The organism is Modestobacter excelsi, assembly GCF_005930495.1.
GTDB classification, from domain to species: domain Bacteria; phylum Actinomycetota; class Actinomycetes; order Mycobacteriales; family Geodermatophilaceae; genus Modestobacter; species Modestobacter excelsi.
This window is the reverse complement of record NZ_SJEX01000003.1, coordinates 1-114,349: the sequence shown is the minus strand read 5'-3', so window position 1 is coordinate 114,349 and position 114,349 is coordinate 1. Positions and strand designations below refer to the sequence as shown.

Here is a 114,349-nt window from a genome sequence, read left to right as displayed (position 1 = left end):
CGTCCCGGGTACCCGGTGACCGACGACGTCCCGGGTACCGGATCAGGATGGTCCGGCCACGCTCCCCGGAGAAGCGGTCCTGCTGCCCCGACCGGAGCCCATCCCGCCCCGGCATCCGGCGGTGGCGAGGCGTCGCTCACGGCGCAAGCGTCCCGACTCCCCGTGAGACACGGCGGGAGCCACCTCAGCGGACCGCGGGCACGGCCATGGTCACGGCGAGACCCGCACGAACTCCTGTCGGTCGAGGCGCCAGCGCACGGTGAGGGGCACGGAGGGGCCGCTGGCGTGGTAGTCGTCCGGCCCGTAGGCCGTCATCGCCGCGACGATCTCGCCGTCCTGGACCGACAGCCCCGCCCGGTCGTACACCGGTGGCAGTTGCATGGCCTCCGCCATCGTGCGCGGGCTGGGCAGGGTGCCCAGCGGGCGACCGGTCGAGGAGAAGACCTGCACCTCCTGCACGATGCCGTTGGACGGCTGCGGCGAGCAGTCCAGCGCGACGACGGAGTCGGGCGCACCATCGCCGTCCACGTCACCGCTCGCCGTGGCCGTGACCCGGACGTCGTAGTGGTCGTAGTGCGGCGGGCGGGTGTCGTCGGCGGGGACCCGCGCGCTGCCGTCGACCACGGTCGCGGGGAAGCCACCGGGGACGATGCCGTCACAGGTCACCTGGTAGGTCGTGTTCAGCCAGTCGACTGCTGCGGCCGTCGGAGGAGGCGCCGCACCGGTCTGCTGCGCAGCGGCGCACCCGGGCAGCAGGAGGCAGGCCAGGGCGACCACCGTGCGGCCCCGGGACACCGCTCTCCCAGGGTCGCTCCACGACATGGACATCGGCGACCACCGCGCCCTCTCCGGACCGGACGGAACGGTTCCCGTCCTGACCCGAGCGTCCCACCGGCCCCGCTCCCCGTGCGGAGGTGGAGCGGCGCGCCCGCCGTGCCGGGCGAGCCGGTGCACCCGCCCGGCCGGGTGACTGCGGACAGTGAGGGGCCGGGAACGGGCAGGGGTGGCACCGAGCCGGCATCGGGCCACGGACCCGAGGGGCTCCCGACCCGTTCCCGGTGGGCCGGCAGCGGGGCCACACTCCGCGCATGGACCCCGCCGACGTCTCCCTGCGCAACACGACCTACGGCATGTTCGTCGCCCTCGGTCGGGCGCCGTCGGCGGAGGAGGTCGCCGCCTCGACGGGCTCGACGGCCGTCGACGTGCTGGCGGGATGGCGCCGTCTGCACGACGGCCACGCCCTCGTCCTCGACGCCGAGGGGACGGAGATCCGCATGGCCAACCCCTTCTCCGCCGTCCCCACGGCGTACCGGGTGCTGGCCCACGGCCGCTGGTGGTACGCGAACTGCGCCTGGGACGCCTTCGGGATCTGCGCTGCGCTGGACACCGACGGGCAGGTCCGGGCGTCCTGCCCCGATTGCGGTGAGCCACTTGCGATCACCGTCCAGGGCCAGCACCTGGACCAGCCGTCCCTCGTCTTCCACTGCCTGGTCCCTGCGCAGCGGTGGTGGGACGACATCGCCTTCACCTAGAGCACGATGAACCTCTTCCGGTCGGAGGAGCACGTCGACCGCTGGCTGGGCTCCCGGTCCCCCGGGGCGATGCTGCCCGTGACCACGCTGAACGCCCTTGCGCGGGGCTGGTGGGGCGACCGCCTCGACCCTGGGTGGACGCCCCACTCCCGCGAGCAGAACCAGGCCGTCCTGGAGGGCCTGGGGTTGGTCGGTGGGTTCTGGCAGCTCGGCTGACGCGGTCACCGCCTCCAGGACTCAGCCCGGAAGCGCGTCCTCCTGTCCGGCGAGCTGCAGTTCGGTGGCCGCCTCCTCCACGGCGCCGGCCAGCACGTCGAGCTCCCCGACGACCGAGGGGTCCGCGACCAGTCCGAAACCCAGCCGGTCGCCGACGGACAGCACCGCCACCCGCAGCGCGTGGTGCTCGGCGACCTCCACCAGGGGCTGGACGGCGGCGACGGGCGCGCCCAGCACGGTGACCGGCCGGTCGGGACCGCGCACGTTGGACACGTTGAGTGCGAAGGACCGCCCACTGCGCTGCAGTCGCTGCGACCACTCCGCCAGCCGCGGCGAGTGGCGGGCCATCCGGGCCATCAGCTCGTCGAGCTGCTCGGCGTCGTGGCGGGCCTTGCGCTGGGCCGTCTCCCGGCGGACGGCCGCCAGCCGTGCCAGAGGGTCCGGCTCGTCCACCGGCAGGTCGACCCGGAACCAGGAATCGCGGTTCCCGGCCTGGTCGCCGTCGTGGTGCAGGGTCACCGGCACCTTGACCCGCAGCCCGGACAGCGGTCCGTGCCGGTGCTCCAGCCACCGGCGCAGCGCACCGGCCACCACCGCGAGCACGGCGTCGTTCACCGTCGCGCCGGCGACCCCGCGGGCGGCCTCGCGCAGGGCGGACACCGGTGCGGTGGCGAGGGCGACGTCCCGCTCGCGGCCGATGGCCGCGTCGAACGGGGAGCGCCGCAGGCCGGGGACGAGCTCCCCGGTCAGCACGCCGGCCAGCGAGGGCCGGTGGAGGTCGGCCGCGGACGTCCCCGGCCGGGCGGCCCCGGTGCTGCGCCCGCCGGTCTCCGGCGCCGGGTCCCACAGCACGCCGTCGGCCAGCCGCATCACCGTGCCGCCGTCGGCCAGCGCGTGGTGGACCCGCCACACCAGGACCGCTCCACCAGCTGCCAACGGGCCGACGAGGTCCATCCGCCACAGCGGCCGGGTCCGGTCGAGGTGCTCACCGAACAGCCGGGCCAGCTCCTTGCGCAGCCCGGCCGGGTCCAGCGGGGCGGCCGGGGTGGCCGACCGGACGTGCGCCGCCACGTCCAGCGTCCCGTCCGGGCACCACGCCGGCTCCCCGGCCGTGCCGCCCAGCCGCCAGGTCAGCCGCGGAGCCCCGGGCAGCCGGTGGCTGACCGCCTCGCGGAGCTCCTCGAGACCGGGCGCGCCGTCCGGCAGGTGGACCACCGTGGCCGTGTGCCCAACGAGGTGCGGCCCTTCCAGGGCGAGGATCGTCCGGTCCTCGGCGGTCAGCGGGACCTGCACGGCAGCAGCGTCCCGCTCCGGTGCCGTCGAGGCAAGCACGCCGACCCGTGCTCGCCGGGAGCCCGGCCTGCTAGCCCGGTGCCGCCTCGGGAAGGCCCGGAGGAAGAGCCGCTCCGCGGCGGCGGACCAGGTCGGTGAGGTTCCAGCGGACGGCCCCGGCGAAGTCCCGGCCATGTTCGGCGAGCGTGAGGTCCCGGGCGGGCCGGGCTGCTGCCACGGCGGCGTCCAGGTCGTAGCCGTGGTCCTTGAGGACCTCGGAGAAGTCGCGCTGCAGCGGTGCGAAGCACTGGTACCCGTGGCTGCGGTACATGGCCGGGAACAGCGGCCGGAACAGGCGGATCCGTTCGTGGAGCCCGCTGGAGTGCGACATCGGGTCCTTGTGCCGCGCCGTCACGTAGCCGGGGAGGACATCGGAGAAGGCGTGCCGCAGGATCCACTTCTCGTAGCCGTCCCGCTGCTTGAGCTCCTGCGGTATGCGCATCGCGAGGTCGAGCATCGCCAGGTCGAGGAACGGCACCCGGGCCTCGACCCGGTGGCTCATCGAGGTCCGGTCCACCCGCTGGAGCTCGGTGTGGCTCAGGTAGCGGATCTTGTGCAGGAAGAGCCGGCGGGCGTCCTCCGGGGCGATCCGGCGGTACATCTCGTAGCCCCCGAACAGCTCGTCCGACCCGTCCCCGGTCAGCACCACCTTGACGCCGGCCTCGTGCACGGCGGCGAAGAGGCGCTGGGAGACGACGGCGTTGATGATGTCCCCGTACTCGGTGAGCTCCGAGACCCTCATCGCCTCACGGACGTCGCGACGCCGCAGCTCGCGGGGTCGGACGGGGACCACGACGTGCTCCACCCCGAGATCGGCGGTGAGCCGTCGGGCGTACGCCAGGTCCGCACTGCCCTCGACCCCCACGGTGAAGGCGACGCAGTCCGGGTGCAGCGCGCGGACCTCCACCAGGGTGAGGGAGCTGTCCAGCCCGCCGGAGAGCACGACACCGACGCGCAGGTCGGTGTCCACCCGGATCCGGACGGCGTCGGTGAAGGTCTCCCGGAGCGCGGCTGCGGCTTCCTCCACGTCGGCGAGGACCGGCCGCCCCTCGCCCAGGCGGTACAGGTCGACGTAGGGGTGCAGGTCCGGGGCCGTGTCCGGATCGGCCCAGCCGCAGTGCCCGGGCGGGACCTCGTGGACCTCGGTGCCGAGCGGCACCAGGGCCTTGATCTCCGAGGCGATGTGCAGGCGTCCGGCCGCGCTCGCCCAGTACAGGGGTTTGACCCCGGCCGGGTCGCGGGCCAGGAACACCCGGCGGGTGCCGCGCTCGACGACGGCGAAGGCGAACTCGCCGCGCATGTGCCTCAGCGCGTCCTCCCCCCAGGCGAGGACGGCCTCCAGGACGACCTCCGTGTCACTGGTCGACCGGGTGCGGCGGCCGTCCGCGTGCAGCCGGGCACGCAGCTCGGCGTGGTTGAACACCTCACCGTTGAAGGTCAGCGCCCACCTGCCGTCACCGGACGTCCACGGCTGGACGGCCCGGTCCCGGTCCACGATGCGCAGCCGGGCGGTGCCGAGCAGGGCCTCCTCGTCGCACAGGACCTCGTCGACCTCACCGCGGGCGGACACGGCGGCCAGCATCGTGTCGAACACCGCACGCCGGCTCGCGGCGCCCGGGCCGAGGAGCACGGCGATCCCGCACATCAGCGCGCCTGACCGACCGCGGTCAGCAGGGGCTGGGCCGCGGCCTCGTACCGGCCCACCCATGCCGGGTTGAGGCACAGGTGCCAGGCCTGGCCCTCGTCGATCACGTTGAGCACCCCCGCGTCCCGGTAGCCGGTCAGGACCTGCTGCAGCGGTGCGGCGACCCCGTTGCGGCGGAGCCAGGTCATCTCGAGGTCCGCGGCGTACCCGACGCAGTGCGCGCTGGGGAGGAAGGCGGAGTAGCCGAGGTCCCTGAGCCGCTGCTGGCCCTGGTTGCTGCGCACGATGCAGTTCACCCACAGGCCCCGGCTCCATCCTCCAGCGGCCTGGGCGAAGGACGTCGCGATCTCGGTCAGCAGACCGATCATCGCCGGTCGCGCCAGCGGGAAGCTCAAGCCGGAGGACTGCGGCTCACGGCCGGGCGCGCACCGGCGGACCGCGTAGTTCCGGGCGCGACCGGCCAGCCCCGTCGCACCGACCCGGAAGGAGAAGGGCAGGCGGTGCTGCTGCTGGAGCAGGCGCAGGGAGGTCAGCTCCGGAGAGCCCAGGACGGCACGGTCATCGGGGAAGGGCGCGACCGAGGACCACCAGACGACGTCCACCTGGTGCAGCAGGAGGATCTTGAGCAGGGTCGCCGGTGTCGAGGCGTTGGAGCGGGCGCTGGACCGGAAGGCGAGCACGTCGCGTTCGATCCGCGCGAGTGCGCCCTCCGCGCCCTCCGGCAGGCGGTCCAGGAGGACGCGCACCGCCGGTAGGTCGGCGGCGACCGCCAGCACCGCACCCGCCGGGGGCGCCTGGCCGGCCGGCAGACCCCCGAGGTGCTGCACGACCGCGTCGACCGCCGCGCGGTAGCCGCTCAGGTGCTCGGCCGTGGGGGCGCCGTTCGTCGTCGTCGCGCCGCGGTCCCCGTCCACTGCGCCGGGACGCTAGCACCGCATCCGGACCGGCCGGAACCCTTCCGGTGGCGCCCTCTCGTGGTCCGGCGGCCGGTGACCCGCAGGCCTCGGACGGCTCTGGACCGGCCCGGGACCTGCTTCGATGGGCGTCCGGGCGTCGACGCCGGATGGCCCGAGGACCGATGTGTCCGTGGAGGGAGTCGGACCCATGGGACGACCGCGTGAGTCGCCACGTCCGAGCGCTCCGGCCCGCGGACCCGCGCCATCGGGTCCCCCGCGCGACGCGCCTGACGGCCCACCGGTGGACGACCCGAGCCTCGTCGCGGCCCGGCCCGTCGTCGTGGCCGATCCCGGGGCCCGCTTCCAGGAGGAGGTCACCGGCTACGACCGCTCCCCCAGCGACGTGCTGCGCACCGTCGTGCTCCTCCTCACCACCCTGCTCGTCGTCGCCCTGGCCACCTGGTCGCGCGACGGGCTGCTGTCGCTCGAGGACGACCTCGCCCAGCGGTCCAGGACGTCGACGGTGGAACGCGTCCTGGTCGGGGCACTGCTCCTGCTGTTGTTCGCGTCCCTGACCGCGGCATGGGTCACCCCGCTCGTGCTCCGCCGCTACCGGCTGTTCGGCTACCTGGCCGTGAGCGGGATCCTCGCGGCGTCGGCCGTGCGGGGGGTCGACTGGTTGCTCGACCGCGGGACCGCCGACGTGCTGCCCCGCGACGGCGCCTGGGGCGGCGCCGACGGCACGCTGACCGTGGCCGGCCTGGCGGTGACCGCCGCGTCGTTCGTGGTGCTCGCCCCGTTCGTGTGCCGGCGGTGGCGCCGGGCAGGGGTCGTGGTGCTCGCCGTGCTCACGCTGCTGCGGCTGGCGGTACCGGTGGCCCTCCCGGCCACCCTGGCCGTCGCACTCGTCCTGGGCGGAGCGGTGGGCTCGGCGACCCTGCTGCTGTTCGGTCGTCCCAGCTCCCGGCCGACACGGGCCGCCATCGCCGCGGCCCTGACCAGCAGTGGGCTGCCGCTGGTCGAGCTGGAACCAGCCGCGGTCGACGCCCGCGGCTCCGTTCCCTACTTCGCGACCCTGGACGACGGGAGCCGGGTGTTCGCCAAGGTCCTCGACGCCGAGCAGCGGGCCGCGGACCTGCTGTTCCGCGCGTACCGGTTCATCCGGCTGAAGAACGTCGGGGACGAGCGGCCGTTCTCCTCGCTGCGCCGCACCGTGGAGCACGAGGCGCTGGTCTCGCTGATGGCCCGCGACGTCGGTGCCCGGACTCCGCGGCTGCGGGCCGTCGCCGCGGTGGGACGCGACTCCATCGTGCTGTCCTACGACCGCATCGACGGCACGACCCTGGACCGGGTGCCGGACGAGGCGGTCACGGTGCCGGTCCTGCGGGGGATCTGGCACCAGGTGGCCCTCCTGCGCCGGCACCGCATCGCCCACCGCGACCTGCGGCGGGCCAACGTCCTCCTCGACGCGGCGGGGGACCCCTGGCTCATCGACTTCGGCTTCAGCGAGGTCGCTGCGGGTCAGGCGCTCCTCGACGCCGACGTCGCCCAGCTCCTCGTCGCGCTGGCGTTGGACGTCGGTGTCGACCCCGTCGTCGACGCCGCGGTCGCCGAGCTCGGGACCGGGGCGGTGGCCGCCTCGCTGCCACGGCTGCAACCGGACACGTTCAGCGGCGCGACGAGGGAGGCGCTCAAGCACCGGGGGGACCTGGTCGGGCAGGTCCGCGCAGCGGTGTCGGCCCGGTCCGGGGTCCCGGAGCCGGAGCTCGAGCACCTGGACAGGATCGGCCCCCGGACCGTCGTGACGATCGCGGTGCTGGCCGCCGTCACGTACGTCCTCGTCCCCCAGCTGGGCGACGTGCCGGGCATCGTCGACCGGGTGCGCGGGGCGGACTGGTCCTGGGCACCGCTCATCCTGGGGATGTCCGCGCTGAGCTACGGAGGCGCCGCGGTGAGCATCCTCGGGGCGGTCCCGGACCGGCTGCGTCTGGCACCGACCCTGGTCACCCAGCTCGCCTCCTCGTTCGCGAGCAAACTGGCACCGGCCGGCCTCGGCGGGATGGCACTGAACGTGCGCTACCTGCAGAAGAGCGGCGTCGACGTGGCGGTGGCCACCTCGGGGGTCGGCCTGGACACCGTGGCCGGGGTCGTCGTGCACGTGTTCCTGCTGCTCACCTTCGCGCTCTGGGCCGGCCGGTCCGTCGTCGGCGCCATCCGGCTGCCGAACCCCGAGGTCCTCGTGTGGGGCGCCTCGGCGGTGGTCGTCCTGGCCGCCGTCATGTTCGCCGTCCCGGCCGTCCGCCGGCTCGTCGCGGTCCGGCTGCTCCCCCTGCTGCGCCGTTCGGTCCACGGGTCCGGGCACGCCCTGCGCAGCCCCGGCAAGCTCGCGCTGCTGCTCGGCGGCTCGGCCGTGGTGACGCTCAGCTACATCACGTGCGTCTACCTGTCGACCCGGGCCTTCGGCGGGGAGCTCAGCTTCGCCACCGTGGGCGCCGTCTACCTCGTCGGCGCGGCCGTCGCGGCCGCAGCGCCCACCCCCGGTGGCCTCGGCGCGCTGGAGGCCGCCGTCATCGCGGGGCTGGTCGCCGGGGGGATGGACCACACCATCGCCGTCCCGGCCGTCTTCCTCTACCGCATCGCGACGTTCTGGCTGCCGACACTGCCCGGCTGGGTCGCCTTCAGCTGGCTGCGCAGGTCGCAGTACGTCTAGGTGTCATGCGGTGGCCGGACGCCGCCCGACGACCTCGACGTGCACGTTGGCGAAGAAGGCATCGGGGTGGCGCATCCACTCCGCCACACCGTCGCGCAGCCGCGCCGTCGCCGGGACGTCGGCCCACTGCCGCTCGACGACGTCCGCGCCGAACGGGCCGTCGATCAACTGGACCATCGCCTCCCCGTGGAGCCGCACGTCCTCCGGACGCCACTTCGTGTCCGCCGACACGCTCACCCCGATGACCGTGAAACCGGCGCTCCGGAGGATCGCCGGGAGCCGCCGTCCCAGCCTGAGGTCGGTCCCCCGGCTCTGGTGCCAGCGCGCGAAGAGCCGGTCGAACTCCTGGAGTGCAGCGCTCGCCTGCCCCCACACCACCGATCCGGCGTCGACGTCGCGAGCAGCGAGCAGGCCGCCGGGGACGAGGACCCGGTGCGCCTCGCGCGCGGCGGTCAGCGCGTCATCGGCCAGGTGCAGGAAGACGTTGTTCTCGAACGCGACGTCGAAGCTCGCGTCGGGGAGGGGCAGTGCACGGACGTCGGCCTCGTGGAAGGTCACATCGGGGAGCCCTGCGACCGCGGCCCGCTCCCGCGCCTCCTCCACGCTGCGCCGGTCGTGGTCCACCCCGGTGACCGGCCCGGGCGCCACGGCCCGGGCGAGACCCACCGTGATGCTGCCCGGCCCGGAGCCGATGTCCAGCAGCCGCACTCCTGGCCGCAGGTACGGCTGCAGGAAGGCGGCCTGGTGGTCGGCGGTCCGCGTGGCGTAGTCCCGGCACAGGCCGGGCGTGACCCCGTGCGCGCGCTCTTCCCCGGTCATCGAGTCTCCTGCCTCGACTGGGTCTCCGGTGGCCGGCCAGCCTCCGCCAGCGTCCGGTCCAGTGCCTCCAGCAGCGGCCACCGCCGCCCCTCCTCCGACGCAGCCGCGTGGGCCGGCTCGCCCAGCTGCTCGCGCGCCCGCGCACCGAGGTCCTCCACGAGCGGCGCAACCGCGGGGAAGAGCATCGTGGCGACGCGGCGGCGAGCCTGATCCGCCGCGGCCAGCGCCCGTGCCGCCACGGCCGGCCGGCCATCGGCCAGGGCCAGCGCCGCCAGCCCCTCGAGCGAGGCGGCGACGCGGGACGGCTGGCCGCTGCCGCGGTTGGCCGCCGCGGCGTCGAGGACCGCCCGTCGCCCCCCGGTGAGGTCGCCCCGGGTCAGCAGCACGAGGCCCCACAGGCTCAGCGCCTGGCCGAGCAGCGCCTCGTCGCCCAGGCGGCCGGCGATCTCGACCGCCTCCCCGTAGTGCTGCTCCGCGGCGGCGAGGTCGCCTCGGAGCACCGCGAGGTGCGCCCGCAGCAGCACCGTGAAACCGACCCCGCTCTCCCGGCCGATCGCGGCCCAGCGCCGCGCGGCCTCCTCCACGGAACGGGAGGCCTCGTCCACGCAGCCGTCGGCCATGGCGGCGAAGACCCCCGCATAGGCCGCGATTCCCTGGTCGTAGGCGTGCTCGGGATCGTCCGGGAGGAACCGCCGGCCCTCGTCCAGGAACGGGCGCACCTCGGTCTCGTGGCCGAGGAGGCCCGCGAGGAGCGCGCGGAGGACCAGCAGCCGACCACGCAGGTCCTCAGGAGCGCCGGTCGCCCGGGACAGCATCTGGTCCAACCACCCAGCGGTCTCCCGCTCGCCGTCCCGTCTCGAGAGGTAGGGCGAGGCACTCCGCAGGAGCCGCGCGAACGTGTCCACGTCGAGGGCGTCGACGGCGCGCTGCAGCGCCGCGCGGAGGTTGGCCCGGTCGGCGTCCAGCCGGGCGAGCAGGTCCGCGAACTCGCGGCGGCCGACGCGCGGCAACGGCTCGGTCATCGACAGCACCCAGTCGGTGTGGCGGCGTTCGGTCTCCGGTCGGTCGGCGGAGGCGGTCAGCTTCTCGACCGCGTAGGTCCGGACCGTCTCGAGCATGTCGAACCGCGGTTCGCTGTCGGCAGCGTCGGGTTCGACCAGCAGGCTGGCGTCCAGCAGGACCGACAGGGCGCCGAGCACGTCGGGCTCCCCGGGCCGGCCGCACACGGCGTCGGCAGCGTCCGGTGTCCACCCGCCCGAGAACGCGGCGAGCCGGACGAAGACCGCCTGCTCGTGCGGTCCCAGCAGGCCAAAGCTCCAGTCCATCGTGGCCCGCAGCGTGCGCTGCCGCTCCGGCAGGTCGACCGGGCCACCGAGCACGTCCAGCCGTTCACCCAGTCGGGCCAGCAGCGCCGCCGGCGGCAGCAGCCGCGTCCGGGCCGCGGCCAGCTCGATCGCCAGCGGCAGCCCGTCGAGGCGCCGGCAGAGCTCGGTCACGGCGGCCTCGTTGGTGGCGTCGACGGAGAACCCGGGCCGCACCGCGGCGGCCCGAGCGGCGAACAGGTCGACCGCGGCGCGCTCGCCCAGCGGCGCCAAGGGGTACTGCCGCTCCGACCGCAGCCGCAGCGCTCGACGGCTCGTCACCAGTGCCACCGCCGCCGGGGCCGCGGCCAGGAGCGCAGCGATCCCCGGGCCGGCCGCCACCACGTGCTCGAAGTTGTCCAGGACCAGCAACGTCCTGTCCTGCGCCAGGGTCGCGCTGATCGCGTCCACCAGGTCGATCCCCAGTTCGCGTGGCGCCCCGACCGCCTCGGCGACCGTGCCGAGCACCAGCCCGGCATCCGCGACCGCGGTGAGCGGTACGAGCACGACCCCACCGGGGAACCCGGCAGCGATCGTCCGGGCGGTCTGCAGCGCGAGGCTCGTCTTGCCGATCCCGCCCGGGCCCGTGACGGTGACCATCCGCGTCTGCGCCTGCGACAGCAGTGAGGCCAGCGCAGCGATGTCGCCCTCCCGGCCCAGCAGCTGCCCGGTGGGGTCCAACAGCATCGGCGAGCGGCCGAGGCTGCGCAGGGCCGGGAAGGCGGTGGGGAGCCCGTCGATGTCCAGCTGGTACAGCGTCACGGGCCGCGGGAAGTCCTTCAGCCGGTGCCCGCCGAGGCGGTGCAGGGCGGTGCCGGCCGGGAGCTCCTCGCCGACGAGGGCCGCTGTCGTCGCCGAGAGCAACACCTGGCCGCCGTGCGCGGACGCCGCGATCCGGGCCGCCTGGTGGACGGCGAGACCCACGAAGCTGTCCCCGACGGGGGTTGCCTCCCCGGTGTGCAGGCCCATCCGCACCAGCAGCCGGATGCCGTCCGGCCACCGGTACGCCGCCAGCGCCCGCTGCGCCTGTGCGCCCGCGGCCACCGCCCGGGCAGCAGTCGGGAAGACCACGAAGAAGGAGTCGCCCTGGGTGTCGACCTCCCGGCCACCGAACCCGGTGAACGTGGCCCTCAGCAGTCGCCGGTGCTCCTCCAGCGCGATCGCGTAGGCGGCCTGGTCTTCCCGGACCAGCCTCGTCGAGCCCGCGATGTCGGTGAAGAGGAACGTCACCGTGCCGCACGGGAGGGCCGGAGCTGCGGGTGGGTCGGGCCCGGCTCCGGTGGGCTGGTCGGCCACGTCCGCCCCCACGACCCGATGCTCCCACCACCGCACCGCGTGCACGAGACGCTGATCCGTGCCGGGATACCCGCTTATCGTCTCCGGCATGGACGTGCCCCTGACCGCCCCTGACACCTCCGCCTGCCCGCCGTGGACGCGGGGACGACCGCGATGAGCGTGGCCGACAACAAGGAGCTGGTGGCCCGCGCCGTCGCCGAGGTGATCAACGGCGGTGACCTCGACGCGGTCGACCAGCTGTACGCGCCCGGGATCGCGCAGGCCGCGAAGGACTGGGTGGCGCCGTTCCGGACCGCCTTCCCCGACGTGGCGATGGAGACCGTCGCCCTCGTCGGGGAGGGCGACACGGTGGTGGGGCACTTCCGCTGCTCGGGCACGCAGACCGGGCCGTGGCGGGACCGGCCGCCGACCGGCCGCGCGTTCCGGGACGTGCGGGAGGTCTACTGGTTCACCGTCCGCGACGGCCGCATCGTCGACTGGTGGGGCCTGGAGGACGACGACGACCGCCGCCGCCAGCTCCGGGGGCGGGCCGCCACCGGCTGACCGTCCCCGGAGCCGTGGTCGTCAGCTCGCGCGGGCGGACCCGACCGTGACGCCGAGGGGCCGGCCGGATCCGCCCGGAACGGCGGGGAGGCGGCGGGCCAGGACGGCGGTCGCGACGGCGACGAGGACTCCGGCCGCCGGCTGCGTCCCGGCGCCGATCCCGGCCATGCCGCTGACGGCGGACAGCGGGAGCGTGACGGCGTAGCCGATGCCGGCCCAACGGAGGCCCGGCGCGGTGCGGGCGACCGCCGTCCCGAACGTGATCGCGGCGACGGTCAAGACGAGGACCGATGCGCCGCTGGTGGCCGTCAGCGCGTCCCGGTAGGCCGTGTCCGCGTTCAGCGCCTCGGCGCCCGGGAGCCCGCTCAGGTACGCCCGGCCGACGCCGGGCTGCACGAACGCCGCACTGCCGAAGGCCGCGGACAGGGAGACCGCCGCGACCACGGTGAGCACCATCCCGGCCAGCGCCCCGCGCCGGGCGCGACCGCGGACCAGGAAGGTCGTGGCGGAGACGACCCCGAGGACCGCCAGCGCCGCACCGCCGATGCTGGCGACCAGGTGGCTGACGAGGAACTGGTCCGTGGTGACGTAGCGGGCGTAGTCCGGCCTGCCTGTCGCGGGACCGTCGGAGCGCTGTCGCGCCCGCGGGCCGCCCGCCTCAGGAGACCCGGGCCTGGTACCCGCAGACGTCCCTCAGCTGGGCGAGCAGCTCCTCGGTGGTCGCGTGCCGACCGGCGGCCTCCGCCGTTCCCAGCTCCGCTCCGGGCGCCGGGCCGAGGAGGTGGCGCCAGGCGTCCAGGCGCCGTTGCTGGCCGGTCGTCCGGTCCAGCCGCGCGTCCAGCCGCAGCTGCTGGGCGTGGCCGAGCAACCGGGCGGCGAGGGCGGCCTCGTGCCGGACCGCCGCCGCCTCGGCGAGCAGTTCCACGCCCTCGACCACCGCGGGCCGGTGCGCCATCCGCAGCGCCTGCTCGGTCGCCTGGAGGTAGCAGGACTGCGCCGCCAGCGGGTCGCCCTGGGCCAGGTGCACCCGTCCGAGGGTCTGCAGGGCGGCGCCGATGCCCTCGGGGTAGCCGACCTGCTCGAAGACCTCCAGGCTCGCCCGGGCCGACGACTCCGCCCCGGTCAGGTCACCTGCGTCGAGGCCGACCCGCGCGTGCTGCTCGAGTCGCAGGCCGACCAGGTGCTGGTCGCCGGACCGCTGCACCACGTGCTGCGCCTCGGCCAGGACGTCGCGGGCCCGCGCCGGGTCCCCCGCGTCCAGGGCGGTCCGGGCGCGGAGCACCAGCCCCAGGCCCGCGCCGGCGTCGTGCCGCTGCGACCGGAAGAGCGCGATGGAGCGGTCCTGCGCCGCGGCCGCCTCGGGCAGGCGCCCGCGCGCCCACCGGACGGTGCCCAGGTGCAGCAGGCTCCGCGCCTCGCCCGGCTCGTCGCCCAGCTCGGCGAAGGCAGCTGCGGCACGGGTGCACTCGTGCTCGGCGGTGTCCAGGTCGCCGACGGACTCCGCGTGCATCCCGGCGGCCAGCTGCAGCCGTGCCGTGGTCAGCGGGTCGTGGGGCCCGGCCGCCGTCGCCTCGTCGATCCACCGGCGTGCCTCGGCGAAGGAGCCCTCGAAGGACCAGAACCAGGACAGCGAGCAGACCATCGTGGCGCCCAGCGACGCCAGGGGGCGCGCACCGGTCAGGCAGTGGGCCAGGGCCGCCCGGAGGTCGGCCGACACGTTCCGCAGCTCGGTGAGCCAGCCCGCCTGGTCGGCCCCGCGGATGGTGCGGTCGGCCTCCTCGGCGAACTGCCGGAACCACCGTGCATGCCGGTCCCGGGTGGTCAGCTCCTCCTGCGGGCGGGCGGCCAGCCGGGCCGACGCGCGGGCCCGGATGGTGTCCAGCAGCCGGAAGTGGTCGTCCTCCGCCACGGCGACCAGCGACTGCCGGACCAGGCTGAGCAGCAGCGTGAGCCCGTCGTCCTCCAGTCCTGCGCCGGCGACCTCGACCGCGGCATCGATCACGAAGGGCCCGCGGAAGACCGACAGCCGGTCGAGGAACAGGGCCTCACCGGCCGAGAGCAGCCCGTAGCTCCAGTCGATGGTGGCCCGCAGTCCGGCGTGCCGTCCCTGACCCGGTCCGTCCAGGCGGAGCCGGTCGGCCAGCAGCTCGGCGGTCTTGGCGGGGCTGAGGGCAGCCGCGTGCCCGGCCGCCAGCTCGATCGCGAGCGGCAGGCCGTCCAGCAGGCGGCACACCGTGGCGACCGCGGCGGCGTTGCCCTCGGAGAGCACGAAGCCCGGTCGCGCGGTGGCAGCACGTGCACAGAACAGCTGGACCGCGTGCGACGCCCGGACCGGTCCCAGGCCGTCCTCGTCCGGCGGCGGGAGGGACAACGGCGGGACCGGCCAGGTCAGCTCACCGGCCACGCCCAGCGGCCGGCGGCTCGTGGCCAGGACCCGCAGCCGGGGGCAGCCGATGACGAGCGCGGTGACCAGCTCCTCCGCCGGGGCCACCACGTGCTCGCAGGTGTCCAGCACCAGCAGCGCGTCCCGGTCCCCCACCCACCGGGCGAGGGCGGCGACCGGGTCCTCGTCGGAGGTCAGGACCGCACCGGCCGCGGCCGTCACCCCGTCGACGACGGCGGTGCGGTCGGTGGCCGCGGACAGGTCGACCCACCAGACCTGCTCCCGGCGCCGCCGGGCGGACTCCGCGGCGAGCCGGGTCTTCCCGGCACCACCGGGGCCGGTGAGCGTCACCACCCTCGCCCGGTCGAGCAGGCCGGCCACGGCGGCCACCTGCTCCTCCCGCCCGACCAGCGAGGTCAGGGACGGCGGGACGGCCCCGACGGTCGTGGTCGGGTCCGCCGCCACCCGGGCCTGCCTCGCCGGCGCGCTGTCCAGGTGCTCGGCGGTGGGCGCCGCCCGGTCGTGCGGGGCGACCTCCAGTGCGCGGTCCTGGCGCAGGATGCGGTGCTCGAGCTCCTGGAGGTCGCGGCTGAGGTCGAGTCCCAGCTCGTCGGCCAGCGTGGTCCGGGCTGCCTCCAGTGCGGCGAGCGCCTCGGCCTGCCGGCCCGACCGGTAGAGGGCGACCGCCAGGGAACCGTGGAGCCGCTCGCGGAACGGGTGCTCGTGCACCAGTTGACTGAGCTCGGGCAGGGCCTCGACGTGACGGCCGACCGCGAGGAGCGCCTCGGCGCGGGCCTCCCAGGCCAGCAGCCGCAGCTCCTCCAGCCGGCTGATGTCGCCCTGGGCGAACGAGTCGTCCCTGGCCTCGCTGAGCGCAGGCCCGCGCCACAACGCGAGCGCCGCGGAGGCCGAGGACAGCCGCTCCAGCGGCGGGACGTCCGTCGCCGTCGCCGTCGCGACGAGTGCCTCGGCACGGACCATGTCGACCGAGTCGGGCGCGACCACCAGCCGGTACCCCGCGAGCACCCGCTCGATCCGGAGGTCGTCCCCGCCGACGGCCCGGCGCAGGTAGGAGACCAGGACCTGCAGCGCGTTCTCCGCGTTGACCGGCGGCTCGTCACCCCAGAGCTGGTCGATCAGCGTGTCCTGGGGAACGGCTCCGCCGCGGCGCAGGACCAGCGACAGCAGCAGCCGGCGCGGCCGCCCCCGCCGCACCGCCAGGCTCACCCCGTCGCGCCAGACCTCGAGCGGGCCGAGCACCAGGAGGTTCACGGACCGGCCTCCTGGTGGGCAGGACGGGCGACGGGCAGCCGCAGGTTACCGCCCAGCCGCGTGACAGCGGGATGACAGAGCCCGCCGCGACAGTCCTCCCGGACGTGGCACCCGGCCACGTCGGAGCTGTCGCCCTGGAGTCCTCATGCCCCGTCTGCTGCACGTCTCCGCGTCCCCGCGTGGCGCTCGGTCCGAGTCCCTCGCGCTGGCCACGACCTTCCTCGACACCTACCGGGAGCTGCACCCGTGGGACACCGTCGACACCTTCGACCTGTGGGACGGCACCCTGCCGGAGTTCGGTCCGTCCGCGGCGGCCGCCAAGATGACGATCTTCGGTGGCGGCACGCCTGCGGGTGCCGAGGCGGAGGCCTGGGCGCGCGCCCGGGCCACGTTCGAGCGCTTCGACTCCTACGACCGCTACCTGTTCAGCGTGCCGATGTGGAACGCCGGCATCCCGTACGTCCTCAAGCAGTTCATCGACGTGGTCAGCCAACCGGGCATGGTCTTCGGGTTCGACCCTGCCTCGGGCTACACCGGGTTGCTGACCGGCAAGAAGGCCGCCCTGGTCCTGACCAGCGCCGTGTACGGACCGGGCCGGCCGGCGTCCTTCGGCTCGGACTTCCAGGCGACGTACATGCGGGACTGGCTGCACTGGGCCGGTGTCCGCGAGGTCGACGAGGTCCACTTCCGCCCGGACCTGGCGACCGCCGACGCCGATGCAGCCCGGGTCCGGGCGCACGAGGTCGCGCGCGAGACCGCCGCGAAGTTCTGACCCGCGCGAGCGCCGCACGGATGACCGGGACGACGGACCGAGCCGCCGGGACGCCCGAACCGGTGGCCTCGGGCAGCCGGGCCGAGGAGGACCTCGTCCGCCGTTTCCTGGCCGACGTCCGGGCCGGCCGCCGGGTGGACCTGGCCGGCCGCTACCTGGCCCGCGCCCGCGGGCGCATCACCCAGTACTGGATCGAGGCCATCCAGGAGGTCCTCCGGCACCCGGGTCCACCCGGGCCGTGAGCGCCGGTCAGCGGTGCATCCGCGGGTCCTCGGTGGGGTCGGCGTACAGCGGCGGGCAGCCGTGCTCGACCGCGTCGGGGTGCAGTTCGTAGTCCCAGGGCTCGTTGCGATCGTCGCCAGCATCACCCGGGTGCACTCGGGGTCCCTGAGCATCGTCCCGCGCCCCGCCGGCGACCTCCGGGTCGCCGTCCAGCTGCCGGCGGCGGGAGCGCGGCCTCCGACGGCGCCCGGTCCCGCGGTGCCGGACGCCCTCTCCGGTCAGCCCGGGGTCCTCCTCGGCGGCGGCACCGGCGAGGGCTCGATGTTCTGGTTGAGGTGGAAGAGGTTCGTCGGGTCGTAGCGGCGCTTGACCTCGGTCAGCCGCTGGTGGTTGGCGCCGTAGTTGTCCGGCGCCTTCTGCTGGTCGTCGGCCGAGGCGAAGTTGACGTAGCCCCCCGTCTGGGTGTGCGGCGCGATCGCCGCGTAGTAGTCGCGCACCCAGGCGGTGTTGGCCTCGTTCTCCGCCGGGTCGGGCCACATGCCGGCGATGTTGATGACGTACCGGGCGTCGCGGTGCCCGAACGCGGTGGCATCCGAGGGCACGTCCTGCACCGCGCCGTCCATCGCGTACATGTGCATGGCGCAGGTGATCGCCGGCATCCGGCCACCCACCTCCATGTGCGCCGCGATCAGGTCGTCGCTGAGCTCGGTGACCCAGGCGTTCTTCCAGTAGTGCTGCAGGCCGGGCGGCAGCAGGGGGTCGAACAGCGCGTTCAGCGCCGGGTACGGCATGGGCGCCACCATCTCGGCCGCCGGTGTGGCCACCTGGCGGAACCGGTCGTAGAAGCGCTGCCCCTCGGCCGGGTCCCCGGTCCAGGGGGAGACGACCACCGCGAACGGCTGACCGACGCGCTCCTCCGGGATGAACGGCAGCGGCGGGGCCAGGTGGATGGCCGGGTACCCGCCGTACTCCCGGGGCGCCTCGTCCAGCATCTCGTCGAAGAACCGGAAGACGGCCGGGCCGTCGGTCAGCTCGAAGAACATGAGCCCGACCAGCAGCTCGCCGACCGGGTGCAGGCGGTAGGTGAAGTCGGTGACGACGCCGAAGTTGCCGCCGCCGCCACGCAGCGCCCAGAACAGGTCGGGGTGCTCGTCCGCGTTGGCCGTCAGCCGGCTGCCGTCGGCGGTGACCACCCGCGCCGACAGCAGGTTGTCGCAGGAGAGCCCGTACGCCCGGCCGAGGTAGCCGATGCCTCCCCCGAGGGTCAGCCCGGCGATGCCGGTGCTCGCGATGATGCCGCCGGTGGTGGCCAGCCCGTGGGCAGCGGTGACGTCGTTGAACCGGCCCCACGTGGTGCCACCGCCGGCGGTCGCGGTCCGCTGGGCGTCGTCGACCTCCACCGCCTGCATCGGCGAGAGGTCCGCGACGACAGCCCCGTCCGCGGTGCCGAACCCGGGCACGCTGTGCCCACCGCCGCGGACGGCGAGGTCCATCCGCTGCTCGGCCGCCAGCCGCACCACGGCGACCACGTCCTCCTCCGTCGCGCAGCGGACGATCGCCGCGGGCCGGGCGTCGATCATCCCGTTGTAGACCCGCCGCGCCTCCTCGTACTCGGGGTGCCCCGGACGGATGACCGTGCCGGTGACCCGATCGGCCAGGGTCGACAGTGCCTGGGTCATGACTGCTCCCTCGTCCACTCGGTGGGCGCGCACCCGCCGTCCGGGAGCGCACGGACTGCGCGGCCGACGCTAGGGGCGCGGCGGCCCAGCGGACACGGCCGAAGGTCCCTTGCGCTCGGCTCAGCCCCTCGTCCGGCGATGCCGGCCTCGGCGCCGGCAGTGCCTGCGGAACCACCCGCCCCGGGTGAACCCCGGGGCCGTGCCCGTGCGGCAGGCTCCTCGAGCGGCCACCCGCTGACCGGTCACGCCCGGCGAGGGGACGGTCACCCGCGAACGGTCCGCGGGACGGTCGTGAGAGCGCTCCACCCGTCCGCGGAAAAGGCGGTGACGAGACTGCCGGGTCTCGCTAGCGTCGCCGCCGCACCCGTCGCCGTCCGGGTCTGCCGGCCCGGGGATCCTGAGAGGGCACCATGGGCAGGTCGTTCGCCTCGCGCGTCAGCCATCCACGCCTCAAGTGGGTGGTGCTCGTCTTCTGGCTGCTGGTGGCCGCCCTCGCGGCCCCGCTGGCGGGCAGGCTCACCGACGAGCAGGTGAACGACATCGCGGCGTGGCTGCCGGCGGACGCGGAGTCGACCCGTGCCCTGCAGCTGCAGACCGAGCTCGGCTCGGACCCCGACATCATCCCAGCCGTCGTGGTCTACGAGCGCGACGGAGGCCTCACCGCTGCCGACACCGCGGCCATCGAGGAGGACGTCCGGCTCTTCGGGGAGCTGGCGGAGCTCGACGGCACCGTGGTCGGCCCCGTCCCCGCCGAGGACGGCGAGGCCGTCCAGCTGATCGTGCCGCTCAACGTGGGTGCCGACGGCTGGGAGCGGATCGCCCCGGTCGTCGACGGGATCCGGGCCGAGGCATCGGACGGCCGGGAGGGCCTGGCTGCCTACGTGACCGGCCCCGCGGGCAGCGCCGCCGACTCGGCGGAGGCCTTCCAGGGGATCGACGGCACCCTGCTGTTCGCGGCCCTGGGCGTGGTCATCGTCATCCTGCTGTTCACCTACCGCAGCCCGGTGCTCTGGGTGCTGCCGATCTTCTCGGCGGTCATCGCCCTGGTCACCTCGCAGGCCGTCATCTACCTGCTGGCCCGCCACGCCGACCTGACCGTCAACGCGCAGAGCGCGAGCATCCTCACCGTGCTGGTCGTCGGCGCCGGCACCGACTACGCCCTCCTCCTGATCGCGCGGTACCGGGAGGAGCTGCGGCTGCACACCGATCGGCACGAGGCCATGACCGAGGCCGTGCACCGGGCCGGGCCGGCGGTGCTGGCCAGCGGCGGCACCGTCGCCCTCGGCATGCTGTGCCTGGTCTTCGCGGAGATGAACTCGACCGCCGGGCTGGGGCCGGTCGCCGCGATCGGCGTCGCGGTCACCCTCATGGTGCTCATGACGCTGCTCCCCGCGCTGCTGGTCATCTGCGGCCGCTGGGTCTTCTGGCCGGTGCGCCCGACCTTCGGCAGCGCCGAGCCGACCGCGACCGGGATCTGGGCCCGGGTGGGCGCCCGGATCCGCCCGCGACCGCGCGCGACCTGGGTCGTCACCAGCGCGCTGCTCCTGGTGGCCTGCGCCGGGGTGTTCCTCCTCTCCCCCAGCGGGCTGACCCAGGCGGAGAGCTTCCGGGGCACGCCGGAGTCGATCCAGGGGGAAGCGGTGGCCGCCGATCACTTCCCGGCCGCCGCGGGCAACTCCGTCTACGTGGTGACCTCGGCCGGCTCGGCCGCAGAGGTGTCCGACACGGTGGCCGCGACCGACGGCATCGCCGAGACCGGGGAGCCGCAGGTCTCCGGCGGCCAGGCCCTGGTCGAGGCCGCGCTGGCCGACCCCTTCGACAGCCCGGCCGCGTACGCCACCATCGAGCGGCTGCGGACGACGCTGGACGACGCAGGTGACGGCGAGGCGCTCGTCGGCGGGAACACCGCGCTGAACCTCGACGTCCAGGAAGCCTCCCAGCGGGACGACCTCGTGGTCATCCCGCTGATCATGCTGGTGGTCCTGGTGGTGCTGGGCCTGCTGCTGCGGGCGCTGGTGGCCCCGGTGATCCTGATCGCCACGGTGGTGCTGTCCTACGGCGCGGCGCTGGGGCTGAGCGCCCTGGTGTTCGAGTGGACGATCGGGGTCACCGCAACGGACAGCTCGTTCCCGCTGTTCGTCTTCGTGTTCCTCGTCGCCCTGGGCATCGACTACAACATCTTCCTGATGACCCGGGTGCGGGAGGAGGCGGCCGACCACGGCACCCGTCGGGCCGCACTGATCGGCCTGGCGGCCACCGGCGGCGTCATCACCTCGGCCGGCCTGGTGCTCGCAGCGACCTTCGCGGTGCTCGGCACGCTGCCGCTGACCTTCCTGACGCAGCTGGGCATCGCCGTCGCCCTGGGGGTGCTGCTCGACACGGTGGTCGTGCGCTCGGTGCTCGTCACCTCCCTCACCCTCGACGTCGGCCGGCACATGTGGTGGCCCAGCGCACTCGCGCAGCGGCCCGACGGACCCGGCGCACCCGCCGAGGGCACCGCTCCGGTCACGAGCGGGTCGGGGGCACCGGCCCGCTCGTGACACCGGGGCGCGCGGGCCGCCCCGGGCCGGCTCGTCGGGGCGGCGCGCGCAGGCACCCGGTCCGTCCACGACGCACCCGGCCCGGTGACCGGATCTCCGCCGGGTCTCTCGTAGCCTGGGACCCGGTCCGTCGGTCCCGGGAGGACAGCACCGCATGCCCTTCGCGTCGCACCGCCGCCGCTCGCCCGACGACGACCCGCCCGGGCAGCAGGGGACGGATCGGACGTCCACCCGGCGGATGGCGCGGCCGGTTGCCGGCGACGAGCTCCCCCGGCACGGCGGCGCACCCGCTCCGCCGGCCGACCCCTGGGCCGAGCCGTCGGCTACGCCTGCGCGCGAGCGCGGTCGCCGGGACACCTGGCGGCGCAGGGGCCAGGCCCCGCCCGCGGACGAGCCGAGGCGTCGGGAGCGCCGCCGGCTGCCCCGACGGGTGCTCCGGCTGCTGGCGGTCACCTTCCTCGTGCAGGCCGTGGTGCTGCTGTCGCTGCGCTGGATCGACCCGCCGACGACGGCGTTCATGCTGGCCAACAGCCAGGGGGCCATCCAGCAGTCGGTGCCGGTCGAGCACGTGTCGCGCAACTTCCTCGCCGCCGTCATCGCGCACGAGGACCAGCCCCTTCCCTACCGCGAGGGAGCGTTCACCTGGGACGAGCTGTACGGCCGCGCCGAGGCGCACCTCCGCGGCGAGGAGGACCCGTCCGGGTCGACCATCCCGCAGCAGGTGGCGAAGAACCTCTTCCTCAACCAGGGGATGAGCGCCTGGCGCAAGGCGGTCGAGGCCGGCCTGTCGGTGGAGCTGGCACTGGTGGTCGACGACCGCCGCATGCTGGAGCTGTACGTGGACCACGCGCAGCTCGGCCCGCGCGTCTACGGCATCTGCACGGCCAGCTGGTACTACTTCGACACACCGCCGTCCACGCTGACGGTCGACCAGGCCGTCCAGCTGGTCGGGCTGCTGCCCTCCCCCGGTCACGTCCAGCGGGCACCCGGCGGCGGGCTGGACTTCGAGGTGGACGACGGCCTCGGCTGGCTGTCGCGCTCGCACGTCCTCAACGCGCAGGCCCGCGTGCCCCGGCACATCGCGGAGAAGGGCTTCCAGCCGGTCGAGGACGCCGGCGTCGAGGGCCTCGCCGAGGACCAGCCGGACTCCGACGACGACTGCTCGGAGATGCCCGCGGAGGTCGCCGAGCTGATCGCCGAGGAGGGCAGCCGCTGACCGCCCTGCTGCGTGCCGAGCAGGGTGGCACCAGGACTCAGCGGCTGCGGTACAGCCGCGTGGTGAGCGGCAGGAACACCGCGGCCAGCCCGGCCGCCACCGCCAGGGAGACGACGATCGCCGTGCCGTCGGGCGCACCGGCCATCAGCGACCGCGAGGCGGTGGCCAGGACGGAGATCGGGTTGACGTCGACGAAGGCCTCGAGCGGGCCCGGCAGCGTGGCGGGGTCGACGAAGACGTTGGACAGGAACGTCAGCGGGAAGATCGCCATGAACCCGGCGTTCATCACCGCGTTCGGTGACCGCATGAGCAGGCCGAGGACCGAGAAGACCCAGGACAGGCCGAACGAGAAGGCGACGACCAGTCCCAGCGCCGCGACCGCCCCGAGGACGCCGCCGTCGGGCCGGAAACCCAGTGCGACGCCGACGACGATGATCACCGTGCCGGCGATCACGTAACGGACGCTGTCGCCGAGCAGCGAGCCCAGCAGCGGCGCCGGCCGCCAGATCGGCAGGGTGCGGAAGCGGTCGACGACCCCCTTCGTCAGATCGGTGTTCAGGGAGACCCCGGAGTACACGGTCGTGAACAACACCGACATCACGAGCAGGCCCGGGAGCGTGTAGTCCAGGTAGGCGCTGGTGGAGCCGGCGATCGCGCCGCCGAACAGGTACGTGAACATCAGCAGGAACATCACCGGCGTGACGGTGACGTCGAGCAGCTGCTCGGGCACGTGCTTGACCTTCAGCATGCCCCGCCAGCCGAAGGTCAGCGCGGCCGACAGCGGCCCGGGCCGGGTGGGCCGAGGGGTGGACGAGATGGCCCGGCGCACCGCTGCGGTGTCTGCGGAGCCGGGCGCCGTCGTGGTGGCGGTCATGACAGGTGCTCCTGCAGGTCGTCGGAGAGCGGGGACGTCTCCTCCGCCGCGTGGCCGGTGAGCGCGAGGAAGACCTCGTCGAGGCTGGGTTGCTGCAGGGAGAAGTGCACCAGCGGGAAGCCCGCACGGGAGAGCTCGGCGACGGCGATCGCCGCCCGTCCGGCGTCCGCTCCGGTGGCCGACAGGGCCGCTGGTTCCGGCTCCAGCACCACCGGGCCCACCGTCCGCTCCAGCAGCTGAGCGGCCTCGGCGCGCTGCCCGGGGTGGAGCAGCCGCAGGTACAGGGAGCCGGTGCCGACCGAGGCCTTGAGGTCCGCGGGAGTGCCCTCGGCGATGACCCGGCCCCGGTCGATCACGGCGATGCCGTCGGCGAGCTGGTCGGCCTCCTCCAGGTACTGGGTGCAGAGCAGGATCGTCGTCCCCTCGGCCACCAGCGCCCGGGCGATCTCCCAGACCTGGTTGCGGGAGCGCGGGTCCAGCCCGGTGGTCGGCTCGTCGAGGAACATCAGCCGGGGGGTCACCACGATGCTCGCCGCGATGTCGAGCCGGCGGCGCATGCCGCCCGAGTAGTGCTTGACCAGCTTGCCGCCGGCCTCGGCGATGTCGAAGGCGTCGAGCAGCTCGTCCGCACGGTCCTTGGCGGCGGCACGCGGGTAGCCGAGGAGACGGCCGAGCAACCGGAGGTTCTCCCGGCCGGTGAGCTCCTCGTCGACCGAGGCGAGCTGGCCGGTCAGGCTGACCAGCTCGCGGACCGTCGCGGCCTCGGACACGACGTCGTGCCCCAGGACACGGGCGCTCCCCGCATCCGGCGGGATCAGCGTGGCCAGCATCCGGATGGTGGTGGTCTTGCCCGCACCGTTGGGGCCCAGCACCCCGTAGATGGCACCGGCCGGCACGGCGAGGTCCACCCCGTCGACGGCGCGGGTCTCCCCGAAGGACTTCCCGAGCCCGCGCGCGTCGATCGCGAGTGCGGTCTGTGTGCTCATCGGCTTCCTCACCTCGGGTCCGGCACGGCCGTCTGTGCAAGGTCTGACCGGCGGTCGACCCTGGAGTCATCGGACGCCGGCGACCTCCCGGGCTCATCGCACCCGGCGGGTGATCCCGGCCGCGGGATCCCGATCCGGATCCGCGTCCTGACGCGCCATGACGACGACGGCGGGCGGCTCACCACCGGTGCGCGGAGAGCCGTATTGCGACCGCCACCGGCCCCAGGTGAGATGAGCCATGACGTGGGCTCCCGGAGACGAGCGCGCGACGCGGACAGGACGACGTCCGCAGGCCAGTGACGCCGACTCGCCGCAGAAGATCTCCGCCGCGGGCTGGCGCCGCGTCCTCCGGCGGGTGCTGGTGCACGTGGTCAGCGACCGGCTCATGGTGCAGAGCGCGGGTGTCGCGTTCTTCGCGATCCTGTCCATCGCGCCGGTGCTGGTGACGGCGATCTCGGTCTACGGCGCGGTCAACACCCCCGAGCAGGCGCTCCAGCAGCTGTCCCGGGTGACCAGGATGCTGCCCACCGAGCTCCGGCCGATGGTGGCCGATCAGCTCACGACGATCACGACCGCATCCACCCAGGTGCACACCTGGAGCGGGCTCACCGGGCTGGTGGTCGCGCTCTACACGGCGACGACCGCCATGACCTACCTGATCGACGGGCTGACCCTCGCCTACCACGAGAAGGAGACCCGGGGCTTCCTCCGTCGCAGCGGGCTCGCTCTCCTGTTCGTCCTCGGTGGCGCCGTGGTCCTGGGTGCCCTGGTCACCGCGGCCGGCGCCCTCTCGGGATCGCTGTCCGGGGCTCCCGGCGTGGTCCGCACGCTCGCGCCCGTGCTCGCCTGGCTGTGCCTCGCCGGCGTCATGACCGCGGTGCTCGCCGTGCTGTACCGGTGGGGCCCCGATCGCAAGGGGGCCCGCTGGCGGTGGATCACCGGCGGCTCGGCCGTCGCGACGCTGCTGTGGCTGGCCACCACGCTCGGGTTCTTCGCCTACGTCGAGCGGCTGGGCAACTACCAGTCGACGTACGGAGGCCTCGCGGGCGTCGCGATCAGCATGTTCTGGCTGTGGGCCACCGTGTTCCTGGTCATCGCGGGCGCGGTGGTCAACGCCGAGGCCGAACGGGAGACCACCCGCGACTCGACGGTCGGGCCCGAGCAGCCGCTGGGTGAGCGCGGGGCGGTCGTCGCGGACAGCGCGCCGCCCTACCCGGGCGAGGGCTGACCTCCCCTCACCACGGGCATGGGGTTCCTCCCCAGTCGATGAACCGCGGACGCAGCCCCTCGCGGCTGAAGACCAGGCTGCGCTGTGTCCCGTCGGGCCGCATCCGCCAGAGCCCCGACTCGCCGGTGGCGTTGTCCTGCAGCCGGAAGGCGATCCAGCGCCCGTCCGGGGAGTACGACCCCGCGAAGGCGCTCAGGTCGCCTCCGGAGTAGTGGGTCAGGTACCTCAGGTCGCCGCCATCGACCGCGATGGTGGCGACGTTGGCCTCCAGCGGGGCATCACCGATCTGGTTGGCGTCCGTGGTGAGCACGACATGTGAGCTGTCGGGGGACCAGCCGGTCTTGACCGCCACGTCCTCGGACGGCGGGAGCAGGTCGCGTGGCCCCGTGCCGTCGATCCGGCTGACCGTCAGCGCCTGCTGGTACTCGACGCGGTTCTCGACCCGGATGTAGGACAGCAGCCGACCGTCGGGAGAGGGGTTCGGTTCGTCGTAGCCGTCGGGGCCGGGTGCGGTGATGCGTTGCGGTCCACCACTCCCGTCGACGGGACGCGAGTACAGCGCGGCTTCCGTCGGGCAGTCGTTGAGGTAGACCACTCGCCGGCCGTCTGCGGTGAATGCCGGGTTCGCGTCGACACAGTCCGGCCGGGTGACCGGCAGGACGCGCAGGTCCCCGCCGTCTGCGTCGACGACCGCGAGTTGTGCGCCCGCGTCGTCGGGCAGGGCCCACTCGAAGACGAGGCTGCGCCCGTCCGGGGACCAGTCCGGGTTGACGGCATCTCCGTCCACGTGCGTGATCTGCTGCGCGTGCGTGCCGTCGGGCCGCACGGTCCACAGCTGCGTACCGGCCTCGGTCTCCCCACCGAACACGATGAGCTCCTGCTCGACGGCTGCGGGCGGGTCCGCCGCGGCAGGCGACGGTGCGAGCACCAGGCCGCCGGTCACCGCAGCGACGAGGACCAGCACCGAACGACGAGAAGGCACGAGGGAGTGCGAGGGCTTCCGCATCACGACCTCCGGTGGCGCTCGCCTGGCCCGCCCCTCGGGCCGGAGGCACCCAGCCGGTCACCGGACCGCACCGGGCGGTCGATGCTCCGCTCGCACCAGGCGGCTGTAAAGGCTCCCTGCCACGGCTCGCGACCTGGTGCGCCGCACACCCGCCCCGGCTCGACCCGGCGCCGCTCAGAGGCCGAGCCGGGCGGACGCCGGAGCCGCCCAGCGGCTGCTGGCGTCGTACCCCCGCAGGGTGGTCACCGACGCCCACCGGCCCGTCCGGGCCAGCTCGCGCTCGCTGACCCCGGCCTTGTAGCCCTCGGTCGCGAACGCCCGCCGCAGGCTGTGCGGGCTGAGCCCGTCCAGCGGGACGCCGGCGTTCGCGGCGGCCCGGCGCAGGACCAGCCGGACCGACGACCTGGCCATCCGCGTCCGGCCGATCCGGGGCTGCGCTCCCCGCCCGACGCTGCGGAACAGCGGCCCGGGCATCGCCGCCAGACCCGCCGCGTCCACCCACGCCTGCAGCGCCCGCACCGGGCAGGTCTGCGCCCGCGTGCCGGGCGCCAGCGCCAGCACCTCCCCGGCGCCCTCCTGGTCGGTCTTCGACCAGCGGACGGTGACGTCGAGGCCACCGTGCCCGGCCGGGGCCAGGTCGGCCACGTCCAGCCCGCAGGCGTCCGAGGCCCGCAGCCCCAGCGCGAAGGAGGTCAGGATCAGGGCCCGGTCGCGCGTCCCGGCCACCCCGTCCGGGAGGTCCTCGACGAGCGCCCGGATCGTCTGGGTGTCGACCGCCCGGGCCTTCTTCGGACGACGGCCACCGCGCGCGGCCGTGCGGCGGATGCCGCGGAGGACCTCCCGGGTGCCGGGGTGCTCGGTGGGACTGGGGTGCCCGGCCTCCCGGTGCGCGTGCCCGATGCCGGACAGCCGCCGGGCGACGGTGCGCGGGCTGGCGCCGGCGTCGCTGAGCGCGGCGAGGTAGGCCGCGACCGCGGCGTCGGCCGCCGGCAGCGGGCTGAACCCGCGCTGCCGGGCCCACGTCGACCACGCACGGAAGTCCGCGTCGTAGGCCTTCCGCGTCGACTCGGCCTTGGCCGCGGTGAGGTACCGCCCCACCGACTCGACGTCCCCGGGCAGCACCAGTCCCCCGTCGCCGCCCGCGGCCCCCGCTGACACCTCGGCGGCGGCTGCACCGGACGTCGGGACGAGCGGTCGGGAGGACTCCATAACAGTTGATTATGGAGTGCGCAGCCCGCTCATGCCGTCCGCCCTCCCAGGGTTCCACGTTCGTTCGTTCGTCGTGTCGATCGGATTGAACGCACGAACGAGCGCAGACTGGACCTCATGACCGCTGGCACGGCGACGTGCGCCTATCCGAGCTGTGACCGGCCGGTGGCTCCGCCGCCCCCCACCGGAGGGCGGTCCTCGTACTGCCCGCGCCCGGACCACAACCGCACGACCGCCTTCGCCGCCCGCCGGGCGGAGGCCGCCGTCCGCTCCTCCGCCGCGTCGGAGCGGCCCGCTGCGCCGCGGCCGGGAGGACCCACCGCGGAGACCCTGACCGAGGCCGCCGACCGGTTCCGGCAGACCCTGACGGCGATCGAGGAGCAGGTGGGCCGCGCCCGGGAGGTGCTCACCCGGGCCGCCGACGCGGAGCTGCTGGAGGTCGAGCGGGCGGCGATCCGCACCGACGCGCGCCGTGAGATCGCCGAGGCCGAGCAGCGGGCCTCCCTCGCCGACCGGATCCGGGCGGTGGCCGAGACCGCGACGCGTGAGGCGCTCGAGGCGGCGGCGCGGGCCGACGCCGACGCGGCCGGCGCCCGGGAGGAGGCGGCCGCCGCCCAGGAGCAGGCCGCCGGCGCGCGGGAGGCCGCTGAGGCCGCCGAGGAAGAGGCGCGGCAGGCGCGCGCCACCGCCGACGCTGCCGGAGCCGCCGCGCGTCAGGCCGAGGAGGCGCGGCAGGAGGCCGAGCGACGCCGGGCCGCGGCGGTGCGCGACGCCGGGTCCGCCCGCAGCGAGACAGCCCGGGCGGAGGAGGCACGGGACCACGCGCTCGCCGACGCCCGCTCGGCGCAGGACCGGGCGACGGCTGCCGAGGCGGCGCGGGACCGGGCGCTGGAAGCCGAACGCGCGGCCCGCGCAGAGGCCGAGAGCACCCGGGCCGACGCGGCGCGGGCGGTCGGCCGTGCCGAGCAGGCCGAGGCGGCGGTCCGGCTGGAGACCACGGCCGCGGCGGGCCGGGTGCAGGCGGCGAACGCCCGAGCCGAGGACGCCACGGAACGGGCCCGGGTGCAGGAGGCCCGCGCGGAGCGTGCCGAGCGCCAGGCCGAGGAGAGCCGGCGCGACCGCCTGCGGGCGGAGGAGGCCCGCGACCGGGCAGTGGCCGAGGCGGCGGCGGTCCGGGCCGAGCTGGTGGCGGCCCGGGTCGACCTGGCGACGGCGACCCGCTCGCCGCAGACGGGGGGCGAGGACGACCACGCTGCGGACACCCGCCGCGTGGCGCAGGATGCAGCCGGTCCCCAGGCTCCGCCGGTGGGGGATCTCGGGGAGGAACCACCCGCGTCTCCGCCCGGGGAGCTGCGTGGGTCGCCGACGAAGCCGAACTGAGCGTAGCCCGAGCGCGCCCGCCGGATGGTCTCGCCGCCTCGTCGGCCGGCACCGGGGCGAGCAGCGTCACTGACGACCGATGCCGACCGGTCCCCGATCCGGTTGGCCGCCGCCGTCACGGACGCCCTCGGAGGCGCTGCACGCGCTCGCGGTGCTCGGCACCCGTCGCCGGCCAGGTGACCGTTTCGCGGCGCGGTCCCATCGGTCGCCCGACGCTCGTGCCAGTGCCATGCTCGACGTGGACGAGGAGGCGAACGGATGGCGAGCAACCGACCTGACCCGGGCGAGTTCCTCGAGGCGGCCCAGCGGATGCTGCGCGAGCTGTTCAGCAGTCCGGGCAGCGGTGACGAACCGTGGGCGGAGGCGACGCGTCGTCCACACCAGCGCTCCGCGATGTCGCAGGGCGACCGCGAGCCCAGCGCCGAGCAGCAGCGCGAGAACCTCACGTTCGCGCTCGGCACGCGCGCCGTCGAGGCCCTCGAGGACCTGGCGCTCAACGTCGCGGCGATCCGTCAGCGACTGGAGCGCACGGACCCGCGGCCTCCGGCAGCGCGGCCCGAGGACGACGAGCGGGGCCCGCACGGTCCCGCGGACGCCCCCGGCTGACCCCTACTGCGCGACCGTGGCCTCCTCCCTGGGCGCGGCCGCGGCCACCGGGTCCCCGACCTGCGGGCCGGCCGGCGGTGCGGGCGCCGGCATCATCGGGCCGTTCCCCGCGGGGTCGAGCACGTCCTGCTCGAACCAGTCGTAGCGGCTGGCGAGCACGTCCTGTGCGATCCGGTACTGGGCGTCGTCGTCGTTGGCCCACAGCTCGGCGAACAGCCGGTCGGCGCGACGGCGGGCCTGGCCGCAGAACAGGTCGGCCAGTTCGACCACCGACTGCCTGCGATCCGGGTCTTCCCGGGCGACGGTCTGCGCGTAGACGCACGCGCACGCGATCCCGTAGAGCTCTGCGCCGATGTCGACGATCCGGCCGAGCAGCCGGCCCTCCCGCTCGAGGCGTGCCTGGTAGCGGCCCATCGCGTAGAAGGTGGAGCGCGCGAGCTTGCGCGAGTGGCGCTCGGCGTAGCGCAGGTGCCTGGCCAGGTCGCCGAACTCCGCGAAGGAGCCGGGACGTTGACCGGCGCCTGTCGTCAGCGTCGGGAACCACCGCGCGTAGAACGCCCCCGCCTTCGCGGCGGCCTTCGCCTTGCCGGCCAGGCCGGTGCCGGCGAGCAGCACGTCCCCCGCGACCTGCAGGTGCTGGTCGACGGCTTCACGGGCGATCAGCAGGTGCATGATCTCCGTCGAGCCCTCGAAGATGCGGTTGATGCGCATGTCGCGCAGCATCTGCTCGGCAGGCACGGGCTTCTCCCCGCGCTGGGCGAGCGACTCTGCGGTCTCGAATCCGCGGCCGCCGCGGACCTGGACCATCTCGTCGACGGCGGTCCAGCCGAGTTCCGAGCCGTAGAGCTTGGCGAGCGCGGCCTCGATGCGGATGTCGTTGCGCTTGTCGTCGGCCAGCCGGCTGGACACGTCGAGCATCGCCTCGAGCCCGAACGCCGTGCCCGCCAGCCAGGCGAGCTTCTGCGCGATGGGGTCGTGCCGGCCGATCGGCTGGCCCCACTGCTGGCGCTCGGTCGACCACTCGCGCGCGATCTTGAGCGAGTACTTGGCCATCGCCAGGCAGATCGCCGGCAGCGACAGGCGGCCGGTGTTCAGCGTGGTGAGGGCGATCCGCAGCCCCTTCCCCTCACCGCCGATGACGTCCTCGTTGGGCACGAACACGTCGTCGAACCGCGTCACCGAGTTCTCGATGCCCTTGAGCCCCATGAACTGGTTGCGGTGCTCGACCGTGATGCCCGGGCGGTCGTACGGGCAGAGGAAGGCGGTGATGCCGCCCTTGTGGCCCTCGGACCTCGGGACGACGGCCATGACCACGACCACGTCGGCGACCACGCCGTTGGTCGCCCACAGCTTCCTGCCGTTGATCCGGTAACCGGTGCCGTCCTCGGTCGGCACCGCAGTCGTGCTCATCCGCGCCGGGTCGGAGCCGACGTCCGGCTCGGTGAGCAGGAACGCCGAGATGGAGTCCGTGGCGAGCTTGGGCAGCCACTCGCGCTTCTGCGCCTCGGAGCCGAAGAGGCGCAACGGTTCCGGCAAGCCGATCGACTGGTGCGCGGACAGCAGCACTGAGATCGCCGAGTGCCAGGTGCCGGCCATGGCCAGCGCCTTGTTGTAGTAGACCTGGCTGAGTCCGAGCCCGCCGTGCTCGACCGGGATCTTCATGCCCAGCGCACCCAGGTCCTTGAGCCCCTGGACGACGTCCTGGGGGATCTTCGCCTCGCGCTCGATCTGCCGTGGGTCCACGCGCTCGGTGAGGAAGGTGCGGAGGCGGTCGAGGAACGCCTCCCCCTTCTCCACCGCCGCCGGATCCAGCTCGGGCTGGGGGTGGATCAGGTCGAGGCGGAAGTTGCCGAGGAAGAGCTCCTTGCCGAACGACGGCTTGGTCCAGTCGGTCTCACGGCTCGCTTCGGCGACCTGCTTCGACTGTTCGTACGACGGGTTCGACGCCATGAACCAGCATCGCCCCCATGACCCCCGTGGACAACGGCCTCCGGCGCCGGGATCGGGCGACTCCGAACCCGTCTCCTACGTCGCGTCGGCCCGCACCCCCGGCAGCCGACGGTGGTGGTGGACCCGGTTCGACCAGGCCCTCGGTGCCCGTCTGCGGGAACTCGAGTCCGGGAACGGCGCCGGGTCGACGATGCGCCCGGCCGGGCCGCCGCCGTCCAGCTCCCAGAGGACCAGCGCGGACGTCACCACGTTGACCTCCAGGACCAGGAAGGCCGCGACCAGCAGGAGGTGCGGGGTGACCGTCCTGGGTGTTCCCCGCCGCGACGCGACCGTAGGAGCCACCGGAGGGACGGGCACCACCTCGCGGGGACGACCCCGCAACGCCCCCGGCCGTGACGGCCTCGAGCCGGTCCCGGACACGGCTCATCCTGCTCGGGGAGGCGGCAGCGGTCGGGACAGGTGACAGTCAGGGGGCCCGGTCGCGACGTCGCAGCGAGGGCTGCGGCGCCGGACCGGACACCGTCGTCCACCGACCGAGGGGTGGTCCCGCCATGCAGCCGTCCGATGCCCGCTCCGCACCCGAGGGTCTCCCGCAGCTCCGGGCGGGTGCCCATCTGTCGCCGGAGGACGGCGCCTGCCTGATGGAGTACGTCTCCGTCCTCGCCGGGACGACGTTCAACGACCACCCGTCCTGCACCGACCCCACGGTCGCCACCGTCGCGCGGCTGGTGAACGACGCCTCCACCGACGCCGGCCGCCCGCTGCTGGCCCGTTTCGCGCCGCTGCTGGCGGAGACGGGGGCCACCCCGGACGCCCGCCGGACCGCCGCCGTCATCCGCGCCACCGTGCGTGCCGCCTCCGCGGCGGCCGGTGACCCGGCCCGGCTGCGCCGGCTCCTGCGCGGGGCCGAGCGGAGGTACGACCTGGTCACCAACACCGGGCGGCTGGCCGGCCTGGCCCGTCGGCTGGACACCCTGCACCGGTACGGAGCCGGGCGCCGGCGGATGGAGCTGTCGATCCTGGCGCTGCGGGAGCTCCCCCGGCCGCGGCGTGACGAGGCGCTCCGCGCGACGCTGGCTGCGGCGCTCGCCGCCGCCCTGCTCCCCACCGGGTCGCCGGCCGTCGAGGTGCTCCCCGTGGCGCCCACCGCCCGGGTGCCCAGCAGCCGGTCGCCGGCGTAGCCGCAGGACGACGCCGGGGAGCGGGCCTCGGTGTTCTCCGCGTTGGAACACCCCCACCGGCGTCATGCTCGCCGCGATCGTCGCGCGCCTGGTGGTGGGACGGGCCCTGGCCGCCCGGTCGGACCACCTCCGCGAGCCCTTCGGGGTCCTCCAGGGAGCGCGGCGGATGAGGAGGCGATCGCCGACAGCGGGCTTCTCCGGGACCGCCTGTGAGCGCTGGCCGGGCAGGCGCTCGCCGCGGCTCCGGTGGACAGCGCCCCGAGGTCGTACCCGGTGGACCCGGGCAACCCCCTGGACCGGACCGAGGTGGAGGACGCCTGGTTCCAGCACGCCGACCCCGGCGTCCGGCTGCAGGCACCTCGCGGGCCGCAACTGCCGCGCCGGAGCCTCTTTCCCCGACCCGGCGTCCGTGGTCGACTGCCTCCCACCATCTCGGCGGCGTCAGCAGTGACGTGGAGGCAGCGATGTCCCTGGAGCAGGACGTGGCGGCGGCTCGGCAGGCGCTCGACGCCTTCGAGCAGGCATGTGCACCGGTCAGCAGGCACTTCGGCGACACCGTGGACGCCCGGCGGCTGCGGGGCGACGTCACCCGGGTGCGCGAGGACCTGACCCTGCTGTGCGGCGCCCAGCCCTACGCGGCACGCGAGCCCTTCGCGGGCGTCTACGGCGACGGGGACGACGAGGGCTGGGGCGGGGCCGGCCGCACGGTGCGGTGACCACCACCGCCCCACGCGGCACCGGGGCGGTCTCCCCGGGAGCCGGGAACGGGATGGCCGCTCCCCGCCGGGCGACCATCGCGGCACGCACCCTGCGCACCGACCGGTGGTGGCTGCAGCCGCTGGTGACCGCCGTCGCCCTGCTGCTGTTCATCGTCTACGCGACGTTCCGCGCCTTCCAGGACGCGCACTACTTCGCCGAGCCCTACATCTCCCCCTTCTACTCGCCGTGCCTCACCACGCGGTGCGAGGGCGACACCTTCCCGGAGCTGTTCACCGGCCCGACCTGGATCTCCCCCGCCCTCTACATCCTGGTCTTCCCGCTCGGCATCCGGCTGACCTGCTACTACTACCGGAAGGCCTACTACCGGTCGTTCTGGCTGTCACCGCCGGCCTGCGCGGTCGCCGAGCCGCACCGCCGCTACACCGGGGAGACCCGGCTGCCGCTGCTGGGCCAGAACATCCACCGGTACGCGCTCTACGCGGCGCTGGTCATCAACGTGATCCTCTTCTACGACGCCGTCCTGGCGTTCCGGGACGAGACCGGCGCCTGGGGTCACATGGGCCTGGGGACGGTGGTCCTGCTGGTCAACGCCGTCCTGCTGGCGCTGTACTCGCTGTCCTGCCACTCGTGCCGGCACATCGTCGGGGGCCGGATCAACTCCTTCTCCCGGCACCCGCTGCGCTACCGGGCCTGGACCCTGGTGTCGAAGCTCAACGCGCGGCACATGCAGTTCGCCTGGGCGTCGCTGTTCACCGTCGCCTTCGCCGACTTCTACGTCCTCCTGCTCGCCACCGACACGATCTCGGACCTGAGGTTCTTCTGATGGAGCTCGAGAGGCACGAGTACGACGTCGTCGTCGTCGGGGCCGGCGGCGCCGGCCTGCGGGCGGCCATCGAGGCCCAGCAGAGCGGCGCGCGCACCGCCGTGGTCTGCAAGTCGTTGCTCGGCAAGGCGCACACCGTCATGGCCGAGGGCGGCATCGCCGCGGCCATGGGCAACACCTGGCCCGACGACAACTGGCGCGTGCACTTCCGGGACACCATGCGCGGCGGGAAGATGCTCAACCACTGGCGGATGGCGCAGCTGCACGCCCAGGAGGCGCCCGACCGGGTGCTGGAGCTGGAGGACTGGGGAGCGCTGTTCGACCGGACGCCGGACGGCCTGATCAGCCAGCGGGACTTCGGCGGGCACCGCTACGCCCGTCTCGCCCACGTCGGCGACCGCACCGGGCTCGAGCTGATCCGCACCCTGCAGCAGCGCACCGTCGCCCTCGGCATCGACGTGTACATGGAGTGCACGGTGACCCGGCTGCTCCACGGTGGGGACGGCGTCACCGGCGCCTTCGGCTACTGGCGGGAGTCCGGCCGGTTCGTCGCCTGGCAGGCGCCCTCGGTGGTGCTGGCCACCGGCGGGATCGGCAAGGCCTACAAGGTCACCTCCAACTCCTGGGAGTACACCGGCGACGGGCACTCCCTGGCGCTGCAGGCCGGCGCCTCGCTGGTCAACATGGAGTTCGTCCAGTTCCACCCGACCGGCATGGTGTGGCCGCCATCGGTGCGCGGGCTGCTGGTCACCGAGAGCGTCCGCGGCGACGGCGGGATCCTGAAGAACTCCGCCGGCAACCGGTTCATGTTCGACTACATCCCCGACTTCTTCCGCAAGGAGACCGCGGAGAGCGAGGAGGAGGCCGACCGCTGGTACGAGGACAAGAAGAACAACCGGCGCCCTCCCGAGCTCCTCCCCCGCGACGAGGTCGCGCGGGCGATCAACAGCGAGGTCAAGGCCGGCCGCGGGACCGACCACGGCGGGGTGTGGCTCGACATCGCCTCGCGCCGGCCGGCGGAGTACATCCGGAAGCGGCTGCCCTCGATGTACCACCAGTTCAAGGAGCTGGCCGACGTCGACATCACCCGCGAGGCCATGGAGATCGGGCCCACCTGCCACTACGTGATGGGCGGCGTCGAGGTCGACCCCGACACCCAGAAGGCCCGGCTCCCCGGCCTCTTCGCGGCCGGGGAGGTGGCCGGCGGCATGCACGGCTCCAACCGGCTCGGCGGCAACTCGCTGTCGGACCTGCTCGTGTTCGGCCGGCGTGCCGGGCTCGCCGCCGCCGAGCACGCGGCAAAGCTGACCGGCGCCCGGACGGAGATCGCCGACGCGGAGCTGGCCGACGCGGCCGCCGCGGCGCTCGCGCCGTTCGACCGGGACGGCGGGGAGAACCCCTACGCCGTCCAGCACGACCTGCAGACGACGATGCACGACCTGGTCGGCATCATCCGCACCCGCGCGGAGATGGAGCAGGCGCTGGAGCGGATCGCCGTCCTCAAGGAGCGGGTCGCGAACCTCTCCGTCGAGGGGCACCGGCAGTACAACCCCGGCTGGCACCTGGCCCTGGACCTGCCGCACCTGCTGGTGGTCAGCGAGTGCATCGCCCGCGCGGCGCTGGAGCGCGAGGAGAGCCGGGGCGGCCACACCCGCGACGACTTCCCCGGCGCGGACGACGACTGGGCCCGGGTCAACCTCGTCCTCACCCTCCCGCCGGGCTCCGACGAGGTGCAGGTGTCCCGGCAGCCGCTCCCGCAGATGCCCGGGGACCTCGCCGAGATCTTCGAGTCGTGACAGGGGTACGCGCATGAGCTACGACGCCACGTTCCGGGTCTGGCGCGGCGACGCGACCGGTGGAGAGCTGCAGACCTTCACCGTGGAGGTCAACGAGGGCGAGGTGGTGCTCGACATCGTCCACCGGCTGCAGGCCACCCAGGCCGGCGACCTCGCCGTCCGCTGGAACTGCAAGGCCGGCAAGTGCGGGTCCTGCAGCGCCGAGGTCAACGGCCGGCCGCGGCTGATGTGCCTGACCCGGATGAGCACCTTCACCGAGGACGAGACGGTCACCCTCACCCCGCTGCGGACCTTCCCGGTCATCCGCGACCTCGTCACCGACGTGTCCTACAACTACGAGAAGGCTGCGCAGATCCCGGCGCTGGTCCCTCGGCCGCGGGAGGAGGACGGCAGCCACCGGATGCAGCAGGTGGACGTCGAGCGCTCGCAGGAGTTCCGCAAGTGCATCGAGTGCTGGCTCTGCCAGGACACCTGCCACGTCATCCGGGACCACGAGGAGAACAAGCGGAACTTCGCCGGCCCGCGCTTCCTCATCCGGCTGGCCGAGCTCGACATGCACCCCCTGGACGTGGCCGACCGCCGCGACGCCGCCCAGGAGGAGTTCGGCCTGGGCTACTGCAACATCACCAAGTGCTGCAGCGAGGTGTGCCCGGAGGGCATCCACCTCACCGACAACGGCATCATCCCGCTCAAGGAGCGGGTGGCCGACCGCCGGTACGACCCGCTGACCTGGCTGGGCTCCACGATCCGGCGGCGGCCGCGGTCCTGAGCCGCCGGTCAGCCCCGGGGCGGTCTGCTGCTGTCAGGCGGCCGCGCCGGACCGGCCGGGGGCGAGGTGGGCCAGGGCCTCCCGCAGCTGCACCCGGCCGCGGTGGATCCGGCTGCGCACCGTGCCCAGCTTGATCCCCAGCGTCGCCGAGATCTCCTCGTACGTCAGGCCCTCGATGTCACACAGCACCACCGCCACCCGGAACTCCGGGGACAACGCGTCCAACGCCGCCTGCACCTGCGGGTCCAGGTGCGTGTCGGCGTACACCTGCTCCGGTGAGGGCGCCGTCCCCGGCAGCCGCTCGGTGTCCTCGGGCAGCGCGTCGAACCGGATCCGCTGCCGGCGCCGCACCATGTCCAGGAACAGGTTCGTGGTGATCCGGTGCAGCCAGCCCTCGAACGTGCCCGGGGAGAAGTCCGCCAGCGACCGGAACACCCGAACGAACGTCTCCTGGGTGAGGTCCTCGGCGTCCTGCTGGTTGCCCGAGAGCCGGTAGGCCAGCCGGTACACCCGCGACGAGTGGTCCCGCACGACCTGCTCCCAGGTCGGGGTGACCCACCCGTCGTCCCCGGCGAGGTCGACGGCGGGAGCGGTGGTGGGATCGGGAGCACGGTCGATGGGCATGGCGGAGGCCTCCAACACGAAGTCGGCAGGTCTCCCCCGCCCGGCGAGGTGCCGGACCGGATGCGCCGGGCCTGATGACAGGCCGTACTGACGACGCTCCGCGGAGGGGTACTCCCCTACGGCAACGACCATGCCCCACGACCGGGGCGCTGTCCAACACCCGCAGCCCGGGCCGAACCCCTGTCGGGACGACCGGGCCGGGTGGACACTCGAGCGGTCCGATCACCCGCCCTGGGGGCTGCCATGTCCGGCACGGTGCACGGGAACCGGCCCGCCGGCCGCGCCTGCGTCGTCGCGGCGTCGGGGGTGGTCCTGCTGCTCGCCGGCTGCGGGGGGACGGATGCGCAGTCGGACGCCTCCGCGGGCACGTCCGCCGCGACGGCGTCCTCCGGCGGCGGGGACTTCTGCGCCCAGGCAGCCGACATCGACGACCGGGTCGACGTGGCGGTGTCCGAGCTCGACGAGGGTCCGTCGATCGCGGAGGCCTTCCGTCGGCTGACGGCGGAGCTGCGCGCGATCGAGCCGCCCGCCGCGATCGCCGTCGACTGGCAGACGATGGCCGACGGCCTGGAGCACATGGCCGACACGATCGCCGACGTCGACCTGGCCGACCCCTCGACGCTCGGCGCCCTCGAGGACGCCGAGGGCGATCTGTCCGCGGCGGCCGACCGCGTCGACGCCCGTCTCCAGGACGAGTGCGGCATCGGCTGAGGCGACCTGCGCCCAGCGCCAGCACCGAGGAGGTCGTCGATGTCCGCTCCGCGCCGCCGGTCCCCGGTGCGCTGGCGCCGCACGACCGCCGCCGTGGCGCTCGCCGCCGCGGCGTGGGTGCTCGCGCTGGGCGTCACCGTGGCGATCGACGACTTCCCGCGTGGCCTGCTCCTGCTGCTGTGCGCCGCCCTGGTCGCGGCCGGTGCCTGGGAGGGGGTCCTGCGCCGGGGCTGGGCGCGCCTGGCCGGCCTCGCCGTCGGCGGTGCAGCCCTGGCGGGCGGGGTCCTGGTGCTGGGCGACGAGGGGTACCGGCGCAGCCTGCTGCTGCTCGGCCTCGGCGCGCTGGTCTGGCACGCGGCCGCCCGGGCGGCCTTCCGGCCCGACGTCGTCCTCCCCGCCGCACCGCGACCGCAGCGGCCGGTGGTCGTGGTGAACCCGCGGTCCGGCGACGGCCGGGCGGGCCGGGTCGGGCTCGTCGCGGCCGCCCAGGATCGCGGCATCGACGTGCTGGAGCTGCGTCCCGGGGCCGACCTCGAGGCACTGGCCCGCGCGGCCGTCGACGCCGGCGCGGACGCCCTCGGCATGGCCGGCGGCGACGGCTCGCAGGCCGTGGTGGCCGCCGTCGCCGCCGAGGCCGGGCTGCCCTACGCGTGCATCCCCGCCGGCACGCGGAACCACTTCGCGCTGGACCTCGGCGTGGACCGGGACGACGTGGTCGGCGCGCTCGACGCGTTCGTCGACGGCGGGGAGCGGCGGGTGGACCTGGCCGAGGTCAACGACCGGGTCTTCGTCAACAACGTCTCGCTGGGCGTCTACGCCGAGGCGGTGCAGCAGCAGGGCTACCGCGCCGCGAAGCTGCGGACCCTGCTGGACACGGTGGCGGCCTCGCAGGTCCCGGCGGGGGCCTCGCAGGACCTGCGCTGGACCACCCCGGGAGGTCGCACGCTGCGAGGGGTGGCGGTCCTCATGGTCAGCAACAACCAGTACCGGCTCGCCGGTGCCGCCGGTGCGGGCACCCGGCCCGCCGTCGACCACGGCCTCCTCGGGGTGACCGTGCTCGACCCACCGGTCAGCGGGACGCGGCGCCGTCGCCGGCCGTGGCGCCAGTGGGTCACCACCGACCTCCGGGTCGAGGCGACCCGTCCGGTACCGGCGGGCATCGACGGCGAGGCCGCCCTGCTCACTCCCCCGGTCGTCTTCCGCACCCGCCCGGCCGCGCTGCGGGTGCGGATCGCGGCGCACCACCCCGCCGCCTCACCGTCGGCGATCGAGCCGGTCGGCGCGGTCCCGGCGCTGCGGGCGCTGCTGCGCATCGCCGGCGGCGGCGATCCGCTGCAGCGGCCACCGCAGGTGCTCCCGGCGGTCCGGCACCCGGCCGGCTCACCCGGGGCGCACGGACCCGTCGACGGCGTCCGCCGACAGTCGTAGCGTCGGTCCCCCACGGGGATCGGACACTCGATGCTCGGTGGGAGGGCACCATGTTCGCTCAGGTCGTCCAGGGCCGGATCTCGGACGCCGACGGGGTGCGGGCGGCCCTGGACAGGTGGGTCCAGGAGCTCGCGCCGGACGCGGTCGGCTGGCTCGGCAGCACGGTCGGGACCACCGACGACGGGACGTTCATCGCGATCGCCCGCTTCGAGTCCGCCGAGGCCGCCGACCGCAACGGCCGGCGGCCGGAGCAGGACCGGTGGTGGCAGGAGACCAGCCGCCTGTTCGACGGCGACGTCGACTTCCGCGACAGCGAGGACGTCACCGTCGACCTGCAGGGTGACCCCGGCCAGGCCCGCTTCGTCCAGGTCATGCAGGGCCGGGTGACCGACCTGGACCGGGCGAAGGAGGTCATGGCGCAGATCCCCGCCGACGTGATGGCCGGCTTCCGGCCCGATGTGCTGGGCAGCGTCATGATCGGGCACCCGGACGGCGCGTGGACCCAGGTCCTCTACTTCACCTCGGAGGCCGAGGCCCGCGAGGGCGAGCGCAAGGAGCCACCGAGGGAACTCCAGGTCGCCATGGAGGACATGGGCAAGCTGAGCGTCGGCGGGACGACCTTCCTCGACCTCCGCCAGCCCTGGCTCCAGTCGCCGAGCTGACCCACGGCTGCAGGGAGGACGTCGACATGTCCGTGGACACCAGGCTGGCGAAGGCGTTCGGGCTCGAGGACGACAGCTGGCAACGCCACGCCAACCCGTGGAGCGTCTACACCCGCATCCCCATCCCGTCCCTGCTGGTCGGGGCGCTCTGGTCCCGCCACCGGCTGGGCTGGTGGTCGGCCGTCCCGGTGGGGCTGGTGGGCGCGTGGACCGTGGTCAACCCCCGGGTCTTCCCCCCTCCGGGCTCGCTGGACCACTGGGCGTCCCGGGGCGTGCTGGGCGAGACGTACTGGACGCGGCGGGACGAGGAGCCGGTACCCGGGCGGCACCGGGTCGCGCCGAACGTGCTCGCCGCCCTCAGCGCACTGGGCGTGCCCTTCATCGTGCGGGGTCTGGTCGTCCGGAACGGCTGGATGGTCGCGTTCGGGCTCGCGGTCGAGACGGCCGGCAAGACCTGGTTCATCGACCGGATGGCCCTCCTCTACGACGACGTCGCGTCGGCCGGGTCCGTGGCCGGCACCCCGGTCCCTGGCCCGACGGACACGCCACCGCGGTGACGGCTGTGCTCAGGCGGCGTGCTCAGGCGGCGTGCTCGGGCAGCACGCCGGAGCGATGACGCTGCCGGAGCAGGTAGTACGCCAGCCCGACCAGCGCGATCGCGCCGATGAAGACGAACGCACCCCACTGGAGGTACCAGTGGTACGGCGCGGTCGCGTTGTAGACCTCGCGCCGGGGCCAGGCCAGGTTGAGCGCCATGCCGGCGCCCCACAGGACGGCCAGCACGTTCACCGGCAGCCCCCAGCGACCCAGCGAGAAGTGCCGCGCGCCGTCCGGCTCGGCCGGCAGCGGCCAGCGACCGCGCAGCCGGCTGACCAGCATCGGGCCCGTGACCAGCAGGTAGGCGAGGTAGATCATCACGACGGCGATGCTGGTGAGGGTGGTGAAGATCTGCGGCTGGCGGACGTTGACCAGCAGGATGCAGATGGACAGCACGCCGATGACGACGGCGGGGACGACCGGCGTCTTGTGCCGCGGGTCCACGCGGGCCAGCCGCCCCGCGAAGGGCAGGTTGTTGTCCCGGGCCATCGCGAACGCCATCCGGATCGTGGCGGTGTGCACGGCCAGGCAGCAGACCGTGATGGCCACGACGATGCACACGAGGAAGGCCTTCCCCAGCCCGTTCCCGGCCGCCTGCAGCAGCACGTACTGCAGCCCGCCGGTGGCGGAGGACAGCTGCGGGTCCTCCAGGTCGTCCACCGACATGAGGCCGAACAAAAGGATCAGCCCGCCCAGCAGGAAGGACGCCGTCACCGCCCGGAGGACCGCCCGGGGCGCCGTGCGCCGTGCGTCGACCGTCTCCTCCCCCATCGAGCTGGCGGTGTCGAAGCCGTACATCACGTAGCCGGAGGCCAGCGCGGCGACCAGGAAGGCCCCGAGGTAGCCGAGCTGGTGCCCCTCGCCGCGGCCGGCGGTGTCGGTGAGGACCTCCTGCGGGCCCCGGCTGGCGTGCACGGCGAGGATGACGATGATCAGCACGGCGGCGACCAGCTCGATGAAGACCCCGGTGCTGTTGATCCGGGCCATGAGCCGGACCCCGTAGGCGTTGACCACGGTCGTGAAGAGGATCAGCGCGCTGCCCAGCACCACCGCGTTGACGGCCACGTCGTAGGTGCCCGTGCCGTCCCCGACCACCTGGAAGCCCGACCACAGCTGCGGCAGCGTGATCTGGTAGGCGAGGACGGTCGCCGACAGCGTGACGATCGAGGCGGTGAGCATCATCCAGCCGGCCATCCAGGCCGTGGTCCGGCTGCCCAGCCGCTTGGTCCAGTTGTAGAGCGAGCCGGCGATCGGGTACCGCGCGGCCAGCTCGGCGAAGCACAGCGCCACCGTCACCTGGCCGATGAACACCAGCGGCCACGACCACACGTAGGCCGGGCCGCCCGCGCCGAAGCCGAAGTAGAACAGCTGGAACGTGCCGGTCAGGATCGAGATGTAGCTCACCCCGGCGGCGAAGCTGGCGAACCTGCCGATCCGGCGGTCCAGCTCCTGCTTGTAGCCGAACTCCGCGAGGTGCTGGTCGCGGTCCTGCTCGATCGATCTGTCCACGGTCCGCCCACGTCCGAGAGGCAAGGAGTCGGGTCACTGTGCTCCGCCGACGGCGCTGCTGCCACTCGCAGCCGCCGGGGTGGTGCCGACGGGCGCGCCCGGCCCCGCCATCGAGCCGCGGGGAGGGAGACGTGGAAAGGTCTCGGGTGCAGGACACGGCACCCGCACCGGGCGGCCGGCTGCCCACGATCCCCGACCACAGAGGCGGTTGGCCGCAGGTGTTCCCCTTGAGCCGGCGTCTGGCCGGCATGGCCGTGCACCTCTACACCGCGAGCGGTTCCGTGCTCGCCCTGCTCATCGTGCTGGCCGCGTTCGACGGGGACGCGATCACCGCGCTCTGGATCGGCCTGGCGGCACTCGTCGTCGACGGCACGGACGGGATGCTGGCCCGCACCGCGCGGGTGAAGGAGACGATCCCCTGGTTCGACGGCGCCCGGCTCGACGACATCGTCGACTACCTCACCTACGTGTTCGCCCCGGTCGTCCTGCTCTGGACGACGGGGGCGCTGCCGGACGGTGCCCCCGGGTGGGTGCTGGCCGCGCTGCCGCTGCTGGCCTCCAGCTACCAGTTCTGCCGGGTGGACGCCAAGACCGACGACCACACGTTCCTGGGCTTCCCCAGCTACTGGAACGTCGTCGCCTTCTACGTCATCGTGCTGGACCTCGACCGCGTCACCGTCGCGACCATCCTGGTCGTCTGCTCGGTGCTGGTCTTCGTGCCGGTGCGCTACCTCTACCCCTCCCGCACGCAGGCGTTCCGGTCCCTCAGCCTGGTGCTCACCGCCGTGTGGATCGGCACGTACGCGCTGCTGCTGGTCGAGTACCCGTCGGTGAACCCGCTGGTCGTGGCCGTGTCACTCGCCTACCTGGTCTACTACCTGGCGGTCAGCGGGTACCTGACGGTCGCGGCCAGGCACCGCCGGCGCAGCGAGACCCGGGCGGGGACGCACCTGGACGCCAGCACGACCTGACCGCCGGGCACCACGCCGACCAGCGCGAGCGGCCGACGCGGAGCACCTCGACCCGGCCGACCCGCCGCTCCCGCTGACGTGGTGGGCGCGCCCGTCTCCCGGCCCCTTCCCGGCGGGGGTGCTCCGGGTGTGGACTGGGGGCGGCGTGCAGCGGGGTGCAGGGGCACCAGCTGGTCGAGCGATCGCGCGGGTGCGGCTCCGACTCCTCAGGCGGTGAGCAGATGCCCTTCCCCGGCTCGTGGCTGGGCCTGGTGGGCCGGCGCGGCGACTGCGACGCACTGCTCGAGCTGGTCGCGGCGGCCCGGGCCGGCCGCAGCCAGGTCCTGGTGCTGCGGGGTGGGCCGGGGATCGGCAAGACGGCCCTGCTGGACTTCCTGGTGGACCGGGCGACGGGGTGCCGGGTGACCCGAGCGGCCGGTGTCGAGTCGGAGATGGAGCTCGCCTTCGCGGGGGTGCACCAGCTCTGCGCCCCGTTCCTGGACCGGCTGGGCGCGCTGCCCGTCCCGCAGCAGCAGGCGCTCGGCACGGCGTTCGGGCTGCAGCCGGGACCGGCACCGGACCGTTTCCTGGTCGGGCTGGCGGTGCTCACCCTGCTGTCGGAGGTGGCCGGTGACCGGCCGCTGGTCTGCGTGGTGGACGACGCCCAGTGGCTGGACCAGGCGTCGTCGCAGACGCTGGGGTTCGTCGCCCGGCGACTGGCGGCCGACCCCGTGGCGCTGGTGCTGGCCGCGCGGGACGGAGCGGCGGCACCGCCGTTCCCCGGCGTGCCGAGCCGCACGCTGTCCGGGCTGCGGATCGCCGACGCCGCGGTGCTGCTGGACACGGCGGTGACCGGCGCCCTCGACCCCCGGGTGCGGGACCGGATCGTGGCCGAGAGCCAGGGCAACCCGCTCGCCCTCCTCGAGCTGCCGCGCGGGCTCACCGCGGCGGAACTGGCCTTCGGCGGCGACGGCGACGCCGCCGCCCCGGCCCCGCTGCTGCACCGCCTGGAGCGGGGGTTCGTGCGCCGGGTGCAGGAGCTGCCGGCACCCTCCCGGCAGCTCCTGCTCGTCGCCGCCGCCGAACCGGTCGGCGACGTCCCGCTGCTGTGGCGGGCCGTCGAGCGGCTCGGCCTCGGCGCCGACGCGGTGGGGGCCGCAGAGAACGCCGGGCTGGTCGAGCTGCGCGAGCGGGTCCGCTTCCGCCACCCGCTCGTCCGGTCCACGGTCTACCGCTCGGCCGCCCCCGACGACCGGCGAGCCGTCCACCGGGCGCTGGCCGACGCCACCGACGCCGACCTGGACCCGGACCGCCGCGCCTGGCACCGCGCCCACGCCGCGGTCGGTCCGGACGAGTCGGTGGCCGCCGAGCTCCAGCACTCGGCCGGCCGGGCCCAGTCGCACGGCGGGCTGGCCGCGGCGGCCGCCCTGCTCGGCTGGTCCGCCGCACTGACGCCGGACCCGGCGACCCGGGCACGGCGGTCGCTCGACGCCGCCGGGGCCGACATCGCCGCAGGCGCGTTCGACGCCGCCACCGACGCGCTGGCCACAGCCCGGGTCGGACCGCTCGGCGAGGCGGACCGGGCCCGGCTGGAGCTGCTCTGCGCGCAGCTGTCCTTCGCCGAGGACCGGGGCAACGAGGCGCTCCCCCTGCTGCTGGCCGCCGCCCGGCGGCTGGAGCCGATCGACGCCGACCTCGCCCGGGACACCTACCTCGACGCGCTGACCGCTGCGCTGTTCGCCGGCCGGCTGGCCGCCGGCCCGGGCGCCCGGCAGGTCGCCGGAGCGGCGCGGGCGGCGCCGCGACCGTCCTCGCCGCGCAAGCGCGACGCCCTGCTCACGGGCCTCGTCGTCCTGTCCACCGAGGGGTACGCGCCCGCGGTCGCCCCGTTGCGCCGGGCCGTGACCGCGTTCGCCGGCGAGGACCTGACCCTCGACGAGGCGCTCCGCTCCGCCTGGCTGGCGGCGGCCACGGCCGCCTCCCTGTGGGACGACGGCGCGTGGGACGTGCTGACCCGGCGGCACCTCCAGCTCACCCGGCAGGCCGGTGCCCTCGCCGCCCTCCCGCTGGCGCTGGACACCCGCACGGTCGTGCACCTGTTCACCGGCGACCTGGCCGCAGCGACGTCACTGGTCCAGGAGTGCCGGTGGACCACCGACGTGACCGGCAGCGGTCTCGTGTGCTACGGGGAGGTGGGCCTGCTCGCCGTCCAGGGCCGGGCCGACCAGGCCGAGCCGGTCCTGCGCCGCTGCCTGGACGACGTCGTCGCCCGCGGGGAGGGCGTCGGGGTGAACATGGCCCAGTGGGCCCGGGCCGTCCTGTGCAACGGGCTGGGCCGCTACGCGGAGGCGCTGCGCGCCGCACAGGAGGCCGCGGCGGACCCGCTGGAACTGGGTCCGCCGAAGTGGGCGCTGGCCGAGCTCGTGGAGGCCGGGGTGCGCAGCGGGGACACGGCCGCCGGAGCGGCCGCGCTGGAGCAGCTCTCCGGGCTGGCGCGCGCCAGCGGCAGCGACTGGGCGCTGGGCGTGGCGGCGAGCCGTGCCGCCCTGCTGCGGACCGGGACGGCGGCGGACGACCTGCACCGGGAGGCGGTCGAGCGCCTCGGCCGCACCGGGGTCCGGGTCGAGCTGGCCCGCGCCCAGCTGCTCCACGGCGAGTGGCTGCGGCGGGAGGGCCGGCGCGTCGAGGCCCGCACCCAGCTGCGGGCCGCCCACGAGGCCCTGTCGGCGATGGGGCTGGAGACGTTCGCGGACCGCGCACGGCACGAGCTCCTGGCCACCGGGGAGACCGTCCGCCGGCGCACCGTGGAGGCCCCGGGGACGCTCACGGCCCAGGAGGCGCACATCGCCAGGCTCGCGGCGCAGGGGCTCACCAACCCGGAGATCGGAGCCGCGCTGTACGTCAGCCCCCGGACGGTGGAGTGGCACCTGCGCAAGACGTTCAGCAAGCTCGGCGTCAGCACCCGGCGGGAGCTGCGGACGTCACTGCCGGCCGGCGACCACCACGCCGCCGGCCGCTGACCTCACCGGCCGCCCGCGCCGCGGGCAGCGGACCAGGGACTCTCCCGGGTTCGACCGGGGGTGGGCCGCGCGATCGTGGGCGGACGCACCCGATCGCACAGGAGGGACGTCGTCATGACCACCACCGTGGAGTCCGGAGTAGGGATCCGCCCCTTCTCCGTCGACGTGCCGGACGAGGCCCTGCAGGACCTCCGCCGGCGCATCGCGGCCACCCACTGGCCCGACCGGGAGACCGTCCGCGACCACTCCCAGGGCGTGCCGCTGGACATGGTGCAGCGCCTCGCCCGCCACTGGGCGACCGACTACGACTGGCGTGCCTGCGAGTCCAGGCTCAACGCGCTGCCGCAGTTCGTCACGTCCATCGACGGACTGGACATCCACTTCCTGCACGTCCGGTCCCGCCACGACGACGCGCTGCCGCTGGTGGTCAACCACGGCTGGCCCGGCTCGATCATCGAGCAGCTGAAGATCATCGACCGGCTGACCGATCCCACGGCGCACGGTGGGACGGCTGCGGACGCCTTCCACGTGGTGGTCCCGTCGATGCCCGGTTACGGGTTCTCGGGCAAGCCGACCAGCACCGGGTGGGGGCCCGAGCGGATGGGCCGGGCCTGGGCCGAGCTGATGCAGCGGCTGGGCTACGACCGCTACGTCGCCCAGGGCGGCGACTGGGGTGCCTTCGTCGTCGACCAGATGGGCCTGCAGGCCCCCGAGGGGCTGCTCGCCGTGCACACGAACATGCCCGCCACGGTGCCGGCGGACGTCGACCGGGCGCTGGCCGCGGGCGACCCGCCGCCCGCCGGGCTCTCGGCCGAGGAACGCCGCGCCTACCAGCAGCTGGTCGCGACCTTCGGCCAGGTGCAGTACGCCCAGTACATGGCGGCGCGGCCGCAGACGCTGTACGGCATCGCCGACTCACCCGTCGGCCTGGCCGCCTGGCTGCTGGACCACAACGACGCCGACGACCAGCCCGCCGCGGCCGTCGTCGCTGCGCTGGACCGCACCACGAGCGCCACCGGCGAGCTCACCCGCGACGAGGTGCTGGACAACATCACCCTGTACTGGCTGACGAACACCGGGGTGTCCGCGTCCCGGCTGTACTGGGAGTACCGGGGCGGCTTCTTCGACGCCAAGGGCGTGACCCTCCCGGTGGCCATGACGATCTTCCCGGGCGAGCAGTACCAGGCACCGCGCAGCTGGGCCGAGCGGGCCTACCCCGGCCTCGTCTACTACCACGAGGTCGACCGGGGCGGGCACTTCGCGGCGTGGGAGCAGCCCCAGCTGTTCGCCGAGGAGCTCCGCGCCGCGTTCCGCTCGCTGCGCTGAACAGGGCATCGCGCTGAACAGGGCATCGCGCTGAACAGGGCATCGGCGAACCGGCGGCGCCGGGGACTCCCTCCCTGGCGCCGCCGGTCCCCTGCTCAGCCGCCGGGGGTCACGACCGCAGCGGACCGAACGCCGCCCGCAGCTCGGTGGCGAACAGCTCGGGCTCCTCCCAGGCGGCGAAGTGGCCGCCGCGGTCGACCTCGTTGAAGTAGCTGAGGGTGGGGTACGCCTTCTCCGCCCAGCTGCGCGGGGTCCGCCAGATCTCGCCGGGGAACGTGGTGAAGCCGACCGGGACCGTGACGTCGGGGGCCACGCGGCCCGCTGCGGCCTGGGTCGCGGCGACGCCGTAGTTGTCCCAGTACGACCGGGCGGCCGAGGCGCCGGTGCCGGTGAGCCAGTACAGCGTGATGTTGTCCAGCACGTGGTCCCGGGTGAGGTTGCCCGAGGGCTGCTCGTCGACGAAGGCGCGGGCGATCTTGTAGTAGGCGTCGGTGTCGTGGTCGAGCATCCAGGCGGCCAGGGCGACCGGGGAGTCCAGCAGGCCGTAGCCGATGGTCTGCGGGCGGGTGGCCTGTTCCAGGAAGTAGGCGAAGCCGTCGGCGCGGAAGACGGTCAGCGCGTCGGCCGCCGCGCGTTCGGCCTCGGTGTCCGTCGGCTGCGGCCCGCCCAGCGCCGTCACCAGCAGGTTGGTGTGGATGCCGATCAGGCCCTCGGGCGCCTGGCGGCCCATCGCGTCGGTGACGCCGGCGCCGACGTCGCCGCCCTGGGCGACGTAGCGGGTGTAGCCGAGACGGCGCATCAGCTCCGCCCAGGCCCGCGCCACGTGCGGGGTGTCCCAGCCGAGCTCGGTCGGCTCGCTGGAGAAGCCGTAGCCCGGCAGCGACGGCAGCACGAGGTGGAAGGCGTCCTCGGCGCGCCCGCCGTGCGCGGTCGGGTCGGTGAGCGGCCCGACGCTGTCGAGCATCTCGACCACCGAGCCGGGCCAGCCGTGGGTCATGACCAGCGGCAGGGCGTCCTCGTGCCGCGACCGCACGTGCAGGAAGTGCACGTCCACGCCGTCGATCTCGGTCACGAACTGCGGCAGCGCGTTCAGCCGCGCCTCGCACCTGCCGAGGTCGTAGTCGGTCGCCCAGTAGCGCGCGAGCGCCTGCATCGTCGCCAGCTGCACACCCTGGGAGCGGTTCGCCACCAGCTCCCGGGTCGGCCAGCGCGTCGCGGCGATGCGGCGGCGGAGCTCGGCGAGCTCCTCCTCCGGCACGTGGACCTGGAAGGGCCGGACCGCGGCCGGGTCGGCCTCCGTGCGGGGCGTGGGCACGGTGCCGGTGCCGGTGCCGGTGCCGGTCGAGGTGGGTCGGGTGGGTGTGGACATCCTCATCCTCCTGGCGGTGTGGGTCGTGCGGGCGGGTCAGCACCCGGGCCCGTCGGGGCGCCCGGGGACGAGCTCAGCCGAACGTGAAGACGTGGGCCCGGGCGCCGGCCCCGGAGAAGGTGAGGGTCAGCGTGCGCTCGCGGACCTCGCCGGCCTGGCGGACCAGCTGGTACAGCCGGCCCCCGTCCAGGACGCCGTTGCCCTGGTCGTCGACGTCGACGCCGTGCGAGCGGCCGGGGACCTCGCCGTCGAGGAGCAGCTGGAAGGGGATCGGCTCCGGACCGGCCGAGGACAGCACCAGGTGCGCGTCCCGGGCGGAGAAGCGGAAGCTGATGCCGCCGCCGGCCTGGTCGAGCAGGACGTCCTCCGGCTCGGTCGTCCAGCGCCCGGTGAGGGCCCAGTGGCCGAGGGGCAGCTCGCCCGGTGCGTCGGGCCGCCCGCCGCGCTCGGCGCCCAGGTAGGTCTCGGGTGTGCGCAGCTGGTCCCAGTCGGCCGCCGCCTCCACCCCCTCGCCCTCGACGGCGACGAACGGCCGGTCGATGCCGAGCAGCCGCTGGAGCCGGCGCTCGGACTGCTCGTACCGGCCCTCACCGAAGTGCTGGTCGCGGACCACGCCGTCGGTGTCGACGAAGTAGAGCGCCGGCCAGTAGTGGTTGTCGAAGGCCCGCCAGACCCGGTAGCCGTTGTCGACGGCGACCGGGTGGTCGATCCCCCGCTCCCGCGTCGCCCGGCGGACGAGGTCGAGGTCGTGCTCGAAGCCGAACTCCGGGGTGTGCACGCCGATCACGACCAGCCCGTCGTCCCGGTAGGCCCGCGACCAGGTGCGGACCCAGGGCTCGGTGCGCAGCCAGTTGATGCAGGTCAGGGTCCAGAAGTCGACCAGGACGACCTTCCCGCGCAGCCCGGCGGGGTCCAGCGGCTCGGAGTTGAGCCAGGCGGTCGCCCCGTCGAGCGGGGGCATGTGCAGACGCCGGAACAGCGTGGTCACGGACGCACCTCCACGGACGTGCTGTGGTCCCCGCGCTCCGGCGGGCAGCGCCCCGAGGCTCGTCCTCCCGGGCTGTGGTCGCGCCCGTGGAACACCCTGGTCCTCTCGGGCCCGGGCCCGCCCGCGTCCGGTCAGCCGGTCGCGGGCGACGGCGCCGGCCGCCGAGAAGGCTGTTCTGCAGGCCGGCGGCTGCGTGGCCCGCCCGGCTAGGCGTGGACCGCCCGCACCACCGTGCCTCCCCGGAGCAGCGGATCAGGGCAGCAGGAGCAGCTTGCCGGTGGTGCGACGGGCCTCGAGGTCCTCGTGCCCGCGGCGCGCCTCCCCGAGCGGGAGCCGGGCACCGATCCGGACGTCGAGCCGGCCGGCGGCGACCGTGTCCAGCACCGCACCGGCCAGCCGGCGCAGCAGCTCGGGCGTGCGGGTGTAGGTGGCCAGCGTGGGCCGCTGCACGAACAGCGACCCGGCGCCGGCGAGCCGGTGCAGCTCCAGCGGTTCGGGCTGCCCGCTGGCGGCGCCGTAGACGATCATCCGGCCGCCCGGTCGCAGCGCGGTCAGGCCCGCGTCGAACGTCGTCCGGCCGACGCCGTCGTAGACGACGGCGGCGCCCTCGCCGCCGGACAGCTCGCGGACCCGGTCGGCGAACCCGCCGTAGCCGACCACCACCTCGTCGGCCCCGGCGGCGCGGGCCAGCTCGGCCTTGTCCTCGGTGGAGGTGGTGGCCAGGACGTGGCCTCCGCGGGCGCGCACCAGCTGGGTGAGCAGCAGCCCGACCCCGCCGGCCGCGCTGTGCACCACCGCCCAGTCCCCCTCGGCGACGGGGTACGAGTCGGTGACCAGGTACTGGGCGGTGCAGCCCTGCAGCATCACGGCCGCGGCGACGTCGAGGTCGACGCCGCCGGGCACCGGCACCAGCTTCGCCCGCGGCGCGGCCACCCGCTGCGCGTAGCTGCCGCGGACGTCCAGCCAGGCCACCCGCTCGCCGGTGCCCACGACCGTCCCCGCGCCCTCGACGCCGATCACCGCCGGCGGGCTCGCCGTGTACGGCGGTCGCCCCTCCCGCTCGTAGACGTCCCGGAAGTTGACGCCCACGGCCGCGACGTCGACCAGCACCGCGCCGTCGGCGGGCTCGGGGTCGGGCACCTCGCGGAGCGAGAGCACCTCCGGGCCACCGGTGCGCTCGTAGACCACTGCCTGCACGTCGCCTCCCCGTCGTCGTGCGCCCGAGCCTGGCACGCGGACGCCGCCGCCGCGCGCCGCCGGCGGCCGGTCAGTGGTGGTGGTCCTGCCGGCCGAGGGTCTCCACGAGGGTCGCGCCGGGGCGGGTCCACTGCGGCACGGGCCGGCTGGTCGGCCCCCAGCTGCCGGCGCCGTCGGGACCCGAGCGCCAGTACCAGCAGATCGGCGCGCCGTGCCCGCCGACGGGCGCGCCCACCTGCGGTGGCTCGGGCCAGCCCTCGGGGTCGTCCTGCCACGCCTCCCGGCGTCCGTAGGGGGTCATGTCGAGCAGCCCGAGAGACCCGTCGGCCGGCTCGTTGCCCCGGCCGGTGGTGGCGTAGGTGAGGAACACCCGGTCGCCGTCGCGCAGGTAGCACTCGATGTGCCCCTCCTCGGTGGCGATCGACGCCTCGACGCCGTGCACCGAGTACCAGGGCTGGGTGTAGCCCATGAACTCCCGGAAGGGCGCCACCTCCTCCACCGGCCCGAGGTCAGGACGGCGGAGGAGACCCCGCGGGCGTTGAGGTAGACGGCGTCCCGCATGTGCCAGACGTTGAAGGTGCAGCCCTCGCACTGGCCCTGGTGCGGCGGGCCGCGGCGAGGGCGTCGCCCTCGCGCGTGTGCGCCTTCTCCCGGACCAGCAGCTCGTCCCGGGCCGCCTGCCAGGTGGCGCGGTCGACGACGGGTGGGCGGCCGGGCAGCGCGGTGGACGGGGTGCTCGGGGTGGTCGTCATGGCGTCCTCCGGAGGATCTGCGTCCTGCGACACCAGGACGGACCCGCGCCCGGGCCGGAACTCATCGCCGGCCGCTGCTCAGAGCTGCCGGGCGTCGGCCTCCACGGCCTCCAGCGCCTTGCGCGCGGTGATCAGGACCGGGTCCCACACCGGGGCGAACGGCGGTGCGTAGGACAGGTCGAGGGAGAGGACCTCGTCGACGCCCATCTCGTTCCAGACGCAGATCGCCAGCGCGTCGATGCGCTTGGCCGACGCCTCCTTCCCGACGACCTGCGCGCCGAGCAGCCGCCCGCTGCGCCGCTCGGCGATCATCTTGACCCGGATCGGGCCGGCGCCCGGGAAGTAGCCGGCCCTGGTGGTCGAGTCGACCGAGGCGGTGACGAACTGGTAGCCCGCGGCCGTGGCCTCGGCACTGGACAGGCCGGTGCGGGCGACCTCCACGTCGCAGACCTTGGTGATGGCGGTGCCGATGACGCCGGGGAAGGTCGCGTACCCGCCGCCGATGTTGATGCCGGCGACCCGGCCCTGCTTGTTGGCGTGGGTGCCGAGGGCCACCACCATCGGCTGACCGGAGAGCCGGTGCCGGGACTCCACGCAGTCCCCGGCGGCCCAGACCCCCTCGACCTGGGTGCGCATGCTGGCGTCCACCGCGATGCCGCCGGAGGTCCCCAGCGGGATCCCGGCCTCGCGGGCCAGCCGCACGTCCGGCCGCACCCCCAGCCCGAGGACCACCAGGTCCGCCGGCAGTTCCCGGCCGCTCGCGGTCAGCACGGCGCGGGCCCGTCCGTCGTCCCCGACGTCGATGGCCGTCACGCCGTCGGAGAGCACCAGCTCGATCCCCTCCGCGCGGACCGCGTCGGCGATGAAGGTCCCGATGTCGGGGTCGAAGGTGCCGACCGGGGTGGCCGAGCGGTCGACGACGGTGACGTCCAGACCGCGGACGCGGCACGCCTCGGCGATCTCCAGGCCGATGTAGCCCCCGCCCACCACGACCACCCGCCGCACGGAGCCACCGTCCAGCTCGGCGCGCAGCGCGACGCCGTCGTCGAGCACCTGGACGCCGTAGACCCCGGCCGCGTCCATCCCCGGCACCGGCGGGCGCATCGGGACGCTGCCGGTCGCGTAGACCAGGTCGTCGAAGGGCTCGCTGCCCTCACCCCCGCCGTCCAGCTCGCGCCAGGTGACGACCCGGCGGTCCAGGTCGATGCCCACCACCTCGGTCCGCATCCGGACGTCGATGCCCGCGGCACGGTGCTGGTCCGGGGTCCGGGCGATCAGCGACGCCTCGTCCTCGACCGCCCCGCTGATCCAGTACGGGATGCCGCAGGCCGAGTAGGACGTCGCCCGGCCCCGCTCGAACACGACCACGTCCAGGTCGGGTCGCCGCTTCTTGGCCTGCGACGCCGCACTGCCCCCTGCGGCGTCCCCGCCGATGACCACCACACGCCTGCCCACTCTCAGCACGCTAGGCCCCCGGCGACCCGGCCGCCCGGGGTGTGGACCGGCGGCGTCGATCATCCGGTCCTGACCGCCCGGGCGGTAGGGCCCCGCCGCCGGTGCACGCCGGCGCCGGGCGGCCTGCTCCGCCGGGCCCGTGAGGGGTTGTCACCGGACGGCCACCCGATCACGCTGACCCCATGACGGCGTCCGGCACCAGCTCCCCCTCGGTCGAAGAGGCCCCGCGGACCACCGGCAAGGTGGACAAGAAGGCCTACGAGAAGGAGATGGCCCGGCTGCAGGTCGAGCTGGTCAAGCAGCAGGAGTTCATCCGCGCCCGCGGGCTCCGGGTCGTGGTCGTCTTCGAGGGACGCGACGCCGCCGGCAAGGGCGGGGCGATCCAGCGCATCACCGAGTCGGTGAACCCCCGTGCCACGCGGGTGGTCGCGCTGCCGGCGCCGTCGGAGCGCGAGAAGGGCCAGTGGTACTTCCAGCGCTACGTCGCGCACCTGCCGAGCAGCGGCGAGATGGTCCTGCTCGACCGGTCCTGGTACAACCGCGCGGGCGTCGAACGGGTGATGGGCTTCTGCACCGACGAGGAGTACGCGGAGTTCCTCCGCTCGTGCCCGGAGTTCGAGCGGATGCTGGTGCGCAGCGGCATCACCCTGCTCAAGTACTGGTTCTCGGTCAGCGACACCGAGCAGGAGAAGCGCTTCCAGGCCCGCCTGCAGGACCCGACCAAGCGCTGGAAGCTCAGCCCGATGGACCTCGAGGCGCGCAACCGCTGGGTGGACTTCTCCCGGGCGAAGGACGCCATGTTCGCCGCCACCGACATCCCCGAGGCGCCGTGGTGGGTGGTCGAGGCCGACTCCAAGAAGCGCGCCCGGATCAACGTGATCTCCCACCTGCTCGGCCAGGTGCCCTACGAGGACCTCACCCCGGAGGCACCCGAGCTCCCGCCACGGCCGCCGGTCGAGGACGACTACGTCCGCCCGCCGAAGGAGTCCCAGCACATCGTCCCCGACGTGGCGCCCTGACCGCGGCGGTCACCGCGCGGCGGGTCCGGCCCCGTTCCCGAGCAGGCCACGCTCGCCGAGCCGGGCTCGCAGGTCCTCCCGGATGTCGGCCACCGGCCGGTCGGCGTCGACCTCCATCAGCAGCCCGCGATCGCGGTAGTGGTCGATGAGCGGCGCGGTCGCCTCGGCGTAGACGGCCAGCCGGTGGCTGACCACCTCCGGGGTGTCGTCGGCCCGGCCCTGCTCCGCCGCCCGGGCCAGCAGCCGGCTGACCAGCACCGGCTCGGGCGCGGTCAGGTAGACGACCGCGTCGGCGGCGAGGGCCTGGTCGCGGCCGATCTGCTGCGCGCGCAGCGCCTGCGGCAGGGTGCGCGGGAACCCGTCGAGCAGGTAGCCGCCGGTGTCCCGGGCGGCCGCGACCACCACCGGGACGAGCAGGTCGAACATCACGTCGTCGGGGACGAGCGCCCCGCGGCCGGTGAACTCCGCCAGCCGCCGGCCGAGGTCGGTCCCCCGGGCGATCTCGGCGCGCAGCAGGTCGCCGGAGGAGATGTGCGCGACCCCGGTCTCCTCGGTCAACCACGCGCAGTGCGTGCCCTTCCCCGCGCCGGGCGGCGACAGCATGATCAGCCTCATGGGCGCACTCCACGGTGGTGGCACGGACGGGCGGACCTCCCGACCATAGTGAGCCACGGCACGGTCGGCAGCACGGCCCGGACCGTCCTCCCGGATCCGAGGAGCGGGAGGACGGCCCGGCGCGCGGTCAGGCCAGCGTGCAGGAGTCCAGCAGCGCCGGGTCGGTCGCCCCGTTGCCGGCCGGCCTCGGCACGGTCGTGCTCGCCGGCGGCTGCTGACCGGTCTCCACCCAGCCGACGAGGGCGTCGAACGCCGTCCGGAAGCAGGGCAGCATCGGCCGCAGGTGGGCCGGGTCGAGGGCCATCAGGCTGTCGACGTGGTTGCCGCCCTCGATGCGGTAGTAGCGGTGCAGCCGGTCGCGGTGCCGCTCGGCGATCATCTGCGCGTAGACGTCGCTGTCGGTGCTGATCGGCAGCAGGGTGTCCAGCGTCCCGTGCAGCGTCAGCAGCGGCTTCTTGATCTTGCCCGTCAGGCTGATCCGCGCCAGGGCGTCATGCGCCGGTCGGGACGCCGCACTGGCGAACCAGCTGTCGTAGGCGGCGTCGCTCGGGCACGGCGCGACCAGCTCCGGCAGGGTCGCGCCGGCGGTGGGCCCCGGGCAGGCCGGGTCGTAGCCGGGGTCGAACTCCGCCCGGTAGACCTTCTGGGTCAGCCCCCAGTAGATGCTCTGGTGGTACGGCCACAGCGGTTCGGAGCCACGCGCGAACCCGGCGGCGTACATGTCCTCGGCGTCGGCCTGGCCGAGGCTGTACCGCACCGCGGTCGGCAGGTAGGTGAACAGGTTGGGTCCGTCCGGCGTGAACAGCGTCCCCTCCCAGTCGACCCCGCCGTCGTAGAGGTCGGGCCGGTTCTCCAGCTGCCAGCGCACCAGGTAGCCGCCGTTGCTGATGCCGGCCATGTAGGTGTGCGCCGGCCGGTGGCCGAACCGCTCCCGGAGCGCGCCCTTGGCCGCCACGGCCAGCTGCGTCACCCGCTGGTGCCACTCGGCGACGGCGTCGCCGGGCCGCCGGCCGTCGAGGTAGAAGTCGTTGCTGTTGTTCCCCTTGTCGGTGGCGGCGTAGGCGAACCCCTGCGCCACGACGAAGTCGGAGATGAGGAAGTCCGAGGAGTACTGCTTGCGGGTGCCCGGCGCACCGGCCACGACGAGTCCGCCGTTCCAGTCGTCGGGGACCCGGAGCACGAACTGGCTGTCGTGGTCCCAGCCGTGGGTCCTGTTGAACGTCGAGGTGTCCGCGAAGTACCCGTCGACCTGCAGCCCTGGGACGCCGGTGGGGTTCGTGGTGCCGGGTGCGTGCAGGGACACCCAGTCCGGCTGGTCGGTGTACCGGCCCGGCTCCGCGGTGAGCAGGCCCGCGGTGGTGATGTCGGGCAGGCAGGCTGTCTCCGCGTGCTCGGCGCCGGGCACCCGCACCGTGTCCGACGCGGTGCAGGCCCGCGCCCCCGGCGCCGGCCCCCTCCCGCCGGGCCCGGCCTGCGCCGGTGCCGCCTGCAGTGCGACCGTGACCGCGGTCAGGGTGACGAACAGGGTGGTGAGGGGCCTGCGCAACCGCATGGGGACTCCTTCGTCCGGGCAGCCTCGGGTCGGGTGCCCGCCCGGCGGTCGCCCACCGACGGGCTCTCCCACCGTCGTCCCCGGTGCCCGGTGCGGCAACATGGCGAGAGCACCGGACGCCGGCGGGCCGCATGTGCCCCCGGCACAGCCGCCGTGGCCGGGCCGGGGACCGTGGCAGCTAGCCCCCCACACCCAGCTGGGGAGCGAGCGCGGCATCCTCGCCGGGACCGCCATGGTCGCCCGCCACCTCGTCCACCACGCCGGCGCTGCCACCGCCCCGCCGCTCCGTCTCCGCTGCGGCGAGCAGGAGCCCGCCGGGCAGGTACTCGATCCCGGTCGCTGCGCCGATCTCCGCGGTCGTGGTGAAGGTGTGCCCCAGCGCCGTCAGCTGCGCGCCGTAGGCGTCGAGGAAGGCGGGCTCCGCCTCCACCGAGGCGGTGTTGCGCTGCGAGGCGCGGGGGGCGGCGATGGCCGCGGCGAGGTCCAGGTGCCCGTCGACGCGGTTGACCAGCGTCTGCAGGACCGTGGTGATGATCGTGCTGCCGCCCGGGGAGCCCAGCGCCAGCACGGGCGCACCGTCGCGCAGCACGATCGTCGGCGACATGCTGCTGCGCGGGCGCTTGCCGGGGGCCGGCAGGTTGGGCTCCGGGACGGTCACGTCGCTCGGCGCGAAGGTGAAGTCGGTGAGCTCGTTGTTCAGCAGGAACCCGCGGCCGGGGACGGTGATCCCGCTGCCGCCGGTCTGCTCGATGGTCAACGTGTAGCTGGCGATGTTGCCGGCCGCGTCACCGACGGTCAGGTGGGTCGTGTTCGGCCCTTCGGTGCCGCCGTCCTGGGTGCCGGCGCTCTCAGCGGGGCACGGGCCGTACTCGCCGTCCGGGTTCCCGGCGGGGAGCGGTTTGGTCAGGGCGTGGTCGGGGTCGATGGCGCAGGCGCGCTCCGCGGCGAAGCCCGGTGACAGCAGCTGGGCCAGCGGCACCTGGTCGTAGGCCGGATCGCCGACGTAGGCGTTCCGGTCCGCGAAGGCCAGCGCGCTGGCCTCCAGGTAGCGGTGCAGGGTCGGGACCTGGGGCAGCGAGCCCAGCCGGGACAGGTCCAGGATGCCGAGCGCCTCCCCGACGGTGGAGCCACCGCTGGACGACGGGGCCATGCCGTAGACCTCCAGCCCGCGGTAGTCGACCCGGGTCGGCTCGCGCAGCGGCGCGTCGTACCGCGCCAGGTCCTCCTCGGCGAGCAGCCCCGCCCGCACCGGGCCGGCACCCGGGGCCTCCGGCGGGTCCTGCGCGGTCCGCACGATCTCCGTGGCGAGGTCACCGGTGTACAGCTCGCCGACGCCCTCCGCCGCGAGCAGGTCGTAGGTGCGCGCCAGGTCGGGGTTGCGGAACACCGAGCCGACCTCGGGGGGTGCCCCACCGGGCAGGAACAGGTCGGCGGAGGCGGCGAACCGGGCGAGCTTCTCCTGGTTGTCGGCGGTCTGGTCGTGGAACGTCCGGTCGACGACGAAGCCCTCGTCGGCCAGCCGGGTCCCGCCCTCCAGCGCCTCCTCCAGCGACAGCGTGCCGAACTGCTCCAGCGCGCGGACCCAGGTCAGCGGAGTGCCCGGCGTCCCCACCGACAGGCCGCTCTGCACCGCCTCCTGGAACGGCAGCGGCTCGCCCTCCGCGTCCAGGAAGGCATCGGCCCTCATCGCCAGCGGTGCGGTCTCCCGGCCGTCGATCGTGGAGACCGTGCGGCTGGTCGCGTCGTAGTACACGAAGTAGCCGCCCCCGCCGATGCCCGCGGAGTAGGGCTCGCTGACGCCGAGGGCGGCGGCCGCCGCCACTGCGGCGTCCGCGGCGTTGCCGCCCTCGGCCAGCACCTCCAGGCCGACCCGGGTCGCATCGGGGTCGACCGTCGCGACCGCGCCTCCCGTCCCGACGGCCAGCGGCTTCCGGTCGGGGACCGGATCGGCGGCTGCCGGGGCGAGCGGGCTGCTCACCAGCAGGCCGGCGGTGAGCCCGCCGAGGGCCAGGAGGGTGGACCGTCGACGCGGCATGGCTGCTCCTCGGGTTCGTCACCGGGCCCGCCCACTAGACACCTTGAGCGTGAGCTGTGCCACATCGCCTCGGCGTGTCGTGGCGCCGCCCGCCGCGGTCCGGACCAGCGACGTGGACCCGCTGTTCGGCAGCCTCGCCGAGCTGGACCGGCTGATCGCCGACTGCCACGACCGGGGCGTCCGCGTGGTCCTGGACTGGGTGCCAACCACAGCTCCGACCGGCATCCCTGGTTCCTCGCCTCGCGCTCCGGCCGGGACGACCCGAAGCGCGACTGGTACGTCTGGCGGGACGGCGCCCCGGACGGCGGCCCGCCGAACGACTGGCGGTCGGAGTTCGCCGCCGTCGGCCCGGCCTGGACCTCCGAGGACGCCACCGGCCAGTGGTACCTGCACTCCTGCACACCGCAGCAACCCGACCTGAACTGGGACGACCCGGACGTCGAGGCGGCGATGCACGACGTCGTCCGGTTCTGGCTGGACCGCGGCGTCGACGGGGTGCGCATCGAGCACCGGTCACCTGGCCGGCGGCGACCAGCTGCACCTGGCGCACGACTTCGTCTTCCTGCACCTGCCCTGGGAGGCCGCCGCCCTCCGCTCGGGGATCGAGGACTTCCAGGCCCTGGCCGAGCCGGACGCGTGGCCCGCGTGGTTCCTCGGCAACCACGACCACTCGCGGATCGCCACCCGCTACGACGACGGTGCCGGCTCCGGACCGGCCCGGGCGCGCGCCGCGGCCCTGCTGCTCACCGCGCTGCGCGGCACACCGTTCCTCTACCAGGGCGACGAGCTGGGCCTGCCGGACGCCGAGTTCCCGCCGGAGCAGGTCGTCGACGTCGACGGACGGGACCCCGAGCGTGCTCCGCTCCCCTGGCGCCCGCCGTCGGTCGCCGGCCCGGGCGCCGGCTTCACCACCGGGACGCCGTGGCTGCCGATGGTCCGGGACGCCGAGCAGCTCTGCGTCGAGCGGCAGGCCGCCGATCCCCGATCGACGCTGTCCCTGGTCCGCCGGCTCGGCGAGCTGCGCGCCACGTCGGAGACCCTGCAGACGGGGAGCCAGACCCTGCTGGACGCGGGGCCGGACGTGCTCGCCTGGCTGCGGACCAGCGGGTCCGAGCGGCTGCTCGCGGCGGTGGACTTCGGCCGTGCCGCTGTCCTCGATCACCCTGCAGCCCGGCGAGGGGGTCCTGCTGCGCCTGCTCGACCGGGCCGAGGACGGCTGACCCAGCGCGGGGTCATCCCACCGCGCAACTACCCTGGGCGCAGTGAGCGTGTCGCAGGTGCGAGCAGCGTCGGGTGTCGGCTTCCGGTCCGAGCGGGGGCCGGTGCTGATCGCGGTGATGTTGTCCACCGCCCTGGTCGCCATCGACGCGACCGTCATCGCCACCGCCGTCCCGTCCGTGGTGACCGACCTGGGCGGCTTCGCCGAGTTCCCCTGGCTGTTCTCGGTCTACCTGCTCGCCCAGGCGGTGACCGTGCCGGTGTACGGCAAGCTGGCCGACGTCTTCGGCCGCAAGCCGGTGATGCTCGCGGGCATCGGGCTGTTCCTGATCGGCTCGGTGCTCTGCGGCGTCGCCTGGGGCATGGGTGCGCTGATCGCCTTCCGCGCGGTGCAGGGCCTCGGCGCCGGTGCGGTCCAGCCGATGTCGATGACGATCGTCGGGGACCTGTACTCGCTGGAGGAACGGGCGAAGGTGCAGGGCTACATCGCCAGCGTCTGGGGCATCTCCTCGGTCGTCGGGCCGACGCTGGGCGGGGTCTTCTCCGAGTACGTGAGCTGGCGGTGGATCTTCTTCGTCAACATCCCGCTGTGCCTGGTGGCCGCGGCGATGATCGGCCTGAGGTTCACCGAACGGGTGGAACGGCGCCGCCCGCGGATCGACTACGCCGGGGCCGGCGTGCTCACCATCGCCCTGACGCTGCTGGTCCTCGGCCTGCTCGAGGGCGGGCAGGCCTGGGCGTGGGCGTCGCCGCAGAGCATCGCGGTGCTCGGCGGTGGCGTCGTGCTGCTGGCGGTGTTCGTGGCGATCGAGCGCCGGGCGGCCGACCCCGTCGTCCCGCTGCGGCTGCTCCGGCAGCGGCTGCTGGTCGCGACCAGCCTGGTCTCGGCCTGCGTCGGCGCGGTCCTGCTGGGGCTCACCTCCTACGTCCCCACGTTCGTGCAGGACGTGCTGGGCACCGGCCCGCTGGTCGCCGGGTTCGCCCTCGCCGCCCTGACCCTGGGCTGGCCGATCTCGGCGTCGCAGGCGGGCCGGCTGTACCTGCGGATCGGCATCCGGTCCACCGCGCTGGTCGGGGTCGCCGTCGTCCTGGTCGGCTCCGCGCTGCTGCTGCTGCTCGACGGGTCCTCCAGCGTGCTGCTGGTCGGCGGGACGGCGTTCGTCATCGGCCTGGGCATGGGCTTCACCGCCGCGCCCACGCTGATCGCCGCCCAGTCGGCGGTCCGGTGGCAGGAGCGCGGCGTGGTCACCGGGCTCAACATGTTCGCCCGCTCCGCCGGCAGCGCCATCGGCATCGCCGTGTTCGGGGCGGTGGTCAACGCGACGCTGCGCGGGCAGGACGTGGGCAGCGACGGCGTCTCCCCGGCGGCCCTCACCACCGCGGTGCACCACGTCTTCGTCGGCACCGTGGTGCTGGCCGGGGCGCTGCTCGCCGCCGTGCTGCTCATGCCGCGCGACCGGGACCGGGCCCTCTCGAAGCCGTGACCGTCACCGGTGGTCGAGGACCACGTCCCAGGCCACCCCGGTGGCGCCGCACTCGAAGCCCTGCACCGTCGACTCCGCGTAGCTGCCCACCAGCCGGCCGTCCCGGACGCTGAGCTCCACCCGCCACAGGGCGCTGCTGGTGGGCACCCCGTCGCAAGTCGGCGCCACCTCCGCCGGCAGCGGTCCGGCAGCGCGGTAGCGGCCGTCCTGCACGTCGAGCGGAGGCGCCCCGAAGCGGCTGTCGAAGGGGGTCACGGCGCAGGGGTGCCGCGAGCAGTCGACGGTCAGGGTGACCGACCGGACACCGGGGCAGCCCTCGTCGAACCCGGCGCAGCGGGCGAGCGACCCCTCGCCTGACCACGTGCCCGCGATCTCCGACTCCGGCACCAGGCTGCCGGCCAGCGGGGTGACCCGGGGGGACGGACCGGCATCCCGCTGACCGTCGGTCCCGAGCAGCACGCCCAGGACGGCGACCAGCCCGAGGAGCGCCAGCAGGAGTCCGATCGCCGCCCATCGACGCGGCCGGCCGGCGGACGGACGCGGTGGGGACGAGGGAGCACCGCCGTCCTGGCCGTCCACCGGCGCACCTCCGCAGCACGGCACGACCGCGCTGTCGTGCGGCCGTCAACGTACCGGGGCCTGCTTCGTGCGGAGCAGGCGTGACGTCACCGATGGTCGGCCTGCCCGCCTCCCACGACGGCGCATCCTGGAGGTGTGACCGTCCCCCGTCAGGAGCACACCGCCGACATGACCCAGCCTCCCGCGGAGCCCGGCACCCCGGTTGAGCCCGTCGTCCGACCCGCACCGCACCGCTGGCTCTGGTACGCCTTCGGCGGCCGGCTCCCCGCCCGGAACCGCAGCTGGGTGCTGTTCGACACCACGACCGACACCTGGTGGGCCCGGCACGTCGCCCGCATCTTCGTGCAGATGATCATCCCCATCGCCCTCGTGATGATCCTGATCCCCGCCGGATGGCAGCTGCGCGCCGCCTGCGCGGGTGGCGGCATCTTCCTCGCGCTGATCTACGCGCTCGCCTACATGAACGAGACCGTCGAGCACCGGGTGGTCAAGGCCGGCTACCCCGCCGGGACGGCGCAGGCCGTCCGGGACCGGGGCTCCTCGGTCAAGCAGCAGGCGGAGAGCGAGCGCAAGCGGGCCGCCGCGGCCAAGCGTGCCGCCCGCTACCGGGACCGCACGGGCCGCTGACCGCACGGACCGGAGGCCCGCCCCGTGGTGCGAGGGGCGGGCCTCCGGCTCCGGGCGTGAGGTGCTGGCGTCAGGTGCTGGCGTCAGTTGCTGCAGAGGGACGCCGGGATGCTGGTGGAGCAGGTGTTCCCCCGGATCGAGATGTCCCTGCCCACCGGGGGGAACTGGGCGTCCAGCGGCGGCGGCCAGCCCTTCAGGATGTCCACCGTGTTGCCGGTGATGCCGTTCTTCCACACCCGCACCGCCGTGACCGGGCCCGGGTCGACGCCCAACGGGTTGTTGAACGGCGGCAGCGTCAGCAGCGCGACCCCCGCGCTCGGGAACTGGAGGGTCGCCGGGTCCACGGCCGGGTGGTTGTCCCGGATCTTGTTGTCGTAGATGCCCACGTGGTCGGCGTTGACCACGGCCATGCCGGTCCCGGAGACCCGCAGGGCGGCCTCGACCTCACCGATGCCGGCGAGGCAGAAGCGGTCGTTGCCCGAGGCCTCGTTGGCCCGGATCTGCCAGTCCCCGCCCCGGACGTTGCGCGAGGCGTCCGGGATCTCGGTGGCCGCGTCGTCGAACACCAGCACGCCGACGCAGTTCCCGGCCACGTAGTTGTGCCGCATCATGCCGGAGCGGGACTCCCGGGCGAAGATGCCGATGTTGTAGCCCTGGACGTCGTTGGCGACGATGTCGGCGTACGCCTTGGCCGAGTCCGTCGACCCGATGCCCGCCGTGCCGCTGTTCGGCTGGTCGGCGGTGCCCCGGTCGACGCCCTCCTCGATGTTGCGCAGGATCCGGGTGTGCGTCGAGTACGCCGCGAGGATGCCGTAGCGGTCGTGGCCGTGGCCCTTGGTCTTGGAGACCCGGAAGCCGTCGGCGCCCCACGCCGCGATCCCGTTGGCCGGGTGGTTCCACGTCGACACGCCGGTCACCTCGACCGGGCTGTCGGGCTCCAGGAAGAACAGACCGGAGACGTCGTCGTCGAGGGTGTCCGGGTCACCCTCCGGGTCGGCGTCGTTCTGCGCCTCCCAGCAGGGTGTCGCGGTGGCCTCGGGCAGGTCCGCGGCCGTCGTCCACTCCGGCCACATGATCTTCGTGGCGTCCCGTCCGGCGCCCTTGACGGTCAGGCCCTTGTGGTCGACGCAGACCGCCTCGTCGTAGGTGCCCGCCTCGATCTTGATCGTGTCGCCGGACGCCGCGGAGTCCACGGCCGCCTGGATGGACTCACCGGGGTGCACCACCCAGGTCTGCCCGCCTCCCCCACCGGCCCATGCGGCCGTGGCCGGCAGCGCGGTGAAGAGCACGGCGGCGGACGTCGTCACCGCCAGCCGTCGCCCTCCCCTGCGGCGTCGCGTCGTTCCACTGGTACTGGGCTGGTGCATTCGTCCTCCCTCGTCGAGGCGTGCTCGGAGACCCGCCGTTGGCGTCCCGGCCCACGCACTGCTGGTTCTCAGCGACCGGGACGCGTGGCAACGATGGGGAGGATGTGACGGACTGGTCCAGTGACACGCCAGGGACGGCGCAGAGTCCATGCCGGGGTCGTGCGCGCACGTCCGACCTCGGTCGGGCGTCGGCCGGCGTCAACCGGGCACTGGTCATCTAGGGGGCAGAACGTCCAGTCCTGCCGAGCGGAGGATCAGCGGGCCGTGCGCAGCCGGGCGACGAGCGCCGGACCCACCTCGGCGGTCCCGGTCCCGACGGCGGCCCAACCGAGCACGGTCAGCCAGGCCAGCGGGTCCAGTGGGGTGCAGCCGAAGAACTGGCTGAGCCCCGGGGTCTGGACGACGGCGAACAGCACGAGCAGCGAGGCCGCCGCCGTCGCCAGCACCAGCGGGCTCCGCCGACCGGACCACGCGGTCTGGCCGAGCTGGGTGGTGATCAGGGCGGCCAGACCCATGCTGCTGGCCCGGCGGTGGAGGCCGGTGAGCCGGCCGGTCGCCCAGGCCCCGGTGGCCCCGACGGTGGTCGCCGCCCCTCGCACCAGGACCATCCGCCGGACGGAGTCGGTGAAGCCCCGCTGCGGGCCGGCCAGCAGGACCGGCGCCAGCGGGTGACCGGCGAGCGGGCCCTCCGTCACGTCCTGGGTGGCCGCCCGCGGCGTCGAGACGGCAACGGCGAGCGCCGGGAACATGTCGGTGAGCAGGTTGACCAGCAGCAGCTGCCGGGTCCCCAGGGGTGACCGGCCACCGACGACCGTGCCCAGCACCGTGAACGTCACCTCGCCGGCGTTGCCGCCCACGAGCACGGACACCGCGTCCCTGACCCGCGACCACATCGCCCGGCCCTCGGCGATGGCGTCGACCAGCCGGGTGAGGTCGGCATCGGTCACCACCAGGTCGGCCGCGGAGCGCGCGGCCGGGGACTCCGCACCCGAGACGCCGACCCCGACGTCGGCCAGCCGGATGGCGGCGGCGTCGTTGACCCCGTCCCCGGTCATCGCCAGGGTCGCCCCGGCCCGGCGGAGGGCGGCGACGAGCGTGACCTTCTGCTCCGGGGAGAGCCGCGCGAACACGGCCGCCGTCGCGACCAGCTCGGCGCGCTCCGCCTCCGACGCCCGGGCCAGCTGCGCACCGGTCACCACCCGGTCGGCGTCCGGGATGCCGGCCTGGGCGGCGATCGCGCCGGCGGTCCCCGGGTGGTCGCCGGTCGCGATGACCACCCGGACGCCGGCTGCCCGCAGCTGCTCGACGGCCGCGACGGCCGACGAGCGGAGGGTGTCGGCGAGACCGACGAGCCCGCGGAGGGTGAGGTCGGAGGCCGCGTCGTCGAGCGGGTCGGGCGCACCGTCCACCGCTCGGTCGGCGACCGCGAGGACCCGCAGCCCCTCGGACGCCAACTGCCGCACCCGGTCGCGCGCCCCGCCGGCCTCGGTGCACCGGCCCAGGACCTCCTCGGGTGCGCCCTTGACCACCAGCCGGCCGTTCCGCACGACGGCGGAGAAGCCGCGGTCGGCGGCGAACGGCAGGCAGGCCGCCGGGTCCTCGTCGGCGGTCAGCTGCCGTGCGGCAGCCGCGTCCACCACCGCCCGGTCGGTCTCGTGGGCCCGGTCGTCGCCGTCGGCCACGGCCGCGGCGGCCAGCCGGAGGACGTCGTCCTCGGTCGACTCCCCGAGCGGCACCAGGCGGACCACGCTGAGCCGGTTCTCGGTCAGGGTCCCGGTCTTGTCGAAGCAGACGGTGTCCACCCGCCCGAGCGCCTCCAGCACCCGGGCGCTCCGCACCACCGCGCCGTGCGTGGACAGCCGCCGGGCCGCCGCCTGCTGCGCGACGGTCGCGACCAGCGGCAGCCCCTCCGGCACCGCGGCCACCGCGATCGCCAGCCCGGAGCCGACCGCCTCACGCAGCGGGCGCCCCCACAGCACGCCGAGGGCGGTCACCACGGCCCCACCGCTGAGGGTCAGCGGCAGCACCGCCCGGGTGAGGTCGCCCAGGCGCGTCTGCACGCCGGCCGGCGGTGCTGCCGCACCCGCAGCCCGCGTCGCGCGGCCGGCCTGCGTCGCGGACCCCACCGCCACGACCACGGCGCGACCGCGCCCGGCGACGACCGTGGTGCCGTCGAAGAGCATGCAGGTCCGGTCGGCCACGTCGGCCCCGGGCGTGGCCTGCACCGACTTGGCCACCGACAGCGACTCCCCGGTGAGGCCGGACTCGTCGACCTCGAGGTCGGTCACCTCCAGCAGCCGGGCGTCCGCGGCGAGCACGTCCCCCGCCTCGACCTGCACCACGTCGCCGATCCGCAGTGCCGCCCCGGGCACGTCCTCCCGGCCGGCGTCGGTCTCCCGGTGCACCACGACGTCCTGCTCGAGCAGCAGCGACTCCAGCGCCGTCTCGGCGCGGAGTCGCTGCAGGCCGCTGATGACGGCGTTGCCGAGGGTCACGCTGCCGACGAGGAGGGCGTCGGTCCGCTCCCCGAGCACGGCGGTCGCCGCCGCCCCGGTGGCCAGGACCGGGGTCAGCGGATCGGCGAGCTCGGCGGCGACCGTCCGGGCGAACCGGACGGGGACCCGGACCAGGGGCAGCCCGGTCACCGCCCGGACCGGCGTGGGCACCGTCCGCCGGGGCGCCGGTGCAGGAGGCAGCCCCGCCACCCGCCCGAGGACGTCGTCGGGGTCCAGCGCGTGCCACGGCGTGTGCACCGACGGCGGCGGTGCCGGGCGCCGGGCCACCCGGGCCGCCGTCCAGGCGCCGTCGAGCATGCTCCAGGTGCACGCCGTCTTCCCCGGTGTGGTGGCGCGGCGCTGGCCGCCGCGCGGGGTGCCCACCGCGGCGAGCAGGCCGCCCAGGACGTTCCCGGTGAGCGCGGTGCCGACCGAGCGCCGGCTGACCGCACGTGCGGCGACCGTCGCCGTGACGAGCCGGCAGGCCTCGGCCAGGCCGGGTGGGGTGACCAGGTCCGCTCCCCACGCCGGGGCGCGTCCGACCAGGACCGGTGCCACGGCCACGTCCCCGGCCAGCAGCGCCGGCCCGTCGGTGGCCGAGACGACGAGCACGCCACGGCCGTCGGCCTGGAGACGGCGCACGGTGTCCACGAGCGCCTCGTCGTCCGGCGGCACCTCGTCGGCCGCGCCGGCGATCTCCCGGGTCCCGACGTGACGCGGCAGGACCAGCCGGTGCCCGGCGTCGACGACCGCTCCCAGCAGCGCCTCCGCATGCGGGTCGAGCTCGGCGGCGACCGTGACCTCACCGATCCGGCGCCGGCCCTGCAGCAGCGTCCGCACCGAGCCACCGGGCGCGTCCGCCGATCGCCGGGGCGGCCCGAGGCGCAGCGCCGGGCCGGCCGCGGCGGGCGCACCGTCCCCGGCGGACGTGCCGGCGCCGAGCAGCCGGCTGGCCGCCGTCCAGACCGCGGCGGTGTCCCAGCCCTCGGCCGCCGCCCGGGCGTCGATGACCGCAGGCGGCCCGGTGCACAACGCGCCGGCGTCGACGACGACGGTGTCGACCCGGTCCAACCGGCGGTACGCCGATCCGTCCATCGGCAGCACGCCCCTGCGGCACATCAGCAGGTCGGTGCCGGCGGCGAACGACTCCCGGCCGAGCACCGCGGCCTTGGGCGTCAGCGCCTTGAGCAGGTCCGCGGACCTGCCGGGACGACGGGTCAGCGGGAGCAGCCCGACCGCACCGCCGAGGGCTGCCGGGCCGAGCCGCGCACGGTAGGCCTCGACCGGCCCCGGCGGCAGCCGCCCAGGGCGCTCGCCGGGCGGCTCGAGCGGGATGGAGGTGTCCTCCTCCGGCTCGGCCCGGCAGAGCTCGGACTCCCGCCGCCGCCAGACCTGCCGCCGGGCACGCACCTCCAGCGCCCGCTGGAGCGCGGCGGCCGCGTTGATCGCCGGGACCGAGGGACTCTGCGTGCACGCGTGCAGCAGCGCGCTCGAGCCGGAGAGGACCAGACCGGTGCCGACCGCCCCGAGCCGCGCTTCGAGCGCGGACCTCACCCACTGCTGGCTGTCCAGCAGCGCGACGAGCAGGGTGGCGTGCCGGGTCAGCGGCGGGATCGGCAGGAGCCTGCCCGCCGCGGCCACCCCGACGGCCGCGACGTCGATGGCGGCGTCCAGCACCGCCGCCATCAGCGGCTCCAGGTCGGCAGGGTGGTCCTGGCGCTGGGGGAAGACCTGCGTGCCACCGCGGGACTGCTCGACCGCGGTCACGACGCCGACGACCTGCTCGACCGAGAGCTGCCGCTCGTCGATCGCGACCAGCACCCGACCGACGACGTCGTTGACCGTCGCCCACTGCACGCCGTCGAGCCGCTCGAGGTGACGACGCAGGGCCCGGCGGACCTCGGGCCGGTCCTCGGCGGGCGGCGCGGTGACCTCGATGTGCACGTGCCCGCGCTCGGCCCACACCCGCCGGGTGTGCCGCGCCGTCGGCGGTTCGAACATGCCCCGGGCGACGTCGGCGAGGTGCCGGACGTGGCCGTCGGGGATCGGGTCGGCCCCGGTGACCACGGTCCCGACGGCGCGGGTCCCGGTGACCGCCGCCTGCCGCGCCAGCGAGAGCGAGCCGCCGGCGACCGTCGCGGCACCACCCGCGGCCGCCCTGGCGAGGTCGCCCGCCCGGCGGGCCGGCTCGCCGAGCAGCCCGGCGGTCAGGGCCACGGGCGCCAGGGCGACGCCGGCACCGGTGACGGCCAGGCGCGCCACGGTGCCGGCCGCGCTGCGCGCGACGCCCATCCGGCGGAGCAGGGCCATCGGCTCTCCTGGGACGACTGTTCCGCCGGACGCTACGCCGTCCGGCAGCCCCGCCACACCCGTCCGCGCACCGTGCGCGTCCGCGTCCCGCAGCGGTCAGACGACGGCCAGCGGGTCGAGCATCGAGCCGGTGGTGCCCTCGATCTTGAGCGGGAGGGCGATGAAGAGGAACTCGAACGCCCGCGCGCGGGAGATCTCCTCCAGGTAGATCGACTCGAACAGGTAGATGCCGTTCTCGATCAGCAGCAGCGTGTGCACCGGCTGCGGGTTGGCCGGGCTGCCGGGGTCCGGGGCCGGCTGCACCTCGAAGGTCTCGGTGTCGCTGCCCACCGCCACGACGCCCTGCTCCAGCAGCCACCGGGCGGCGCTGATGTCGGGGCCGGCCGTGACGTGCCGGGCGAGCCCCTCCGGGTCGGGCCACTGGCTGAGGTACCCGGAGCGGATCAGCACGACGTCCCCGGCGCGCACCTCGGTCCCCTGCGCCTCGGCCACCGCCTGCAGCTCCTCGGCACCGACCGGCTCGTGGGCCGGCAGCGCCTCGATCCCGCGGTGGGCAGGGACGTCCAGCAGCACGCCGCGGGTGACGAAGTGCGGCAGCTTGGCACCGTCGCCGCGTTTGGGCCCGCGGTCGCCGAGGTGCTGCCGGGCGTTGCCGCCGCCGTACCAGTGGTCGTCCTCGCCGATGGTCATGTGCGCGAGCGCGTCGACGTGCGCACCGCTGTGCGAGGTGCCGCTGACCACCTCCGCCATGTAGCCCAGGTTGACCTCGTTGCGCGGGCCCCACGGCTGCACGCCGTCCCCGCGCAGGCCGCTCGGCGTCCGGGACATCGAGACCTGGAACGGCGGGTGCGCGCCGAACAGCGGCATCCCGGTGTACCGCGGCACCGACAGCGAGTAGGCGGTGCCGCGGGTCGGCAGCGCCAGCGCGGCCAGCAGGTCCTCCGGTCGCTGCCGCGCCGCGGGCCCGCGCTCGGGGTCGGTGGTCGCTGCGGTGGGTCCGGTCTCGGGGCTCATGCGGGGCTCTCCTCCGTGGGTCGTGCCGGGCGGCCGCGGGCGGCCCGGGTCGGCGCCGGCGACCCTCCCGGTGGCCGGGGTCACCGCGGCACGCTACCCTCGATTATCGAGAGAACACATCCAGGGAGGCTCTCATGGCCAGGCACGCGACGTCGGCGATCATCACCTGCGCTCCCACGGGCGCGATCCACACCCCCACGATGTCCCCCGCACTGCCGGTGACCCCCGAGGAGATCGCCGAGGCGGCCCTCGGCGCGGCCGCAGCCGGTGCGGCGATCGTCCACCTGCACGTGCGCGACCCGCAGGACGGCCACCCGGTGCAGGACCCGGGGCTGTTCAAGGAGGTCCTGGCGGTCGTCAAGGACCGCTCCGACGTGGTGATCAACCTGACCACCGGCGGCAGCCCGCACATGACCGTCGACGAGCGGATCGCCCCGGCGGTGCAGCTGGCCCCCGAGCTCGCCTCGCTGAACATGGGCTCGATGAACTTCGGCCTGTTCCCGATGCTCGACCGGTACCCCAGCTTCAAGCACGAGTGGGAGCGGGAGCGGCTGGCCGACAAGGACGTCGTCTTCAAGAACACCTACGCCGACATCGAGCGGATCCTCAAGGTCTGCGGCGACCAGGGCACCCGCTTCGAGTTCGAGTGCTACGACACCGCGCACCTGTACAACCTGGCGAACATGCTCGACCGCGGCCTCGTGCGCCCGCCGCTGTTCGTGCAGACCGTCTTCGGCCTGCTCGGCGGCACCGGGGCGGACTTCGAGGACCTCGCGCACATGCACCGGACGGCGCACCGGCTGTTCGGCGAGGACTTCGAGTGGTCGGTGCTGGGCGCCGGCTCCGCGCAGATCCGGCTGGGGACGATCGCGCTGTCCCTCGGCGGCAACGCCCGGGTCGGGCTGGAGGACTCGCTGTGGGACGGGCCGGGGAAGCTCGCCGAGTCCAACGCCGCCCAGGTGGAGCGGATCACCGCCATCGCCCGGCTGCTGCACCGGGAGATCGCGACCCCGGCGGAGGCGCGGCGCCGCCTGGACCTGCGGGACTCCGGCTCCCGGTGACGGAGGCGGGTGCGGTGGGCGAGATCCGGCCGGGCGCCGACTTCGGCGGCGAGCTGCTCTCGGCGACCGTCAAGCGGCTGGTGCTCGACCGGATCGTCGGCGGGCACTACCGGCCCGGCGAGCGGATCGTCGAGTTCAAGCTCGCCAAGGAGCTGGGACTGAGCCAGTCCCCCGTGCGCGAGGGCCTGCGCGAGCTGGCTGCGGTCGGGATCGTCACCATCCACCCCCGCCGCGGGGCGCGGGTCCGGCTGCCCAGCGCCAAGGAGCTGGCCGACGTCAGCCTGGTGCGGGCGGAGGTCGACGCCCTGGCCGCCCGTCTGGCGGCTGAGCGCATCCCCGACTCGACGCTCGACGCGCTCGAGGGGCTGGTCGCGGACATGTCGGCACGGCTGGACGACGGGGACTTCTCCGGCGTCACCGACGCCGACGTCCGCTTCCACCACCTGATCGCCGAGGCCTCGGAGAACCACGCGCTGCAGCGGGCCTTCGACCAGCTCGCCCCGTTCGCGCGCACGTTCATCACGCTGACCCTGCCCGGTGTCGACGTGCGCGGGATCGTGGCCGAGCACGTCCCGATCCTGGCGGCGCTCCGCGCCCGCGACCCCGAGCGCGCCGCCGCCGCCGCCCGGGCCCACCAGCTCTCGGTCAGCGACCTGCTGCAGGCCCACCACCCCACCGCCCTCGGCGCACCCGCCGACGACTGACCGCCTCGTCGATCATCGATGAGGCTTGACGACCTCACTGCCCCGCCCTACTTTCGATAATCGGTGAAGCGGGTCCCCACCCGCAGCACCGCGAACCCACCGGGAGACCAGAACGTGACCGAGACGATGCAGGCCCTGGTGGTCCTGGAACCGGACGAGCTGGAGATCCAGGAGAAGCCGGTCCCCCAGCCGGGGCGCCACGAGGTGCTCGCCCGGGTGCGGGCGACGTCCATCTGCGGCACCGACGCACACCTGATCCACGGCCACTACCCCGGCTTCTGGCCGCCGGCCTTCCCCTTCACCCCCGGCCACGAGTGGGCCGGTGAGATCGTCGCCCTCGGGGAGGGCGCGGAGGCGTTCGGCTTCTCGGTGGGCGACCGGGTCGCCGGTACCAGCCACAACGCCTGCGGCGCCTGCCAGAAGTGCGTCGAGGGGCAGTACAACCTCTGCGAGAACTACGGCAAGCCCGGGCTGCACGCCCAGTACGGGCACAACGTGCAGGGCTGCGACGCCACGTACGTGGTGCACGACGTGAAGTGCGTCTTCCGGCTCCCCGACGAGGTGTCCTTCGAGGAGGGCGCCGTCGTCGACCCGGCCAGCATCGCGCTGCACGTCGCCCGCCGCGGCAACATCAAGCCCGGCGACACCGTCGCGGTGACCGGCGCCGGCGCGATCGGCCTGCTCGCCGGCGACGCGGCCACGATCTGCGGCGCCGCCCGGGTGGTCGTCGTCGGGCGGGGGCACCGGCTGCAGAAGGCCGCGGCCCTGGGGTTCCTGACCGTGGACACCGCCGCCGGCGACCCGGTCGCGGCGGTCCGCGAGCTCACCGGTGGGCTGGGCGCCGACGTCGTCCTCGAGTGCGCCGGGGTCCCCGAGACGCTGACTTGGGCGATGGCGATGCTGCGCCGCGGCGGTCGCTGCGCCATGGTCGGCATCCCCACCGAGGACGTCGCCCTCCGCCTGCAGTCGCTGGTGCTCGACGAGCTCGAGCTGGTCGGCTCGCGCGCCTCGGCCGGGGAGATGCGACGGGTCCTGCCGTTCGTCGCGGACGGCCGGATGCGCGTCGGCGAGCTGATCACGCACCACTTCCCGCTGTCGGAGTACGCCGAGGCGCTCGCCGTCTTCGACGACCGCTCCAGCGGCGCCGTCAAGATCATCATCCATCCCTGAGCGGCCGTCCCGGGAGAAGGCAACGATGACGGAGTACCACCGGCCGACCAGCCGTGCCGACGCGCTCACCGCGCTGGCCGAGGGAGGCGCGCGGGCACGCCCCCTCGTGGGCGGCACCGACCTGCTGGTCGGCCTGCGGCACCACCACGACGTCGCCGACGTGCTCGTCGACCTCAAGGGCGTGACCGACCTGCCCGAACCGATCGTCGTCACCGACGACGGCGTGCGGATCGGCCCCACGTACACGATGGGCGAGCTGGTCAGCCACCCCGTCATCGGCGAGTGGTACCCGGCGCTGGTCGAGGCGGCGCTCACCGTCGGGTCCGTGGCGATCCGCAACCGGGCCAGCCTGGTCGGCAACTCGTGCAACGCCTCCCCGGCCGCGGACACCGCTCCGCCGCTGCTCGTGCACGGCGCCCGGGTGACGATCAGCTCCCAGGACGGCGACCGGACGGCGTCGCTGGACGAGTTCTTCCTCGGCCCCCGCCGGACGCTGTGCGGGCCCGGCGAGCTGGTGACCCGGCTCGACCTGCCCCGGCCCGCCCCGGGCTCCGCCTCGGCCTTCCGCCGGCTCACCCGGCGCCGCGGGGTCGACCTGGCCACGGTCAGCGTCGCCGCCGGCGTCGGCCCCGACGGCGGCCTGGTGGTCGGCATGGGCGCGGTCGGCCCGCGGCCGCTCCGCACCGCCGTCCCCGGCCCGGTCGACCTCACCGACGACGCGTCGCTGGACCGGGCGCTGGACGAGCTGCTGGGCGTCGCCACCCCGATCACCGACGTGCGGGGCAGCCGCGAGTACCGGCTCGCGACGCTCCGCGTACTGACCAAGCGCGCGGTCCTCGCTGCGGCGGACCGCCGGGACCCCAGGGAGATGGCGTCGTGACCAGCACCGCCCGCGTACCCGACCACCTCGACGACGACGGGCTGCAGACGGTCACGCTGACCGTCAACGGCAGCGAGCGCACCGTCGCCGTCCCCACCCACCGCACCCTGCTCGACGGGCTCCGTGACGAGGTCGGGCTGCCCGGCACCAAGAGCTGCTGCGCCGAGGGCGAGTGCGGGGCGTGCACCGTGCTGCTCGACGGCAAATCGGTGAACTCCTGCCTGGTGCTGTGCGTCGAGGCCGAGGGCCACCAGGTCACCACCGTCGAGGGGCTGTCCGACGATGGGCTGACCGACCTGCAGGAGGAGTTCCTCAACGCCGGGGCCGTGCAGTGCGGGTTCTGCATCCCCGGCCAGGTGGTGTCCGCGGAGTACCTGCTGAGGACCAACCCGGAACCGGACGAGGTGCAGATCCGCGAGGCCCTGTCGGGCAACCTGTGCCGCTGCGCCGGCTACCAGCGGATCGTCCGCGCGGTGCAGGCCACGGCGGCACGCAGGAGCGAGCGGTGACCACGGCCCCGGAACGAGCCATCGAGCAGCGCGACGCGCTCGGCGAGCCGTCGGACCCCTACCCGCAGGGCCAGGTCGGCCGGCCGGTGCTCCGCTACGGCGGCGGTGACCGGACGTCGGGCGCCCAGCGGTTCGTGGCTGACCTGCGCTTCCCCGGCTCGCTGCAGGTCGCGCTCGTCACGGTGCCGGTCGGCTGCGCCGACGTCCTCGGCATCGACACCACCGCCGCCCGCGCCGTCCCGGGCGTCGTCGACGTGGTCACCGCGGCGGACCTGCCCTCGCCGATGCCGCGGTTCGGGGTGTCCCACACCGACCGGCCGGTGCTGGCCGACGGCCGGGTCAACTACCACGGCGAGCCGGTCGCGGCCGTCGTCGCCAAGACCCTCGATGCCGCCCAGGCCGCAGCCCGGGCGGTGCGCGTCGACCACCGGGAGCTGCCCGGCGTCTACACGCTGGACGACGCCCTGGCCCCGGGTGCGCACCGGGTCCAGGAGCCCTCGCTGCGCCCCGGCCACGCCCTGGCCGACACGAACGTGCTGGAGGAGGCGCACTACGCCTGGGGCGACCTCGAGGCCGAGGAGGCGCGCACCGAGGTCGTGGTCGAGGAGACCTACACCTTCCCGATGGTCACCCACTTCCCGATCGAGCCGGGTGGCACCGTCGCCGTCCCGACCGACTCCGGCGGGCTCGACGTCTACTCCCCGGTCCAGCACCCCTACCTGCTGCAGCGCACGCTCGCCTCGGTGCTCGGCCTGCCGCTGAACCAGGTGCGGGTGTTCGCCCCGGACCCCGGCGGCGGGTTCGGTGGCAAGCAGAACCCGAAGCTCGAGCCGTTGCTGGCCTTCCTGGCGCTGCGCACCCGGCGGACCTGCCGGCTCGTGCTCTCCCTGGAGGAGACCTTCCAGAGCATGCGCCGGGCCGGCTGCCGCATCGCCGCCCGCACCGGCTTCACCGCCGACGGCGCGCTCACCTTCCACCACGTCGACGCCGACTTCCTCATCGGCGCCTACGCCGACGTCGCCCCCCGGGTGATGGGCAAGGGCAGCTACGTGGCCGCCGGGCCCTACCGCATCCCCGGCGTGCGGATCGACGCCCGCGCGGTGATGACCAACACGACCCCCAGCACCGCGTTCCGCGGCTTCGGCAGCCCGCAGGTGTCCTGGGCGCTGGAGTCCCAGCTCGACGCCGGCGCCCGGCGGCTCGGCCTCGACGGGCTGGAGATCCGCCGCCGCAACCTCGTCGCGAAGGGCGAGGCGTTCGTGCGCGGCGAGTCGGCCGCGGCGGCCGACGGCGAGTGGCACCAGAGCCTGGAGAAGGCCGCCGAACTGATCGGCTGGGGCACGCCGCTGCCCCCGGGCCGGGGGCGGGGCATCGCCGTGGGCATCAAGCCCGGGGCGACCTCGGGGCTCTCGCAGAGCCTGGTCCGGCTGCTGGCCGACGGCAGCGCCATCGTGTACGCGGGCACGTCGGACATGGGCCAGGGCGCGCGGACGCTGTGGCAGCAGATCGTCGCCGACGAGCTCGGCGCCCCTCTCGACCAGGTGAGCGTGGTCAGCGGCGACACCGGCACCGTCCCGTTCGACCTGCAGACCTCCGCGAGCCGGTCGACGGTGTTCATGGGCTCGGCGGTGCTGGAGGCCTGCAGGGACGTCCGCCAGCGGGTGCTGGCCCTCTACGCCGAGTCGACCGGCGTCCCGCCCGAGGAGCTGGAGGAGCGGCCCGGCGTGCTGGTCACGCCGGAGGGCGAGCTGCCCCTGCCGGAGGCGGCACGGACGGCGCTCGGGTCGCTGCGCGGTGAGTTCATCGGCCAGGGCACCCGGCGGCTGCGCGGCAAGGGCAAGCACCCGCTCGGCGGCGACGCGGCGTTCTACGAGTTCAACGCCACCGCGATCGAGGTCGAGGTCGACCGGGAGACCGGTGAGCTGCTGCTGACCCGGCACGTGACGGTCAGCGACGTCGGCACCGAGCTGAACCCGCTGCAGGTCGTCTCCCAGGACGAGGGCGCCGCGATCATGGGCCTGGGCCACAGCCAGATGGAGCAGCTGCTGCTCGACGAGCACGGCCGGATCCGGAACCTCGGCGCCCTGGACTACCGGATCCCGACCTTCAAGGACGTCCCCGTCGAGCTGGTCAGCGCCGCCGTGGAGAACCACGACGGCCCGGGCCCCTACGGCTCTAAGGGGATCAGCGAGGGCGCGCTGCTGTGCACCGCCGGCGCGCTGGGCGCCGCGGTGGCCGACGCCGCCGGCGTGGTCATCCGCGACCTGCCGCTGACCCCCGAGCGGGTCTGGGCGGCGATCCAGGCGGCCGAGGCCGCGCAGTAGGACGCCGGGCCGCCCCGCGGCCCGGCGTGGCACCACCTCACCGTTCCCCCGTCACAGAGGAGTGACCATGTCCCGCAAGCCCGTCGTCTGTCTCGCCGGCACCCTGGACACCAAGGGCACCGAGTACGCCTACGTCCGCGACGCCCTGCTCGCCGCCGACGTCGACGTCCTGGTGGTCGACTGCGGCGTCCTCGGCGAGCCGTACTTCCCGCCGGACATCGCGGCCAGCGAGGTGGCGGCCCGGGCGGGCGTGCGGCTCGCCGACTTCGCGGCGGGCGTCGAGGGCGGCGCCGGCGGGCGGAACGTCGCCATCACGAAGATGAGCGAGGGGCTGCGCTCGCTGCTCGCCGAGCTGTGCGAGCAGGGCCGGATCGACGCGGTGCTGGGGCTGGGCGGCACCGGCGGCACCGACCTGCTCGGCGGCGCGCTGCAGAACCTCGGCATCGGCGTGCCCAAGCTGATCGTCAGCACCATGGCCTCGAACAACACCCGGCCCTACGTCGGGCACTCGGACATGATGATGATGAACGCCGTCACCGACATCGCCGGGCTCAACCGCATCTCCAAGCAGGTGCTGAGCAACGCCGCGCACGCGGCCGCCGGCCTGGCCCGCGGCTACGAGACCACCCGGTCGCAGGCCGAGGCCAGCAAGCCGCTCATCGCGATCTCGATGTTCGGGGTGACCACCCCGGGCGTCATGCGCATCCGCGAGCAGCTGGAGGAGAACGGCTTCGAGGTCGTCACCTTCCACGCGGTCGGCGAGGGCGCGGGCATGGAGCACCTGATCGACACCGGCGCCATCGACGGGCTGATCGACTACACGCTGCCGGAGATCATCAACCACTGGAACAAGGGCATCTTCGACCCGGGCGTGGACCGGATGGAGGCGGCGATCCGCACCGGGATCCCGCTGGTCGTCGTCCCCGGTGCGGCCGAGTGCTTCAACTTCGGGGCCCGCGACACCATCCCGGCCGAGTTCGACACCGACGAGCGCAACATCATCATCCACAACCCGAACATCACCTCGCTGCTGGCCACCCCGGACGAGATGCGCCGGCTGGGCGAGTACATCGCCGACCACGTCAACCGCGCCCCCGGCCCGAAGGCGGTCGCCCTGCCCCTGAACGGGCTGGACAACTACTTCAAGGAGGGGAGCCAGTGGCACGGCGTGGACGTGTCGCCGCTGCTGGACACCCTGCGGAGCGCGCTCGACCCGACCGTGCAGGTGGTCGAGATGGACGCCAACATCAACGACACCGCGTTCGCCGACGCCGTCTACGAGCTCTTCGTCGAGCAGTGGGAGCGGCGCCAGGGGGCCGGGATCCCGGCCGCCAGCGTGACCACCGCCGGCTGACCCGTCCCGTCCCCACCACGACCCGTCGCCGGGACGCCGCCACCGAGGCGGCGTCCCGGCTGTTCGTCCCCGACCCGGAGGTCCTCTTGACCCAGCGCCTGTTCCTGCTCCGCCACGGTGAGGTCACCTCCCACCGCGGCGACGTCCCGGTGACCGAGGAGGGGCTGCAGACCGCCGTCGAGGTGGGCCGCCGGCTCGCCGGCCGGGCCGACGGCCCGATCCGGGTGATCAGCGGCGAGACCCGCCGGACCCGGGACACCGCCGCCGCGGTCGCCCGGGGGGCGCGCGGGGCGGGGGCCGAGGTCCTCGAGGACGGGGTCGCGTTCGCGCTCCGCAACCCCGACCTCTACCTCGCCGGGGTCCGCGTCGACATGGTGAGCAGCGAGGCCGCCTTCGCGGCCCAGGTGCCCGGTCTCACCGAGGCCGACGTCGCGAAGGTGTCCTTCTTCAGCGAGTGGCTGACCGCGCCGGACCGGGTGGGCTGGTGGGTCCGGCACCCCGAGCCGCCCGGTGACGACGCCGCCGCCGTGGCCGACCGCATCCGCACCTTTGCCGCAAGCCTGGCCGACCGGGAGGACGACACCGCCTTCACCGTGGCTGTCACCCACTCCCCGGTTCTGCGCGCCTGCGCCGTGGAGGTCACCGGTGGCGACATCGGCGAGCCGCGCTGGCTGGCCGGGCTGGAGGCGGAGGTCTCCGCCGACCGCTCGGTGCGGCTCCAGCTGCTGCCCGAGGCGCCCTGACCCCTCCGCGTTGCGCAGCACCACTCCACCTCGGGCCGGGGGTGGTCATCCCCGACGGGTGACCGCCCCCGGCCCGAGGTGGTCAGGGCGGGTGGACCTGCGGTGGTTGACAGGCGAGGGATCGAGAATCGATTATGTGAGGACCGGTCAGCGCCGACCAGAAGTCCTCGTCGCGCCGGGACTGTGGCGCCGGGGACGGCCCGGCCGCCGACGCTCCAGGAGGTTCCGTCGTGCAGCGCGTGACGCCCCATGTCTTCACGTCCACCGAGATCCGTGGCTGCAACCCCAGCTACGTCGTGACGTCGGCGGGGGTGGTCGTCATCGACACGCCGCAGCTGCCGACCAAGGCCGTGGCGATGCGCCGCGAGGCCGAGGAGCACGGCCCGATCCGGTACGTGGTCAACACCGAGCACCACGTCGACCACATCTTCGGCAACTACTGGTTCAAGGGCGCCGGCGAGGTGGTCCACCACCGCGGCGTCGCGGACAACTTCATGGTGGCGACGCCGGACCTCGACCCGTTCGCCTACGCGCTCGAGGCCATCCCGACCGACGACCCCGAGGCCGCGGACATCGTCCCCGACCGGGACACCTACTACGAGGACCCGAACGCCGGCGACCTGGTGTTCACCGGGGACCTGGAGATGCGGGTCGGCGACACCACCTTCCACCTGATCCACACCCCGGGCCACACCCCCGGCCAGGTGGCCGTCTACGTGCCGGAGCAGCGGGTCGTCTTCACCGGTGACACGGTCTTCTCCGAGTGCCAGACCTGGCTGATGACCTCCGACATCGACCAGTGGGTCGGCGCCCTGGACGTCATCAGCAGCCTGGACGTCGACACGGTCGTCCCCGGCCACGGCCCGGTCACGACCCCGGCCTACCTGGCCACCCAGCGGTCGGTGCTGCTCGCCTGGACCAGCGCCGTCGCCGACGGGGTGGCCAAGGGCTGGTCGCGCGAGGAGACGATCGCGCGGGTCGACTTCCGCGACCAGTTCGGCCCGGTCGACGTCGGGCAGGGCTACATGATGGACCACATCCAGACGCTGAACGCCGCGTCGCTGTGGGACAAGTTCACCGCCAAGCGCGCCCCCGTCCGCTGACGCCCCCGCTCCCCCGACGCCTGGAGGTCCCGCACGCCATGACCAGCCCCACCACCGAGGAACTGCAGCGCTTCACCCTCCGCGACCGGGTCGCCGTCGTCGCCGGCGGCTCCGGCGGTGTCGGCGTCCGCACCTGCGGCGCGCTGGCCGCCGTCGGCGCCAAGGTGGCCGTCATCGGCCGCTCCGAGGAGCGGCTGGCCGAGGCCCGCAAGGCGGTGGAGAACGCGGGCGGCGAGGCGCTGGTCATCGCCGGCGACATGGCCGACAAGGGCGCCGCGGACGACGCGGTGCAGCAGACGCTGGACGCCTTCGGGCGGGTCGACGTCCTGGTGAACGGCATCGGTGGCGGTGCGGGCACCGCGCTGTACCCCGCCGAGGAGTACCCGCAGGCCGAGTGGGACCGCATCCTGGACCTGAACCTGACGACGGCGCTGCTGGTCTCCCAGGCCGCCGCCCGGGCGATGATCGCCGGTGGCCGCGGCGGCTCGGTGCTCAACATCAGCTCGGTGCGCGGCCAGCTCGGCATCGACGCCGGCTACTCGGCCTACGTCGCCGCCAAGGGCGCCATGGACGCGCTCACCCGCCAGCACGCCACCGAGTGGGCCAAGCACGGCATCCGGGTCAACGCCATCTCCCCCACCTTCGTGCGCACCCCGCAGGCGGCGTCGCTGCTGGCCCAGCCGGGGTTCTACGACAACCTGGTGGCGCGCATCCCGCTGCGCCGGATCGCCGACGCCGACGACCTGGTCGGCGCCCTGCTGTTCTTCTGCTCCGACGCGTCCTCGTTCGTCACGGGCCAGGTCCTCACGCTGGACGGCGGCCTGACGGCGACCCAGTGAGCGCTTCGGCGACCGCTGCGGTCGTGCGCCGGCAGGGCGGCCCGTTCCTGGTCGAGCAGGTGCAGGTCGGCGAGCCACGACCCGACGAGGTCCTCGTCGAGGTCGTGGCCGCCGGCATGTGCCACACCGACCTGCTGGTGCGCGACTCCCGGCCCGGGGTGCTGCCGGCGGTCGTCGGCCACGAGGGCGCCGGCGTGGTGCGGGAGGTGGGCAGCGAGGTCCGCGGCATCGCTCCCGGCGACCCCGTCGTCCTCAGCTTCCCGTCCTGCGGCACGTGCGTGCGGTGCCGCACCGGCCGGTCGGCCTACTGCGACTCGATCGCGAGCCTGAAGTTCGGGTGCCGCCGTCCGGACGGCACCGTGGCCACCACCGATGCCGGCGGCGAGCCGGTCGGCGACCACTTCTTCGGTCAGTCGTCGTTCAGCACCCTCGCGGTCGCCGACGCCCGCAGCGTGGTCCCGGTGCCCGACGACGTCGACCTGCGCATCGCGGGGCCGCTGGCGTGCGGCGTGCAGACCGGCACGGGCACCGTGCTGGACGTCCTGCGCGTCTCCCCCGGTTCGTCGATCGCGGTCTTCGGTGCCGGCTCGGTGGGGCTGTGCGCGATCATGGCCGCGCGGCTGTGCGGCGCCACCACGATCGTCGCGGTCAACCGCCGGGCCTCCCGCCTCGCGCTGGCCGCCGAGTTCGGCGCGACCCACCTGGTCTCCCCCACCGACGTCGACCCGGTCGAGGCGATCCGCGAGGCCACCGGTGGCCGGGGCGTCGAGTTCGCGTTCGAGACCACCGGCGTCCCGGAGGTGCTGACCCAGGCGGTGCGCTCGCTGGACTCACTGGGCACCTGCGCCTACGTCGGCACGGCCGCACCGGGCGAGCTGGGCGGCATCCCGATGCTGGAGGCGATGACCAAGGGCCTCACGGTGCGCGGGGTCCTGCAGGGCGACAGCACCCCGGCGCGCACCATCCCGCGGCTGTGGTACCTGCACCGGCGCGGCCTGCTGCCCTACGACCGGCTGATCACCCACTACCGGCTCGACGAGATCAACCAGGCGGCCGCCGACACCGAGGCCGGCGAGGTCGTCAAGCCGGTCCTGCTGATGCCAGGCGCCTGAGCCCGACCGGCCCCCGACGCCCCGTCGCGAACTGCCGCGAGCCTGACCCCCCACCCCGTAGGCGGCCTGTGGGACACGGATCAGGACAGCTCGGCCTCGTCCGGCATGCCGCCTATGGAGGTGCCCGGCGGGGTCGGGACTCAGGACGGTCGGCCATTGCAGTCAGAAAGTGACGAGCATCACACTGCTGCGATGACCAACTTCGTGCTCGTGCACGGTGGGTGGGTCGGGGGCTGGTACTGGAACGAGGTCGCGGACCGGCTGAGGAAGGCTGGGCATCGCGTCGAGGTGATCGAGCAGCTACCGAGCGGTGGGACCGATCCCGCGGCACTCGGAGGCCTGGCCGCCGACGCGGATGCTGTGAGGCAGGCAGTGGAACGAGTCGGGGAACCCGTCGTCCTCGTGGGTCACTCCTATGGCGGGATGGTGATCACCGAACTCGCCGATCATCCGGCGGTCGCCCACAGCGTCTACCTCGCCGCGTTCTGGCCGCAGCGGGGGCAGTTGGTGATGGAGCTGCTCGCCGGGGGGCCGCCGCCGACGTGGGTGTCGCCGCACGAGGATGGAACGCTCAGGACCACCGATGATCTCGAGCTGCTCCGGCAGGCGTTGTGCGCCGACGTCGGTCCGGAGCGCGCCTATCCCGACCTTCGTCGATTCCTGCCACAGTCAGTGGCCAGCGGCACCGATCCCAGCACCGCGCCTGACCGCGGCCACCCGACGACCTACATCATCTGCGAGCAGGACCGGGCCCTTCCCCCGGCCGCCCAGGAGCAGATGGCCGCCGCCGCCGACCACCGTCTCCGGCTCCCGTCATCCCATTCGCCCATGACGTCGATGCCCGACGAGCTCGCCGACGCCCTCGGCCGAATCCACTGACACGTAGAAGCTCGACGCACGAAACCCGTCCGCTCCTCGGCGCAGGGCGGGCCTCCTACGATCGACACCTCGAACGCACCCAAGGCGGAGTCATGGCAGACAACGCACCCGCACCTGCAGCTCAGCTCGTCGAGGAGTTCGCCTTCTACGCCGATCTCGACGTGGTCATGGTCGGGCCTGGGCCATTCGGGCAACGCGCCATTGCCACGATAACGGGCGGGGAGCTCACCGGTGAGCGCCTCAAGGGTGCACTCGTAGGAGCCGGCGCCGACTGGAGCCTCATCGGCCCTGACGGCTACCTCCGTGTCGACGTTCGAACGACCCTGCGGACCCTCGACGGCGCCCACATCTACTTCCAGTACTCCGGGTTCATCGAAGTGACGCCGGACTTCGTCGCTCTCAACCGCGGCGAGAACGTGTCGACCGACTTCGGGGATCAGTACTTCTTCACCAGCCTCCGTCTCGAGACTGGTGACGAGCGCTACTCCTGGGTCAACCACACGATGTTCCTCGGGCAGGGCCGGCTACTTCCTGGACCCCGCGTGGACTATCGGGTGTATCGGGTGACCAACGCTCCAGAGCAGTAGGAACGCAGCCCGCCGCGCGGGCGCCGGCGTCCGAGACGGCTATCTCGCCGTGTCCCTCGATGGGCTGCCCAGGGACACGAGGCGGCTTCAGGGACGCCACCACTTCGGTCAGGTGGAGAGGTCTGGCCTCGGACGGCCTGTCGATGGGGACGTCTCGCGTGGGGGATGCTGTCCGGGTGTCTGCCGTCAAGCGCGTCGCCTCGCGGGCTTCGCTCCTCACCGAGCCGCCGCGGGCCGGATTGGACGTCGCTGCTCTTGCAGCTACCTGGCCGATGCTCGCGACTGCGCGCCGGGGTGACGGCCACCCCGTCCTCGTGCTGCCGGGGCTGATGACCGGCAACCCCGCCACGCTGTCGCTCCGGACCGCGCTGCGGGCCCTGGGCCACAACGTGTCCGGGTGGAGCCTGGGCATCAACCGGGGTCCCACAGGCCGTGTTGTGCAGGAACTGCGCGCGCACCTCGATCGGTTGCACCAGACTTCGGGACGGCGGGTCAGTCTGGTCGGCTGGAGCCTCGGCGGGATGTACGCCCAGGAGCTGGCCCGGGCAGCGCCGGGCAGCGTCCGCGGGATCGTCACCCTGGGAACCCCGGTGGTGCGATGGGCTCCTTGGGTGCGCACGGCCTCGGGGATCGTCGACGGCGGCACCGACCTGTTGCGCACGACAGCAGCGCTCCCCAGGCCCTGGGCCGAGCGCGGCTCACTCCGCGTGCCAGCTACGTCGGTCTACACGCGGGCCGACGGGATCGTCGACTGGGCGTCGTGCCGGTACGAGCTCCGCGCCCGGCGGGAGAACGTCGAGGTCCGCGGTAGCCACCTCGGCCTCGCCTGCAACCCGGCGGTCTTGTGGCTGCTGGCCGACCGGCTGGGCTTGGCCGAGGGTGCCTGGACACCGTTCCGACGTCCCATCGGACTCCGACCGTTCTTTCCCCGCAGTCGATGACAAGGGGCCTGATCCACGCTTCATGTCCCTGAGCGGCCGCTCCAGGACACTCGACGGACCGATGGATCCTCAGCACGGACACGTTGCCTGCCGAGGCGCCACACACGTTGCGGTGGGAGGGAGCCCTGGTGCTGAGGATCTCGAGGGTCTGGGTGGCGACGACGCTGGTGGCGTCCGGGGGCCTGTTGTACGCCGCGTCCTGGCAGCGCTGGGCCGGTGCATGCCCATGGCGCGGGGATCAGGAGACCCAGAAGTGCGAGACACGGATGGACCACCTCTACGACTTCCTCCCACCCCAGGAGCCGTGGATGCCCGCGGGGGTGGCCGCACAACTGGCCGGTGCGTCGCTGCTCGTCCTCGCAGTCGCTCTCCTCCCGCTGCCCTGGGCCCTGACCGGACGAAAGCCGGGGCTCCCCTCCGCGGTGGCCCTCCTCGCGACCGTGCTGATCGTGGTGGGCGTCGCTCTGGCGGCCCTTCGCTCGGGTCTCGAGGGCGTCGTTGTCAGCCCCGTGGGCTCGAACGTCACCATCTCGCTCTGGGTCCTGGTACCGCCGTTCCTGTTCGCGCGCGTCGCGGTGCTCTCCCGCGGTTGGGCGAGCAGTGCCGCGGCGGTGCTGCTGATCCTGGCATCACCGCTCGTCGCCTCCTTCACCTACGCGATCGGTCCCTGGGACGCTCGGCCGTGGTGGGAGGCGATCTCGGGCCTCCTCACGTGCGGAGCCGGGGCGTGCGTGCTCGTGGAGGCGATGCGTCCACCGGCCCGACGTCCAGACGCCGGTGTCGAGCCAGCAGTCGTGAGCGGAACGCGGGCCGTCCCGTGGTCGGCCGATTAGGGACAGAAGGCGCCTTCGAGGACACGTGTTCGAGCTCTGGGCTCGTCGCTCCGGTCATGCCAGCGCGGCCAGCCGCTCGAGCAGGAAGCGGCGCTCCACCGCGTTCTCGGTGAGCAGCAACGCCTCCTCGTAGGCGAGCCGGGCCTCGTCGGCGTGGCCCAGCCGGCGGAGGAAGTCCGCCCGCGCCGCGGCCAGGTAGCCGTAGCGGGCCAGCTGCGGCTCGGCGGCGAGGCGGTCCAGCTCGGCGAGTCCGGCGGCGGGGCCTTCGGCCAGCCCGACGGCGACGGCACGGTTGAGCGCCACTACCGGCGAGGGCCACCTGTCGCGGAGCAGGTCGTAGAGCGCCACGACCTCGCGCCAGTCGGTGTCCTCCCACCGCGGCGCCCCGGCGTGGACGGCTGCGATGGCGGCCTGCAGCGCGAACCGCCCCGGCGGACGACGGCGCAGCGCCTCGCGCACCAGCGCCACGCCTTCGGCGATCGCGGCGGCGTCCCACCGTGATCGGTCCTGCTCCTCGAGCAGCAGCAGGCGGCCGTCCGCCCCGACGCGGGTCTCCCGCCGAGCGTCGGTGAGCAGGATCAGCGCGAGCAGCCCGGCCACGTCGGCGTCCCCCGGGAGCAGCAACCGCACCATCCGGGCGAGGTCCAGGGCGCGCTCCACCAGGTCGGGCCGTCGCAGTGCCGGTCCCGAGGCGGCGGTGTGCCCGGTGGTGAACAGCAGGTGGACGACGGTGAGCACCGCGTCCACCCGGTCCGGGAGTTCGGCCGCCGGCGGGACCGCGTACGGGATCCGTGCGGCGGCGATCTTCTTCTTCGCCCGCGTGATCCGGGCCGCCATCGTCGCCTCCGGCAGCAGGAAGGCCCGGGCCACCTCCGCGGTGGTCAGCCCGCAGAGCAGCCGCAGCGTCAGCGCGACCTGTGCCTCCGGCGCCAACGCCGGGTGGCAGCAGGTGAACACCAGCCGCAGCCGGTCGTCCGGGAACGGCGACGCCCCGCCGCACACCGGATCGCCCTCGGGCTCGACCAGCAGCGGCAGCTTGCCGCGCAGCGTCGCCGTGCGGCGCAACTCGTCGAGCGCCCGGTTGCGTGCCGTCGTCGTCAGCCAGGCACCCGTGTTGGCCGGGACGCCCTCCTGCCAGACCGTCAGCGCGCGGGCGTACGCCTCCTGGACGCACTCCTCGGCGAGGTCCAGGTCGCGGGTGACGCGCACCGTCGCGGCGAGCACCCGGGCCCACTCGCGACGGTGCGCGTCCGCCACGGCGGCGGCGGCCGCGGACATCAGCTCAGCCGAGGACCAGAACCGGGCGCACCTCGACGCCCCCGGCCAGTGTGGGGACCTCCTTGGCGATCGCGAGCGCCTGGTCGAGGTCGTCGGCCTCGATGAGGTAGTAGCCGCCGAGCGCCTCCTTGGTCTCGGCGAACGGCCCGTCGGTGACCACACCGTCCCGGATGGTCGTGGCGGTGCCCGTCGGCTGCAGCGCGTTGCCGCCGAGGACCACCTCGGCGTGCTCCCGGCCGAACTCGGCGTGCCCCTTCGACACGGCCTCTGCGGCCGGCCCGCCGGCGGCCCAGGCGGCCTCGTCCTCGTAGATCAGCACCAGGTACTGCGCCATGTCGGCTCCTCACGTCGCGGCCCGCGGATCGGACCGTTGTCATGACGACGAACGGGAGGGCGCCGGATCGACACCCCACGCGGGATCCTCGCGGAGACCACCGACAACCGGGGCGGAGCTCATGCCCGAACCCGGCCAGGTGGCTTCCACGAGCTCAGCACAGCGACACGCGGCTGCTCGGGTCAGGTCCGCCGGCTTGCGGGGGCCATCCTGGCGGTGTGGACGCGAGGACGACCTGGGCGGTCGTTCCCGCAGGCCAGCAGCGGTGGCGCCACCCTGCGGCGGGACCGTCAGCTCAACTGCTGCTGGTCGGCAGCGAACCGATCGAGCGTGGACTTCCACATCCTCGGGAACAGGACGGGACCGAGCACCCGCTGCGCGAGGAGGATCACCGTTCCGCGCACCCCCCGCGGTCGCGAGTGGTCGATCAGGACGTCGACGCGGCTGCCGGCACCGTCGCGTGGGCTGATCCGGACCTCACCACGCCCCGCAGCACAGTGATCGCTGTCCACCAGTGACCAGCGCACGAAGCCCGGCTCCCAGTCGTAGCGCAGGAGGACCCAGATCTTGGTCCCGGCGCTCCCCTCCCTGACGACAGCAGAGGTGGCACCCCGTTCGCGGACCTCGTACTTCCTGCGGTCCAGGCTCTTCTTCCACACCTCCAGGCGGCGGTCGCTGAAGTCGGTGAAGGCGCGGAAGACCTGATCCGGCGTTGCTGTCGTCTCGAGGTGAAAGCGGAAGATCATCACGCCTCCAGCGCGATGGGGGTCTGGTCACCGTCCCACCACCGGTCGGGCCGCCGTAGAGGCTTTCGACCTCCGCGGCAGCTGGTGGTGCGGGAGCTACGGGCTCACTGATCCCGCCACAGTCACGTCACGCCGACTGCCGCTCGAGGTGGGCGAGGTCGCGCTCGGCGTACTCGCGATGCAGCCACTCCTCCTTGACCACCGTGCTGAGGCAGCGGCGTACCGGGAACGACTCGGACGTGGGGTACCCCGGCTCGAGCACCGGCTGGGTCATCTCGTCGAGCTGCTCGTCGGTCAGCTCGTGGAGCACTCGCGCCACTGTCGCCATCCGCTGGGTGCGCACGGCGAGGATCTCGTCGAGGGAGGGTCTCGCTCCCGTGTCACGAGGCACTGCCGGGGTGTCGGCGGGCATCTCGGTGTGCACCAGACCGAGCGGGTGGTAGGGCGCCGGGTCGCCCAGGACGGCCCGCAGGACCCAGGCGTCGGTGGCGAGGACGAGGTGCCGCAGGGTCTCGATGAAGGACCACTCGTCGTCGACCCGCTCGTGCAACAGGTCCTCGGGCAGGGCCCGGGCGCGCTGGACGGCGGCGTCCCACCGGCGCACGACGACCTCCCATGCCCGCCGGAATCCCTCGGCATCGGTGGGCCTCAGCAGCGTGCGGTCGGGGTCGCGGCGGTCGAGCTCCGCCTCGATCAGCGGGCCGACGTCGACCCCGTTGACCGTCACACCGTCGAGGTGGCCGTCGATCTCGACCCGCTGGAGCCAGGCGCCCCGGATCACGGTGTCCTGGAAGTAGACGTTCCGGAAGCGCGACCCGCTGAAGTCGACCTCCTCGAAGCGGCTGTTGCTCAGGTCGGTGCGCAGGTGGTCCGTCACAGCCGTCACCCTCCCATCGCCCGCCGACGGTCAGCGCGAGTGACAGGGAGCGGGCGGCTGTCGAGCGCGCCCCCTGCCGGCAATGGCCGAGGGGCCATGCCGTCGCGGTGAGGGGCGGCCTCGCAGCGGGGGCATGACGTACGCGGACTGGGACCATCCTGCGGATGACGACACCGATCGGCAGTGAGGCGCAGCGACCCAACCCCGCACTGGAACCGCTGGCGCCGTTGCTGGGCGACTGGCGCACGACCGGGACGCACCCGCTGGTGCCAGGGACGACCTTCCACGGCCGTACGTCGTTCGCCTGGCACGAGGGCGGCGCCTTCGTGCTGATGCGCTCCGAGATCGATGGGCCGGGGATCCCCAGCGGCGTGGCGGTGATCGGCTCGGACGACGCAGCCGGCACCTTCACGATGATCTACTTCGACGAGCGGGACGTCTCCCGCCGGTACACCGTCGAGGTGGGCGACGGCGAGGTGTCGTGGCACCGCGACGAGGCCGGGTTCGCTCAGCGCATGGTCCTCACCGTCGCCGGCGATGGCAGCCGGCTCGACGCCAGGGGCACCATGTCGCGGAACGGCGGCCCCTGGGAGGACGACCTGCAGCTCACCTACGAGCGCGACGAACCTGGCGAGCTCGGTCTCGCCGCTGGCGGAGAGATCGGCGACGTCACGGAATAGCCACCCGGGCCGAGCACCACCTCCCTGTCCCCTGAGCGGGAACCGACCTCGCCCTCGGTGACGACCGAGTACTCGTCTCCGCGCGTGTGCACGTGGTCGGACACGTAGGTCCCGACGGCGAACGGGTGCTCGACCCGGCACCCGACGGGCCCGCCGGCATGCTGGCGGCGGGCCCTGCGGGGGCTGGACCGCTACTTCTCCGGGTCGGGCAGCAGCACGTCGCGGACCAGGGCCTCCAGCTCGGCGTCCGCAGCCAGGAACTGGCGCAGCGTCTTGCGGGTGGCGCCGAAGTCCTGGAACTCGGCCGGCGTCATGCCGTCGGTGTCGTAGGCCCGCCGGAACTCGGGGAACCGGGTGTACAGGGTCTCGAGGACGGCGGCGGCGACCGGCTCGTCGATCCGCGCGACCGGCTCGATCCCGCTCGCGTTCAGCCGGACCTGCCACTCGAACGGCGGGGAGATGACGACGTCACCACCGACGAGCTGGCTCCAGTGCATGTGGTTGCGGAAGGCGGCCGACAGCAACCGGGTGCGGAACCCCCGTTCGCCGAACACCTGGTAGGCCCGCTTGAAGACCGCGACGCCGGCCCACTCCAGCACGCCCGGGTCGACGGTGACGACGTCGCGCTTGGCGACCGCCTTCAGCCAGTCGTCCAGCCGCCCGACCATGATCGTGCAGACCGGTCCCATCGAGCTGACGTCGTGCCCGTCGGCCTCGCGCCGCTGCAGCCCGCGCTCGATCGCCTCGGCGACGGCGACGGCCTGCGGCACGGTGAAGGAGACGGTCGCGTTGATGCTGACGCCGCGGTAGGTGGCCTCCTCCATCGCCCGGATGCCGATCTCGGTGGCCGGGATCTTCACGATCACGTTGGGGGCGAGCGCGTCGAAGGCGACCGCCTGGGCGACGAGCGCGTCGGCATCGCGGTGGAGCCGCGGGTCGGTCTGGACCGACAGCCGGCCGTTGCGGCCGCGGTGCTCGGCGAAGGCGTCGGCCAGCAGCGCGGCCGCCTCGACCGAGAGCTCCTGCACCATCGCCCAGCCGATGTCGGACTCCGTCGCGGTGGGGTGCGCGGCGGCGTGGGCCCGGATGCGCTGCTGCCAGCGGGGCAGGTCGCTGCGCAGGGCCGCGAGGGCGATGACCGGGTTGCAGGTGGCGCCCACCGCCCCCCAGCCGATGGCGGCGGAGAGCTCGGCGGGGGTGGCCGAGTCGTTCCACAGCCGGGTCGGGGTCTCCTGCGCCATCCGCAGGAGGGGCGGGACGACACCCCCGTGCCCGCTCGTCGTCGCGTGCAGGTCAGCCAGCTCGGTCATCGTTCCTCCTCGTGTCACGTGCGGGGGTGCACGTGCCCGTCGGCACGGTGCGCGGCGCGCACCGTGCCGACGGGGTCTGGGTCAGCCGGTCAGTCGTTCGACCACGGCGGCGGGTTGCCGGTGGCCTTCGCGGGCTCGTCGCGGCTCGGGTCCGGCGACGAGGGCCCGAACAGACCGCCGAAGGTCTGGTCGACGTCCTCGACGGTCGAGATCAGCTTGAAGCCGAGTTCCCCGCCGTTGTCGACGATCTGCACGACGTAGTTGGGCTGGACCGAGTTGCGGTTCTCGTCCAGGGTGACCGCGCCGCTGGGGAACGTCGGCGCCTCCGCTGCCAGCGCCTGCTGGAACGCGGCCGGGTCGTCGAGCTTGCCCCCGACCTGGTCGAGGGCGTCCAGGACCACCTGCATGCCGTTGAAGTACAGCGCCGTGAAGAGGCTCTGCGGGTCGACGTCGGGGAACTCCTTGCTGAACCCGTCGACGTAGGCCTGCCACGCCTGCTCGTCGCTGCCCAGCGGCACCGGCGAGCCGCCGACCAGGCCGTCGAGCTGGTCACCGACGGTGAAGGAGGTCGGGTCCATGACCGACGAGCCACCGAGCAGGAAGTCGCCCGGGTCCTTGCCGACCTGGATGAACGCCTTCTCCGCCGCCACGGTGTTGGTGCCACCGGTCAGCAGCAGCACGCCGTCGACGTCGCGCGGCAGCTGCGCCACCGGGGACGACCAGTCGGTCTGGGTCAACGGCACCCAGCTGCGGGCGGTGACCTCACCGCCGAGCGCGGTGAACTCGCTGACGAAGCCGGCGGCCTGCGTGTAGGGGTAGGAGTAGTCCTCGCCGAGGATGGCGACCTTGCGCCAGCCCTTCTCCTTGTAGGCGTAGGTGCCCAGGCCGGCCATCCACTGCGCGCCGTCGCCGCCGAAGCGGAAGAAGTTCGGGGCCTTGACCGACAGGGTCGTGGACTGCGCGCCGGACGTGCCGTTGACGAAGGTGACGTCGGGCTGGCTCTTGGCGTACTCCGCGACGGCGACGCCCTCGTCGCCGGAGAGCGGGCCGAGCAGGATCTGCACGCCCACGTTCTCGACCAGGCGGCGGGCCTCGGCGACCGCCTTGTCCGGCGTCGCGTCCGAGCAGCCGTAGCTGACCGCGACCGGCGTGCCGGCCACGGTCGCGCCGGTCACCTGGTCCTGCGGCTCGGCGCCGTCGGCCTTGCCCCCGGCCTGGTCGATCAGCGCGTACTTGGCGCCGGACAGCGACTGGCCCTCGAACGTGGCGAACGGACCACCGCAGGTCGTCAGCACACCGATCTTGATGGCTCCCTCGGGAGCGTCCGCCGGTGCGGCTGCGGACTCCGACCCCGTGCTCGCCGCGTCGTCCCCACCGCCGCTGCCACCGCCGCACGCGACGAGGCCGAGCATCACAACGGTCGTGACGGCCGCGAGCCTCCCCGCACCACTCAGCCGGCTCCTGGGTGTCCTCATTGACTCTCCTGCTCCCTGGCTGGGGAACGGCGGACCGCTCCCGGGCTGATCAACCGATAATCGATTGACGATGAACCGGATGGTAGAGATCACATTTTGGCGCCGTCAAGGGGTCGGCCCCGGCCCGTTGCCGAAACGTCTCCAACGGCCGGCCGGCGTCGCCGGTACGCGGCTGACCTGCTGTTCTGCGGGCACGCGCCGACCGGCGACGGGCCGGACGGCCCGCCGCCGGTCGGCGGCCGAGGTGGCGCTGGGCGACGCGGCTCTAGCGCGCGGTGGGCATGTCGAAGGAGGCGTCCCGCTCGAGCTCGGGCCAGCGCTGGGTGACCACCTTGGCCCGGGTGTAGAACCGCACGCCGTCGGGGCCGTGCACGTGGTGCTCGCCGAAGAGCGAGTTCTTCCAGCCGCCGAAGGAGTGGTAGGCCATCGGCACGGGCACCGGGACGTTGATGCCGATCATCCCGACCTCCACGCCGCGGGCGAACTTCCGGGCCGCCCCGCCGTGCGAGGTGAAGATCGCCGTCCCGTTGCCGTACGGGTTGGCGTTGATCAGGTCGATGGCCTCGTCGACGGTGCCGGCGCGCAGCACCGACAGCACCGGCCCGAAGACCTCCTCGCGGTAGACCTCCATCTCCGGGCTCACCTGGTCGACGAGGGTCGGGCCGACGAAGAAGCCGTTCTCGTGCCCGGGGACGACGAGGTCCCGGCCGTCGACGACGACCTTCGCCCCGCTCTCCTCCCCCGAGGTGATCAGCGAGACGATCCGGTCCCGGGAGGCCTGCGTGACGATCGGTCCCATGTCGCTGCCGGGCTCCCGGCCCGGCCCGACGCGCACCGCGCGGCTGCGCCGGTCGAGGACGTCGATGAGCTCGTCGCCGACCGAGCCGACCGCGATGGTCGCCGAGATGGCCATGCACCGCTCCCCCGCCGAGCCGTACGCCGCGGCGGCCAGGTGGTCGGCGGCGAACTCGAGGTCGGCGTCGGGCAGCACGATGGCGTGGTTCTTCGCCCCGCCGAGCGCCTGCACGCGCTTGCCGCTGCGGGTGCCGCGCTCGTGCACGTACTGAGCGATCGGCGTGGACCCGACGAAGGACACGGCGGCGACGTCGGGGTGGTCCAGCAGTCCGTCGACGGCCACCTTGTCACCGTGCAGGACGTTGAAGACGCCCGGCGGCAGACCGGCCTCGGCCCACATCTCCGCCAGGAGCACCGCGGCCGAGGGGTCCCGCTCGCTGGGCTTGAGCACGAAGGTGTTCCCGCAGGCGATCGCCACCGGGAACATCCACATCGGCACCATCGCCGGGAAGTTGAACGGCGTGATGCCGGCGACCACGCCCAGCGGCTGGCGGAAGCTGTAGCTGTCCACCCCGGTGGACACCTGGTCGGAGTACTCGCCCTTGAGCAGCTGCGGGATGCCGCAGGCGAACTCGACGACCTCGAGGCCGCGCTGGACCTCGCCGGCCGCATCGGAGAGCACCTTGCCGTGCTCGTCGGTGATGGCCGCGGCGACCTCGTCCTTGCGGCGGTGCAGGATCTCGCGGAACGCGAAGAGGATCCCGGTCCGCCGGGACAACGAGGACTGCGACCAGTCCTCGAACGCAGCCGCCGCAGCGGCCACCACCCGGTCCACGTCGGCCTGCTCGGCGAGGAGGACCTCGGCCTGCTGCTCGCCGGTCGCGGGGTCGAACACGGCGGCCACGCGGGTCGAGTCCCCCCTCGTCTCCGCGCCGTCGATCCAGTGCTGGATGGTCCTCACGTGGTCTCCCTCGTCATCGGGGGTGGGCCGGGCAGGGATCTGCCCAGGTGCTGGAGCGGTGCGGGTCAGGACGTCCCGGTGGCCGGCTGCTGCGCTGCGGAGTCCTGCTGTTCGGCGACCCCGGCCAGCGAGCCGGCCAGCCGCTCGCGCACCTCGTCGAAGTGGTGCTCGATGGCCGCCACGACCGCGTCGGCGTCCCGGCGGTGGATGCCCTCGAGGATCGGGTCGTGCAGGCCGCAGGTCCACTGCGGGTCGGAGTTCGGGCCGACCAGCGTGATGTAGGTGCGTGACATCGGCTCCAGCGAGCGCCAGACGCGCAGCAGCGTGCTGTTGCCCGACAGCTGCATGATCTTCTCGTGGAAGCTGGCGTCCACGATGGCCAGGGCCCGGCCGTCGGCGGCGTCGGCGACGCGGCGCATGTCCTCGCCGATCCGTGCCAGCGCCGCCACGTCGTCGTCGGTCAGCCGGGCCACCGCCAGCCGGGCACCGAGCACCTCGATCGCCGAGCGGACGACGTAGGCCTCGAGCAGCTCGGCGACGTCCAGGCGGCGGACCCGGGCCCCGCGGAACGGGGTGATCTCGACGATGCCGAGCGCCTCGAGCCCCCGCAGGGCCTCGCGGACCGGCGCCTGGCTGGTGCCGAGCTCCTTGGCGACCGCCGTCTCGACGATGCGGGAGTCGGGCGGGTACGACCCGTCCAGGATCGCCTCCAGCAGTCGCTCCTTCACCTGGTCGGCGAGCACGCTGCGGGTGAGGGCGTCGGGGCCGGACATGGCCACCTCCAGTTCTGGCTGGTCGAGGGGAGCGCCTGCCGCGCGCCTCCGCCCATGATCCCGGTGATCGCGCGGTCAGCCCGCCGGACGTCCGGAGGCCGCGCCACCGTCTGAATCATCGATGATCGATGAGAAAGCTACGACGGTGACCTGCGCCCGTCAAGGAGCGGTGCGCACCGCCTTTAACCGCCGCATGTTCTCGGTGATCGCCACCTCCGTCGGGAGGCGCTCCATGCTGGAGGCACCGAAGAAGCCGACCACACCGCGGGTGCGCTCCAGGACGTACTGGGCGTCCTCCGGTTCGGCGATCGGCCCGCCGTGGCACAGCACGATGACGTCGGGGTCGACCGCCACCGCTGCGTCGTGCATCTCCTGCACCAGCGCGACGCAGTCGTCCAGCGTGCGGGCGGTCTGCGCGCCGATGCTGCCCTTCGTGGTGAGCCCCATGTGCGGGACCAGCACGTCGGCACCGGCCCGGGCCATGGCCTCGGCGGAGGCGACGTCGAACACGTAGGGCGCGGTGAGCAGGCCCCGCTCGGCGGCCAGGCCGATCATCTCCACCTCCTGCGCGTAGCTCATCCCGGTCTCCTCGAGGTTGGCCCGGAAGGTGCCGTCGATGAGCCCGACGGTCGGGAAGTTCTGCACCCCGGCGAAGCCGGCGTCCTCGATCTGCCGCAGGAACCGGTCCATCAGGCGGAAGGGGTCGGTGCCGCAGACCCCGGCGAGCACGGGGGTGTCCCGGACGACCGGCAGCACCTCGGCGCTCATCTCCAGCACGATGGCGTTGGCGTCGCCGTAGGGCATGAGCCCGGCCAGCGACCCGCGGCCGGCCATCCGGTAGCGACCGGAGTTGTAGATGATGATCAGGTCGGCACCACCGGCCTCCGCGCACTTCGCGGACAGGCCGGTGCCCGCTCCGGCGCCGACGATGGTGCCGCCGGCCGCCCGGGTGTCCCGCAGCCGCTGCCGCGCATCGAGGCCGTTCATCGTGCTCCTCCCAGGAACTCGTCGAGCCGCGCCGCCATGGCGACGGCGAACTCAGGGTCGTTCACGTGCGCGTCGACCTCGTGCACCTCGACCGACGGCGCGAGCGTCTCGCGCAGCCCGGCGAGCAGCGCCGCGTCGGCGTCCGGGTCGGCGAAGGGGCCGTCTTCCCCGGAGATCGCCGAGATGCCGCGCAGCGGGACGAAGAGCGCGACCGGTCCGGTGGCGGCCGAGAGCTTCGCGCCCAGCCGGCGGCCGAGCTCGGCGCACTCCTCCGGCGTGGTGCGCATCAGCGTGATGCTCGGGTTGTGCACGTAGAGCGTGCGGTCGGCGAAGCGTGCCGGGACCGACTCCCGCGGGCCGAAGTTGACCATGTCCAGCGCGCCGAGGGAGACCACCTGCGGCACGCCCACCCGACCGGCGGCCTCGAGCCGGTGCGGCCCGGCCGAGAGCACACCGCCGACCAGGTCGTCGGCGAGCTCCGTCGTCGTCAGGTCCAGGACGCCGGTGACGAACCCGGACTCGACCAGGCTCTCCATGCTGCGCCCGCCGGTGCCGGTGGCGTGGAAGACGAGCACCTCGTAACCGCGGCGCTCCAGCTCCTCCCGCGCAGTGGTGACCGCCGGTGTGGTGACACCGAACATCGTCGCCGCGACGACCGGGCGGGACTCCCCCAGGTCGACCGGCGGCGCGCTGACCATGCCGGCCATGGCGGCCGCCGCGTTGGCGAGGATGCGCGCCGAGACGGAGTTCAGGCCTGCCACGTCGGTGACGGCCGGCATCAGGGTCACGTCGCTGACGTCGACGTAGGCGGCGGTGTCACCGGAGGCCATGGTGGAGACCACCAGCTTCGGCACACCCACGGGCAGGGCCCGCATGGCAGCGGTGGCGATCGCGGTGTTGCCCGACCCACCCGCGGCGAGCACCCCGGAGCAGCGGCCCTCGTCGAACAGCCGGCGCACGACGCCGGGCACGGCCGCGCACATGGCCTGCACGGCCGCCCCCCGGTCGGTCAGGTCGGCGAGGTCGAACCCGCCCGCGGCGGCCATCTCCTCGCGCGGCACGTCGGCCGGGGTGCGCGCGACGCCCTGGGTGCCGACGTCCACCAGCAGGGTGCCGACGCCGGCCGCCTGCAGCCGGTCGCGCAGGAACGCGTACTCGTCCCCCTTGGTGTCCAGGGTGCCCACGAGGACGACGGTCGGCGGGCTCACGGCGGCTCCTTGACGTGCCTCAGGTCATGTGGTGACATGCCTAATCGATTATCGGTTCCCCCGCAAGGGCGCGAAGGGCTCGGTGCGTTGATGGCGACACGGACAGCAGCGGCCAGCCGCTCCACCCCCCGACCGCGTCCACGGCTCCCGGTGGCTGCCACGGCCGCCGTGGTGGTCGGCGTCCTCGGGCTGCTGGGGGTGCTGCTGCAGGCCTTCGAGAAGGGCCTCGGCACCGAGGGCAACGTCCCGACGTTCATCCTCATCACGCTCAACGGCCTCACCCTGGCCGGGCTGTACTTCATCAGCGCCAGCGGGCTGACGCTGATCTTCGGCCTGCTCCGGGTCACCAACCTCGCCCACGGCGCGCTGTTCCTGCTCGGCGGCTACGTCGCGCTCGAGCTGGTGCAGGACGCCGGCATGTCCTGGTGGCTGGCCGCCGTGCTGGCGATGGGCGCCAGCGGGCTGGTCGGCCTGGTCGTGCACCAGCTGTTCCTGCGCTGGAACCAGGGCCAGGACCTCCGGCAGGCGCTGATCACCATCGCCGTCTCGCTGATCCTGGCCGACCAGATGCTGGCCCACTTCGGCGCCACCCCGACGGCGATCGCGCCACCCGAGTGGCTGGCCCAGCCGCTGTCGCTGGGTGTCTACGACCTCTCCTACCCGCGGTTCCGCCTCGCGATGCTGGTCGCCGCCCTCGTGGTCGGCCTGCTCTTCTGGCTGGTCTACACCCGCACCCGGGTCGGCATGGTCGTCCGGGCCGGCGTCGACGACACCCAGATGACCTCGGCCCTGGGCGTCAACGTCCAGCGGGTGTTCGCGGCCGCCTTCTTCGTCGGCTCCGCGCTGGCCGGCCTGGGTGGCGTCTTCGCCGGCACGGCGCTGTCCCTGGCCCCGGGTCAGGACCAGTCCTTCCTGGTCAGCGCGCTCGTCGTGGTGATCGTGGGCGGCATGGGCAGCCTCGGGGGCGCGGCCCTCGGCGCGCTGCTGCTGGGCCTGGTCGACCAGTACGCAGGGGCGTACCTGCCGGCCGAGTACTCCAACCTCTCCGCCCTGCTCACCTTCGTGCTGCTCGCCGTGATCCTCGCGGTGCGGCCGACCGGACTCTTCGGGAAGGCACGATGACGATGGACCGGATGCTGACCCTCGGCACCCGCGGTGCGCTCGCGGTGGTGCTCGTCGTCGTCGCCCTGGTACCGGTGCTGTGCACCACCTTCTTCACCAGCCAGGTCGGCCTCACGTCTCTGTGGCTCGGGATCGTGGCGGTGAGCCTGACCTTCCTGTCCGGCTACGGCGGCATGGTGTCGCTGGCCCAGACGGCGCTGTTCGGCGTGGCCGGGCTGATCGCCGCGCGGCTGTCGGTGGAGTCCGGGTGGGACCCGTGGGCCGCGGCGCTGGCCGGCATCCTCGCCGCCACCGCCGTCGGCCTGCTCTTCGGCGCGGTGGCCAGCGGCAGCCAGGGCATCTACTTCCTCATCATCACGCTGGCCTTCGCCCAGGTGACCTACTTCTACTTCGCCGCGGTGCCCACCTTCGGGGCGCACGAGGGCATCAACGGCGTCCGACCGCCCGCCGTGCTCGGCGACCCGGTCCAGGACCCGGCCCGGATGTACTGGTTCCTGCTCGTCGTCTCCGTCCTGGCCTTCCTGGGCCTCCGGCACGTCTCCCGGACGGCGTTCGGGCTGGCCCTGCAGGGCGTGCGCGACGACCCGGTCCGCATGGCGGCGCTGGGCTACAACGTGCGGCTGCACCGCATCCTGGGGTTCACCCTCGCCGCACCGGTCGCCGGCGCGGCCGGGGTCCTCTCGGCGTGGTCGAACACGCGCATGTCGGCCGGCTCGATCTCGCTGGCGATCGCCATCCTGGTGCTGACCACGGCCGTCATCGGCGGGCTGAACCGGCTCGAGGGCGCCTGGGTCGGCGCGCTCATCTACACCCTCTGCGACACCTACCTGCGCGGGTGGACCGACCGCTTCACCACCTGGCTGGGCGTGGTCTTCCTGGTCATCGTGCTGGTGTCCCCCGGCGGCGTGGTCGGCCTGCTCGGCAGCGCGGGCTCCTGGCTGCGCCACCGCCTTGCGGGCGGAGCGCCTCCACCGGCCGCGCCGAGCACCCCCGCGCCCCCCGTCCCGGTGTCCTCCGGAGGTGCCCGATGACCGGCGCTGCGACCGGTCCCGTGCTGCGGGTCCGCGGCCTGACCCGGCGCTTCGGAGGGGTGGTCGCGGTCGGCGACGTGGCGCTCGACATCGCACCCGGTGAGCGCCGGGCCGTGCTCGGGCCCAACGGGGCCGGCAAGTCCACCCTGTTCAACCTGGTCGCCGGGGCGGACACCCCCACCGCCGGCAGCATCGAGCTGTTCGGCGCCGACGTCACCCGCCTGGGCGCCCGGCAGCGGACCCGGATGGGGTTGTCCCGGACCTTCCAGACCTCCCGGCTGCTGACCGGGCTGACGGTCGAGGACAACCTGTACCTGGCGGCCATCGGGGTGTCCGGCGGCCGCCTCCGGCTGCTGCGCACCGGCCGCGACCGCACGGCCCGGGAGCAGGCCCGGCGGACCGCGGAGAGCGTCGGCATGACCGACCGGCTGGCCACCCTCGCCGGCGACCTGTCGCACGGCGAGCAGCGGCAGCTGGAGATCGGCCTGGCGCTGGTGGCCGAGCCGCGGATGCTGCTGCTGGACGAACCGGCGGCAGGTCTGTCCCGGTCGGAGCGGCAGCTGCTCACCGCGCTGCTGCTGTCCCTCGACCGGGACGTGACGCTGCTCCTGATCGAGCACGACATGGACGTGGCCCTGACCGTGGCCGAGCGGGTGACGATGATGCACGACGGCGTCGTGATCGTCGAGGGCACGCCGACCGAGATCCGGGCCGACCAGCGCGTCCACGACCTCTACCTGGGGAAGGCCCATGTCTGAGCAGGTGCTGGAGATCTCCGGCCTCGACGCCCACTACGGCAGCGCGCACGTGCTGAACGCGCTGTCGGCCTCGGTCGGGCAGCGCTCGACCGGCATCGTCGGCCGCAACGGCATGGGGAAGTCCACCCTGTGCAAGGCGATCATGGGGATCACCCCGCCCTCGGCCCGCGGCTCGATCCGGCTGGACGGCGAGGAGATCCTGGGCCGACCGTCCTACGACATCTGCCGCCGGGGCATCGCCTACGTGCCGCAGGGCCGGCGGATCTTCCCCTCGCTCACCACCGACGAGCACCTGCGCATGCTCAGCCGGGCGCTGGCCACCCGCGGGCAGTGGACGGTCGACGCCGTCTACGACCTCTACCCGCGGCTGGCCGAGCGGCGGAAGGTGAGCGCGGCGATGCTGTCCGGCGGCGAGCAGCAGATGCTGGCCATCGGCCGGGCGCTGCTGACCAACCCGAAGCTGCTGCTCATGGACGAGCCGTCCGAGGGCCTGGCGCCGGCGATCGTGGAACAGCTGACCGAGACCTGCCGGACGCTGGTCGCCGAGGGGCTCACCTTGCTGCTGGTGGAGCAGAACCTCGGCATGGCCACCGCCGTGGCGGACCGGCTGCTGGTCATGGTGCACGGCGAGGTCGCGCTGGAGACCACGTCGGCGCAGCTGCTCGCCGACACCGACGCCCAGCGCCGCTACCTGGGGGTCGAACCGACCGCTGCCTGAGGCGCCGGGGGCGCGCCCTTGCGCAGGTGGGAGATGACCGAGGCGCCGAAGAACTCGATGTGGGCGCGCATCTCCCGGCCCAGGAAGTCGGGGTCGCGGAACTGCACGGCCTGCAGCACCGGCCGGTGCAGTTCGGCGATCGAGTGCAGGTCGGAGTGGCTCTTCAGCGCGCTGACCAGGCTGCGGGCCTCCACCCGCAGGGAGCGCCAGACGTCGAGCAGCACCTGGTTGCCGGCGGCCTCGACGATCACCTCGTGGAAGCGGGTGTCGTGGACCATCAGCGCGTGCAGGTCGCCGGCGTCGGCGGCCCGGCGCATGCCGGCGAGCTCCTCACCGAGCAGCGCGAGCTGCTCCTCGGTGATCCGCGGCGCCGCCTCCCGGCCGGCCACCTCCTCCAGCGCCGCCCGCACCGGGTAGATCTGGACGAGCTCCTCGGTGCTCACCTCGCGCACCCGCGCGCCGCGGTGCGGCTGGGACTCGACGAAGCGCATCGCCTCCAGGTCGCGCAGCGCCTCCCGGACCGGGGCCTGGCTGACGCCGAACTCCGCGGCGACGGCGCTCTCCACGATGCGCTCCCCCGGCCCGTAGGTCCCGTCGAGGATGCGCTCGACGATGCGCTCCTTGATCGCCTCCCGGAGCAGGACGGGACGCTGCGGCGCCGGTGCCATGCGGGGCCCCTCTCATCGATCGCCTCCGCTGCGGCGGCGCGGTTATCGATAGTGAGCCCCGCAGCTCCGCGCGCTGTCAAGCGCCGGCACGCCAGGCCGACGCGTCCGGGACCCTCGTGCGACCTGCGTCACCGCAGAGGGTTGACGCGTGTCGCACCCATCTGCTTGATTATCGATTGTTCGCCGCGCGGGCCCGCAACGGCTGCCGGGAGCACCGCGCCGGTACGGCACCAGACACGACTCACGACGGAGTGGGCATGAGCGACGACACGGTCCTGGCGACCTTCTTCGGGGACGACGAGTTCCCGGTGCAGTGGGAGGAGGGCCAGCAGGAGCTCTTCTGGGTGCACGACGACCTGCACATCCCCAACCCGATCTCGCCGATGTACGCCGACATCGGCGGCTGGTGGCTCAAGTGCGACTACATGTTCCGGCGCTTCGGCACGCCGTTCGCGTCCGACTGGATCTCCAAGGTCGTCAACGGCTACGTGTACACGGCGGCCATCCCGGCCACCCCGGGGCTGTCCGCGGAGGCCTCCGAGTACGGAGCGCGGTACACCCCGCGCGTGCCGCTGGACGCCGAGGACCCGGCCGAGCTCGGCGCCTACATGGGCTGGACGCTCCCCTACTACGCCGAGCACTTCCTCGTCTGGTGGCGGGACCGGCTGCGCCCGGAGATGGAGCGCAACTTCGTCCGCTTCGACACCTACGACCACGACGCCGCCAGCCTGGTCGAGCTCGCGATCCTGCTCGAGGACGCGATCGACATGCACGACCGGCACTGGCAGATCCACTGGGTGCTCAACTTCGCCCAGTTCTCCTCGACCCTGGCGCTGAACGCCGCGGTCGCCGCCGCCAAGGGCGAGGGCGACCACTCCGCCCTGATGGGCCGGCTGCAGAGCTCGACGGTCAACCGCAACTGGGACTCCATCGAGGAGCTCTGGAAGATCAAGGAGCTGGTCGCGAAGGAGCAGGGCGAGGTCGCCCGCGCGTTCGAGAAGGCCACCGCCGGCGACGTGCTCCGGGCGCTGGAGGGCACCGAGGCCGGCCGGGCCTTCATCGCCGAGCACATCGAGCCCTACCAGCAGACCTTCGGCTACAAGTCGATGTACGCCCACGAGTTCTCGTTCCGGACGTGGCGGGAGGACCCGGCGCCGATCGTCGAGGCGATTCGCGGCTACCTGGAGAGCGACTACGACTACCCGGCCGAGCTGCAGGCCGTCGCCGACGACCTGGAGAAGGCCAAGGCCGAGGTGTTCGAGGGCGTCGAGCCCGGGCCGGCGCACGAGGAGCTGGAGCGGGCGCTCGAGCTCAGCCTGCGGATGAACCCGCTCACCCCGGACCACCACTTCTACATCGACCAGGGCACCAACGCCCGGGTGCGGCTGGTGCTCGTCGCGATCGGCCGCAAGCTGGTCGAGGAGGGCCGGCTCGACGACGCCGAGGACGTCATGTACCTCCGCTACAACGAGCTGCGCCGGCTGATGGCCGGCAGCAACTCCTTCGACGCCCAGGAGCTGGTCGGTGACCGCCGGGACGCTCGGGAGGACGCCTACGAGGTGCGGCCACGGGACTGGATCGGCACCGCCACCGCCGACCAGGTGGGCTTCCCCTACTGGTCGCTGTGGGCCTTCCCGGAGAAGCTGAACCGGCCGGCCCCCTCGCACGACGCCGAGATCCCCGGCCTGCCGGCCTCGGCCGGCGTCGTCGAGGGCACCGCCCGCGTCGTCCTCTCCGCCGAGCAGTTCGGCGAGGTGCAGCGCGACGAGATCATCGTCTGCCGGATGACCAGCCCGTCCTGGGTCGTGCTGTTCACCAAGATCTCCGGCCTGGTCACCGATGCCGGCGGCATGGCCTCGCACCCCGCCGTCGTGTCCCGCGAGTTCGGCATCCCCGCCGTCGTCGGCACCTCCGACGCCACCCGCCGGATCAAGACCGGGGACCGGGTCAGGGTCAACGGCTCCACCGGCCGCGTGGAGATCGTCAGCGACGTCCCGGCCTCGGCCCCGGTCGGTGCCCTCTGATGACCGCCACCCTCCCCCCGACCGAGGAGACCACCGTGCCGACGGACGCCCCGCTGGTGCTGCCCTTCGCCGACCCCCGCTGCCAGGAGGTCGAGCTGACCGGCGGCAAGGGCGCGAGCCTGGCCACCATGACCGCCGAGGGGCTGCCCGTCCCGCCCGGGTTCGTCATCACCTCGGCGGCCTTCGAGGCCGCGGTCGACACCGCGGCCCTGCGGGACGCGATGCGGCACAAGGACGTCGAGGCCGCCCGCGCGCTGGTGGCCGCCGCCCAGCCGCCCCGCGAGCTGATCGAGGCCGAGTACGCCCGGCTCACCGGCCTGGTCGCCGTCCGGTCGTCGGCCTGCGCCGAGGACTCGGCGGGCGCCAGCTACGCCGGCCAGCAGGAGACCTTCCTCAACACCGACGGGCTCGAGGCGGTGCTGCACCACGTCGTGGAGTGCTGGCTGTCCTTCTTCACCGACCGCGCCGTCTTCTACCGGCAGGAGAAGGGGTCGCTGGAGGACGTGGCGATGGCCGTCGTCGTCCAGCAGATGGTCGACAGCCAGAAGTCCGGCGTCCTGTTCACCGTCGACCCGGTGCACGGCCGCAAGGACCGGATGGTGGTCGAGGCGGCTCGCGGGCTCGGCGAGGCGGTCGTGTCCGGCGAGACCACCCCGGACAACTACACGCTCTCCCGCGCGGGGGACGTGAAGAAGTCCAAGATCGTCGACTCCGAGCGCGTGCTCAGCGACGGCGAGTGCGTCGCGCTGGCGCAGATGGGGCTGGCGCTCGCCGGGCTGCACGGGCAGCCGCAGGACATCGAGTGGGCCTTCGACGCCGCAGGCGACCTCTACCTGCTGCAGTCGCGGCCGATCACCACCATCTGACCGTGCGGTTCGTGACCTTCGCGTCGCCGTCCCCGGGCGACGCCCCGCGGGTGGGTCGGCTCGACGGCGGCACCGTGCTCGACGTCGGGTTCGACGGCGACATGGTGGCCTTCATCGAGGCCGGCGCGCCGATCGCGGCGGAGCGGGCGGTGCCGGGCGCGCGGCTGCTCGCCCCGCTGGTCCCCCGGTCCTTCCGCGACTTCCTCGCCTTCGAGGGGCACCTGCTCAACGCCTACCGGAACCTGGGCCGCGCGGTGCCCGCGGAGTGGTACGACACCCCGGTCTTCTACCGCAGCACGGGGACGACGGTCACCGGCCCGGACACGGTGCTGCCGTGGCCCTCCTACAGCGCGCAGCTCGACCACGAGCTGGAGCTGGCGGCCGTCATCGGCCGGCGGTGCCGGGACGTCCGCGCCGAGGACGCCCTCGGCTTCGTCTTCGGCTACACGATCTGGAACGACGTGTCCGCCCGGGACGTGCAGCGCCGGGAGCTGCCGATCGGCATGGGCCCGGCCAAGGCGAAGGAGTGGGACGGCTCCAACGCGCTCGGCCCGTGCATCGTCACCCCGGACGAGGTCGACCTGGACACCCTGGAGCTCGAGGTCCGGGTCAACGGCGAGCGGTGGGGCGGTGACCGCATCTCCGCCATGCACCACTCGTTCGGCGACCTGATCGCCTACGCCGCGCAGGACCAGACCCTGCTCCCCGGCGAGGTGCTCGGCTCGGGCACCGCCACCGGGGGCTCGGGCCTCGAGCTGGACCGCTGGATCCAGCCGGGGGACGTCATCGAGATGGAGGCCGGCCCGATCGGCGTCCTCCGCAACACCGTCGGCACACCCAACCGGAAGGACCACTGACATGGCGTTCGTCGTCGCAGCCACCTGGAAGGCCAAGCCCGGAGAGGCCGAGCGGGTCACCGAGGTGATCAGGAAGATGACGCCGCTGTCCCGGGCCGAGCCGGGCAACGTCTTCTACCAAGCCCAGGTCAACCCCGAGGACCCGGAGACCTTCTTCCTGTACGAGCAGTACGCCGACGCCCAGGCCTACGAGGACCACAAGGCCACGCCGCACTTCCAGGAGAACGTGTTCGGCTACATCCTCGAGTACCTGGCCGAGCGCAGCGTGAAGACCTACGAAACGATCGATGCCTGAGGTCACCACCGTCGACCCGGCCACCGGGCAGGTGCTGGCCACCTACCCGGCGGCCGGGGTCGGCGAGGTCCTGCAGGTCCTCGCCGGCGTGCACGCCGCCCAGCCGGCCTGGGCCGCGCGGCCGGTCGCGGAACGCGCCGAGCTGGTCCGGGCGATCGGCGCGCAGCTGCGCAAGGAGTCCGGCGAGCTGGCCGCGCTGATGACCGCGGAGATGGGCAAGCCGATCAGCGAGGCCCGGGCCGAGGTGGAGAAGTCCGCGACCGCGTGCGACTTCTACGCCGACTCCGGGCCGGCCTTCCTCGCCCCGCGGCCGGTCGACACCGGTGGGCAGCAGCGCAGCTGGGTGGCGCAGGAGCCGATCGGCGTCGTCCTGGCCGTCATGCCGTGGAACTTCCCGTTCTGGCAGGTGCTGCGGTTCGCCGCCCCGACCCTGCTGGCGGGCAACACCGCCGTGCTCAAGCACTCCCCGAACGTCACCGGCTGCGCGCTCGCCATCGAGCGGGTGCTCCGCGACGCCGGCCTGCCGGCGGACGTCTTCCGCAGCATCGTGGTGGCCGAGGACGACGTGCCGGAGGCGAGCCGGGCGCTCATCGCGGACGACCGGGTCGCCGCGGTCAGCCTGACCGGCAGCGAGCGGGCCGGCGCCGCCGTCGCGGCCGCGGCCGGCCGGGCCGTCAAGAAGAGCCTGCTGGAGCTCGGCGGCTCCGACCCGTTCGTCGTCCTGGCCGACGCCGACGTGGCGCCCGCCGTGGCCGGCGCGGTGCGGAGCCGGTTCCTCAACTCCGGGCAGAGCTGCCTGGCGGCCAAGCGCTTCGTCGTGCACCGGGACGTCGCGGAGGAGTTCACCGCCCGCTTCGCCGAGGCCGTGCGCGGGCTGCAGGTCGGTGACCCGCGCGACGAGGCGACGCAGGTCGGCCCGCTGGCGCGCGCCGACCTGCGCGAGGGCCTGGAGCGCCAGGTCCGCGAGTCGGTCGCCGCCGGCGCCCGGGTGCTCGCCGGCGGCGCACCGCTGGCGGGGCCGGGTGCGTTCTTCGCCCCGACCGTGGTCACCGACGTCACCCTGGACATGCCGGTGCTGGCCGAGGAGACGTTCGGACCGGTCGCGGCGGTGGTCGTGGTGGCCTACGACGACGAGGCGGTACGCCTGGCCAACGCCACCCGGTACGGGCTGGGAGCCAGCGTGTGGAGCGCGGACCCCGGGCACGCGCTGGCCGTCGGCCGGCGGATCACCTCCGGGGCGCTGTTCGTCAACGCCGTGGTCGCCTCGGACCCCCGGCTGCCCTTCGGCGGGACCAAGCGCAGCGGCTACGGGCGTGAGCTCGGCGAGGCCGGCGCGCTGGAGTTCACCAACGCCCGGACCTACGTGGTCGGCGGCGGGGTGCCCACCGGGCCGGCGACCGAGTGAGCGGCTGACCGGGCCGACCGCACGGGCAGCGACCGCCCCGGTCAGCAGCGCAGCGACGCACCGGCGCGGTGCGGCACGATCCCGCCCCCGTCGGTGGATGCCGACCGCGGGCGGACGCCGGTCCCCAGGATGGCGCGATGGTCAGCGAGACCGACGTCGCCGGACAGCGCCCCGACCAGCGGGCGCACCGGCTGGCGAAGCTCGAGGCGCTGCACGCCCGCGGCGTGGCCGGCTACCCCTACCGGTACCCGACCGACGCGACGGCCGCGTCGATCCGCAGCACGCACACCACGCTCGTACCGGACACCCGGACGCCGGACCGGGTGCGGATCGCCGGCCGGGTGGAGCTGATCCGGCGGCAGGGACGGCTCACCTTCGCCTCGCTGCGCGACCGCACCGGGGCCGTGCAGCTGTTCGTCGACACCTCCGTGCTCGGCGCCGCGCGCCACGGCGAGTTCGACGACGTCGACCGGGGCGACTGGCTCGGCGTCGAGGGCACCGTGATGACCACCCGGCGGGGCGAGCTGTCGGTGTGCGTCGAGGACTTCGCCGTCCTGGGCAAGGCGCTGCTGGAACCCCCGGACAAGCACCGGGGGCTGACCGACGTCGAGACCCGCTACCGGCAGCGCTACGCCGACCTGGAGGTCAACGAGCGCACCCGCGAGGTCTTCCGGATCCGGCACGCGGCGGTCCGCGCCATCCGCCGGCACCTCGAGGACCGCGGGTTCACCGAGGTCGAGGGCCCGGTGCTGCAGACCATCCAGGGCGGGGCCAGCGCCCGGCCGTTCGTCACCCACCACAACGCGCTGGACCTGGACCTGTACCTGCGCATCGCGCTGGAGCTGCACCTCAAGCGGCTGATCGTGGGCGGGATGGAGCGGGTGTTCGAGATCGGCCGGGTGTTCCGCAACGAGGGCATCGACACCCGGCACAACCCGGAGTTCACGATGCTGGAGGCCTACCAGGCCTTCGCCGACTACACCGACATGATGGACCTGGTCGAGGGGATGGTGACCGGCGCCGCCCGGGCCGCGCTGGGCCCGGACGCCGCCGACCTCACCGTGCACCACGGCGGGCAGGCCATCGACCTCGCCGCGACCCCGTGGCCCCGGAAGCGCTTCGCCGACATGATCGCCGAGGTCACCGGCGCCACGATGCACCCCGGCATGCCGATCGGGGAGGCGCGCGCCGTCCTGGACCGGCTGGGCATCCCGTACGAGGCCGGCTGGGGACCGGGCCGGCTGATGAAGGAGGTCTACGACGAGCAGGTGCAGCACTCGATCGTCGGCCCGGTCTTCTGCACCGACTACCCGCGCGAGGTCTCGCCGCTGGCCCGCACCCACCGCGACGACCCGGCCTACGTCGAGCGGTTCGAGCTCATCGTCGCCGGCTTCGAGCTGTGCAACGCCTACTCCGAGCAGAACGACCCGGTGGAGCAGCTGGCCGCCTTCGAGGCGGAGGCACGGGCGAAGACCCGCGGCGACCCGGAGGCCGGGGACGTCGACCTGGACTACGTCCGGGCGCTCGAGCGGGGCATGCCGTGCACCGGCGGGCTCGGCATCGGCATCGACCGGCTGGTGATGCTGCTGGCCGGCGTCGACTCCATCCGCGAGGTCATCCTCTTCCCGACGCTGCGGCCCGAGTCCGGCCCGCCGCCCGGTGGCGGGCCGGCCGGTGCGCCGCGGCCGCTGGTGGCGCCGACCCCGATCCCGGCCGGCAGCATCGCCACCCCGGGGCAGGCGCCGGAGCAGGTCCCGGGGCACACCTCTGGGGCCGCCTCGGTGACCGCGCTGCCGGCCATGGCGCCCTCGGCGCACCCGGTGCCGCCCGCGCCGCCTCGCGCCGGGGTCCACCCGCTGGCCGTCCGGGTGCTCGCCGGGCTGACCGCGCTGAGCGGGGTGCTGCAGCTGCTGGTCCGGCTGCCCGTGGTGCACTCCCGCTTCGGCGGGGACGGGCCGGCCATCGACCCGCTGTGGGTCCCGGTGGCCGGCGCGGTGGGGTCGGTGGTCGTCGGCCTGCTGCTGGTGCTGCTCGCCGACCAGCTCGCGCGGCGCAAGCAGCGGGCCTGGCAGGTCACCGTGACCCTGTTCGCCGTCGGGGCGGTGGCGCACGTCGTGAAGGGGCCGCACCCGGTCGCGGTGGTGATGTGCGGGCTGCTGCTGGCCGCGCTGGTGCGCTACCGGGCGGCCTTCCGCGCCCCCGGCGACCCGCCGTCCCTGCTGCGCCTGCTGCACGTGCTCCCGCTCTACCTGGCCGGCGTGCTGGCGTTCGGCCTCTCCGCGCTGTGGGCCGAGCGGTCCCGGATCGAGCCGGACCTCACCCTCGGCGGCGCACTGGGCACGGTGTTCGGCGGGCTGGTCGGGGTGGACGGTCCCTACACCTACCGGTCGGCGTTCATCGCCTCCTTCCTGCCGGCGGCGCTGCTGGCGCTGGGGGTGGTCGGGTTCGTCCTGCTCGCCGTGCTGCTGCTGCGGCCGCTGACCGCCACCCGCCCGCACACCGAGGACGACTGGGCGCACGCCGACCGCCTGGTGCACACCTACGGCTGGGACACCCTCGCGTACTTCGCGCTGCGCGACGACAAGGCGTTCTTCTTCTCCCGGGACGGCGAGGCCTTCCTCGCCTACACCTACGTCGGCGGGTTCGCGCTGGTCTCGGGCGACCCGATCGGGGCCCGCGAGTCGGTGGTCCGGGTCCTCGACGAGTTCCTCGCCATGTGCGAGGAGCGGGCCTGGACGCCGGCCCTGCTGGCCGTCCGCGAGGCGAGCATGCCGCTGTACGCCTCGCGCGGCTTCACCTCCAGCTACCTGGGCGACGAGGCCGTCATCGACTGCCGGCGCTTCACCCTCGACGGCCCCGGTCGCAAGAGCCTCCGCGCGGCCGTGCGGCGGGTCGGCCGCACGTACCGCTTCCGGCTGGTCGCCGAGGCCGGTGCGGCGCCAGCGCTGGTCGACCAGCTCAACGCGATCAGCGCCCGCTGGCGGGGCAAGGCCCCCGAGCGCGGGTTCACCATGACGCTGTCCCAGGACGTGCGCGGCGCCGGTGCCGACCCGGGGTTCCTGCTCTGCGTCGCCCTCGACGAGGCCGGTCGGGCGGGCGGTTTCCTGCGACTGGTGCCTGCCCACGGGCCCGACTTCGGGTACACGCTGGACCTGATGCGGCACGACCCGGACGCCCCGAACGGGACGACCGAGTTCCTCATCGCGTCCACCGCGACGGAGCTGGGCGGGCGGGGCGTGGCCCGGCTGTCGATGAACTTCGCGATGTGGGGCCGGTTGTTCGCCGACGACGTGGCGTTCACCCCGTCCCAGCGTGCCGCCCGCTGGGCGGTCGGCCTGCTCAACCCGTTCTTCCAGATCCGCTCGCTCCGGGACTTCAACGAGCGGTTCGCCCCCGAGTGGCTGCCCCGCGTCCTCGCCGTCCGCAGCACCGCCGACCTGCCGCGGGTCGCCCTCCGCTACGCCGGCGCCGAGGGCTTCCTGTCGGTGCCCGGCATCGGGACGCTGCTCGTCCCGCGGGGCGTCGGCGGGGTCCCCGCACCCTCGGACCCGCCGGCGCAGGCAGCGGCGTGACCCGCCGTCACGACGGCGCGACGGGTGTCGGCAGCGGCGCGGCCGAGGACCGGGCCAGCGCCACCGTGGCCACTCCCATCGCCACCGTGAGCACGGCGATCAGCAGCCACTCCGCGCCGTCGGCCTGCACCCGCTCGCCGAGCACCGTGAGGCCGAGCGCGACGGCGACCACGGGCTCGCCCACCGTCGCCGCGGGTAGCGACGCCTCGAGCGGGCCGGCCTGGTACGCCGACTGCTGCACCACGGTGCCCCCGGCGAGCACCGCGACCAGCAGGTAGGTGCCCCAGTGGCCCAGCACGGCCGCGGGGCCGTCGTCCAGGAGGCTGACCACGCCCTTGGTGAGGGCCGCGGCGAGGCCGTAGGCCACGCCCGTCGTGATCGCCAGCAGCACCGCGCGAGGGGTGCCGCGGCGCACCGCGGCCCCGACGAGGCAGCCGGTGACCGCGGCGCCGAGGACGACCCAGGCCGGCAGCCAGCTGCGCCAGCCGGCGGTGTCGTCGCCGGCGGTCGGCTCGCCGGTCGCCACGAACGCGGCGAGCGCGACCACCAGGACGCCGGCCCACGCCCAGTCCGACCGGCTCAGCCGCCGGTGCGCCCAGCGGGCACCCAGCGGCAGCGCGAACAGCACGGTCGTGACCAGCAGCGGCTGCACCAGCACCAGGGAGCCGAGACCGAGGGCGGCGGCCTGTGCCAGGTAGCCGCCGGAGTCGGCCAGCGTGCCGGCCCACCACCACCGGGACCGCAGCAGGTGCCGCAGCAGCCGCAGACCGCCGGCCTGCCCGTCCGGGACGGCCGCCGCCGACCGCTGCTGCACCGCCGAGGCGACCGCGAACAGCGCCGCGGCCACCAGGGCGAGGCCGGCGGCTGCCCAGTCCCAGCCGGTCACCCGGGCCCCGGGGTCGCCGGTGCGTGCGTCGCTGCCTCGGGCCGCCGGTCCAGGGCGACGACCAGCGCCGGGAGCAGCAGCACGGTGAGCACGCCCGCACCCACCAGCGCGGCCGCGTTCTCCGGCAGCATGGTGCCGCTGCGCAGGCCGATCTCGGTGAGCGCGACCAGCACCGGCAGCGCCGTGGCGCTCACCAGGGCGGTCTGCGCCCGCTGCCGGGGCGGGAGCACGCCGCGGTACACCAGCAGCGCAGGGCCACCCCGGACGGCCAGCATGAGCACGAAGAAGAGCACCAGCCGCAGCGGCGCCTCGGCGATCCGCGGCAGGTCCAGGGCCATCCCGGAGGAGACGAAGAAGATCGGGACGAAGAAGCCGTAGCCCACCGCGTCGAGCTTGGACTCCAGCAGCGGGGCCGCCTCCCCCACCCACCGGCGCAGGACGACGCCGGCCAGGAAGGCCCCGAGGACCGCGTCGAGGTGGAACTGGTCGGTGAGCGCGATGAGCGTGACCAGCAGCACCACCGTCCCGCGCAGGGTGATCTGCGCGGTCTCGTTCTGGCCGGCGGCGATGACGCCGGCCAGCCGGCCGCCCTCGTGGACCCCCCGGCGCAGCACCCCGAGCAGGACTGCGAGCAGCGCGACCGTGCCGAGCGAGACGAGCGCGGCGATCCGGCCCTGGGTGCCCAGGAACACCGCGATGGCCAGCACCGGCAGCAGCTCGCCGACCCCGCCCGTGGCCAGCAGGTACCGGCCCAGCGGGCCGCCGAGCAGGCCCTTCTCGCGCAGTACCGGCAGCAGCGTGCCCAGCGCCGTGGTGGTCAGGCCCAGCGCGACCGGCAGGAAGTCCCGGACCATCCCGGCGGCCTCCAGCGCGCCGACCACCCCGAGCGCGAGGACCAGCGAGACCGACCAGGCCAGCAGGGCGCGCCGGCCGGCGTCCTGGCGGAACAGCCGGAGGTCGAGCTCGTAGCCGGCCAGCAGGAAGACGAAGCCGAGGCCGACGTCGGCGAGCACCTGCACGTCCGCTGCCGCCCCGAGGTCGAGGGCGTGCGGGCCGATGAGGATGCCGCCGGCCAGCAGCAGCACCACCTGCGGCACGGGCAGCCGCGGGAACAGCCCCACGACCAGGGCCGCCAGCAGCGAGACCGCGGCCACCGCGGCCAGGGTGTCGATCGACAGGACGTCGTCCACCCGGCTCTCCTGTCGACCGGAGGTGCTGGCGAGGTGCTCGCGCGGGACCGCGCGGCCGGATCCTCGCGGGTCCACCCCCCGCTGGGAAGGTCTGGCCGCGCGGTGGTCCGGTCAGCTCGCCGGGGCGCGCAGCAGGGCGCTGCCGGGGACGACGAGCCTTCGGACGTGCCGGTCGACGTCGTCCGGGCCGGGGTCCGGCTCGCCGAAGTCGAGCGCGCCGATGGCGTAGAAGTCCGTGCTCGCGGTGACCGACTGCCAGCGCCAGGTCAGCTCGCGCGCGTCCAGGTGCGGCAGCAGCGGCGCCAGGACGGCGCAGTACCGGCCGGCCATGGCGCGGATCGCCGCCGCGCCGTTGGCCTCCCACTGGGCGGGGGGCTGGTCGAAGATGCGGGTGAACACCCGCGCGGCGTACCGGCCCCGCCCCGCGCACCGCAGGGTCACGATCGGCCGCACCCAGCCGTCCACCAGCCCCTCGACGTCGGGGGCCTCGACGAGCGGCTGCAGGGACAGCTCCCGGTCGGCGACCACCTGGTCGACCACCCGGCGTTCCACCGCGGCGACGAGGGCGGCCTTGCCGCCGAAGTAGTAGCCCACCGCGGCGGCGTTGGCGACCCCGGCCAGTCGCAGCACGTTCCGCACGGAGGTGCCCGCCGGTCCGTGCTGGGCGAGGAGCTCCTCCGCGGCGTCCAACAACCGCGAGGGGGTAGCGGTCTGCGTCATCCGACCTCCATGCTGGTGCCCAGCCCTGAGACGAGCGTATGAGGCGAACGTATGGAGTGAGCATGCCCCAGCGGACGACGCACGGGAGGCTCGGCGCGCTGCTGGCGGTCATGTGCGCAGCCCTGGCGCTGGTGATCGGGGCCGGCTCGTCGCTGGCCCTCGCCATGCCGGAGATCGCCCGGTCGACCGGTGCCTCCCAGACCGAGCTGACCTGGGTGGTGAACGTCTACGCCCTCGTCTTCGCCGCTCTGCTGCTGCCGCTCGGCATCGCCGCGGACAAGTACGGCCGCCGCACCGCCCTGCTGCTCGGGCTGGGCGTGTTCGCGGTGTGCAGCCTCGCCTCGGGGCTGGTCACCGACCCCACGCAGCTGATCGTGCTGCGCGCGCTGGCCGGAGCCGGGGCGGCGGCGGTCATGCCGGCGACCCTGTCGGTGCTCGTCGACGCCTACCCGCCGGAGCGCCGGTCCTCGGCGATCGGGGTGTGGGCCGCGGTCTCCGGCGCCGGTGCGCTGCTCGGGCTGCTGATCGCCGGCGTCCTGCTGGAGGTCGCTTGGTGGGGCAGCGTCCAGATCGCCTTCGGGGTGCTGTCGGCCGTCGTCCTGGCGCTGTGCGTGGCGGTCGTCCCGCCGTCGGCCGACCCGCACCTGTCGCTGGACCCGGTCGGCGGCCTGCTGGCGCTCGTCGGCCTCGCCGGCGTGGTCTACGGGGTCATCGAGGGTCCCGAGCGCGGCTGGACCGACGGGCTCACCGTCACCGCGCTGGCCGGGGGCCTCCTGGTGCTGACGGCGTTCGTGCTGGCCGAGCTGCGCAGCCCCCACCCGATGCTGGACGTCCGCCTGTTCCGCTCCCCCGGCCTCTCAGCGGGCAGCGCCGTGGTCTTCCTGCAGTTCTTCGCCGCGTTCGGGCTGTTCTTCCTGGCGCCGCAGTGGCTGCAGTACGTGCACGGGCTCTCCCCGCTGCAGGCGGCGCTGTGGCTGGCCCCGATGGCCCTGGGCATCGGCCCCACGGCGCAGGCCGCCCCGGCGCTGCTGCGCCGCTTCGGTGCCCGGCCCGTGGCGGCGTGGGGCATGGCCCAGATGGCGCTGGGGCTGGGGCTGCTGGCCTGGCAGGCGGACGGCGGAGCGGCGCTGTGGCGGTTCGGGGCGGCGCTGTTCGTCTTCGGCATCGGGTTCGGGCTGGCACTGACCCCGGGCACCACGCTCATCATCGACGGGCTGCCGGCGGACCGCCGCACGCTCGCCGCGGCGGTGAACGACGTGACCAGGGAGGTGGGCGGCGCGCTTGGTGGCGCGGTCGCGGCGAGCGTCCTGCTGACCGGCTACGGCGACCAGGTGCTCGGTGCGGTGTCGGGCCTGTCCGCCCCGGACGCCGCCCGGGCGGAGGCCGGCATCGCCCAGGCCCTCGGGCTCTCCGCCCAGCTGGGTCCCGAGGGCGCGGCCGTGGCCGCCGGCGCGCGCGACGCGTTCGCCAGCGGCTACGCGACGGCGCTGCTGGTCGGTGCCGCCGTCCTGCTCGCCGGCGCCGTGCTGTGCGGGGTGCTCAGCTCCCCGGCGGCAGCGGCCGGCCGGCGCGTGCTGGAGTGGCTGCGGACCTCCCCGACGGGAGGCCCCCGCCAGGTGCCCTGGAGCGTGCGCGCCGCGGTGACCACCGTCCTGGTGTTCGGCGTCCTCGCCGGGGCGGGGCTGCTGCCGCAGGCGTTCCTGCGCGACGCGGCCGACGACGGCGGCCCCTCGACCGCCCTGGCGCAGGACCCGGACGCCGCGGGGACGAGTGCGCCGGCCCGCACCCCGGTCCTCCCCGTCGAGGCGCCCGGCCCGCTGTCCCGGCTGCCCACCTCACCGAGCCCCGCCGGACCGCAGGACGAGGCCGTGCCGCAGCGGACGCCCACCACGACGGTGCCCCCCGCGAC

At 74.2% G+C, this 114,349-nt stretch carries 98 protein-coding genes and 2 pseudogenes; 55 read left to right on the top strand and 45 right to left on the bottom strand.

The window, feature by feature from the left end; all coding sequences use genetic code 11:
- Positions 1 to 210 precede the first annotated feature (210 nt).
- On the bottom strand, positions 211 to 795 hold the full coding sequence (locus tag FHL80_RS02315) for a hypothetical protein (protein ID WP_138731856.1): 585 nt from the start codon (positions 793 to 795) through the stop codon (positions 211 to 213).
- Positions 796 to 1,088: 293 nt separating this feature from the next.
- Between FHL80_RS02315 and merB the strand changes: the two genes are divergently transcribed.
- Positions 1,089 to 1,532: an organomercurial lyase gene (gene merB, locus FHL80_RS02310; protein WP_138731855.1), complete on the top strand. Its 444-nt coding sequence runs from the start codon at positions 1,089 to 1,091 to the stop codon at positions 1,530 to 1,532.
- A 6-nt stretch (positions 1,533 to 1,538) separates the two neighbouring features.
- The gene (locus FHL80_RS02305) at positions 1,539 to 1,748 is read left to right on the top strand and encodes a hypothetical protein (RefSeq protein ID WP_138731854.1); all 210 of its coding nucleotides are present in this window, start codon (positions 1,539 to 1,541) and stop codon (positions 1,746 to 1,748) included.
- Between the two features lie 21 nt (positions 1,749 to 1,769).
- Here FHL80_RS02305 and FHL80_RS02300 read toward each other — a convergent pair whose 3' ends face one another.
- The 3 genes from FHL80_RS02300 to FHL80_RS02290 all read right to left on the bottom strand — a co-directional run bounded on the left by FHL80_RS02300 (position 1,770) and on the right by FHL80_RS02290 (position 5,639).
- Positions 1,770 to 3,041 (bottom strand): WS/DGAT domain-containing protein, encoded by a 1,272-nt coding sequence (locus tag FHL80_RS02300; protein ID WP_216870355.1) that lies wholly within the window; start codon positions 3,039 to 3,041, stop codon positions 1,770 to 1,772.
- A 70-nt stretch (positions 3,042 to 3,111) separates the two neighbouring features.
- Positions 3,112 to 4,725 carry an asparagine synthetase B family protein gene (locus FHL80_RS02295; RefSeq protein WP_138731852.1) on the bottom strand — a complete coding sequence of 538 codons (1,614 nt, stop codon included), beginning with the start codon at positions 4,723 to 4,725 and terminating at the stop codon, positions 3,112 to 3,114.
- Positions 4,725 to 5,639 (bottom strand): DUF5715 family protein, encoded by a 915-nt coding sequence (locus FHL80_RS02290; RefSeq protein WP_138731851.1) that lies wholly within the window; start codon positions 5,637 to 5,639, stop codon positions 4,725 to 4,727. Before FHL80_RS02290 ends, FHL80_RS02295 begins: the two co-directional genes overlap by 1 nt.
- Before the next feature lie 283 nt (positions 5,640 to 5,922).
- Here FHL80_RS02290 and FHL80_RS02285 point away from each other — a divergent pair, with 283 nt between their 5' ends.
- Positions 5,923 to 8,331 carry a lysylphosphatidylglycerol synthase transmembrane domain-containing protein gene (locus FHL80_RS02285; protein WP_138731850.1) on the top strand — a complete coding sequence of 803 codons (2,409 nt, stop codon included), beginning with the start codon at positions 5,923 to 5,925 and terminating at the stop codon, positions 8,329 to 8,331.
- A 3-nt stretch (positions 8,332 to 8,334) separates the two neighbouring features.
- Here FHL80_RS02285 and FHL80_RS02280 read toward each other — a convergent pair whose 3' ends face one another.
- Positions 8,335 to 9,150, bottom strand: a complete 816-nt coding sequence (locus tag FHL80_RS02280; protein WP_138731849.1) for a methyltransferase domain-containing protein — start codon at positions 9,148 to 9,150, stop codon at positions 8,335 to 8,337.
- A complete protein-coding gene (locus FHL80_RS02275; RefSeq protein WP_216870354.1) occupies positions 9,147 to 11,819 on the bottom strand; it encodes an adenylate/guanylate cyclase domain-containing protein in 2,673 nt (890 codons plus the stop codon). The genes FHL80_RS02280 and FHL80_RS02275 overlap by 4 nt, the downstream gene beginning before the upstream one ends.
- Positions 11,820 to 11,960: 141 nt before the next feature.
- Between FHL80_RS02275 and FHL80_RS02270 the strand changes: the two genes are divergently transcribed.
- On the top strand, positions 11,961 to 12,350 hold the full coding sequence (locus FHL80_RS02270) for an ester cyclase (RefSeq protein WP_138731847.1): 390 nt from the start codon (positions 11,961 to 11,963) through the stop codon (positions 12,348 to 12,350).
- A 21-nt stretch (positions 12,351 to 12,371) separates the two neighbouring features.
- On the opposite strand, the gene FHL80_RS02265 is transcribed toward FHL80_RS02270, so the two are convergent.
- The gene (locus FHL80_RS02265) at positions 12,372 to 12,806 is read right to left on the bottom strand and encodes a hypothetical protein (protein WP_138731846.1); all 435 of its coding nucleotides are present in this window, start codon (positions 12,804 to 12,806) and stop codon (positions 12,372 to 12,374) included.
- Positions 12,807 to 13,008: 202 nt separating this feature from the next.
- Positions 13,009 to 16,005, bottom strand: a complete 2,997-nt coding sequence (locus FHL80_RS02260) for an AfsR/SARP family transcriptional regulator (RefSeq protein WP_138731845.1) — start codon at positions 16,003 to 16,005, stop codon at positions 13,009 to 13,011.
- 145 nt (positions 16,006 to 16,150) lie between these two features.
- Here FHL80_RS02260 and FHL80_RS02255 point away from each other — a divergent pair, with 145 nt between their 5' ends.
- Complete coding sequence (locus tag FHL80_RS02255; protein ID WP_138731844.1) at positions 16,151 to 16,777, top strand: FMN-dependent NADH-azoreductase; 627 nt, start codon at positions 16,151 to 16,153, stop codon at positions 16,775 to 16,777.
- Positions 16,778 to 16,797: 20 nt separating this feature from the next.
- The gene (locus FHL80_RS02250) at positions 16,798 to 17,019 is read left to right on the top strand and encodes a hypothetical protein (RefSeq protein ID WP_138731843.1); all 222 of its coding nucleotides are present in this window, start codon (positions 16,798 to 16,800) and stop codon (positions 17,017 to 17,019) included.
- 7 nt (positions 17,020 to 17,026) lie between these two features.
- On the opposite strand, the gene FHL80_RS26640 is transcribed toward FHL80_RS02250, so the two are convergent.
- Together FHL80_RS26640 and FHL80_RS02240 are read right to left on the bottom strand one after the other, a co-directional pair.
- Complete coding sequence (locus tag FHL80_RS26640) at positions 17,027 to 17,155, bottom strand: hypothetical protein (RefSeq protein WP_281283417.1); 129 nt, start codon at positions 17,153 to 17,155, stop codon at positions 17,027 to 17,029.
- A gap of 122 nt (positions 17,156 to 17,277) precedes the next feature.
- Entirely contained in the window at positions 17,278 to 18,678 is a 1,401-nt protein-coding gene (locus tag FHL80_RS02240) for an FAD-binding oxidoreductase (protein ID WP_138731842.1), read from the bottom strand.
- Positions 18,679 to 19,088: 410 nt separating this feature from the next.
- Here FHL80_RS02240 and FHL80_RS02235 point away from each other — a divergent pair, with 410 nt between their 5' ends.
- The gene (locus tag FHL80_RS02235) at positions 19,089 to 21,218 is read left to right on the top strand and encodes an MMPL family transporter (RefSeq protein WP_138731841.1); all 2,130 of its coding nucleotides are present in this window, start codon (positions 19,089 to 19,091) and stop codon (positions 21,216 to 21,218) included.
- Between the two features lie 154 nt (positions 21,219 to 21,372).
- Entirely contained in the window at positions 21,373 to 22,434 is a 1,062-nt protein-coding gene (locus tag FHL80_RS02230; RefSeq protein WP_246078401.1) for a transglycosylase domain-containing protein, read from the top strand.
- A gap of 37 nt (positions 22,435 to 22,471) precedes the next feature.
- Here the strand turns inward: FHL80_RS02230 and FHL80_RS02225 are convergent, their stop codons facing one another.
- On the bottom strand, positions 22,472 to 23,308 hold the full coding sequence (locus FHL80_RS02225; protein WP_138731840.1) for an ABC transporter permease: 837 nt from the start codon (positions 23,306 to 23,308) through the stop codon (positions 22,472 to 22,474).
- Positions 23,305 to 24,294, bottom strand: a complete 990-nt coding sequence (locus FHL80_RS02220) for an ATP-binding cassette domain-containing protein (protein ID WP_138731839.1) — start codon at positions 24,292 to 24,294, stop codon at positions 23,305 to 23,307. The genes FHL80_RS02225 and FHL80_RS02220 overlap by 4 nt, the downstream gene beginning before the upstream one ends.
- 238 nt (positions 24,295 to 24,532) lie before the next feature.
- Here FHL80_RS02220 and FHL80_RS02215 point away from each other — a divergent pair, with 238 nt between their 5' ends.
- A complete protein-coding gene (locus FHL80_RS02215; RefSeq protein WP_216870353.1) occupies positions 24,533 to 25,522 on the top strand; it encodes a YihY/virulence factor BrkB family protein in 990 nt (329 codons plus the stop codon).
- A 7-nt stretch (positions 25,523 to 25,529) separates the two neighbouring features.
- Here FHL80_RS02215 and FHL80_RS02210 read toward each other — a convergent pair whose 3' ends face one another.
- A complete protein-coding gene (locus FHL80_RS02210; RefSeq protein WP_216870352.1) occupies positions 25,530 to 26,486 on the bottom strand; it encodes a TolB family protein in 957 nt (318 codons plus the stop codon).
- Between the two features lie 216 nt (positions 26,487 to 26,702).
- A complete protein-coding gene (locus FHL80_RS02205; protein WP_246078400.1) occupies positions 26,703 to 27,737 on the bottom strand; it encodes a site-specific integrase in 1,035 nt (344 codons plus the stop codon).
- A gap of 117 nt (positions 27,738 to 27,854) precedes the next feature.
- Here FHL80_RS02205 and FHL80_RS25165 point away from each other — a divergent pair, with 117 nt between their 5' ends.
- The gene (locus FHL80_RS25165) at positions 27,855 to 29,117 is read left to right on the top strand and encodes a coiled-coil domain-containing protein (RefSeq protein WP_216870351.1); all 1,263 of its coding nucleotides are present in this window, start codon (positions 27,855 to 27,857) and stop codon (positions 29,115 to 29,117) included.
- A gap of 258 nt (positions 29,118 to 29,375) precedes the next feature.
- Positions 29,376 to 29,723 (top strand): hypothetical protein, encoded by a 348-nt coding sequence (locus FHL80_RS02195; protein ID WP_138731837.1) that lies wholly within the window; start codon positions 29,376 to 29,378, stop codon positions 29,721 to 29,723.
- A 3-nt stretch (positions 29,724 to 29,726) separates the two neighbouring features.
- Here FHL80_RS02195 and FHL80_RS02190 read toward each other — a convergent pair whose 3' ends face one another.
- Together FHL80_RS02190 and FHL80_RS02185 are read right to left on the bottom strand one after the other, a co-directional pair.
- Positions 29,727 to 31,673 (bottom strand): acyl-CoA dehydrogenase family protein, encoded by a 1,947-nt coding sequence (locus tag FHL80_RS02190; RefSeq protein ID WP_138731836.1) that lies wholly within the window; start codon positions 31,671 to 31,673, stop codon positions 29,727 to 29,729.
- A gap of 75 nt (positions 31,674 to 31,748) precedes the next feature.
- The gene (locus tag FHL80_RS02185; RefSeq protein ID WP_138731835.1) at positions 31,749 to 32,015 is read right to left on the bottom strand and encodes a hypothetical protein; all 267 of its coding nucleotides are present in this window, start codon (positions 32,013 to 32,015) and stop codon (positions 31,749 to 31,751) included.
- A gap of 209 nt (positions 32,016 to 32,224) precedes the next feature.
- Between FHL80_RS02185 and FHL80_RS02180 the strand changes: the two genes are divergently transcribed.
- The 5 genes from FHL80_RS02180 to FHL80_RS02160 all read left to right on the top strand — a co-directional run bounded on the left by FHL80_RS02180 (position 32,225) and on the right by FHL80_RS02160 (position 36,962).
- Positions 32,225 to 32,854 carry a hypothetical protein gene (locus FHL80_RS02180; protein ID WP_138731834.1) on the top strand — a complete coding sequence of 210 codons (630 nt, stop codon included), beginning with the start codon at positions 32,225 to 32,227 and terminating at the stop codon, positions 32,852 to 32,854.
- 464 nt (positions 32,855 to 33,318) lie between these two features.
- Positions 33,319 to 33,570 (top strand): Rv0250c family protein, encoded by a 252-nt coding sequence (locus tag FHL80_RS02175; RefSeq protein WP_138731833.1) that lies wholly within the window; start codon positions 33,319 to 33,321, stop codon positions 33,568 to 33,570.
- The gene (gene sdhC / locus FHL80_RS02170) at positions 33,567 to 34,397 is read left to right on the top strand and encodes a succinate dehydrogenase subunit SdhC (RefSeq protein WP_138731832.1); all 831 of its coding nucleotides are present in this window, start codon (positions 33,567 to 33,569) and stop codon (positions 34,395 to 34,397) included. Before FHL80_RS02175 ends, sdhC begins: the two co-directional genes overlap by 4 nt.
- Positions 34,397 to 36,193: a fumarate reductase/succinate dehydrogenase flavoprotein subunit gene (locus FHL80_RS02165; protein WP_216870350.1), complete on the top strand. Its 1,797-nt coding sequence runs from the start codon at positions 34,397 to 34,399 to the stop codon at positions 36,191 to 36,193. The genes sdhC and FHL80_RS02165 overlap by 1 nt, the downstream gene beginning before the upstream one ends.
- Before the next feature lie 13 nt (positions 36,194 to 36,206).
- Positions 36,207 to 36,962: a succinate dehydrogenase/fumarate reductase iron-sulfur subunit gene (locus FHL80_RS02160; protein WP_138731831.1), complete on the top strand. Its 756-nt coding sequence runs from the start codon at positions 36,207 to 36,209 to the stop codon at positions 36,960 to 36,962.
- A gap of 33 nt (positions 36,963 to 36,995) precedes the next feature.
- On the opposite strand, the gene sigE is transcribed toward FHL80_RS02160, so the two are convergent.
- Entirely contained in the window at positions 36,996 to 37,586 is a 591-nt protein-coding gene (gene sigE / locus FHL80_RS02155; RefSeq protein WP_138731830.1) for an RNA polymerase sigma factor SigE, read from the bottom strand.
- 243 nt (positions 37,587 to 37,829) lie between these two features.
- On the opposite strand from sigE, the gene FHL80_RS02150 reads away from it, so the two are divergent.
- The 4 genes from FHL80_RS02150 to FHL80_RS02135 are packed head-to-tail and all read left to right on the top strand — an operon-like array spanning position 37,830 to position 40,944.
- Positions 37,830 to 38,297 carry a hypothetical protein gene (locus FHL80_RS02150; protein WP_138731829.1) on the top strand — a complete coding sequence of 156 codons (468 nt, stop codon included), beginning with the start codon at positions 37,830 to 37,832 and terminating at the stop codon, positions 38,295 to 38,297.
- 39 nt (positions 38,298 to 38,336) lie between these two features.
- Positions 38,337 to 39,725: a diacylglycerol/lipid kinase family protein gene (locus FHL80_RS02145; RefSeq protein ID WP_246078399.1), complete on the top strand. Its 1,389-nt coding sequence runs from the start codon at positions 38,337 to 38,339 to the stop codon at positions 39,723 to 39,725.
- Between the two features lie 50 nt (positions 39,726 to 39,775).
- Positions 39,776 to 40,387, top strand: coding sequence for a hypothetical protein (locus FHL80_RS02140; protein ID WP_138731828.1), 612 nt, complete (start codon positions 39,776 to 39,778; stop codon positions 40,385 to 40,387).
- A gap of 26 nt (positions 40,388 to 40,413) precedes the next feature.
- A complete protein-coding gene (locus FHL80_RS02135) occupies positions 40,414 to 40,944 on the top strand; it encodes a DUF6653 family protein (protein WP_138731827.1) in 531 nt (176 codons plus the stop codon).
- Positions 40,945 to 40,966: 22 nt separating this feature from the next.
- On the opposite strand, the gene FHL80_RS02130 is transcribed toward FHL80_RS02135, so the two are convergent.
- Complete coding sequence (locus FHL80_RS02130) at positions 40,967 to 42,493, bottom strand: APC family permease (RefSeq protein WP_138731826.1); 1,527 nt, start codon at positions 42,491 to 42,493, stop codon at positions 40,967 to 40,969.
- Positions 42,494 to 42,711: 218 nt separating this feature from the next.
- Between FHL80_RS02130 and FHL80_RS02125 the strand changes: the two genes are divergently transcribed.
- The 3 genes from FHL80_RS02125 (at position 42,712) to FHL80_RS02115 (ending at position 47,789) form a co-directional block, all read left to right on the top strand.
- A complete protein-coding gene (locus FHL80_RS02125) occupies positions 42,712 to 43,464 on the top strand; it encodes a CDP-alcohol phosphatidyltransferase family protein (protein ID WP_246078398.1) in 753 nt (250 codons plus the stop codon).
- Positions 43,465 to 43,685: 221 nt separating this feature from the next.
- Positions 43,686 to 46,463, top strand: a complete 2,778-nt coding sequence (locus FHL80_RS26635) for a helix-turn-helix transcriptional regulator (protein WP_138731824.1) — start codon at positions 43,686 to 43,688, stop codon at positions 46,461 to 46,463.
- Between the two features lie 114 nt (positions 46,464 to 46,577).
- Positions 46,578 to 47,789 (top strand): epoxide hydrolase family protein, encoded by a 1,212-nt coding sequence (locus FHL80_RS02115; RefSeq protein WP_138731823.1) that lies wholly within the window; start codon positions 46,578 to 46,580, stop codon positions 47,787 to 47,789.
- A gap of 109 nt (positions 47,790 to 47,898) precedes the next feature.
- Here the strand turns inward: FHL80_RS02115 and FHL80_RS02110 are convergent, their stop codons facing one another.
- The 6 genes from FHL80_RS02110 to FHL80_RS02090 form a co-directional block, all read right to left on the bottom strand.
- Positions 47,899 to 49,158: an epoxide hydrolase family protein gene (locus FHL80_RS02110; protein WP_138731822.1), complete on the bottom strand. Its 1,260-nt coding sequence runs from the start codon at positions 49,156 to 49,158 to the stop codon at positions 47,899 to 47,901.
- Between the two features lie 73 nt (positions 49,159 to 49,231).
- Positions 49,232 to 50,146, bottom strand: coding sequence for a thioredoxin family protein (locus FHL80_RS02105; RefSeq protein ID WP_138731821.1), 915 nt, complete (start codon positions 50,144 to 50,146; stop codon positions 49,232 to 49,234).
- Positions 50,147 to 50,398: 252 nt separating this feature from the next.
- Complete coding sequence (locus FHL80_RS02100; RefSeq protein WP_138731820.1) at positions 50,399 to 51,343, bottom strand: quinone oxidoreductase family protein; 945 nt, start codon at positions 51,341 to 51,343, stop codon at positions 50,399 to 50,401.
- A gap of 70 nt (positions 51,344 to 51,413) precedes the next feature.
- Positions 51,414 to 51,833 carry a DUF899 family protein gene (locus tag FHL80_RS26030; RefSeq protein ID WP_246078397.1) on the bottom strand — a complete coding sequence of 140 codons (420 nt, stop codon included), beginning with the start codon at positions 51,831 to 51,833 and terminating at the stop codon, positions 51,414 to 51,416.
- Between the two features lie 19 nt (positions 51,834 to 51,852).
- Positions 51,853 to 52,095, bottom strand: a complete 243-nt coding sequence (locus FHL80_RS26025) for a DUF899 family protein (protein ID WP_246078396.1) — start codon at positions 52,093 to 52,095, stop codon at positions 51,853 to 51,855.
- Between the two features lie 78 nt (positions 52,096 to 52,173).
- Positions 52,174 to 53,550, bottom strand: a complete 1,377-nt coding sequence (locus FHL80_RS02090) for an FAD-dependent oxidoreductase (protein WP_138731819.1) — start codon at positions 53,548 to 53,550, stop codon at positions 52,174 to 52,176.
- A 182-nt stretch (positions 53,551 to 53,732) separates the two neighbouring features.
- Between FHL80_RS02090 and ppk2 the strand changes: the two genes are divergently transcribed.
- Positions 53,733 to 54,569, top strand: coding sequence for a polyphosphate kinase 2 (ppk2, locus tag FHL80_RS02085; protein ID WP_138731818.1), 837 nt, complete (start codon positions 53,733 to 53,735; stop codon positions 54,567 to 54,569).
- Between the two features lie 9 nt (positions 54,570 to 54,578).
- Here ppk2 and FHL80_RS02080 read toward each other — a convergent pair whose 3' ends face one another.
- From FHL80_RS02080 to ggt, 3 genes are all read right to left on the bottom strand, one after another.
- Positions 54,579 to 55,184 carry an adenylate kinase family protein gene (locus FHL80_RS02080; protein ID WP_138731817.1) on the bottom strand — a complete coding sequence of 202 codons (606 nt, stop codon included), beginning with the start codon at positions 55,182 to 55,184 and terminating at the stop codon, positions 54,579 to 54,581.
- A gap of 127 nt (positions 55,185 to 55,311) precedes the next feature.
- Positions 55,312 to 56,736: an alpha/beta hydrolase family protein gene (locus FHL80_RS02075; protein WP_138731816.1), complete on the bottom strand. Its 1,425-nt coding sequence runs from the start codon at positions 56,734 to 56,736 to the stop codon at positions 55,312 to 55,314.
- A gap of 178 nt (positions 56,737 to 56,914) precedes the next feature.
- Positions 56,915 to 58,771, bottom strand: a complete 1,857-nt coding sequence (gene ggt, locus FHL80_RS02070; RefSeq protein ID WP_138731815.1) for a gamma-glutamyltransferase — start codon at positions 58,769 to 58,771, stop codon at positions 56,915 to 56,917.
- On the opposite strand from ggt, the pseudogene FHL80_RS26020 reads away from it, so the two are divergent.
- The 3 genes and pseudogenes from FHL80_RS26020 to FHL80_RS02060 all read left to right on the top strand — a co-directional run.
- Positions 58,682 to 59,218 (top strand): annotated as a pseudogene (locus tag FHL80_RS26020) (alpha-amylase family glycosyl hydrolase); the annotation flags it as partial. The gene ggt and the pseudogene FHL80_RS26020 sit on opposite strands and share 90 nt — an antisense overlap.
- 70 nt (positions 59,219 to 59,288) lie before the next feature.
- Positions 59,289 to 59,762: pseudogene (locus FHL80_RS27175) on the top strand (alpha-amylase family glycosyl hydrolase); the annotation flags it as partial.
- Positions 59,763 to 60,033: 271 nt separating this feature from the next.
- A complete protein-coding gene (locus FHL80_RS02060; protein ID WP_246078395.1) occupies positions 60,034 to 61,473 on the top strand; it encodes an MDR family MFS transporter in 1,440 nt (479 codons plus the stop codon).
- A gap of 3 nt (positions 61,474 to 61,476) precedes the next feature.
- Here the strand turns inward: FHL80_RS02060 and FHL80_RS02055 are convergent, their stop codons facing one another.
- Positions 61,477 to 62,052 carry a hypothetical protein gene (locus FHL80_RS02055; RefSeq protein WP_138731814.1) on the bottom strand — a complete coding sequence of 192 codons (576 nt, stop codon included), beginning with the start codon at positions 62,050 to 62,052 and terminating at the stop codon, positions 61,477 to 61,479.
- Positions 62,053 to 62,187: 135 nt separating this feature from the next.
- Here FHL80_RS02055 and FHL80_RS02050 point away from each other — a divergent pair, with 135 nt between their 5' ends.
- A complete protein-coding gene (locus FHL80_RS02050) occupies positions 62,188 to 62,679 on the top strand; it encodes a DUF5313 family protein (RefSeq protein WP_246078394.1) in 492 nt (163 codons plus the stop codon).
- A gap of 83 nt (positions 62,680 to 62,762) precedes the next feature.
- On the opposite strand, the gene FHL80_RS02045 is transcribed toward FHL80_RS02050, so the two are convergent.
- From FHL80_RS02045 to FHL80_RS02035, 3 genes are all read right to left on the bottom strand, one after another.
- A complete protein-coding gene (locus FHL80_RS02045) occupies positions 62,763 to 63,986 on the bottom strand; it encodes a right-handed parallel beta-helix repeat-containing protein (RefSeq protein WP_138731813.1) in 1,224 nt (407 codons plus the stop codon).
- A gap of 314 nt (positions 63,987 to 64,300) precedes the next feature.
- Positions 64,301 to 68,851: a cation-translocating P-type ATPase gene (locus FHL80_RS02040; protein WP_138731812.1), complete on the bottom strand. Its 4,551-nt coding sequence runs from the start codon at positions 68,849 to 68,851 to the stop codon at positions 64,301 to 64,303.
- Between the two features lie 96 nt (positions 68,852 to 68,947).
- Positions 68,948 to 69,865, bottom strand: coding sequence for a cyclase family protein (locus tag FHL80_RS02035; protein ID WP_138731811.1), 918 nt, complete (start codon positions 69,863 to 69,865; stop codon positions 68,948 to 68,950).
- A 134-nt stretch (positions 69,866 to 69,999) separates the two neighbouring features.
- On the opposite strand from FHL80_RS02035, the gene kce reads away from it, so the two are divergent.
- The 15 genes from kce (at position 70,000) to FHL80_RS01960 (ending at position 84,904) form a co-directional block, all read left to right on the top strand.
- A complete protein-coding gene (kce, locus tag FHL80_RS02030) occupies positions 70,000 to 70,926 on the top strand; it encodes a 3,5-dioxohexanoate:acetyl-CoA acetone transferase (protein ID WP_138731810.1) in 927 nt (308 codons plus the stop codon).
- 14 nt (positions 70,927 to 70,940) lie between these two features.
- Complete coding sequence (locus FHL80_RS02025) at positions 70,941 to 71,630, top strand: GntR family transcriptional regulator (RefSeq protein ID WP_246078393.1); 690 nt, start codon at positions 70,941 to 70,943, stop codon at positions 71,628 to 71,630.
- A gap of 114 nt (positions 71,631 to 71,744) precedes the next feature.
- Entirely contained in the window at positions 71,745 to 72,800 is a 1,056-nt protein-coding gene (locus FHL80_RS02020) for a zinc-dependent alcohol dehydrogenase (protein ID WP_138731808.1), read from the top strand.
- A gap of 25 nt (positions 72,801 to 72,825) precedes the next feature.
- Entirely contained in the window at positions 72,826 to 73,680 is an 855-nt protein-coding gene (locus FHL80_RS02015) for an FAD binding domain-containing protein (RefSeq protein WP_138731807.1), read from the top strand.
- Positions 73,677 to 74,189, top strand: a complete 513-nt coding sequence (locus tag FHL80_RS02010; RefSeq protein ID WP_138731806.1) for a (2Fe-2S)-binding protein — start codon at positions 73,677 to 73,679, stop codon at positions 74,187 to 74,189. The genes FHL80_RS02015 and FHL80_RS02010 overlap by 4 nt, the downstream gene beginning before the upstream one ends.
- The gene (locus tag FHL80_RS02005; protein WP_138731805.1) at positions 74,186 to 76,513 is read left to right on the top strand and encodes a xanthine dehydrogenase family protein molybdopterin-binding subunit; all 2,328 of its coding nucleotides are present in this window, start codon (positions 74,186 to 74,188) and stop codon (positions 76,511 to 76,513) included. Before FHL80_RS02010 ends, FHL80_RS02005 begins: the two co-directional genes overlap by 4 nt.
- Before the next feature lie 67 nt (positions 76,514 to 76,580).
- Positions 76,581 to 77,867, top strand: coding sequence for a Tm-1-like ATP-binding domain-containing protein (locus tag FHL80_RS02000; RefSeq protein ID WP_138731804.1), 1,287 nt, complete (start codon positions 76,581 to 76,583; stop codon positions 77,865 to 77,867).
- An 86-nt stretch (positions 77,868 to 77,953) separates the two neighbouring features.
- On the top strand, positions 77,954 to 78,610 hold the full coding sequence (locus FHL80_RS01995) for a phosphoglycerate mutase family protein (RefSeq protein WP_138731803.1): 657 nt from the start codon (positions 77,954 to 77,956) through the stop codon (positions 78,608 to 78,610).
- 230 nt (positions 78,611 to 78,840) lie between these two features.
- Positions 78,841 to 79,713, top strand: coding sequence for an MBL fold metallo-hydrolase (locus tag FHL80_RS01990; RefSeq protein WP_138731802.1), 873 nt, complete (start codon positions 78,841 to 78,843; stop codon positions 79,711 to 79,713).
- A gap of 38 nt (positions 79,714 to 79,751) precedes the next feature.
- Positions 79,752 to 80,552: an SDR family NAD(P)-dependent oxidoreductase gene (locus FHL80_RS01985; RefSeq protein WP_138731801.1), complete on the top strand. Its 801-nt coding sequence runs from the start codon at positions 79,752 to 79,754 to the stop codon at positions 80,550 to 80,552.
- Positions 80,549 to 81,664 (top strand): NAD(P)-dependent alcohol dehydrogenase, encoded by a 1,116-nt coding sequence (locus FHL80_RS01980; RefSeq protein ID WP_138731800.1) that lies wholly within the window; start codon positions 80,549 to 80,551, stop codon positions 81,662 to 81,664. The genes FHL80_RS01985 and FHL80_RS01980 overlap by 4 nt, the downstream gene beginning before the upstream one ends.
- Before the next feature lie 192 nt (positions 81,665 to 81,856).
- Positions 81,857 to 82,543 (top strand): alpha/beta hydrolase, encoded by a 687-nt coding sequence (locus FHL80_RS01975; protein ID WP_138731799.1) that lies wholly within the window; start codon positions 81,857 to 81,859, stop codon positions 82,541 to 82,543.
- Between the two features lie 92 nt (positions 82,544 to 82,635).
- Positions 82,636 to 83,130: a DUF3237 domain-containing protein gene (locus FHL80_RS01970; RefSeq protein ID WP_138731798.1), complete on the top strand. Its 495-nt coding sequence runs from the start codon at positions 82,636 to 82,638 to the stop codon at positions 83,128 to 83,130.
- A gap of 272 nt (positions 83,131 to 83,402) precedes the next feature.
- Positions 83,403 to 84,071 (top strand): esterase/lipase family protein, encoded by a 669-nt coding sequence (locus FHL80_RS01965; protein ID WP_246078392.1) that lies wholly within the window; start codon positions 83,403 to 83,405, stop codon positions 84,069 to 84,071.
- A 152-nt stretch (positions 84,072 to 84,223) separates the two neighbouring features.
- A complete protein-coding gene (locus FHL80_RS01960; protein ID WP_138731796.1) occupies positions 84,224 to 84,904 on the top strand; it encodes a hypothetical protein in 681 nt (226 codons plus the stop codon).
- Positions 84,905 to 84,958: 54 nt separating this feature from the next.
- Here FHL80_RS01960 and FHL80_RS01955 read toward each other — a convergent pair whose 3' ends face one another.
- From FHL80_RS01955 to FHL80_RS01940, 4 genes are all read right to left on the bottom strand, one after another.
- Entirely contained in the window at positions 84,959 to 86,182 is a 1,224-nt protein-coding gene (locus tag FHL80_RS01955) for an RNA polymerase sigma factor (RefSeq protein WP_138731795.1), read from the bottom strand.
- A gap of 4 nt (positions 86,183 to 86,186) precedes the next feature.
- Positions 86,187 to 86,516 (bottom strand): YciI family protein, encoded by a 330-nt coding sequence (locus FHL80_RS01950; protein ID WP_138731794.1) that lies wholly within the window; start codon positions 86,514 to 86,516, stop codon positions 86,187 to 86,189.
- 290 nt (positions 86,517 to 86,806) lie between these two features.
- Positions 86,807 to 87,262: an SRPBCC family protein gene (locus tag FHL80_RS01945; protein ID WP_138731793.1), complete on the bottom strand. Its 456-nt coding sequence runs from the start codon at positions 87,260 to 87,262 to the stop codon at positions 86,807 to 86,809.
- A gap of 127 nt (positions 87,263 to 87,389) precedes the next feature.
- Positions 87,390 to 88,148, bottom strand: a complete 759-nt coding sequence (locus FHL80_RS01940) for a DinB family protein (RefSeq protein ID WP_216870347.1) — start codon at positions 88,146 to 88,148, stop codon at positions 87,390 to 87,392.
- A 155-nt stretch (positions 88,149 to 88,303) separates the two neighbouring features.
- Here FHL80_RS01940 and FHL80_RS01935 point away from each other — a divergent pair, with 155 nt between their 5' ends.
- On the top strand, positions 88,304 to 88,819 hold the full coding sequence (locus FHL80_RS01935; protein WP_138731792.1) for a hypothetical protein: 516 nt from the start codon (positions 88,304 to 88,306) through the stop codon (positions 88,817 to 88,819).
- A gap of 191 nt (positions 88,820 to 89,010) precedes the next feature.
- Here the strand turns inward: FHL80_RS01935 and FHL80_RS01925 are convergent, their stop codons facing one another.
- From FHL80_RS01925 to FHL80_RS01900, 6 genes are all read right to left on the bottom strand, one after another.
- Complete coding sequence (locus tag FHL80_RS01925; protein WP_138731791.1) at positions 89,011 to 90,129, bottom strand: transaldolase family protein; 1,119 nt, start codon at positions 90,127 to 90,129, stop codon at positions 89,011 to 89,013.
- An 89-nt stretch (positions 90,130 to 90,218) separates the two neighbouring features.
- Positions 90,219 to 91,541 (bottom strand): ABC transporter substrate-binding protein, encoded by a 1,323-nt coding sequence (locus FHL80_RS01920; RefSeq protein WP_216870346.1) that lies wholly within the window; start codon positions 91,539 to 91,541, stop codon positions 90,219 to 90,221.
- Between the two features lie 328 nt (positions 91,542 to 91,869).
- Positions 91,870 to 93,360, bottom strand: coding sequence for a CoA-acylating methylmalonate-semialdehyde dehydrogenase (locus FHL80_RS01915; protein ID WP_138731789.1), 1,491 nt, complete (start codon positions 93,358 to 93,360; stop codon positions 91,870 to 91,872).
- A 65-nt stretch (positions 93,361 to 93,425) separates the two neighbouring features.
- A complete protein-coding gene (locus tag FHL80_RS01910) occupies positions 93,426 to 94,133 on the bottom strand; it encodes a GntR family transcriptional regulator (protein ID WP_138731788.1) in 708 nt (235 codons plus the stop codon).
- 159 nt (positions 94,134 to 94,292) lie between these two features.
- Positions 94,293 to 95,120, bottom strand: a complete 828-nt coding sequence (locus FHL80_RS01905) for a phosphoenolpyruvate hydrolase family protein (RefSeq protein ID WP_138731787.1) — start codon at positions 95,118 to 95,120, stop codon at positions 94,293 to 94,295.
- Positions 95,117 to 96,328 carry a Tm-1-like ATP-binding domain-containing protein gene (locus FHL80_RS01900; RefSeq protein WP_138731786.1) on the bottom strand — a complete coding sequence of 404 codons (1,212 nt, stop codon included), beginning with the start codon at positions 96,326 to 96,328 and terminating at the stop codon, positions 95,117 to 95,119. Before FHL80_RS01900 ends, FHL80_RS01905 begins: the two co-directional genes overlap by 4 nt.
- A gap of 150 nt (positions 96,329 to 96,478) precedes the next feature.
- Here FHL80_RS01900 and FHL80_RS01895 point away from each other — a divergent pair, with 150 nt between their 5' ends.
- The 4 genes from FHL80_RS01895 to FHL80_RS01880 are packed head-to-tail and all read left to right on the top strand — an operon-like array spanning position 96,479 to position 99,957.
- Complete coding sequence (locus tag FHL80_RS01895) at positions 96,479 to 97,450, top strand: branched-chain amino acid ABC transporter permease (protein WP_138731785.1); 972 nt, start codon at positions 96,479 to 96,481, stop codon at positions 97,448 to 97,450.
- Positions 97,447 to 98,481, top strand: a complete 1,035-nt coding sequence (locus tag FHL80_RS01890; protein WP_138731784.1) for a branched-chain amino acid ABC transporter permease — start codon at positions 97,447 to 97,449, stop codon at positions 98,479 to 98,481. The genes FHL80_RS01895 and FHL80_RS01890 overlap by 4 nt, the downstream gene beginning before the upstream one ends.
- The gene (locus FHL80_RS01885) at positions 98,478 to 99,239 is read left to right on the top strand and encodes an ABC transporter ATP-binding protein (protein ID WP_138731783.1); all 762 of its coding nucleotides are present in this window, start codon (positions 98,478 to 98,480) and stop codon (positions 99,237 to 99,239) included. The genes FHL80_RS01890 and FHL80_RS01885 overlap by 4 nt, the downstream gene beginning before the upstream one ends.
- A complete protein-coding gene (locus FHL80_RS01880; protein ID WP_138731782.1) occupies positions 99,232 to 99,957 on the top strand; it encodes an ABC transporter ATP-binding protein in 726 nt (241 codons plus the stop codon). The genes FHL80_RS01885 and FHL80_RS01880 overlap by 8 nt, the downstream gene beginning before the upstream one ends.
- Here FHL80_RS01880 and FHL80_RS01875 read toward each other — a convergent pair.
- Positions 99,927 to 100,625, bottom strand: coding sequence for a GntR family transcriptional regulator (locus tag FHL80_RS01875; RefSeq protein WP_138731781.1), 699 nt, complete (start codon positions 100,623 to 100,625; stop codon positions 99,927 to 99,929). The genes FHL80_RS01880 and FHL80_RS01875 overlap by 31 nt on opposite strands.
- A gap of 257 nt (positions 100,626 to 100,882) precedes the next feature.
- Between FHL80_RS01875 and FHL80_RS01870 the strand changes: the two genes are divergently transcribed.
- From FHL80_RS01870 to lysS, 6 genes are all read left to right on the top strand, one after another.
- Positions 100,883 to 102,649, top strand: coding sequence for a PEP-utilizing enzyme (locus FHL80_RS01870; protein WP_138731780.1), 1,767 nt, complete (start codon positions 100,883 to 100,885; stop codon positions 102,647 to 102,649).
- Positions 102,649 to 103,515, top strand: coding sequence for a PEP/pyruvate-binding domain-containing protein (locus FHL80_RS01865; protein ID WP_138731779.1), 867 nt, complete (start codon positions 102,649 to 102,651; stop codon positions 103,513 to 103,515). Before FHL80_RS01870 ends, FHL80_RS01865 begins: the two co-directional genes overlap by 1 nt.
- 2 nt (positions 103,516 to 103,517) lie before the next feature.
- Positions 103,518 to 104,372, top strand: coding sequence for a fumarylacetoacetate hydrolase family protein (locus tag FHL80_RS01860; RefSeq protein ID WP_138731778.1), 855 nt, complete (start codon positions 103,518 to 103,520; stop codon positions 104,370 to 104,372).
- Between the two features lies 1 nt (position 104,373).
- A complete protein-coding gene (locus FHL80_RS01855; protein ID WP_138731777.1) occupies positions 104,374 to 104,667 on the top strand; it encodes a putative quinol monooxygenase in 294 nt (97 codons plus the stop codon).
- Entirely contained in the window at positions 104,660 to 106,072 is a 1,413-nt protein-coding gene (locus tag FHL80_RS01850) for an NAD-dependent succinate-semialdehyde dehydrogenase (RefSeq protein ID WP_138731776.1), read from the top strand. Before FHL80_RS01855 ends, FHL80_RS01850 begins: the two co-directional genes overlap by 8 nt.
- Positions 106,073 to 106,209: 137 nt before the next feature.
- Complete coding sequence (gene lysS, locus FHL80_RS26630) at positions 106,210 to 109,644, top strand: lysine--tRNA ligase (RefSeq protein ID WP_138731775.1); 3,435 nt, start codon at positions 106,210 to 106,212, stop codon at positions 109,642 to 109,644.
- 7 nt (positions 109,645 to 109,651) lie between these two features.
- Here lysS and FHL80_RS01840 read toward each other — a convergent pair whose 3' ends face one another.
- From FHL80_RS01840 to FHL80_RS01830, 3 genes are all read right to left on the bottom strand, one after another.
- The gene (locus FHL80_RS01840) at positions 109,652 to 110,530 is read right to left on the bottom strand and encodes a DMT family transporter (RefSeq protein WP_138731774.1); all 879 of its coding nucleotides are present in this window, start codon (positions 110,528 to 110,530) and stop codon (positions 109,652 to 109,654) included.
- Positions 110,527 to 111,720: a cation:proton antiporter gene (locus FHL80_RS01835; protein ID WP_138731773.1), complete on the bottom strand. Its 1,194-nt coding sequence runs from the start codon at positions 111,718 to 111,720 to the stop codon at positions 110,527 to 110,529. The genes FHL80_RS01840 and FHL80_RS01835 overlap by 4 nt, the downstream gene beginning before the upstream one ends.
- Before the next feature lie 111 nt (positions 111,721 to 111,831).
- Entirely contained in the window at positions 111,832 to 112,440 is a 609-nt protein-coding gene (locus FHL80_RS01830) for a TetR/AcrR family transcriptional regulator (protein WP_138731772.1), read from the bottom strand.
- Between the two features lie 62 nt (positions 112,441 to 112,502).
- Here FHL80_RS01830 and FHL80_RS01825 point away from each other — a divergent pair.
- A partial coding sequence (locus tag FHL80_RS01825; protein WP_216870345.1) for an MFS transporter occupies positions 112,503 to 114,349 on the top strand: 1,847 nt, incomplete at its 3' end.

Bases quoted from the DNA above. Each gene is read 5' to 3' on its own strand.
- merB (WP_138731855.1), top strand. From the start codon at position 1,089: ATGGACCCCGCCGACGTCTCCCTGCGCAACACGACCTACGGCATGTTC.
- FHL80_RS02305 (WP_138731854.1), top strand. From the start codon at position 1,539: ATGAACCTCTTCCGGTCGGAGGAGCACGTCGACCGCTGGCTGGGCTCC.
- FHL80_RS02295 (WP_138731852.1), bottom strand. From the start codon at position 4,725: ATGTGCGGGATCGCCGTGCTCCTCGGCCCGGGCGCCGCGAGCCGGCGT.
- FHL80_RS02280 (WP_138731849.1), bottom strand. From the start codon at position 9,150: ATGACCGGGGAAGAGCGCGCGCACGGGGTCACGCCCGGCCTGTGCCGG.
- FHL80_RS02270 (WP_138731847.1), top strand. From the start codon at position 11,961: ATGAGCGTGGCCGACAACAAGGAGCTGGTGGCCCGCGCCGTCGCCGAG.
- FHL80_RS02265 (WP_138731846.1), bottom strand. From the start codon at position 12,806: ATGGTGCTCACCGTGGTCGCGGCGGTCTCCCTGTCCGCGGCCTTCGGC.
- FHL80_RS02255 (WP_138731844.1), top strand. From the start codon at position 16,151: ATGCCCCGTCTGCTGCACGTCTCCGCGTCCCCGCGTGGCGCTCGGTCC.
- FHL80_RS02250 (WP_138731843.1), top strand. From the start codon at position 16,798: ATGACCGGGACGACGGACCGAGCCGCCGGGACGCCCGAACCGGTGGCC.
- FHL80_RS02240 (WP_138731842.1), bottom strand. From the start codon at position 18,678: ATGACCCAGGCACTGTCGACCCTGGCCGATCGGGTCACCGGCACGGTC.
- FHL80_RS02235 (WP_138731841.1), top strand. From the start codon at position 19,089: ATGGGCAGGTCGTTCGCCTCGCGCGTCAGCCATCCACGCCTCAAGTGG.
- FHL80_RS02230 (WP_246078401.1), top strand. From the start codon at position 21,373: ATGCCCTTCGCGTCGCACCGCCGCCGCTCGCCCGACGACGACCCGCCC.
- FHL80_RS02225 (WP_138731840.1), bottom strand. From the start codon at position 23,308: ATGACCGCCACCACGACGGCGCCCGGCTCCGCAGACACCGCAGCGGTG.
- FHL80_RS02220 (WP_138731839.1), bottom strand. From the start codon at position 24,294: ATGAGCACACAGACCGCACTCGCGATCGACGCGCGCGGGCTCGGGAAG.
- FHL80_RS02215 (WP_216870353.1), top strand. From the start codon at position 24,533: ATGACGTGGGCTCCCGGAGACGAGCGCGCGACGCGGACAGGACGACGT.
- FHL80_RS02205 (WP_246078400.1), bottom strand. From the start codon at position 27,737: ATGGAGTCCTCCCGACCGCTCGTCCCGACGTCCGGTGCAGCCGCCGCC.
- FHL80_RS25165 (WP_216870351.1), top strand. From the start codon at position 27,855: ATGACCGCTGGCACGGCGACGTGCGCCTATCCGAGCTGTGACCGGCCG.
- FHL80_RS02195 (WP_138731837.1), top strand. From the start codon at position 29,376: ATGGCGAGCAACCGACCTGACCCGGGCGAGTTCCTCGAGGCGGCCCAG.
- FHL80_RS02190 (WP_138731836.1), bottom strand. From the start codon at position 31,673: ATGGCGTCGAACCCGTCGTACGAACAGTCGAAGCAGGTCGCCGAAGCG.
- FHL80_RS02180 (WP_138731834.1), top strand. From the start codon at position 32,225: ATGCAGCCGTCCGATGCCCGCTCCGCACCCGAGGGTCTCCCGCAGCTC.
- FHL80_RS02175 (WP_138731833.1), top strand. From the start codon at position 33,319: ATGTCCCTGGAGCAGGACGTGGCGGCGGCTCGGCAGGCGCTCGACGCC.
- FHL80_RS02165 (WP_216870350.1), top strand. From the start codon at position 34,397: ATGGAGCTCGAGAGGCACGAGTACGACGTCGTCGTCGTCGGGGCCGGC.
- FHL80_RS02160 (WP_138731831.1), top strand. From the start codon at position 36,207: ATGAGCTACGACGCCACGTTCCGGGTCTGGCGCGGCGACGCGACCGGT.
- sigE (WP_138731830.1), bottom strand. From the start codon at position 37,586: ATGCCCATCGACCGTGCTCCCGATCCCACCACCGCTCCCGCCGTCGAC.
- FHL80_RS02150 (WP_138731829.1), top strand. From the start codon at position 37,830: ATGTCCGGCACGGTGCACGGGAACCGGCCCGCCGGCCGCGCCTGCGTC.
- FHL80_RS02145 (WP_246078399.1), top strand. From the start codon at position 38,337: ATGTCCGCTCCGCGCCGCCGGTCCCCGGTGCGCTGGCGCCGCACGACC.
- FHL80_RS02140 (WP_138731828.1), top strand. From the start codon at position 39,776: ATGTTCGCTCAGGTCGTCCAGGGCCGGATCTCGGACGCCGACGGGGTG.
- FHL80_RS02135 (WP_138731827.1), top strand. From the start codon at position 40,414: ATGTCCGTGGACACCAGGCTGGCGAAGGCGTTCGGGCTCGAGGACGAC.
- FHL80_RS26635 (WP_138731824.1), top strand. From the start codon at position 43,686: ATGCCCTTCCCCGGCTCGTGGCTGGGCCTGGTGGGCCGGCGCGGCGAC.
- FHL80_RS02115 (WP_138731823.1), top strand. From the start codon at position 46,578: ATGACCACCACCGTGGAGTCCGGAGTAGGGATCCGCCCCTTCTCCGTC.
- FHL80_RS02110 (WP_138731822.1), bottom strand. From the start codon at position 49,158: ATGTCCACACCCACCCGACCCACCTCGACCGGCACCGGCACCGGCACC.
- FHL80_RS26025 (WP_246078396.1), bottom strand. From the start codon at position 52,095: ATGACGACCACCCCGAGCACCCCGTCCACCGCGCTGCCCGGCCGCCCA.
- ppk2 (WP_138731818.1), top strand. From the start codon at position 53,733: ATGACGGCGTCCGGCACCAGCTCCCCCTCGGTCGAAGAGGCCCCGCGG.
- FHL80_RS02080 (WP_138731817.1), bottom strand. From the start codon at position 55,184: ATGAGGCTGATCATGCTGTCGCCGCCCGGCGCGGGGAAGGGCACGCAC.
- FHL80_RS02075 (WP_138731816.1), bottom strand. From the start codon at position 56,736: ATGCGGTTGCGCAGGCCCCTCACCACCCTGTTCGTCACCCTGACCGCG.
- ggt (WP_138731815.1), bottom strand. From the start codon at position 58,771: ATGCCGCGTCGACGGTCCACCCTCCTGGCCCTCGGCGGGCTCACCGCC.
- FHL80_RS02040 (WP_138731812.1), bottom strand. From the start codon at position 68,851: ATGGCCCTGCTCCGCCGGATGGGCGTCGCGCGCAGCGCGGCCGGCACC.
- FHL80_RS02035 (WP_138731811.1), bottom strand. From the start codon at position 69,865: ATGAGCCCCGAGACCGGACCCACCGCAGCGACCACCGACCCCGAGCGC.
- kce (WP_138731810.1), top strand. From the start codon at position 70,000: ATGGCCAGGCACGCGACGTCGGCGATCATCACCTGCGCTCCCACGGGC.
- FHL80_RS02015 (WP_138731807.1), top strand. From the start codon at position 72,826: ATGACGGAGTACCACCGGCCGACCAGCCGTGCCGACGCGCTCACCGCG.
- FHL80_RS02000 (WP_138731804.1), top strand. From the start codon at position 76,581: ATGTCCCGCAAGCCCGTCGTCTGTCTCGCCGGCACCCTGGACACCAAG.
- FHL80_RS01985 (WP_138731801.1), top strand. From the start codon at position 79,752: ATGACCAGCCCCACCACCGAGGAACTGCAGCGCTTCACCCTCCGCGAC.
- FHL80_RS01975 (WP_138731799.1), top strand. From the start codon at position 81,857: ATGACCAACTTCGTGCTCGTGCACGGTGGGTGGGTCGGGGGCTGGTAC.
- FHL80_RS01970 (WP_138731798.1), top strand. From the start codon at position 82,636: ATGGCAGACAACGCACCCGCACCTGCAGCTCAGCTCGTCGAGGAGTTC.
- FHL80_RS01965 (WP_246078392.1), top strand. From the start codon at position 83,403: ATGCTCGCGACTGCGCGCCGGGGTGACGGCCACCCCGTCCTCGTGCTG.
- FHL80_RS01955 (WP_138731795.1), bottom strand. From the start codon at position 86,182: ATGTCCGCGGCCGCCGCCGCCGTGGCGGACGCGCACCGTCGCGAGTGG.
- FHL80_RS01950 (WP_138731794.1), bottom strand. From the start codon at position 86,516: ATGGCGCAGTACCTGGTGCTGATCTACGAGGACGAGGCCGCCTGGGCC.
- FHL80_RS01945 (WP_138731793.1), bottom strand. From the start codon at position 87,262: ATGATCTTCCGCTTTCACCTCGAGACGACAGCAACGCCGGATCAGGTC.
- FHL80_RS01935 (WP_138731792.1), top strand. From the start codon at position 88,304: ATGACGACACCGATCGGCAGTGAGGCGCAGCGACCCAACCCCGCACTG.
- FHL80_RS01925 (WP_138731791.1), bottom strand. From the start codon at position 90,129: ATGACCGAGCTGGCTGACCTGCACGCGACGACGAGCGGGCACGGGGGT.
- FHL80_RS01920 (WP_216870346.1), bottom strand. From the start codon at position 91,541: ATGCTCGGCCTCGTCGCGTGCGGCGGTGGCAGCGGCGGTGGGGACGAC.
- FHL80_RS01910 (WP_138731788.1), bottom strand. From the start codon at position 94,133: ATGTCCGGCCCCGACGCCCTCACCCGCAGCGTGCTCGCCGACCAGGTG.
- FHL80_RS01905 (WP_138731787.1), bottom strand. From the start codon at position 95,120: ATGAACGGCCTCGATGCGCGGCAGCGGCTGCGGGACACCCGGGCGGCC.
- FHL80_RS01890 (WP_138731784.1), top strand. From the start codon at position 97,447: ATGACGATGGACCGGATGCTGACCCTCGGCACCCGCGGTGCGCTCGCG.
- FHL80_RS01885 (WP_138731783.1), top strand. From the start codon at position 98,478: ATGACCGGCGCTGCGACCGGTCCCGTGCTGCGGGTCCGCGGCCTGACC.
- FHL80_RS01880 (WP_138731782.1), top strand. From the start codon at position 99,232: ATGTCTGAGCAGGTGCTGGAGATCTCCGGCCTCGACGCCCACTACGGC.
- FHL80_RS01875 (WP_138731781.1), bottom strand. From the start codon at position 100,625: ATGGCACCGGCGCCGCAGCGTCCCGTCCTGCTCCGGGAGGCGATCAAG.
- FHL80_RS01870 (WP_138731780.1), top strand. From the start codon at position 100,883: ATGAGCGACGACACGGTCCTGGCGACCTTCTTCGGGGACGACGAGTTC.
- FHL80_RS01865 (WP_138731779.1), top strand. From the start codon at position 102,649: ATGACCGCCACCCTCCCCCCGACCGAGGAGACCACCGTGCCGACGGAC.
- FHL80_RS01855 (WP_138731777.1), top strand. From the start codon at position 104,374: ATGGCGTTCGTCGTCGCAGCCACCTGGAAGGCCAAGCCCGGAGAGGCC.
- FHL80_RS01850 (WP_138731776.1), top strand. From the start codon at position 104,660: ATGCCTGAGGTCACCACCGTCGACCCGGCCACCGGGCAGGTGCTGGCC.
- lysS (WP_138731775.1), top strand. From the start codon at position 106,210: ATGGTCAGCGAGACCGACGTCGCCGGACAGCGCCCCGACCAGCGGGCG.
- FHL80_RS01830 (WP_138731772.1), bottom strand. From the start codon at position 112,440: ATGACGCAGACCGCTACCCCCTCGCGGTTGTTGGACGCCGCGGAGGAG.